Origin of the sequence: uncultured Cedecea sp. (genome assembly GCF_947498825.1) — a bacterium.
Lineage (GTDB): Bacteria > Pseudomonadota > Gammaproteobacteria > Enterobacterales > Enterobacteriaceae > JGM124.
Window position 1 is genome coordinate 1 of record NZ_CANMLV010000022.1, and the last position, 87,908, is coordinate 87,908.

General features: G+C 47.1%; 81 protein-coding genes. 49 read left to right on the forward strand and 32 right to left on the reverse strand.

All coding sequences use genetic code 11. The annotated features are described in order from the left end of the window. Positions 1-104: 104 nt before the first annotated feature. The 9 genes from Q1A40_RS18430 to mlaF all read right to left on the reverse strand — a co-directional run bounded on the left by Q1A40_RS18430 (position 105) and on the right by mlaF (position 7,101). On the reverse strand, positions 105-611 hold the full coding sequence (locus tag Q1A40_RS18430; protein WP_300003121.1) for a hypothetical protein: 507 nt from the start codon (positions 609-611) through the stop codon (positions 105-107). Positions 612-681: 70 nt separating this feature from the next. Beyond that, the gene (locus Q1A40_RS18435; RefSeq protein ID WP_300003123.1) at positions 682-2,010 is read right to left on the reverse strand and encodes a VWA domain-containing protein; all 1,329 of its coding nucleotides are present in this window, start codon (positions 2,008-2,010) and stop codon (positions 682-684) included. Positions 2,011-2,288: 278 nt separating this feature from the next. Beyond that, positions 2,289-3,551 (reverse strand): UDP-N-acetylglucosamine 1-carboxyvinyltransferase, encoded by a 1,263-nt coding sequence (murA, locus tag Q1A40_RS18440; RefSeq protein ID WP_300003125.1) that lies wholly within the window; start codon positions 3,549-3,551, stop codon positions 2,289-2,291. Between the two features lie 53 nt (positions 3,552-3,604). Beyond that, complete coding sequence (ibaG, locus tag Q1A40_RS18445) at positions 3,605-3,859, reverse strand: BolA family iron metabolism protein IbaG (protein WP_300003128.1); 255 nt, start codon at positions 3,857-3,859, stop codon at positions 3,605-3,607. Positions 3,860-3,986: 127 nt separating this feature from the next. Further along, positions 3,987-4,289, reverse strand: coding sequence for a lipid asymmetry maintenance protein MlaB (gene mlaB, locus Q1A40_RS18450; protein WP_300003718.1), 303 nt, complete (start codon positions 4,287-4,289; stop codon positions 3,987-3,989). Further along, a complete protein-coding gene (mlaC, locus tag Q1A40_RS18455) occupies positions 4,286-4,918 on the reverse strand; it encodes a phospholipid-binding protein MlaC (protein WP_300003131.1) in 633 nt (210 codons plus the stop codon). Before mlaC ends, mlaB begins: the two co-directional genes overlap by 4 nt. 17 nt (positions 4,919-4,935) lie before the next feature. Continuing rightward, on the reverse strand, positions 4,936-5,493 hold the full coding sequence (mlaD, locus tag Q1A40_RS18460) for an outer membrane lipid asymmetry maintenance protein MlaD (protein WP_300003133.1): 558 nt from the start codon (positions 5,491-5,493) through the stop codon (positions 4,936-4,938). A 4-nt stretch (positions 5,494-5,497) separates the two neighbouring features. Further along, a complete protein-coding gene (gene mlaE / locus Q1A40_RS18465) occupies positions 5,498-6,280 on the reverse strand; it encodes a lipid asymmetry maintenance ABC transporter permease subunit MlaE (RefSeq protein ID WP_300003136.1) in 783 nt (260 codons plus the stop codon). Positions 6,281-6,285: 5 nt separating this feature from the next. Further along, on the reverse strand, positions 6,286-7,101 hold the full coding sequence (mlaF, locus tag Q1A40_RS18470; protein ID WP_300003138.1) for a phospholipid ABC transporter ATP-binding protein MlaF: 816 nt from the start codon (positions 7,099-7,101) through the stop codon (positions 6,286-6,288). Positions 7,102-7,328: 227 nt separating this feature from the next. Between mlaF and Q1A40_RS18475 the strand changes: the two genes are divergently transcribed. The 11 genes from Q1A40_RS18475 (at position 7,329) to npr (ending at position 15,254) form a co-directional block, all read left to right on the forward strand. After that, positions 7,329-8,306 carry a calcium/sodium antiporter gene (locus tag Q1A40_RS18475; RefSeq protein WP_300003721.1) on the forward strand — a complete coding sequence of 326 codons (978 nt, stop codon included), beginning with the start codon at positions 7,329-7,331 and terminating at the stop codon, positions 8,304-8,306. A gap of 16 nt (positions 8,307-8,322) precedes the next feature. Further along, entirely contained in the window at positions 8,323-9,309 is a 987-nt protein-coding gene (gene kdsD, locus Q1A40_RS18480) for an arabinose-5-phosphate isomerase KdsD (RefSeq protein WP_300003141.1), read from the forward strand. A gap of 16 nt (positions 9,310-9,325) precedes the next feature. Continuing rightward, positions 9,326-9,892 (forward strand): 3-deoxy-manno-octulosonate-8-phosphatase KdsC, encoded by a 567-nt coding sequence (gene kdsC, locus Q1A40_RS18485; RefSeq protein WP_300003144.1) that lies wholly within the window; start codon positions 9,326-9,328, stop codon positions 9,890-9,892. After that, on the forward strand, positions 9,889-10,464 hold the full coding sequence (lptC, locus tag Q1A40_RS18490) for an LPS export ABC transporter periplasmic protein LptC (protein ID WP_300003147.1): 576 nt from the start codon (positions 9,889-9,891) through the stop codon (positions 10,462-10,464). Before kdsC ends, lptC begins: the two co-directional genes overlap by 4 nt. Further along, positions 10,433-10,984 (forward strand): lipopolysaccharide ABC transporter substrate-binding protein LptA, encoded by a 552-nt coding sequence (lptA, locus tag Q1A40_RS18495; protein ID WP_300003150.1) that lies wholly within the window; start codon positions 10,433-10,435, stop codon positions 10,982-10,984. Before lptC ends, lptA begins: the two co-directional genes overlap by 32 nt. A gap of 6 nt (positions 10,985-10,990) precedes the next feature. Next, positions 10,991-11,716, forward strand: coding sequence for an LPS export ABC transporter ATP-binding protein (gene lptB, locus Q1A40_RS18500; RefSeq protein ID WP_300003153.1), 726 nt, complete (start codon positions 10,991-10,993; stop codon positions 11,714-11,716). A 42-nt stretch (positions 11,717-11,758) separates the two neighbouring features. Then, the gene (rpoN, locus tag Q1A40_RS18505; protein ID WP_300003156.1) at positions 11,759-13,195 is read left to right on the forward strand and encodes an RNA polymerase factor sigma-54; all 1,437 of its coding nucleotides are present in this window, start codon (positions 11,759-11,761) and stop codon (positions 13,193-13,195) included. Positions 13,196-13,217: 22 nt separating this feature from the next. After that, on the forward strand, positions 13,218-13,505 hold the full coding sequence (hpf, locus tag Q1A40_RS18510; protein ID WP_300003159.1) for a ribosome hibernation promoting factor: 288 nt from the start codon (positions 13,218-13,220) through the stop codon (positions 13,503-13,505). Positions 13,506-13,586: 81 nt separating this feature from the next. Beyond that, the gene (gene ptsN, locus Q1A40_RS18515; RefSeq protein WP_300003162.1) at positions 13,587-14,087 is read left to right on the forward strand and encodes a PTS IIA-like nitrogen regulatory protein PtsN; all 501 of its coding nucleotides are present in this window, start codon (positions 13,587-13,589) and stop codon (positions 14,085-14,087) included. Between the two features lie 43 nt (positions 14,088-14,130). Beyond that, the gene (rapZ, locus tag Q1A40_RS18520; protein ID WP_300003165.1) at positions 14,131-14,985 is read left to right on the forward strand and encodes an RNase adapter RapZ; all 855 of its coding nucleotides are present in this window, start codon (positions 14,131-14,133) and stop codon (positions 14,983-14,985) included. Next, entirely contained in the window at positions 14,982-15,254 is a 273-nt protein-coding gene (gene npr / locus Q1A40_RS18525; protein WP_300003168.1) for a PTS phosphocarrier protein NPr, read from the forward strand. The genes rapZ and npr overlap by 4 nt, the downstream gene beginning before the upstream one ends. A gap of 22 nt (positions 15,255-15,276) precedes the next feature. Here npr and mtgA read toward each other — a convergent pair whose 3' ends face one another. From mtgA to arcB, 3 genes are all read right to left on the reverse strand, one after another. Further along, the gene (gene mtgA / locus Q1A40_RS18530; protein ID WP_300003171.1) at positions 15,277-16,005 is read right to left on the reverse strand and encodes a monofunctional biosynthetic peptidoglycan transglycosylase; all 729 of its coding nucleotides are present in this window, start codon (positions 16,003-16,005) and stop codon (positions 15,277-15,279) included. Then, on the reverse strand, positions 16,002-16,652 hold the full coding sequence (gene elbB / locus Q1A40_RS18535) for an isoprenoid biosynthesis glyoxalase ElbB (protein WP_300003174.1): 651 nt from the start codon (positions 16,650-16,652) through the stop codon (positions 16,002-16,004). Before elbB ends, mtgA begins: the two co-directional genes overlap by 4 nt. Positions 16,653-16,993: 341 nt before the next feature. Then, on the reverse strand, positions 16,994-19,333 hold the full coding sequence (gene arcB / locus Q1A40_RS18540; RefSeq protein ID WP_300003177.1) for an aerobic respiration two-component sensor histidine kinase ArcB: 2,340 nt from the start codon (positions 19,331-19,333) through the stop codon (positions 16,994-16,996). An 850-nt stretch (positions 19,334-20,183) separates the two neighbouring features. Here arcB and gltB point away from each other — a divergent pair. Together gltB and Q1A40_RS18550 are read left to right on the forward strand one after the other, a co-directional pair. Continuing rightward, positions 20,184-24,644, forward strand: coding sequence for a glutamate synthase large subunit (gltB, locus tag Q1A40_RS18545; protein ID WP_300003180.1), 4,461 nt, complete (start codon positions 20,184-20,186; stop codon positions 24,642-24,644). A gap of 9 nt (positions 24,645-24,653) precedes the next feature. After that, positions 24,654-26,072, forward strand: coding sequence for a glutamate synthase small subunit (locus Q1A40_RS18550; protein ID WP_300003183.1), 1,419 nt, complete (start codon positions 24,654-24,656; stop codon positions 26,070-26,072). Positions 26,073-26,690: 618 nt separating this feature from the next. Here the strand turns inward: Q1A40_RS18550 and sspB are convergent. After that, positions 26,691-27,182 (reverse strand): ClpXP protease specificity-enhancing factor, encoded by a 492-nt coding sequence (gene sspB, locus Q1A40_RS18555; RefSeq protein WP_300003186.1) that lies wholly within the window; start codon positions 27,180-27,182, stop codon positions 26,691-26,693. A gap of 3 nt (positions 27,183-27,185) precedes the next feature. Then, positions 27,186-27,827 carry a stringent starvation protein SspA gene (gene sspA / locus Q1A40_RS18560; protein ID WP_300003189.1) on the reverse strand — a complete coding sequence of 214 codons (642 nt, stop codon included), beginning with the start codon at positions 27,825-27,827 and terminating at the stop codon, positions 27,186-27,188. Between the two features lie 659 nt (positions 27,828-28,486). Between sspA and Q1A40_RS18565 the strand changes: the two genes are divergently transcribed. The 5 genes from Q1A40_RS18565 (at position 28,487) to Q1A40_RS18585 (ending at position 34,060) form a co-directional block, all read left to right on the forward strand. After that, positions 28,487-29,428, forward strand: a complete 942-nt coding sequence (locus tag Q1A40_RS18565) for a D-ribose ABC transporter substrate-binding protein (protein WP_300003192.1) — start codon at positions 28,487-28,489, stop codon at positions 29,426-29,428. A gap of 19 nt (positions 29,429-29,447) precedes the next feature. Next, complete coding sequence (locus tag Q1A40_RS18570) at positions 29,448-30,059, forward strand: DUF2291 family protein (protein ID WP_300003195.1); 612 nt, start codon at positions 29,448-29,450, stop codon at positions 30,057-30,059. Beyond that, a complete protein-coding gene (locus Q1A40_RS18575; protein ID WP_300003198.1) occupies positions 30,056-31,582 on the forward strand; it encodes a sugar ABC transporter ATP-binding protein in 1,527 nt (508 codons plus the stop codon). The genes Q1A40_RS18570 and Q1A40_RS18575 overlap by 4 nt, the downstream gene beginning before the upstream one ends. Before the next feature lies 1 nt (position 31,583). Continuing rightward, entirely contained in the window at positions 31,584-32,672 is a 1,089-nt protein-coding gene (locus Q1A40_RS18580; RefSeq protein ID WP_300003201.1) for an ABC transporter permease, read from the forward strand. 518 nt (positions 32,673-33,190) lie between these two features. Next, complete coding sequence (locus tag Q1A40_RS18585) at positions 33,191-34,060, forward strand: fibronectin type III domain-containing protein (RefSeq protein WP_300003203.1); 870 nt, start codon at positions 33,191-33,193, stop codon at positions 34,058-34,060. A 59-nt stretch (positions 34,061-34,119) separates the two neighbouring features. Here Q1A40_RS18585 and Q1A40_RS18590 read toward each other — a convergent pair whose 3' ends face one another. Continuing rightward, positions 34,120-35,070, reverse strand: coding sequence for a sugar-binding transcriptional regulator (locus Q1A40_RS18590; RefSeq protein WP_300003205.1), 951 nt, complete (start codon positions 35,068-35,070; stop codon positions 34,120-34,122). Between the two features lie 313 nt (positions 35,071-35,383). Between Q1A40_RS18590 and Q1A40_RS18595 the strand changes: the two genes are divergently transcribed. The 3 genes from Q1A40_RS18595 to Q1A40_RS18605 are packed head-to-tail and all read left to right on the forward strand — an operon-like array spanning position 35,384 to position 38,723. After that, positions 35,384-36,214, forward strand: a complete 831-nt coding sequence (locus tag Q1A40_RS18595; protein WP_300003207.1) for a transketolase — start codon at positions 35,384-35,386, stop codon at positions 36,212-36,214. Then, complete coding sequence (locus tag Q1A40_RS18600) at positions 36,207-37,157, forward strand: transketolase C-terminal domain-containing protein (protein ID WP_300003209.1); 951 nt, start codon at positions 36,207-36,209, stop codon at positions 37,155-37,157. Before Q1A40_RS18595 ends, Q1A40_RS18600 begins: the two co-directional genes overlap by 8 nt. 54 nt (positions 37,158-37,211) lie before the next feature. Beyond that, complete coding sequence (locus Q1A40_RS18605; protein ID WP_300003212.1) at positions 37,212-38,723, forward strand: FGGY family carbohydrate kinase; 1,512 nt, start codon at positions 37,212-37,214, stop codon at positions 38,721-38,723. Between the two features lie 68 nt (positions 38,724-38,791). On the opposite strand, the gene Q1A40_RS18610 is transcribed toward Q1A40_RS18605, so the two are convergent. Together Q1A40_RS18610 and Q1A40_RS18615 are read right to left on the reverse strand one after the other, a co-directional pair. After that, a complete protein-coding gene (locus tag Q1A40_RS18610) occupies positions 38,792-39,328 on the reverse strand; it encodes a Crp/Fnr family transcriptional regulator (protein ID WP_300003215.1) in 537 nt (178 codons plus the stop codon). Positions 39,329-39,333: 5 nt separating this feature from the next. Then, positions 39,334-39,459 carry a hypothetical protein gene (locus Q1A40_RS18615; RefSeq protein WP_300003218.1) on the reverse strand — a complete coding sequence of 42 codons (126 nt, stop codon included), beginning with the start codon at positions 39,457-39,459 and terminating at the stop codon, positions 39,334-39,336. A 310-nt stretch (positions 39,460-39,769) separates the two neighbouring features. On the opposite strand from Q1A40_RS18615, the gene deoD reads away from it, so the two are divergent. Together deoD and Q1A40_RS18625 are read left to right on the forward strand one after the other, a co-directional pair. After that, positions 39,770-40,480 (forward strand): purine-nucleoside phosphorylase, encoded by a 711-nt coding sequence (deoD, locus tag Q1A40_RS18620; RefSeq protein WP_300003221.1) that lies wholly within the window; start codon positions 39,770-39,772, stop codon positions 40,478-40,480. Between the two features lie 22 nt (positions 40,481-40,502). Then, a complete protein-coding gene (locus Q1A40_RS18625; protein ID WP_300003224.1) occupies positions 40,503-42,032 on the forward strand; it encodes a cytosine permease in 1,530 nt (509 codons plus the stop codon). Between the two features lie 148 nt (positions 42,033-42,180). Here Q1A40_RS18625 and rpsI read toward each other — a convergent pair whose 3' ends face one another. The 3 genes from rpsI to zapE form a co-directional block, all read right to left on the reverse strand. Next, positions 42,181-42,573, reverse strand: coding sequence for a 30S ribosomal protein S9 (gene rpsI, locus Q1A40_RS18630; protein ID WP_211993276.1), 393 nt, complete (start codon positions 42,571-42,573; stop codon positions 42,181-42,183). Between the two features lie 15 nt (positions 42,574-42,588). Next, complete coding sequence (rplM, locus tag Q1A40_RS18635; RefSeq protein ID WP_300003228.1) at positions 42,589-43,017, reverse strand: 50S ribosomal protein L13; 429 nt, start codon at positions 43,015-43,017, stop codon at positions 42,589-42,591. Between the two features lie 422 nt (positions 43,018-43,439). Then, a complete protein-coding gene (zapE, locus tag Q1A40_RS18640) occupies positions 43,440-44,564 on the reverse strand; it encodes a cell division protein ZapE (RefSeq protein WP_300003231.1) in 1,125 nt (374 codons plus the stop codon). Positions 44,565-44,727: 163 nt separating this feature from the next. Here zapE and zapG point away from each other — a divergent pair, with 163 nt between their 5' ends. The 3 genes from zapG (at position 44,728) to degS (ending at position 47,792) form a co-directional block, all read left to right on the forward strand. After that, positions 44,728-45,126, forward strand: a complete 399-nt coding sequence (gene zapG / locus Q1A40_RS18645; protein ID WP_300003234.1) for a Z-ring associated protein ZapG — start codon at positions 44,728-44,730, stop codon at positions 45,124-45,126. 162 nt (positions 45,127-45,288) lie between these two features. Continuing rightward, entirely contained in the window at positions 45,289-46,635 is a 1,347-nt protein-coding gene (locus Q1A40_RS18650) for a Do family serine endopeptidase (protein ID WP_300003237.1), read from the forward strand. A gap of 89 nt (positions 46,636-46,724) precedes the next feature. After that, positions 46,725-47,792, forward strand: coding sequence for an outer membrane-stress sensor serine endopeptidase DegS (gene degS / locus Q1A40_RS18655; RefSeq protein WP_300003239.1), 1,068 nt, complete (start codon positions 46,725-46,727; stop codon positions 47,790-47,792). A gap of 103 nt (positions 47,793-47,895) precedes the next feature. Here the strand turns inward: degS and mdh are convergent, their stop codons facing one another. Continuing rightward, positions 47,896-48,831: a malate dehydrogenase gene (gene mdh, locus Q1A40_RS18660; RefSeq protein ID WP_300003241.1), complete on the reverse strand. Its 936-nt coding sequence runs from the start codon at positions 48,829-48,831 to the stop codon at positions 47,896-47,898. A 436-nt stretch (positions 48,832-49,267) separates the two neighbouring features. Here mdh and argR point away from each other — a divergent pair, with 436 nt between their 5' ends. Continuing rightward, positions 49,268-49,738: a transcriptional regulator ArgR gene (gene argR, locus Q1A40_RS18665; protein ID WP_300003243.1), complete on the forward strand. Its 471-nt coding sequence runs from the start codon at positions 49,268-49,270 to the stop codon at positions 49,736-49,738. 57 nt (positions 49,739-49,795) lie between these two features. Here the strand turns inward: argR and aaeB are convergent, their stop codons facing one another. The 11 genes from aaeB to csrD form a co-directional block, all read right to left on the reverse strand. Further along, positions 49,796-51,757: a p-hydroxybenzoic acid efflux pump subunit AaeB gene (aaeB, locus tag Q1A40_RS18670; protein WP_300003246.1), complete on the reverse strand. Its 1,962-nt coding sequence runs from the start codon at positions 51,755-51,757 to the stop codon at positions 49,796-49,798. 11 nt (positions 51,758-51,768) lie between these two features. Next, positions 51,769-52,701, reverse strand: coding sequence for a p-hydroxybenzoic acid efflux pump subunit AaeA (gene aaeA, locus Q1A40_RS18675; protein ID WP_300003249.1), 933 nt, complete (start codon positions 52,699-52,701; stop codon positions 51,769-51,771). Between the two features lie 7 nt (positions 52,702-52,708). Then, a complete protein-coding gene (gene aaeX / locus Q1A40_RS18680) occupies positions 52,709-52,912 on the reverse strand; it encodes a p-hydroxybenzoic acid efflux pump operon protein AaeX (RefSeq protein ID WP_300003252.1) in 204 nt (67 codons plus the stop codon). A gap of 502 nt (positions 52,913-53,414) precedes the next feature. Continuing rightward, positions 53,415-54,860: a metalloprotease TldD gene (gene tldD / locus Q1A40_RS18685; protein WP_300003254.1), complete on the reverse strand. Its 1,446-nt coding sequence runs from the start codon at positions 54,858-54,860 to the stop codon at positions 53,415-53,417. Between the two features lie 319 nt (positions 54,861-55,179). Then, the gene (gene yhdP / locus Q1A40_RS18690; protein WP_300003257.1) at positions 55,180-58,965 is read right to left on the reverse strand and encodes an AsmA2 domain-containing protein YhdP; all 3,786 of its coding nucleotides are present in this window, start codon (positions 58,963-58,965) and stop codon (positions 55,180-55,182) included. 49 nt (positions 58,966-59,014) lie between these two features. Beyond that, entirely contained in the window at positions 59,015-60,484 is a 1,470-nt protein-coding gene (gene rng, locus Q1A40_RS18695) for a ribonuclease G (RefSeq protein ID WP_300003260.1), read from the reverse strand. Next, entirely contained in the window at positions 60,474-61,067 is a 594-nt protein-coding gene (locus tag Q1A40_RS18700) for a nucleoside triphosphate pyrophosphatase (protein ID WP_300003262.1), read from the reverse strand. The genes rng and Q1A40_RS18700 overlap by 11 nt, the downstream gene beginning before the upstream one ends. Before the next feature lie 8 nt (positions 61,068-61,075). Next, complete coding sequence (gene mreD, locus Q1A40_RS18705; protein ID WP_300003265.1) at positions 61,076-61,564, reverse strand: rod shape-determining protein MreD; 489 nt, start codon at positions 61,562-61,564, stop codon at positions 61,076-61,078. After that, complete coding sequence (mreC, locus tag Q1A40_RS18710; RefSeq protein ID WP_300003268.1) at positions 61,564-62,583, reverse strand: rod shape-determining protein MreC; 1,020 nt, start codon at positions 62,581-62,583, stop codon at positions 61,564-61,566. The genes mreD and mreC overlap by 1 nt, the downstream gene beginning before the upstream one ends. 64 nt (positions 62,584-62,647) lie before the next feature. After that, positions 62,648-63,691, reverse strand: a complete 1,044-nt coding sequence (gene mreB, locus Q1A40_RS18715) for a rod shape-determining protein MreB (RefSeq protein WP_259051597.1) — start codon at positions 63,689-63,691, stop codon at positions 62,648-62,650. A gap of 304 nt (positions 63,692-63,995) precedes the next feature. Then, positions 63,996-65,936: an RNase E specificity factor CsrD gene (csrD, locus tag Q1A40_RS18720; RefSeq protein ID WP_300003276.1), complete on the reverse strand. Its 1,941-nt coding sequence runs from the start codon at positions 65,934-65,936 to the stop codon at positions 63,996-63,998. A gap of 199 nt (positions 65,937-66,135) precedes the next feature. Between csrD and Q1A40_RS18725 the strand changes: the two genes are divergently transcribed. The 22 genes from Q1A40_RS18725 to Q1A40_RS18830 all read left to right on the forward strand — a co-directional run bounded on the left by Q1A40_RS18725 (position 66,136) and on the right by Q1A40_RS18830 (position 87,589). Then, a complete protein-coding gene (locus tag Q1A40_RS18725; protein ID WP_300003279.1) occupies positions 66,136-67,110 on the forward strand; it encodes an MDR family oxidoreductase in 975 nt (324 codons plus the stop codon). A gap of 118 nt (positions 67,111-67,228) precedes the next feature. After that, complete coding sequence (gene msrP, locus Q1A40_RS18730) at positions 67,229-68,233, forward strand: protein-methionine-sulfoxide reductase catalytic subunit MsrP (RefSeq protein WP_300003281.1); 1,005 nt, start codon at positions 67,229-67,231, stop codon at positions 68,231-68,233. Beyond that, positions 68,234-68,836, forward strand: coding sequence for a protein-methionine-sulfoxide reductase heme-binding subunit MsrQ (gene msrQ / locus Q1A40_RS18735; protein WP_300003284.1), 603 nt, complete (start codon positions 68,234-68,236; stop codon positions 68,834-68,836). It begins immediately after the preceding gene. A gap of 229 nt (positions 68,837-69,065) precedes the next feature. Beyond that, entirely contained in the window at positions 69,066-69,518 is a 453-nt protein-coding gene (gene aroQ, locus Q1A40_RS18740; RefSeq protein WP_300003287.1) for a type II 3-dehydroquinate dehydratase, read from the forward strand. A gap of 21 nt (positions 69,519-69,539) precedes the next feature. Beyond that, a complete protein-coding gene (gene accB / locus Q1A40_RS18745; RefSeq protein WP_300003290.1) occupies positions 69,540-70,013 on the forward strand; it encodes an acetyl-CoA carboxylase biotin carboxyl carrier protein in 474 nt (157 codons plus the stop codon). Positions 70,014-70,023: 10 nt separating this feature from the next. Further along, positions 70,024-71,370, forward strand: coding sequence for an acetyl-CoA carboxylase biotin carboxylase subunit (gene accC, locus Q1A40_RS18750; protein WP_300003293.1), 1,347 nt, complete (start codon positions 70,024-70,026; stop codon positions 71,368-71,370). Between the two features lie 118 nt (positions 71,371-71,488). Then, on the forward strand, positions 71,489-71,731 hold the full coding sequence (locus Q1A40_RS18755; RefSeq protein WP_300003295.1) for a YhdT family protein: 243 nt from the start codon (positions 71,489-71,491) through the stop codon (positions 71,729-71,731). Further along, positions 71,721-73,175 carry a sodium/pantothenate symporter gene (gene panF / locus Q1A40_RS18760; RefSeq protein WP_300003298.1) on the forward strand — a complete coding sequence of 485 codons (1,455 nt, stop codon included), beginning with the start codon at positions 71,721-71,723 and terminating at the stop codon, positions 73,173-73,175. The genes Q1A40_RS18755 and panF overlap by 11 nt, the downstream gene beginning before the upstream one ends. Before the next feature lie 11 nt (positions 73,176-73,186). After that, entirely contained in the window at positions 73,187-74,068 is an 882-nt protein-coding gene (prmA, locus tag Q1A40_RS18765; RefSeq protein WP_300003301.1) for a 50S ribosomal protein L11 methyltransferase, read from the forward strand. Positions 74,069-74,406: 338 nt separating this feature from the next. Further along, positions 74,407-75,372, forward strand: coding sequence for a tRNA dihydrouridine synthase DusB (dusB, locus tag Q1A40_RS18770; protein WP_300003304.1), 966 nt, complete (start codon positions 74,407-74,409; stop codon positions 75,370-75,372). A gap of 25 nt (positions 75,373-75,397) precedes the next feature. Next, complete coding sequence (gene fis, locus Q1A40_RS18775) at positions 75,398-75,694, forward strand: DNA-binding transcriptional regulator Fis (RefSeq protein WP_000462905.1); 297 nt, start codon at positions 75,398-75,400, stop codon at positions 75,692-75,694. 706 nt (positions 75,695-76,400) lie between these two features. Next, positions 76,401-76,934 carry a type 1 fimbrial protein gene (locus Q1A40_RS18780; protein WP_300003689.1) on the forward strand — a complete coding sequence of 178 codons (534 nt, stop codon included), beginning with the start codon at positions 76,401-76,403 and terminating at the stop codon, positions 76,932-76,934. A gap of 73 nt (positions 76,935-77,007) precedes the next feature. Continuing rightward, positions 77,008-77,721: a molecular chaperone gene (locus Q1A40_RS18785; protein WP_300003691.1), complete on the forward strand. Its 714-nt coding sequence runs from the start codon at positions 77,008-77,010 to the stop codon at positions 77,719-77,721. Next, positions 77,705-78,256 (forward strand): fimbrial protein, encoded by a 552-nt coding sequence (locus Q1A40_RS18790; RefSeq protein ID WP_300003693.1) that lies wholly within the window; start codon positions 77,705-77,707, stop codon positions 78,254-78,256. Before Q1A40_RS18785 ends, Q1A40_RS18790 begins: the two co-directional genes overlap by 17 nt. Before the next feature lie 23 nt (positions 78,257-78,279). Further along, positions 78,280-78,858: a fimbrial-like protein gene (locus Q1A40_RS18795; protein WP_300003696.1), complete on the forward strand. Its 579-nt coding sequence runs from the start codon at positions 78,280-78,282 to the stop codon at positions 78,856-78,858. A 36-nt stretch (positions 78,859-78,894) separates the two neighbouring features. Then, positions 78,895-79,470, forward strand: coding sequence for a fimbrial-like protein (locus Q1A40_RS18800; RefSeq protein ID WP_300003698.1), 576 nt, complete (start codon positions 78,895-78,897; stop codon positions 79,468-79,470). 13 nt (positions 79,471-79,483) lie between these two features. After that, positions 79,484-80,254, forward strand: a complete 771-nt coding sequence (locus Q1A40_RS18805) for a molecular chaperone (RefSeq protein ID WP_300003701.1) — start codon at positions 79,484-79,486, stop codon at positions 80,252-80,254. Then, positions 80,241-81,035, forward strand: a complete 795-nt coding sequence (locus Q1A40_RS18810; protein WP_300003704.1) for a molecular chaperone — start codon at positions 80,241-80,243, stop codon at positions 81,033-81,035. The genes Q1A40_RS18805 and Q1A40_RS18810 overlap by 14 nt, the downstream gene beginning before the upstream one ends. A gap of 90 nt (positions 81,036-81,125) precedes the next feature. Then, positions 81,126-83,747: a fimbria/pilus outer membrane usher protein gene (locus tag Q1A40_RS18815; RefSeq protein WP_300003707.1), complete on the forward strand. Its 2,622-nt coding sequence runs from the start codon at positions 81,126-81,128 to the stop codon at positions 83,745-83,747. 74 nt (positions 83,748-83,821) lie between these two features. After that, a complete protein-coding gene (locus Q1A40_RS18820) occupies positions 83,822-85,981 on the forward strand; it encodes a reverse transcriptase domain-containing protein (protein ID WP_300003710.1) in 2,160 nt (719 codons plus the stop codon). A gap of 112 nt (positions 85,982-86,093) precedes the next feature. Then, a complete protein-coding gene (locus Q1A40_RS18825) occupies positions 86,094-86,285 on the forward strand; it encodes a hypothetical protein (protein ID WP_300003713.1) in 192 nt (63 codons plus the stop codon). Positions 86,286-86,650: 365 nt separating this feature from the next. Then, positions 86,651-87,589: a capsular polysaccharide synthesis protein gene (locus Q1A40_RS18830; RefSeq protein WP_300003716.1), complete on the forward strand. Its 939-nt coding sequence runs from the start codon at positions 86,651-86,653 to the stop codon at positions 87,587-87,589. Positions 87,590-87,908 lie beyond the last annotated feature (319 nt).

An 87,908-nucleotide genomic window follows, 5' to 3' on the forward strand; every position in this document is an offset into this window, starting at 1 on the left:
ATAAAAGCCGCAGGTCTTGCGGTGTTAGCCCTTGGAGAGTCTGTCATTCCTGAATCGCTTAATGCTGTTTAGGTTGGGCTCTGTGAATTGGGAATCCCCGTCCTTCAGGGCGGGGAGCAGTCAATGTGCCAGTAAATCAATTGGGGATTCTGGAGCTCGTCGTTAAGAAACCAACCGGACTGCGGTATATCCCGCTCATTTTTAATGCTGTGGCTGTAAAGCAAAGAGGGATCGTTGACTATTGGCATGATGACCTGAACCCAGGCCAGTTCTTTTTGGCTCAGTAGCTGCTGTGGGTCAGGATACAACAGATGATTTTTCCGTAGGATAAAGATTGAGTCGATATCGCTGTCTTTATCAAGGAGCTCTTTCAGGGATCGGTTATCGCGTTGCATATAGTCAGCGATGGCATTTAAGCGGGTCGCCTTTTGTTGCAGAATCGCCATAATACTGGTGTTAGCTTGCGTAGTTCGCGTCTGCGCCAACGTCTGGGACTGATAATGACGGAGCAGAACTTCGTGCTCAAGAGTACGCACGCCTAAATAAATTATCAGGCTAAAAACCACGATGGTAATGATGACAGAAAACATCAATACTCTGGACTTTCGCATACTCATCAGACTCCCGGAGCTCCCTGTATATACCGGAATAACAGGGAGCTCACTCTACTATCATATGACATCAATTTTTCTGGGTTTTAATATTGTAGTTTTGCTCTTTCAACTCTTTTCTCCATGTATTTTTGTCGCTACTGTCTATTTTATTCAGCATATCTTTGTTATTTTTTGCGCTGGAATCTGCTTTTTCTTTAGCAACTTCAGTATTAAGCGGCAAGCTTTCTAATATGATGGCATTCTGGTTTAGAACCTCTTTTGCTTCTGATATTTTCCCTTCATCCATCAGTTTTACAGCACGCTCACTCTCAATGGCAGCTTTCTGGATAGCAGAGTCAACCAGAACCTCGTCATGCTGTTCCTCACGAACCTTCTGAGCTAAATCGCTATAACGTAAATCTATTTTTTGATTAATCGAATCAACTTGCTTCGTTCCCAGGTTGACATAACGGACATTAATATCTGCCAGGGGCTTCGTTTCGGCATTGCTGCCTTTCGCCGGGATAACTTCCAGCAGGACATATTTTTCCTGGTTAGAATAAAGCTGGTTAAGCTTAACTTTGACTTTATTACCTGTAATATCGCCTTCCCTGCCGAGCAGACGAACAGGGATCACTTGATCCGCTGTTTTAATCGCTACCTCAACATCCTGAGCAACCACAGACATCACATCATTAAATTCGCGGACGAAGATTTTCTCCATATCGCTGGAGTGCTCAACGAAGGCGTGGTTACCGTCGCTGTATCCAGAGATTGTCGTCATCAGATCCTCATTGTAACCGTTACCAATACCAATAGTTGTAATGGCTATCCCCTTCTTAGCGGCGATCTTCGCCAAGTCGGCCAGTTCACTGTTAGAGGTTGGCCCAACATTTGCCTGACCATCCGACAGCAGGATTATTCGGTTGACCTGATCTTTATCCAGATATTTGCTGACCTGATTAATGCCTTTGCTCACCCCCGCGAACAGAGCCGTCATACCACGAGGTTCAATGCTGGCTCTGATTTGATTAATCAACTGCTCTTTATTTTTGACTTTCGTCGCCGGGATCACAACTTCAACGCCAGAATCATAGGCGACTACCGACAATGTGTCATCGCTGTTGAGCATATTAACAGCAGCGATCGCGGCATTTCGGGCATCGATAATACGATCTCCCGCCATAGAGCTTGATCGGTCAATAACTAATGCCAGGTTAATAGGGCTGCGTTTTTCAATTTCGAGGGGATAACCGATCAACGATATTTTCAGATAATTTTTATCCTGGCTCCCTGCTAATACAACCGGTGAAGCAAGTTCAGATTTTACGCTGACTTCAGGGAGTGAAGGCGCTGATTTCGCAACAAATGGCAACGAAAACAGGGACAGTAGCATCACAATACTTTTCAGACTCATGGTCAATCTCCTTATCAATAAATTGAGTCCATTCTTGCTCGCTTTAATCCGCAAGTTGTCTGTTATCTGTATTAAGATGTCAAAAAATCGTAAAAGTTACCTGCTGCAGGTTATTCTTCAGGGCAGCCTGCTGTCAGTGATTTTTCTGGCGGTTTCACGCCATAGATTCGATATCAGCTTGAGTGGTTGTTCAGGAAGAATATTTTCAGGGAGATGAAAGCATCTCCCTGTTTATCGGTGAACTGGCTTTTACCAGCTCATAATGCTGCCCAATAAAATTATTCTTTGTCGCTGATGCGTACAATATTCGCGCCTAAGGCCTGCAGTTTGGCCTCGATACATTCGTAACCGCGATCGATATGATAAATCCTGTCGACAATTGTCGTACCCTCGGCGATACATCCTGCCAGTACCAGGCTTGCTGAAGCACGTAAATCGGTCGCCATTACCTGTGCTCCGGAGAGCTTGTCGACACCGCGACAAATGACGGTGTTACTTTCAATCTCTGCATGTGCACCCATACGAATTAATTCAGGAACATGCATAAAGCGGTTTTCGAAAATCGTTTCGGTAATGACACCCGTTCCTTCTGCAACCAGATTCAGCAAGGTGAATTGCGCTTGCATATCGGTTGGGAAACCCGGATGCGGTGCAGTGCGAATACTGACGCCTTTTGGACGTTTACCCTGCATATCAAGACTGATCCAGTCTTTCCCGGTTTCAATTTCAGCACCCGCTTCACGTAATTTTGCCAGTACCGCATCGAGCGTATCGGGCTGTGCGTTATGACAAATAATTTTGCCCGCAGAAATTGCCGCCGCGACTAAGAAGGTTCCAGTCTCAATACGGTCAGGCAGTACGCGATAAACGCCGCCACCTAAGCGAGAGACGCCTTCGATGGTAATACGGTCACTTCCGGCACCCGTGATTTTTGCCCCCAGCGTGTTAAGGAAGTTCGCAGTATCGACAATTTCCGGCTCACGAGCAGCGTTTTCAATAATCGTGGTTCCTTCAGCCAAGGTAGCCGCACTCATAATGGTCACAGTAGCACCCACACTGACCTTGTCCATTACGATATGCGCGCCTTTCAGACGCCCTTGTACAGAGGCTTTGACGTAACCTTCTTCCAGCTTGATTTCAGCACCCAGTTGTTCCAGGCCTGAAATATGCAAATCTACCGGACGCGCACCAATAGCACAGCCACCAGGCAATGACACCTGCCCTTGCCCAAAACGTGCAACTAAAGGCCCTAAAGCCCAGATAGAAGCACGCATGGTTTTGACCAACTCATAAGGCGCACAGAAAATATTAACCTCGCTAGCGTCGATAAAAATCGAGCCATTGCGTTCTACCTTCGTACCCAGCTGAGCGAGCAGCTTCATGGTAGTATCAATATCTCTAAGATGCGGTACATTCTGAATTTCAACAGGCTCTTCGGCTAACAATGCGGCGAAGAGGATCGGTAACGCGGCATTTTTGGCCCCGGAAATGGTCACTTCTCCACTGAGCTGGGTAGGCCCCTGCACACGAAATTTATCCATTGCAACTGTTCTCTTTTAAATCGAAATTGTGGCCATCAGCTAATACTGACGGATTAAAAACCACTGAGTTTACGATCGCGCGCCCACTCTGCCGGCGTGTAGGTCTTGATTGAAACCGCATGCATGCGATTATCGGCAATGAATGGCATTAAGGGTGCATAAACCGTTTGTTGTTTTTTTACACGACTTAACTCAGCAAATAACTCACCCACCGCTATCACCTGGAAATGACTGCCGTCACCAGAAACGTGGACTTCTTCAAGGGGCAGTGCATTCATCAGCACGGTCTGGATTTCATGATTTTCCATGGCTATATATTCATCGATTAGTGAAAAAGGGTTCCCATCTTAGTGGAAAGTTGCCCCCGCATAAATAACCAAAAAAAACCCTCAAACGAAACGCTCAAGGGCCTTAATGATAATCTGATGAAAATTATCAGGCTGAGCGGTGTGGGAACAGACTTTCCGGCAAATTGTAAAGCTGCACCAGCGTGTGTAAATTTTCACTTATCTGGCGTAGCTCAACATCATTTCCTTGCTGCTTTGCCTCTCCAATAAGGTGAATCAGCAATGCCAGCCCAGCCGTATCGACACGAATCAGGCCACCGACATCAAAAACAGTGACACCTGAAACAGCCTCTAAACGCTGCTGCCAAAGCGGTAACAGTGTTTCACTGTTGAGTTCACCTTCCAGGCGCAGAACCTGGTCGTTTCGTTGCCAGCTCAGCTGCCCCATTATTTTTTATTATCCAGGGTAATAGGCTGACGAGAAATCGCCTGAAGCTGGGCTGTCAGACCATCGATACCTTTAGTGCGCAGCAGATCGCTCCACTCGCTTTGTTTAGTGGTAATCATACTGACCCCTTCCGCTATCATGTCATATGCCTGCCAGTTGCCAGTTTGGCTGTTTTTACGCCACTGGAAATCAAGACGAATCGGCGGACGACCATTGGGATCGGTAATGGAAACACGAATAGCAACAATATCAGCATCACCTAATGGTTTTTCCGGAGCAATTTGATAGTTCTGACCGTTATACATCGCTAAAGCCTGGCCGTACGCCTGCTTCAGATAGTCGCCAAACGCAGTGAAGTAGGCATCACGTTGTGCCGGAGTCGCTTCCTTGTAGTAGCGTCCTAATACCAGCGCACCCGCATATTTTACCTGCACATAAGGCAGTAGCTCTTCACCAACAATTTCACGTAAATAGTCCGGGTTCTGGCGGATCTTCGGCTGCTCAGCTTTCAGACGCTCGAAGGTTTTCTCTGCGGCTTCATTCATCAGCTTATAAGGATTAGTCTGGTCTGCTGCCAGGGCAGCCAACGGCGCACATGCCAGCACGGCAATCATTACGAGACGCTTAAACATATTACTTTCCTCTTTGGTTAGTTCGTCGCATTAGCATGAGGGGCAACATCATGCGGCTCTTGAGTGGCATTATTACCCTGCTCAGCAGGTGGGTTCTCTCCATCACCACTACCACTTTTATATAAAAACTGACCAATCAGATCTTCGAGTACTAATGCCGACTTGGTGTCTTGAATCGTCCCACCATCTTTAAGAATACTGGAACCTAACTCGGGGTCATCAAAGCCCAGGTTTAACGCAAGGAATTGTTCACCCAGTAAGCCAGAAGTACGGATAGATAAAGAACTGGTATCAGGAATCTGATCATAACGTGTCTCAATATCTAACGTGACACGCGGTAAGTAGGTTTTTGGATCAAGCTGAATATCGTCAACACGTCCAATCACCACACCACCCAGTCGCACTGGCGAACTCACTTTTAGACTACCGATATTGTCAAATGTTGCGTAAATCTTATAAGTCGGTTCGCTACGCAATGAGGTAATATTGGCCACTTTGAGACACAAAAATACGACAGCGGCCAGCGCCACCAGTACAAAGAATCCCACCCAAACTTCTAGTTTTTTTGTTTGCATGAACTTAATTCCCAAACATCAGTGCTGTTAGCACAAAATCGAGGCCCAAAACGGCCAGTGAGGCGTGCACTACTGTGCGTGTCGTTGCCCGGCTAATACCTGCGGAAGTCGGGATCGCATCGTATCCGTTGAACAGCGCAATCCAGGTAATAGTTATCGCGAACACGACGCTTTTGATCAGGCAGTTTACTAAATCTATACGCCAGGATACGGCATCTTGCATCGCTGACCAGAAGAAGCCGGTATCAATACCTTTCCAGCTTACGCCAACCAGTTCTCCTCCCCAGATCCCCACGGCCACAAAAATCAGCGTCAAGAGAGGTAAAGAGATGATCCCGGCCCAAAAACGTGGTGACACGACACGTCGCAATGGATCAACTGCCATCATCTCCATACTGGAGAGCTGCTCAGTCGCACGCATTAAACCAATCTCTGCGGTAAGCGCAGAACCCGCGCGTCCGGCAAATAGCAGTGCAGCGACCACCGGACCGAGTTCACGTAACAAGGAGAGTGCGACCAGCATGCCCAAACTCGACTCGGCGCCATAGGTTGTCAGTACCAAATAGCCCTGTAAACCCAGAACCATACCGATAAAAACACCTGAGACGATAATAATCAGCATCGATTGCACGCCAACATAATAGAGCTGACGCATCAATAACGGGGCATGTTTACGAAACTCTGGTTTACCCACCAGCGCATTGAATAACATTAATCCGGCACGTCCGAATGCCGCGCAAGTTTTCAAACCACGCCGCCCCAGAGATGCCAGTGCATTTAGCAACATGAAACTTAACTCCCTGTTCCGAATAAAAGATCTTGTTGATAATCACCGGCAGGATAACGGAAAGGAACCGGGCCGTCCGCAATGCCATCAAGAAATTGTCGTACCCGAGGATCCTGATTATCATGGAGTTCGCCCGAACTGCCTTGTGCGACAATATGCCTGTCAGCAGCAATATAGGCGTAATCGGCAATGCTGAGCACTTCCGGAACATCATGGGAAACCACCACACAGGTAACACCCAGTGCACTGTTAAGTTCAGAAATCAGCTTAACCAGCACCCCCATAGTTATCGGATCTTGTCCGACAAAAGGCTCGTCAAACATAATCAAGTCCGGCTCCAGGGCAATAGCACGCGCCAGAGCGGCACGACGCGCCATCCCACCAGATAATTCAGAAGGCATGAGTTTCGCGGCTCCGCGTAATCCGACTGCCTCCAGTTTCATCATCACCGTACTGTGCAGTAAAGGTTCGGGTAACCGTAAGTGTTCGCGCAAAGGATAAGCGACGTTTTCAAATACATCCAAGTCTGTAAACAGTGCTCCTGACTGGAATAACATGCTCATACGCTTACGGACGGTGAACAGTCGCGAGCGTGACATAGCGGGAATATTTTCGCCATCAAACAAAACTTTACCGCTATCTGGCACAATCTGTCCGCCAATCAGGCGCAAGAGCGTCGTCTTTCCGATTCCCGACGGCCCCATAATCGCAGTGATTTTCCCACGTGGTACAGTCAGCGATATATTGTCAAAAATCTGTCGATTACCTCGGGTAAAACTGACCCCCTGGAGCTCAACAAGATTCGCCTCTGCCTGATTCATTATCTTTCCTTTTATAAGCCTGGCGATAAGCATGGCTTTAAAACCAAGTCACTACCCACCATTTTTACAGAATATTACCTACCAAGGTTAGCGAAAGCTGGCATTTGTTTTACTTTTCTACCGTATAAAGTCAAAATTAGGAATGATGGACAATACTTACAACGATGAACATTTGAAATGCCTTCATGGTTCATTAGTTGATGGCTATACCTTATAAAGGATTTGTCATGCTGTTAGCGATGGCTTTACTGATTATCGGCTTGCTGTTGGTGGTTTATGGTGCCGATCGCTTAGTTTTCTCGGCAGCAATACTGTGCCGCAGCATAGGGGTTTCTCCATTAATTATTGGTATGACAGTTGTCAGTATAGGGACATCACTGCCTGAAATCATTATTGCCAGCGCAGCCGCCCTGCATGGACAACTCGATCTGGCTGTAGGAACAGCTATTGGATCGAATATTACCAATATTATGCTTATTCTTGGGCTGGCCGCGATGTTGCACCCTTTCGCCGTGGACTCCGATATTCTGCGCCGGGAACTGCCCCTGATGCTGTTAGTCAGCCTGCTCGCAGGCCTGTTTTTATTCGACGGTGAACTCAGTCAAATAAAAGGCATCTTACTGCTGGTTATCGCCGTATTATACCTGCTGTTTATTATTAGGATAGGTCGTCTTGCTGAGCGAACGGGCAGTGATAAACTCACTCGTGAACAAGCCGCAGAGTTACCTCAAGAAGGCAGCCTTTCCGTCGCTTTTTTATGGCTTGGTGTTGCATTAGTCATCATGCCAATTGCCACCCAAATGGTGATTGATAACGCCACAGTGCTCGCCCACTACTTTGGCGTGAGTGACTTGGTCGTCGGTTTAACCATAATTGCTATTGGTACTAGCCTGCCGGAGCTGGCCACTGCCATTGCAGGGGTACGTAAAGGTGAAAATGATATCGCTATTGGCAATATTATCGGTTCCAATATCTTTAATATTGTTTTTGTACTCGGGATCCCAGCGCTCGTAGCACCCGGCGACTTTGACCCACTCGCTTTTGCCCGCGATTACTGGTTGATGTTAGCAGTGAGTGCTGTGTTTGCCATACTTTGCTGGCGAAAACCCCGGCAGGTCGGCAAGCAGATTGGTGCGCTATTAATCTGTGGGTATATCATATGGGTTGTGGTGCTCTGGTGTTTCGCACCGCCTGTTGTCGGATAGAACGGAAAACAAAATTATGCTCAAGACAGACTTAGCTACGGACTTTGACTTTCAACAGGCAGGGAAAGATGTCCTCCACATTGAACGTGAAAGTCTGGCACAGCTGGAACAGTATATTAATGACGATTTTTCAAATACCTGCCGCAAAATATTTGATTGTGCAGGTAAGGTGGTCGTCATGGGCATGGGCAAGTCTGGTCATATTGGAAAAAAAATAGCCGCAACCTTTGCCAGCACCGGTACGCCAGCATTTTTTGTTCATCCCGGTGAAGCAAGCCACGGTGATTTAGGAATGGTGACCCCTCAAGATATTGTGATTGCAATATCTAACTCAGGCGAATCAAACGAGATACTGGCACTGATACCGGTATTAAAACGCCTGAAAGTCCCACTGATTTGTATGACGGGCAGACCTGAAAGCGCAATGGGAAAAGCCGCGGATATTCATCTGTGTATTCATGTGCCACAGGAAGCCTGCCCTCTGGGTCTGGCACCAACCTCAAGTACCACCGCAACCCTGGTAATGGGAGATGCGCTGGCTGTAGCCCTTTTAAAAGCGCGAGGCTTTACCGCTGAAGATTTCGCTCTTTCGCATCCCGGTGGTGCACTGGGCCGTAAACTGCTACTACGGGTTAGTGATATTATGCATACTGGTGCAGAAATCCCTCATGTCAGTAAAGAGGCCTCGCTGCGTGATGCCTTGCTGGAAATCACCCGGAAAAATATGGGAATGACGGTAATCTGCGATGATCTGATGAAGATCGAAGGTATTTTTACCGATGGTGACTTGCGTCGGGTATTCGATATGGGTGCTGACTTACACACCTTACGTATTGCAGATGTCATGACAGCAGGCGGAATTCGCGTTCGCCCGGGCACGCTTGCAGTGGATGCATTGAATTTGATGGAATCACGCCATATTACTTCTGTAATGGTGGCAGATGGCGATCATTTATTGGGCGTAATACATATGCATGACATGTTACGTGCAGGCGTAGTTTAATTAAGGATTCGTATTAATGAGTAACAGTGATGTGCTACTGAATACCTGCTATGGGCCGGTGAGCGCACAAATCATGGCACGTGCTGCGGCGATACGCCTGCTGATTCTGGATGTTGACGGTGTGATGTCCGATGGCCTGATTTATATGGGAAATAACGGTGAAGAGCTCAAGGCTTTCAACGTGCGTGACGGTTACGGCCTGCGTTGTGTCCTCACTTCAGGTATTGAGGTGGCTATTATTACCGGGCGCAAAGCTAAATTACTGGAAGATCGTTGCCAAACTTTAGGTATTTCTCACCTTTTTCAGGGACAGTCCGATAAACTGATTGCCTATCGTCAGCTATTATCTGAGCTGAATTTAACTGCTGACCAAGTTGCCTATATTGGTGATGACCTTATTGACTGGCCGGTGATGGAACAAGTGGGGCTGAGTGTTGCTGTCGCTGATGCACATCCTCTTTTACTGCCCAAAGCAAGCTACGTTACACGTATTAACGGTGGGCGTGGTGCTGTGCGGGAAGTCTGTGATCTGATCCTGATGTCACAGGGCTTGCTTGATGAGGCCAAAGGGCTATCTATATGAGTAGAACCAGACGCTGGATTATTATTTCTCTATCAATAATTGCTATAATTTTGATTGGCTTGAATATCACGGGTATCGATAAAGATGAACCGATTGTCGTCAATAATGATGAGCCAACCTATACCAGCGAACAGGCAATTACTCGAGTTTACAATCTTGCCGGTGGCTTGAATTATCGGTTAATAACAGAAAATGTTGAATATTTTTCGGCAGATTCTACATCATGGTTCACGAAGCCGGTGATGACTCAATATGATGAAAAGAAGCTAGCTACCTGGGAGATCCGAGCCGATCGCGCGAAACTCACCAATGAGCGCATGCTCTATTTATACGGTAATGTTGTGGTCAATGCGCTGACACCCGATGCGCAGCTGCGTAAAATTACCACTGATAACGCCAGTATCAATTTAACCACCCAGGATATCTCGTCTGATGACCAGGTGACACTTTATGGTACCAGCTTTAATTCCAGCGGAATGAAAATGCGTGGCAATCTTCGCAATAAAACCGCCCAGCTGATTGAAAAGGTTAAAACCTCTTATGAAATCCAGACGCAACAAACTCAGCCTTAGCCTTGTACTGATCGGTACACTGTTTGTGACCCCGTTTTCAGCATGGGCATTAACGGGGGATACCAATCAACCCATTCACATAGAGTCTGATCAGCAATCACTGGATATGGACGGTAATGTTGTTACCTTCACCGGAAATGTTGTTGCTACTCAGGGCACGATAAAAATTAATGCTGATAAAGTCGTAGTAACACGACCAGGTGGAACCCAAGGGCAGGAAGTCATTGATGCCTATGGTAATCCAGCCACTTTTTATCAGATGCAAGACAACGGAAAACCGGTGAAAGGGCAAGCTTCTAAACTGAATTATCAGCTGGCAAAAGATTTTGTCACTCTGACGGGCAATGCCTATCTTGAGCAACTGGATAGCAATGTCAAAGGAGACAAGATAACCTATCTGGTGAAAGAGCAGAAAATGCAGGCGTTTAGTGATAAAGGCAAACGCGTTACCACCGTTCTTGTTCCTTCCCAGTTACAGGATAAAAACGGTCAGCAATCGACGCAGCAGAAGAGTAACTAATTCGTTATGGCAACCTTAATTGCAAAAAATCTTGCGAAGGCCTACAAGAAACGACGTGTCGTTGAAGACGTTAGCCTGACGGTTAATTCAGGTGAGATTGTTGGCCTTCTCGGCCCCAATGGTGCCGGTAAAACGACCACTTTTTATATGGTTGTCGGCATCGTACCGCGTGATGCAGGCAATATCATCATTGATGATGAAGATATCAGTTTATTACCCCTGCATGCCCGGGCGCGTCGAGGTATCGGCTACCTGCCGCAGGAAGCATCCATTTTTCGTCATCTGAGCGTTTTTGATAATCTGATGGCAGTATTACAGATACGTGATGATCTGACGCCAGAACAGCGTGACGACCGCGCCAATGAGCTGCTGGAAGAGTTCCATATTCAGCACCTGCGTGACAGTATGGGGCAGTCACTATCCGGGGGAGAACGTCGACGTGTTGAAATCGCTCGCGCCCTGGCAGCAAACCCAAAATTCATTCTGCTAGATGAACCCTTTGCTGGTGTTGACCCGATCTCGGTTCTGGATATCAAACGTATTATTGAGCATTTACGCGACAGCGGGCTCGGTGTTCTGATAACTGACCACAATGTGCGTGAAACGCTGGCAGTATGCGAACGTGCTTATATTGTCAGTCAGGGGCATATGATTGCCCATGGAACGCCGACTGAAATTCTGGAAGATGAGCAGGTGAAACGAGTCTACCTGGGAGAAGAGTTCAGGCTCTGACTCCGTGACGCGACGCATGTATAAAGGATACTGACACTGATTATGAAGCAAGGTTTGCAATTACGGCTTAGCCAACAGCTTGCTATGACGCCACAACTACAACAGGCCATTCGCCTGCTGCAGTTGTCGACGCTGGAACTTCAGCAAGAGCTCCAGCAAGCACTGGAAAGTAACCCTTTGCTTGAGCAAACCGATCCGCATGATGAAATTGATATTCAGAATGTGGCAGACACTGACAGCCTGGATACGCGTGAAGCACTTGAACAAAAAGATATGCCAGAAGAGCTGCCGCTGGATGCCAGCTGGGATGAAATCTACACGGCGGGTACACCTTCCGGAACAGGTACAGACTACATTGATGACCTGTTACCGGTCTATCAAGGCGAAACGACTCAGTCACTTCAAGACTACCTGACATGGCAGGTCTCTCTGACCCCCTTCTCTGATACCGATACCGCCATTGCCACCGCCATTGTTGATGCGGTTGATGATACGGGGTATCTCACCGTCTCAGTGGCGGATATTCTGGAAAGTTTAGGTGATGATGAAATCACTATCGAAGAGGTAGAAGCGGTTCTTAAACGTATCCAACGCTTTGACCCGGTCGGCGTTGCAGCCAGGGACTTAAAAGATTGTCTGTTGGTTCAGCTATCGACGTACGCGAAAGAGACGCCATTCTTAGCCCAGGCGCGCCTTATCGTTAGTGAGCACCTGGACCTGTTAGCGAATCATGACTTCCGTAATCTGATGCGTCTTACCCGACTGAAAGAAGAGGTTCTGAAAGAGGCTATCGAATTGATCCAGTCGCTGGATCCTCGTCCGGGTCAGTCGATTCAGATGGATGAACCTGAATACGTTATTCCTGATGTTCTGGTACGAAAACACCTGAATAAATGGACTGTCGAGTTAAATTCAGAAAGTATCCCGCGTCTTAAAATTAACCAGCAATACGCTGCAATGGGCAATAATAACGCCCGTAATGACAGCGACTCGCAATTTATTCGTAGCCATCTGCAAGATGCCAGATGGTTGATAAAAAGTCTTGAAAGCCGAAATGATACGCTACTTCGCGTCAGTTGCTGTATTGTCGAGCAACAGCAAGACTTTTTTGAATATGGGGCCGAACATATGAAGCCCATGGTACTCGCCGATATCGCTCAGGCAGTTGAAATGCATGAGTCGACTATTTCGCGCGTGACCACGCAAAAATATCTTCACAGCCCAAGAGGTATCTTTGAGCTAAAATACTTTTTCTCAAGCCATGTTAATACAGAGGGGGGCGGTGAAGCGTCCTCGACAGCAATCAGAGCATTAGTTAAAAAACTGATTGCGGCAGAAAACCCGGCGAAACCACTCAGCGACAGTAAACTCACCTCATTACTCTCCGAACAGGGTATTATGGTTGCTCGCCGAACAGTTGCGAAATATAGAGAGTCTTTATCCATCCCACCGTCAAATCAGCGTAAAAAACTCGTTTGACTCCACTGATAAGGAAGACAATATGCAGCTCAACATTACTGGCCAAAACGTAGAAATTACTGATGCTCTGCGTGATTTTTTGAATACCAAGTTTGCAAAACTGGAACAGTACTTCGAAAGAATTAACCAGGTTTATATTGTCTTAAAGGTAGAAAAAGTGACTCAGATAGCGGATGCTACGTTACATGTAAACGGTGGGGAATTGCACGCAAGTGCAGAAGGTCAGGATATGTACGCCGCGATTGATGGTCTGATTGACAAATTAGCTCGTCAGTTAACTAAACATAAAGACAAATTAAAACAACATTGATAATCCAGGCATTCACTGTGCTTTATCGGCCCGTTTACTTCCGGTAACGGGCCGTTCGCATAAAAATGCTTAGGTGAACTTATGACAAACAACGATTCCATTTTGCAATTGAGCAGTGTTCTTAGCCAAGAATGTACCCGTAGTGTCGTCCACTGCCAAAGTAAAAAGCGTGCGCTGGAAATTATCAGCGAACTGGCAGCGAAACAACTCGGCCTGCCCTCTCAGGTTGTCTTTGAGGCAGTTCTCACGCGTGAGCGTATGGGAAGTACCGGTATTGGTAATGGTATTGCGATTCCTCATGGAAAAATTGGAGAGGATGTAAAAGCAGCTGTCGGGGTTTTTATTCAGCTGGAAACGCCTATCGCTTTTGACTCGATAGATAATCAACCCGTAGACTTACTTTTCGCCTTACTGGTACCAGCCGGACAGACGAAAACGCACCTGCATACTCTGTCCTTGGTCGCAAAACGGCTGGCCGATAAAAATATCTGTCGGCGCTTACGGTTAGCGAGTAATGATACGGATCTCTACAATATCATCACAGACACGAATACCTCTGTTGATGATACCCGTAACGAGTAAAATGTTGTGACAGAAAAGACAGCTAAATCTGGAGAGTGAGCATATGGTACTGATGATCGTTAGCGGTACTTCAGGGTCGGGGAAATCTGTAGCTCTGCGCGCACTGGAGGATATGGGATTTTATTGCGTGGATAACCTGCCGGTCGTATTACTACCCGAACTGGCAAAGACGCTAAGTGGCCGTGAAATTTCAGCGGCAATCAGCATCGACGTGCGTAATATGCCAGAATCACCGGAAATTTTTGAGCAGGCTATGGATAATCTGCCGGATGACTTTACTCCGCAGCTGCTCTTTTTAGATGCCGATCGTAATACACTGATTCGACGTTATAGTGATACACGTCGCCTGCATCCTTTATCCAGCAAGAATCTTTCGCTTGAAAGTGCTATTGATGAAGAAAGCCATTTACTTGAGCCTCTGAAGTCCCGTGCAGACCTGATTATCGACACATCGGAAATGTCAGTACATGAATTGGCCGAGATGCTCCGTACTCGTCTGCTTGGCAAACGTGAACGTGAACTGACAATGGTATTTGAGTCGTTCGGGTTTAAGCATGGGATCCCGATAGATGCAGATTATGTCTTTGACGTGCGGTTTCTGCCAAACCCTCACTGGGATCCTAAATTGCGCCCAATGACAGGTCTCGATCGTCCCGTAGCCGCTTTTCTTGACAGGCATACTGAGGTCCATAACTTTATTTACCAGACCCGGAGTTATCTGGAGTTATGGCTACCGATGCTGGAAACTAATAACCGTAGTTATCTGACGGTCGCTATTGGTTGTACCGGGGGTAAACACCGTTCGGTTTATATTGCAGAACAACTTGCAGATTATTTTCGTTCACGCGGTAAAAATGTCCAGTCACGCCACAGAACGTTAGAAAAACGTAAATCATGACAGTAAAGCAAACGGTTGAAATCACTAACAAGCTGGGCATGCATGCCCGCCCGGCGATGAAACTGTTTGAGCTGGTACAGAGCTTCGATGCTGAAGTGCTGCTTCGTAATGAAGCGGGTACCGAAGCCGAAGCAAGTAGTGTGATTGCCTTATTGATGCTTGATTCTTCACAGGGGGGGCATATCGAAGTCGAAGTCAGTGGACCTCAGGAAGAGCAGGCGCTGGCCGCTGTGATAGCCTTATTCAATGCAGGATTCGATGAAGACTAATCAGGTCTTCATTTTCCCCTTTTTACTGCAGATTATGCTGTTTCATAAATGACTCACCGCCCAACTGGCGCATCTGGCGCAAAATCCAACGCTGACGCTGAATAACATAGCCTGATGGTGCATTCACCTTAAACCGTATCGGATTAGGGAGTACCGCGGCTAACAGCGCAGCCTCTGCCTGAGTGAGCTGTCTGGCCGATTTTTTAAAGTAATGCCGGGCCGCAGCCTCAACACCAAAAATCCCCTCACCAAACTCAGCAATATTCAAATATACGGTTAAAATGCGTTTTTTACTCCAGACCGCTTCCGTCACCAGGGTTAATCCGGCTTCCAGCCCCTTACGCACCCAGCTACGTCCGTCCCACAAAAAAAGATTTTTCACCGTTTGCTGTGAAATTGTCGAGGCACCGCGGACACGATTCTCGTTACGTTCATTGTAAGCCAGCGCTTTCTCGATAGCACCAACGTCAATGCCCCAGTGATCGGGAAACTTTTGATCCTCGGCAGCAATGACCGCCAGCCCCATCCACGGAGAAATATCATCCATGCTGACCCAGTCAGAATGCGCCCGATAGCTAAAATCCCCCTCTAACCAGGCACTGACTTGCCTGTCAACCATCACGGCTGAAAAGGGAACCGGTATCAAACTAAACAGCACTATTCCGGCTAACCATAATCCGATAATAGCCAGAACAGCACGCAAAATAATGCGCTTTAGCCTATGAAACAGAGTAAAGCGCCGCTTTGTCATGCCAGTACCAGTACACGAGAGACCAGTTTATTGATACCCGCTGCTGCCTCATTTATACGCGTTGCCAGCATATAAGCGGGTGTCGTCACCACTTTGTGCTCTTCATCGACCACAATATCGTCTACCGGACAAGGCACGTGCTCAGCCCCCATATCTTCCAGCATTTCTGCGGTATCGATGTCTGTTCCGATGGTGATACGTAGCGGGATCTCAAGAATTTTAGGTAACATAACGGGAGCAATGCACATAAAACCCAAGGGTTTCCCTTGAGCATGGCAGTCACGTACCAGCCTGGTAAAGTCATCATCTACCGTACAATCGATTCCTTCGGTCGCAAAAGTACTTAAATTTTTTGCGGCGCCAAAACCGCCGGGGACGATTAATCCGTCAAGATCTTCAGCGTTTGCTTCATGTAAAGGCCGAATATTTCCTCGGGTAATACGTGCTGCTTCCTGCAGTATCGAGCGTTGTTGCTCAACCTTATCTCCCGTCAGATGATCAATCACCTCAGACTGGGTTTTATCTGGTGCGAAACAAACGGCTTCAACTTCTGATTCGGCGAGCGCCAGCAGCGTTAATACTGCTTCATGAATTTCACTGCCATCGTAAACACCACAACCACTCAACACTACGCCAATTTTTTTCATCTGTTCCTTCCCATACAAGCTTACTGGAATAATTTATTAACAATAATTAACGCATTTTTCGGCTTTATATAACAACATTTCAAATCTTTGCTATCTTGTATATAGCCAAAATAATTCAAGTTGCTTGTAGACTCCCAGTTCAGCCCGTCGATGAGCATAGATAAACTATGTCATTCAGCGGACTGGACGCAGGTAACACCCAGGCAACTTGAAGTATGACGGGTATAGTGCGACAAGGATTCGATTAATGGTTGTACTACACAAATCAAGCAACAAATCAAAGTACAACGTCATTTTCCCTGGTGTTGGCGCCGTATTCGCGCACCCCGGCTTCGCCGGGGTCATTTTTTTCCAGCCTCAGCAACCCAGGCTTTTAAGACATCCACATCATGCTGCCATTCATGTCTTAACTGCTCTATCCATTCACCGACATTATCAGACCATGCGGGTAAGTCTGGTGATTGAATTTGCTGGGCTATTTGCTGTAAATGACGCAAACCTACCGAGCCTGCTGCACCTTTGATTTTATGTCCTTCCTCAACAATACCTTTATCATCTCTGGCAGTCATATTAGAGTCGAGCACATCCAAGTATCCAGGCATCATTTTTTCAAACATCTGGAGCCCGTCGATAATTATCTTCGCCCCTACCAGGTCAATATATTGTTCAAGCATTGGAATATCGAGTAAAGCCTTCTCTGTTTCAGCAACGGTATTCACCGGTGCCAGAGTGCCTTCAGTATCCTGCGCATCCCAGTATTTTCGAATAATCGACATTAATGCGGGCACTGCCAGCGGTTTACTCAGTACATCATCCATACCGGCGTCGAGATATTCTTTTTTATTCTTTAACACATTCGCCGTTAATGCCACCAGCGGTGGGAGTGACGCTTTATCAAAACGCTGATTAAGTGCGCGCGAGATATCCATACCGGTCATATCTGGTAGCTGAATATCCAGCAGTATCAAGTCGTATTCACCAGGAACAAACATCTCTAGCGCTTCTTTTCCGGTCATGGCAATATCAACGCTGTTGCCCAGTTTTTCCAGTACTGAGCGGGCAACCACGACATTTAACTCAATGTCTTCTACCAGCAAAACATGTAAAGCTGGCAACGGCATATCATCATCCAGGGTATCTTCAACTTCTTCAGCAACACTCGGTGCATGGACTTTCAGCATAAATACGGCCCCCTCACCTGGAGTGCTGCTCACGGTAATATCGCCCCCCATACTTTTTGCCAGACGGCGTGATACCGCAAGTCCAATACCAGTACCGGTTGCCGGTTTACCGCCATGCTTATCTTTGACCTGGTAATACATAGCAAAAATTTTATCTTGCTCGTCCCGAGGGATACCAATACCTGAATCCTGAACTTCAAAACACAGGCTCTGGTTTTCTTCATAGCGAATACGCACCGTAACCTGTCCCCCCTTAGAAGTAAATTTCACCGCATTACTAATAAGGTTCCATAAGATTTGACGCAGTCGAGTTCCGTCAGTGACCACCTTGTGGGGCACGGGAAGCAGCGGCTCCATCACAAAAGTCAGTCCTTTCTGTTGCGCCTGTAGCCCGGAGAGATTTTCGAGTTCAGCCAAGAAACTGGTGAAATCTATTGGCTGGTTATCAAGCTGAACTTTATGACGTTCAAGCTTATCCATATCAATAATATCGTTAAAAATATTACCCAACGTAATTGCTGAAACATGGATAGTTTTCAGATAGTTAGTTTGTTCATCCGTCAATTCAGTATCAAGCAGAATACGGCTCAGGCCAACAATACCGTTAAGTGGGGTACGGAGTTCATGACTGATAGTGGAAATAAAGGTGGTTTTATCCCGGCTGGCCCGCTCCAGAGCCTCCTGATAGCGCTTACGTTCGGTAATATCACGTCCAAAGCCCATTAAACCATGACGTTTCCCCACACGGTCATAGTAGGGCACTTTACGGATCTCAAAACAGGCTTTACGTCCATCCGGGTATTCAAGCCACTGTTCGTAGGTCAGAGAAACGTTATGACGAAAGACTTTCTCATCCGTCTCGTTCACCTTTAATGCTGCATCGGCAGAATAGACATCCTGAGGTTTCAGTTGAATAAGCTGCTTTTCACTTTTCCCCGTCAGTAGCTCCATTGCCCGGTTGCAGCCTGAAAACTCTTTGTCTTCATTACGATAAAAAACTAAGTCTGGCGAAGCATCAAGGAAGGATCGTAAAAAAGAGGATTGTTGCTCAAGTCTGATTTGCGTCACTTCACGTTCCTGCATTTCAACTTTAAGCTGTTCCAGCATGTTATGACGCTCGGTCTCTGCTTTAACACGCTCAGCAATTTCCAAATTCAGCTGATTAATATTATCTTTCAGTTGTACATTAAGGCTCAGGTCTCGCTCGCGCATCTCTTCTAACTTATCGACCATTTTCGATAATCGCTGCCTGGACTCTTCAAGTTGTTCGACGACTATCGATAAAAAATAAACCGCCCAAGGCGTAATCAGCAAACCAAAGAAAATAGAGCGTACAACATCAATACTCTCAACCCGCCCGCTCATCAACAGAGTCACCGCCATTTGTACGACCATGGCTGTCACCACCAAGGCCGAGGCTAGCAGCAGAGAAAAACGTACCAGACCGAGCTTGACCATTAAATCGACGTAATACTGCGCTAATCTTCGGAGTTGTTTCATTGGTGATTTCCTTTACCACAGAGACATTAAATATACCGCAAAATGAGCAACAGCCCAGACTTAAAGCCTGGAATGATTCTTGTCTCTTTCTTCTGCTCACATACCGTTATTGCGCTGTAAAAAGACAGATAGAATACCCAATAAATCTATTGACTAATTTAGTGAATAGAATAATCTGGTACATCCCCATAATAAATGGGGAATTATACTGCCATTTCTACATAACTTTGACGATGACACAGATCAACAGTCACGGCGGAGCTATACCTTTTGCATATTAATGCACATAAACTGCAGATTTAGTCTGTCCTCAGTAATAGCTTTTTCTTATATCTCACCATTTAACTTTGTAAAATGTTATAAAATCCTAAAAAACAGCTAATTACTTCACAATTGACATTGCACATAGTTTTTAATCCTAAAAATATCAAATATATTAGAGGAATGTTAAATTAAAAACGCTCACAAACAGTGAGTAAGATCACAAAAAACAAAGCATTCACTTAACCCTGCGCTAGCAATAAAATATATAAGCAATTGATTTAAAACACATTAAATAGCAAGCATTCTATTCCCCTGACAAAGCAATGCTATTTGACGTGTATGCGCTTTCCCGATAACGTGGTTATCCGCTGGAAGCTTTCTGGATGAGTGTTTCACTCATCATATTTATGCAGTAATTGAGATTCCCTCGTTAGCAAGTTCAACCCTTGCGAAACCGGATACGTCGGCTACAAGAAGGCGACACACGGGCAGGTGCCATATGCACTCATCCCGTTGCCGCACCCTAACTGTGCCTACGTATAACCGGACAGAGGAGTCACGCAGAGCCTGGGGAGGTTCACTGATTATGTTGTACGACAAATCCCTTGAGAAGGATAACTGTGGTTTCGGTCTGATTGCCCATATAGAAGGCGAGCCAAGCCATAAAGTAGTGCGTACTGCGATTCACGCACTCGCACGCATGCAACACCGTGGGGCAATCCTTGCCGATGGTAAAACTGGTGATGGTTGTGGTCTGTTGCTGCAAAAACCGGACCGTTTCTTCCGTATTGTTGCCGAAGAATCCGGCTGGCGTTTAGCAAAAAATTACGCCGTTGGCATGCTTTTCTTAAACCAGGATCCTGAACTCGCCAGTGCGGCACGTCGGGTGGTTGAAGAAGAACTTCAAAACGAAACCCTGTCTATTGTTGGCTGGCGCGAAGTGCCGACCAATGAAGGTGTGCTAGGTGAAATAGCCCTCTCCTCTCTGCCGCGTATTGAACAGATTTTTGTTAACGCACCCGCTGGCTGGAGCCCGCGTGATATGGAACGTCGCCTGTTTATAGCACGTCGCCGTATCGAAAAACGTCTGCTGGCGGATAAAGACTTTTATGTCTGTAGTCTGTCCAACGTCGTTAATATTTATAAAGGTCTGTGTATGCCGGCTGACCTGCCGCGTTTCTACCTGGATCTTGCCGATTTACGCCTGGAGTCAGCGATTTGTCTGTTCCACCAGCGTTTCTCGACTAATACCGTACCACGCTGGCCATTAGCACAGCCTTTCCGCTATCTGGCACATAATGGTGAAATCAACACCATTACCGGTAACCGTCAGTGGGCTAAAGCTCGTACTTATAAGTTCCAGACACCACTGATCCCTGATTTGCAGTCAGCCGCGCCTTTCGTCAATGAAACCGGTTCAGACTCCAGCTCACTGGATAATATGCTGGAATTGCTGCTGGCAGGCGGAATGGATATCGTACGCGCGATGCGTTTACTGGTTCCGCCAGCCTGGCAGAATAACCCGAACATGGATCCGGAACTGCGTGCCTTCTTCGACTTTAACTCCATGCACATGGAGCCCTGGGATGGCCCGGCAGGTATCGTTATGTCTGATGGCCGCTTTGCTGCCTGTAACCTGGACAGAAACGGCCTGCGCCCGGCACGTTACGTGATTACTAAAGACAAACTGATCACCTGTGCTTCCGAAGTCGGTATCTGGGACTACCAGCCTGATGAAGTGGTTGAAAAAGGGCGCGTCGGTCCTGGCGAACTGATGGTGATTGATACCCGCGCCGGTCGTATTCTCCATTCAGGCGAAACCGATAACGATTTAAAAAGCCGCCACCCTTACCAGACATGGATGGAGAAAAACGTTCGTCGTCTGATAGCAATGGAAGACTTACCTGATGACCAGGTGGGTTCACGTTCTCTGGACGATGACACCCTTGCCAGTTATCAAAAACAGTTTAACTACAGCAACGAAGAGCTGGATACCATCATCCGCGTACTGGGTGAAAATGGTCAGGAAGCCGTCGGCTCAATGGGTGACGATACGCCATTTGCGGTCCTCTCCAGTCAGCCGCGTATTATTTATGATTATTTCCGCCAGCAGTTTGCGCAGGTAACTAACCCGCCAATCGATCCGCTGCGTGAAGCTCACGTGATGTCACTGGCTACCAGTATCGGCCGTGAGATGAACGTATTTTGCGAAGCCGAAGGTCAGGCTCATCGTCTGAGCTTCAAATCACCGATTTTACTGTGGTCTGATTTCCAACAGCTGACCTCTTTAGAAGAACAATACTATCAGGCCAACACGCTGGATATTACCTATAACGCAGATGAGCAATCGCTGCATGAAACGGTAAAAGAACTGTGTGATGAAGCCGAACGTATGGTGCGCAGTGGCACTGTATTACTGGTGCTATCTGACCGCAATATCGCAAAAAACAGACTCCCGGTTCCGGCGCCGATGGCGGTCGGTGCTATCCAGACACGTCTGGTAGAACGTAGCCTGCGTTGTGATGCGAACATTATCGTCGAAACCGCCAGTGCCCGTGACCCGCACCATTTCGCCGTGCTGCTTGGTTTTGGTGCTACCGCAATTTATCCGTATCTGGCCTATGAATCACTGGCCAGACTGGTTGATACCGGTACTATCGAGAAAAGCTATCGTGTCGTGATGCAAAACTACCGCAACGGTATTAATAAAGGGCTGTATAAGATAATGTCCAAAATGGGCATATCGACTATCGCCTCCTATCGCTGCTCTAAACTGTTTGAAGCCGTCGGCCTGCATGATGACGTGGTTGATCTATGCTTCCAGGGTGTAGTGAGCCGTATCGGTGGAGCCAGCTTCACTGACTTCCAGCAAGATTTACTGAATCTGTCCAAGCGTGCCTGGCTGGCTCGTAAGCCGCTGGACCAAGGTGGACTGCTGAAATATGTCCACGGCGGTGAATATCACGCTTATAACCCGGATGTCGTACAAACACTGCAAAAAGCGGTACAAACAGCCGACTATAATGACTACCAGGCATATTCCAAGTTAGTTAATGAGCGCCCTGTCGCCACCCTGCGCGATATGTTTGCTCTTAATCCTCAGGATACCCCGGTATCAATCGATGAAGTTGAACCCGCGAGTGAACTGTTTAAACGTTTTGACAGCGCAGCCATGTCAATCGGTGCTCTGAGCCCGGAAGCGCATGAATCTCTGGCTGAAGCGATGAACAGTATTGGCGGTAATTCTAACTCCGGTGAAGGCGGTGAAGATCCCGCGCGTTACGGCACCAATAAAGTGTCCCGTATCAAACAGGTTGCTTCCGGTCGTTTCGGTGTCACACCAGCTTATCTGGTGAATGCCGATGTTATTCAGATCAAAGTCGCCCAGGGTGCGAAACCCGGCGAAGGTGGCCAGTTACCAGGGGACAAAGTCACCCCTTACATCGCTAAATTACGCTACTCAGTACCAGGGGTAACCTTAATTTCGCCACCACCGCATCATGACATTTATTCGATTGAAGACTTAGCACAGCTGATTTTTGACCTTAAACAAGTCAATCCAAAAGCGATGATCTCAGTCAAACTGGTCTCTGAGCCGGGTGTGGGTACTATCGCAACAGGTGTCGCCAAAGCCTATGCTGACCTAATAACCATCGCCGGTTATGACGGTGGTACCGGCGCCAGCCCGCTTTCTTCTGTGAAATATGCAGGCTGTCCGTGGGAACTGGGTCTGGTCGAAACGCAACAAGCTCTGGTGGCAAACGGTCTGCGTCACAAGATTCGCCTGCAAGTGGATGGCGGTCTGAAAACCGGGCTCGATATCATCAAAGCCGCTATTCTCGGCGCTGAAAGTTTCGGTTTTGGTACCGGTCCGATGGTGGCTCTGGGTTGTAAATATCTGCGAATTTGTCACCTCAATAACTGTGCAACTGGTGTGGCAACTCAGGACGATAAACTGCGTAAGAACCACTATCACGGTCTGCCGTTCAAAGTGACCAATTACTTTGAATTTATCGCCCGTGAAACCCGTGAGTTGATGGCACAGTTGGGTGTTAAACGCCTGGTTGACTTAATCGGTCGTACCGATCTGTTAAAAGAACTGGAAGGTTTTACGGCGAAACAACAGCGTCTGGATCTCTCTGACCTGCTGAAAACCGCGACTCCAGCGCCAGGCAAAGCAGTGTATTGCACCGAACATAACCCACCGTTTGATAACGGGGAGCTTAACCAGCGGCTGTTAAGCCAGGCTAAGCAGTATGTCGATGAGAAACAAAGCAAAACCTTCTGGTTTGATATTCGTAATACCGACCGCTCTGTGGGTGCATCCCTGTCTGGCTATATTGCCCAGACTAACGGTGACCAGGGTCTCGCGGCCGATCCGATTAAAGCGCACTTTAACGGTACCGCAGGCCAGAGCTTCGGCGTCTGGAACGCAGGTGGTGTTGAACTGCACCTGACCGGCGATGCGAATGACTATGTCGGCAAGGGGATGGCAGGCGGCTTACTCTCGCTGCGTCCACCGGTAGGATCTGCCTTCCGTGCACATGAAGCGACAATCATTGGCAACACTTGTCTGTACGGTGCAACTGGCGGTAAATTGTTTGCAGCAGGTCGTGCGGGCGAGCGTTTTGCGGTACGTAACTCAGGCGCTATCACAGTGGTAGAAGGTATTGGCGATAACGGCTGTGAGTATATGACAGGTGGTATTGTCTGCGTTCTTGGTCAGACTGGCGTGAACTTCGGAGCAGGTATGACCGGTGGTTTCGCCTATGTACTGGATGAAGACGGTGAGTTCCGTAAGCGCGTTAACCCAGAACTGGTTGAGCTGTTGCAGGTAGAAGATCTGGCAATTCATGAAGAACATTTACGTGGTCTGATTACCGAACACGTACAGTTAACGGGCTCCTTACGCGGCGAAGAAATTCTGGCTAACTGGCCAGTGTTTGCAGCGAAATTTGCCTTAGTTAAACCGAAGTCTAGTGATGTTAAAGCATTGTTAGGTCACCGTAGTCGTTCCGCAGCTGAGCTGCGGGTGCAGGCGCAGTAAGGGGTCAAGATGAGTCAGAACGTTTATCAATTTATCGACTTGCAGCGTGTTGATCCGCCGAAGAAAGCGTTAAAAATCCGTAAGATTGAGTTTGTTGAAATTTATGAACCTTTCTCAGAAGGTCAGGCTAAAGCACAGGCAGATCGCTGCCTGTCCTGCGGCAACCCTTACTGCGAATGGAAATGCCCGGTTCATAACTATATTCCAAACTGGTTAAAGCTTGCGAATGAAGGGCGCATTATCGAAGCTGCGGAATTATCACACCAGACCAACAGTCTGCCAGAAGTCTGCGGGCGTGTTTGCCCGCAGGATCGTCTGTGTGAAGGTTCTTGTACCCTGAATGATGAGTTTGGCGCCGTTACCATCGGTAATATCGAACGCTATATCAACGATAAAGCGATTGAGATGGGCTGGAAACCTGACTTAACAGGCGTTAAGCCAACAGGCAAACGTGTCGCGATTATTGGTGCCGGCCCTGCTGGTCTGGCTTGTGCCGATGTCCTGGCCCGTGGCGGTGTTAAAGCTGTGGTTTATGACCGTCATCCAGAAATCGGTGGCCTGTTAACCTTCGGTATCCCGGCTTTCAAGCTGGAAAAAGATGTGATGAGCAAACGTCGTGAAATCTTCAGCGGTATGGGCATCGAGTTTGTGCTCAATACAGAAGTCGGACGTGATGTTCAGATAGAAACGCTGCTCAGTGACTTTGATGCAGTCTTCCTCGGTGTCGGCACCTACCAGTCGATGCGTGGCGGGCTGGAAAACGAAGATGCACCAGGCGTTTATGATGCGCTGCCGTTCCTGATTGCCAATACCCGCAATATTATGGGCTTTGGTGAAACAGCCGAGTCCCCTTATGTAGATATGGCTGGTAAGCGTGTCGTGGTTCTGGGTGGCGGTGATACTGCGATGGACTGCGTGCGTACCTCAATTCGTCAGGGAGCAACGCATGTGACCTGTGCCTATCGTCGTGATGAAGAAAACATGCCGGGCTCACGTCGTGAAGTGAAAAATGCACGCGAAGAAGGCGTTGAGTTTCAGTTCAACCTGCAGCCAGTTGGCATTGAGATTAATGGCAATGGTAACGTCTGTGGGGTGAGAGTTGCCCGGACTGAACTCAGTGCTCCTGATGCGCAGGGCCGTCGCCGTCCGGAAATCGTTGCCGGTTCAGAGCATATCCTGCCTGCTGATGCGGTGGTGACGGCCTTTGGTTTCCGTCCACACAGCATGGCATGGCTTGAGAAGCACAATGTTAACCTGGATAGTCAGGGACGCGTTCTGGCTCCTGAAGGCAGTGAAAATGCCTTCCAGACCAGTAACCCGAAAATCTTTGCCGGTGGCGATGTGGTTCGTGGTTCCGACTTGGTGGTAACGGCCATCGCTGAAGGTCGTAAAGCCGCTGACGGCATTATGAACTACCTGGAAGTGTAAGTAAAAATGGCCTGATAACCTGATTATCAGGCCATTTCATTCTTAAAAAACGAGTATTTACATCCAAAATGGAAAATGCGAGACATAATGATAATATTTAATTCCACACTACGAATTGAATACTATTTCTGAAAATGATGGCAAGCAGAGTATAACTCTCGCTTTATCGATACAGATGACATATATTTTTCTTTCGTTATGTTCGTGGGATATTTTTATATATAACCCATTCTCTATCTTCAGGCATCCCGGCAACACTTTCATCTGTCTCTGAAAACAGATCAAATTCTGATAAAAAATATACCACATATTAAAGAATATTGATCTGAAAAACGGTGCGTAAATCATTTGAACATATTTTTTAAAATACAAAGAAGACATTAATAAGAGCAATATTTTTAACTTCATCGATTTTGAATTCAGAACAGACTATGTTATCAAACAATATGATATTGAATTCAGAGAGTGACAGTATGTAATTAGCAGCTCTTAAATAATCAGAATATTTTCCCAAAAAGATTGTGAGAAAATCCATCAAGACGTACAACAAAAAGACCTGAATCCGTTAACCGAACTCAGGCCTTGATAAACCGTAAACGACCTGACTTTACAGGACAGTTACTTTACTACTCGCAGTGACGGACGACCACCTCGTGGCGGCGGCTCGTCATCAGGATTATTATCTGAATCGTCCTGGTCATCACGAGCACCGTCAATCACCTGCATCAGCGGTTCAGAAGTTGACTCGTCGTCATCATTATGACTTTCGGCATCTTCTTCGTAACCGGCTTCCGGCTCAAACATGGTTCCTGCGCCGTTTTCACGGGCATAAATGGCAAGAACCGCTGCCATAGGCACGTAGACCTGACGTGGAACACCGCCAAAACGCGCGCTAAAACTTACCGAATCGTTGGTTAACTGAAGATTGCCCACTGCACGAGGCGCGATATTAAGAACAATTTGCCCGTCACGCGCATATTCCAGTGGAACCTGCACATCAGGTAACGAAATATCCACAACAACGTGTGGCGTTAAATCGTTATCGAGTAACCATTCATAAAAGGCCCTTAATAAATAGGGGCGACGCGGAGACAGTTCCGATATTTCCATCAATTAGCCTCGCGTTTGCAAACGCATTTCACGCTCTGGCTCAGTCAATGAAGCCAGGAACGAATCACGTTCAAATACGCGTGTCATATAACCTTTCATCTCTTTCGAACCCACACCCGTCAGTTCGATGCCCATTTGCGGTAAACGCCAGAGTAATGGAGCAAGATAGCAGTCAACCAGGCTGAATTCATCACTCAGAAAGAATGGCTTCTGAGTAAATACCGGAGCAATAGCCAGCAGCTCTTCGCGCAGCTGCTTACGAGCAGCATCAGCTTCATGAGCGGAACCGTTCATGACGACATTCATCAACGTATACCAGTCTTTCTCAATACGGTGCATATACAGACGGCTCTCACCGCGAGCAACCGGGTAAACTGGCATCAGAGGAGGATGCGGGAAACGCTCATCAAGATATTCCATGATGATACGAGACTCCCACAACGTCAGTTCACGATCGACTAAGGTCGGTACGCTATGATTCGGGTTAAGATCAATAAGATCCTGAGGCAGGTTATCCGCTTCCACATGCTCAATTTCAACGCTAACACCTTTTTCAGCCAAGACAATACGTACCTGATGGCTATAGATATCAGTCGGACCGGAAAACAGTGTCATTACCGAACGTTTGTTGGCAGCGACAGCCATGAGAACCTCCAAGTTTATCCAGAAAATCACTTCGAATAGTCGCAAATGGCGACTATTCCGATAGTTTATGACCCAACATTAGACGGCATGCCGCCATCGCTTAAGCTGCGGCAGAAATCAATATTTGGGCAGAAAATTGGCTATTAGTTTACCAGATTTTACTGCCTTTGTGGGGATCACATTATTAATTTGCAAATAAATACATTTATTTCATGATGTTAGAGGCAATAATATAAATTAGTGACATAAAAATCGGCTTAAAGCGGAAAATAACACCCTCGTAAACAACCATCCGATATCAGGAATATCAACCACTTAAAATATCTCTCATCTTTCACCGCAAATTTTCTCAAATAGTAGAGATATCCAGAGTATGAATTGGATCTCTTTTCTGAGTGACATTATCTCAATTCACGATAACAAAAACCACATAACCAATTGATAAATATATATAAAAATAAATAATGATCTACGTTTAAGGCGTGAGTTAATACTTGCCTGATGCCCGAATCATCGTCTGTTTTTACTTCATGAAGCGTGATCCTTTTCTCCTTTTAAAAAATTACCTGCGCGAACTATAGACAGTCCCCCAACTCAGCTTTATCGTTAAATGGAATAATAAATCATTTTTGAATAAATATTCAATATGGAGAAAAAAAATGAAATTTACCTTTGCTAAATCCGTACTGTTCGCTTCAATGATTGCCACTTCCGGATCACTCTACGCTGCCGACAACGGCCTGATCGTTATCATTACTCCATCCCATGATAATCCATTCTTTAAAGCAGAAGCTGACGGTGCTGCAGCCAAAGCAAAAGAACTTGGCTACACCACACTGGTTGCTTCTCATGATGACGATGTTAATAAACAGAACCAACTCATTGAGACCGCTATCGCCCGTAAAGCAAAAGCCATCATTCTGGATAACGCCGGTGCTGATGCCACCGTTGGTCCACTCGAAAAGGCAAAAGCAGCGGGGGTTCCTGCTTTCCTGATCGATCGCGAAATCAATAAAACGGGTGTTGCTGTAGCACAAATCGTCTCCAACAACTATCAAGGCGCACAACTCGGTGCCGAGAAGTTCGCCAAACTGCTGAACGGTAAAGGCAAGTATGTTGAATTGCTGGGCCGTCAGTCAGATACCAACGCCGGCGTTCGTTCCCAGGGTTATCACGATGTCCTGGACGACTATACCGATATGACTATGGTGGCACAGCAAACCGCTAACTGGAGCCAAACCGAAGCGTTCAACCGTATGGAAGCCATTCTACAAACTAACCCGGATATCGTCGGCGTTATCTCCGGTAATGACACCATGGCATTAGGTGCAGAAGCAGCACTGAAAGCCGCAGGTAGAAATGATGTCATCGTGGTGGGTTTTGATGGCAGTGACTACACCCGCGACTCCATTATTAATAAAGGCAATATCAAAGCCACCGTACTGCAACCAGGCTGGGAACAGGCACAAATGGCTGTTGAGCAGGCTGACTATTATCTGAAAAACGGTAAACCACAGAAGACTGAAAAACAGTTGATGGATTGCGTCCTGATCGATGACTCCAACGCCCACAAACTCAGCATGTTTAACCTTAGCAAGTAAGTAAGGCGGAGGATTTTTTATGTTCTTAAAACAATGGGGCGGTGCATTGATAAGTTGTACCGTCCTGTTGCTAACAGCCTGCACAGTGGTAGATCTGGATGAAAACGGCAAACCTGTTCTGCCTGCCGACCCCAATGCGAAGCATAGCTTCGATAATCTGACTCCACAGCAGATAGCGCAACAAACCTGGCAATCCCGTGTTATCGATGCCGCGAACCAGCATGCTCTTGATGCCAGTTCGCTGGAAAGCAAGTTAACCGCATCTGGAGAGAAACCAGAAAGTTATTTTGTTCATCTGGAAACACCTGTTACAGAGGTTAATACCAGTGACGAACGTGAACAAAAATTCACCGTCAGCATCAATGGTAAACCGCTGGTTATTCAAGTTGGCCCAGTTATCAAGGGCAATGCAATTCGTGACGCAACAGGCTTTGTATTTGAAGATTTTACCAACCAGGTGCAGTTTGCTCAGCTTTCCCGCGTCTATAACCGCGAAGCGGTAAAACAGCTACCAAAAATAGATGCCAGTTGGGTGGGTAAACCTGTCAGCGTTCGCTTTGCCGTGACATTAAATAATGGTACTGCGCAAAACGCGGCGGCGCTGGAACTGAAACAGGAGACACAACCGTGAGTAACTTAGCGACTGATGACATTATTCTGCGTACCCGCGGTATTTCAATGTTATTCCCCGGTACCGTCGCTCTGGACAACGTCGACTACAACGTCTGGCGCGGTAAGGTCAACGTCATCATCGGGGAAAATGGCGCAGGTAAATCAACGTTAATGAAAATCCTTGCTGGTGTTCAACAACCCAGCGTGGGAGAAATTCTGTTGAATGGTAAACCGGTGCATTTTTCCAGCACTCGTGAAGCAAGCGCTCATGGTGTCGGCATGGTGCATCAGGAGCTAAACCTGTTTGAAAACCTGAGCATTGCTGAGAATATTTTTCTGGGGCGTGAGCTACAAAGGGGGATCGCCCCCATTAATCAAGCTGAGCAAGAAAGACGTGCGACTGAATTACTGAAACGTCTTGATCAACCTCTGTCACCTCGGGAGCTGGTAGGGAATCTCAAAGTAGGCCAACAACAGCTGATAGAGATAGCCAAAGCCCTGGCAGATAATGCCGATATCCTCATTCTGGATGAACCGACTTCTGCCCTGAGTAAAACAGAGGTCGAGATCCTGTTTCGCGTTATTCGTGAACTGACTCGCCAGGGGGTATCGATTATTTATATTTCGCACCGTCTGGAAGAGTTGATGGCAATAGGTGATGTCATCACGATTCTGCGTGACGGTAAATTTCAGTCTGAAGCCAAAGTGGCCGATATCGATGTTCCCTGGATTGTCCGGGAAATGCTTGGTAGTGAACCCGTGACCGATTTTCTCAGTCCAGGACGTACCTTTGGTGCACCAGTTCTGGAAGCAGAAAATATTACCAATGTTAACGCCGCCGGAAATACGGTGGTTAATGATGTGAGCTTTAAAGTACATGCCGGGGAGATTGTCGGTATTTATGGTCTGATGGGTGCAGGGCGCACAGAGCTATTTGAATGCATGCTAGGGACTGAACGCAACTACCTGGGAAAACTGTGGCTGGACAGTAAACCGGTGCCGCAGCGTTTAACACCTGCTGAACGTATCCGTATGGGGATGAGTCTGGTGCCAGAGGATCGTAAACGTACCGGTATTTTCCCCATTTCTTCCGTCGCCAACAATTTGACCATTGCCAGTCTCTGGCGACGTCTGAAACGCGGATTGACTATCGCAAACAGTGAAGAACAGGCGGTTATCTCCAGCACCATCGGTAATCTCTCCATTAAAGTTTCTTCACCTGATGTTGAAATTCAGGCCCTGAGTGGCGGTAACCAACAGAAAGTCGTCATCGGTCGCTCTTTGCTCACCAATCCTAAGGTGCTCTTTCTCGATGAGCCAACCCGCGGTATTGATATTGGTGCCAAAGCCGATGTTTTTCGCATGATGGTAAAACTTTCTCAACAAGGTATTGCGGTGGTTTTCTCCACTTCCGATCTCAAAGAAATTATGGCGATATCCGATCGTATTCTGGTGATGTCCGGCGGCAAACTGACCGCAGATATTATCCGCGATCGCGCCGAAGAATCCGCGCTGGTTTCAGCAAGTGCTCAGGGGTTTTAATATGAAAACGACACAATCCGCGGCTATTGCGCCGTCAGGTGGAACATCACTCTCTCGCGAAAGTATTCTGCTGCTACTGCTGAAACTGCGAACCTTTATTGCCCTGTTTTTAATTGTAGGTTTCTTTACCATTACCGTTCCGGGCTTCTTGTCTGCTGGCAGTATGATTATCATGATTAAGCATATTGCTATCAATGCCTTCCTGGCACTGGGCATTACTTTTGTCATTATTACCGCGGGCATCGACCTTTCAATTGGGGCAACACTTGGCCTGTGTGGAATGGTTGCAGGGTGGCTTATTACTAAAGGAATTGTGATCCCGTGGCTCGGCATCGCTATCTTCCCAAGTGTCTGGGTGATTGTCCCCATTGTATTACTCATAGGCGCCTTTATTGGGGCCACTAATGGGTGGATTATCACTCGCTATAGTGTCGCCCCCTTTATCTGTACTCTGGGAACCATGTACGTATTACGTGGTGCAGCCATGCTCACCTCCGACGGGCAAACCTTTCCGGGTTTAGCCGGAAACCCACAGCTGGGTAACACTGGTTTTGATGAAATTGGCGCCGGTTCACTGTTTGGTATTCCATGGGCTATCTGGATGATGATCGTGCTGGCACTGGTTATCGCCTATATTGCTCGCCGCCTGCCCTTTGGTCGCCATGTTTATGCCATAGGTGATAACGAGCGTGCAGCAGAGCTCTCAGGCGTGAAGGTCAAGCAGGTTAAAATTCTGGTCTATACCCTCTCAGGTGTCTGTGCTGCCATTGCCGGGATAGTCGTTTCCGCCCAGCTGCTGGCAAGCCATCCAGCAAGCGGAGCTGCCTTTGAAATGAATGCTATTGCCGCTGTAGTGCTCGGCGGAACCTCTCTGGCAGGCGGACGCGGAACCATTCTGGGTACGATTATCGGAGCATTTGTTATCGGTTTTCTCGCCGACGGGCTGGTAATGATGGGTGTCAGTGAATTCTGGCAGATGGTTATTAAAGGCTTAGTTATCATTCTGGCGGTTATTATCGACCAGATGCAAAACCGAATGCAGCAGAAGGCAGCGGTTGTCGCACAGAAGACCGCCTTCGAAAGTAAATAACCTTCCGTATTTTAAAAACAGACCGATCCCCGGAAGATATTCACTCTCCGGGGATTATCGCAATACTCATCATCCCCCTCCCCGTAAAACAAAATATTTGACAGGCCAGATCGGTACTTACCGATTATGCGCTTTTTTTAATTTCTGGCCGGTCAATACCAGTCTATACCCAAAATAATTCGAGTTGCTTGTAGGCACCCAGTTCAGCCCGTCGATGAGCATAGATAAACTATGAGATTCGGCGGGCTGGACGCAGGTAACACCCAAGCAACTTGAAGTATGACGGGTATAACTAATTATTAGCATCATCATGCCAATAATTGCATTAGTAGAGTTTTTATTTTGTATAGTAAAATCATTAATATTAAAAAGCTCGCTAAATAGTACTTATACTCAATCAGTATAAAAAATATACCTGATGCGATTTAACTAATACATTAAATCAAATAAAGCACTTTCTTTTATCTTATTCATTTCTATTTACCCTCTAATTATTTTAAGATATTTGGAGATATACCATGGGAAACATTGATAACAGATACTACTTACGTGCAACCGGTATTACACAAAGCAGCCTGCTGTTAGAATGGCAAAATGATTCGATGGAAGCACCACACTACAATATAATTTATTATATCTATGAAAATAACATACAAAAATACTCTCGCCCCACAAACTCACCGTTTTTGTATGTCACCGAACTGCTCCCTGGAACAGAATATCGCTACCAGATTAAACGTGTAAATACCAGCACGGGTGAAGTTATCAGTCAGAGTAATATTATTTTTGTCACCACTGAAAGTTATCATAACAGCTATAACCTGCGTGCATCCGATATCACGCAAACCAGTCTGCTGCTGGAATGGCTACAAGGAAATCTCTATCCGAGTGCGCCGCATCCGGACAGACGTTATGATATCTATGAAAATAATATACTTAAATACTCACAAGCTTCATCTTTCACTTTCCTGGATATCACCGGACTGACTCCCGGCACGGAATATCACTATCAGGTTAAAAGTGTGAAGATCGAAACCGGCGATGCCATCAGTCAGAGTGATATCCTTGCCGTTACCACAGAAAGACACGAGGACAAATATAACCTGCGCGCATCCAATATCACGCAAACCAGTCTGCTGCTGGAATGGCTGCAAGGGAATCTCTATCCGAGTGCACCGCACCCGGACAGACGTTATGATATCTATGAAAATAATACACTGAAATACTCACAAGCCTCATCTTTCACTTTCCTGGATATCACCGGACTGACCCCCGGCACGGAATATCACTATCAGGTTAAAAGTGTGAAGATCGAAACCGCCGATGTCATCAGTCAGAGTGATATCCTTGCCGTCATGACCCAACATAGAGGTCCCCGTTGCCATTAAATGCCGGGTTAGCTCTGAGTGAGATAGCGGAAAGAGACGCCGATTTTTCGGCGCCTCTTTTATGCTGTGACTAAACTACGCGCGGTAGCAAAATCCGTCACCAGCACATCAATATAATTACCCTTCAGTGCCCCGCGAATCGCCTTACTTTTTTCCAGCCCACCCGCCAGAGCAATCACATGCTGGCAGGCACGAGCTTGTTCCAGCTCCATACCAATCACCGGATCTTCTTCATGACTTAATACGGGTTTACCGGACTCATCATAATAATGCAGGCAAATATCGCCCACAGCGCCACGTTCAGCCAGCAACTGGAGCATCTCTTCGTTATAGTAGTTACCTGAGTTTTTAAGCAGCTGGGAAGGCTCGAGCTCACCAATTCCGACTATCGCCATATCCACTTTCGCAAATTTTTCCACGACTACAGCCACATCCGGGCTATTCACCAGACGGGTACGCTCTTCAACCGAGTGCTCAAAGCTTTGTGAAGGAAGTAGCCATGCGTCACATCCAAGATGGGCCGCCAGTTGCTGAGTCAGAATAGTAGCCTGCACATTCCCATTAGGGCCAACCCCGCCAAGTAACTGAATCACTCCTGCGGCGTGGATACTCTGGGGGTGCATTTCATCAACCATGCAACGAATGGTGGTGCTCCATGAAGAGATACCGACCCAGTCTTCCGGTCGTAAACGCGTTTCAACATAGTGAGCTGCCGCACTGCCAATAGCATGCTTTATTTGTGCATTACCGGCATTTTCACCAGCATCAACGACGATAGCCTGGCGAATGCCGTAACGCGTCTCTATCTCTTTTTCCAGTTCAACAAAAATATTCGTCGGTTGCACCACTGTAATTTTTACCAGTCCTTCTTTCTGACAGCGGGTCAGTGCTCTTGAAACGAAAGATTGCGATAGCTGTAGAAATGAGGCTATTTCGGACTGTTTTTTATTTTCGCTATAGTAAAGGGTCGCTATTTTTACCAGTAAGCGCTGTTCATCCTGCTTCGACATAGCATTCTCCTTAATTTTATCCCTGTATTTTTATGCATTGCCGAATAGATAACAAGCAGGGAAATCTATTGCGCCCCTTTCAAATGTGATCCTTTTCTCTTTCTTAGAAGATTGCTTGTACAAGTCGTAGACAAACCCCCTCACAGAGCATATCTTACATCCATGGATAATAAATCATGAGTGAATATATATTCTGAGCGCCTAATAATCGTTTGTTTCTGCCACTTATAGAGCTGGTAATGAACAAATGGCGCTCTTTTTCACCCAGACTGAATATTTATTCAGATAGGAATTAACATTCGAGAGGTGTTTTATGAATCCGTTTTCGCTCTCCATCGAGGGTTTAGAAAAAAAAGCACGTGCGATCCGCCGTCGCATTATTGTGCTCAATGCTGAAAGCCCGGCGGGTGGTCATACCGGCGCTGATTTGTCACAAGTTGAAATCTTGACTGCCCTGTACTTTCGCATCCTTAACTGCTCTGTGGAACTGAAAGACAGCAAAGAAAGAGATATCTATATCCAGTCTAAAGGGCATGCAGTGGGCGGTTATTATTGTGTGCTGGCAGAGGCCGGATTTATCCCTGTAGAGTGGCTCTCCACCTATCAGCATGCTGACTCACATTTACCCGGACACCCGGTACGCCATAAAACGCCTGGCGTGGAATTGAATACCGGCGCCCTGGGACATGGTTTGCCGGTTGCGGTCGGAATAGCCCTGGCAGCAAAACGTGACAACAGCAAACGCCGTGTCTTTGTTGTGACAGGCGATGGTGAACTCGCTGAAGGCAGTAACTGGGAAGCCGCGCTAGTCGCTGCGCATTACCAGCTGGATAATTTGTTTATCATTAACGATAAAAACAATCTACAGCTTGCTGGCCCGACGAAAAACATTATGAATACCGACCCGTTGGATGAGAAATGGCGCGCCTTCGGTATGGAGGTGACCCAATGTAATGGCAATGATATGGCCGATATCGTCGCCACTCTGGAAGCCTTACAACCTAACGGTAAACCACATGTCATCATCGCTAATACCACCAAGGGCGCAGGGGTATCCTTTATTCAGGGACGTCCTGAATGGCACCACCGTGTACCAAAAGGTGAAGAAATAGCATTAGCGCTCGAGGAGCTAAAAGATGAGTAATAGTGAACATCTCGCCACCGTGATGGTGAATGCCTTTATTGATGCCGTTGATCGCGGTGTAGATCTGGTTCCGGTTGTCGCTGATTCTACATCAACCGCCAAGATTTCACCGTTTATCAAAAAATACCCCGAGCGTCTGGTCAACGTCGGTATCGCCGAGCAGGTTCTGGTAGGTACTGCAGCAGGACTGGCTCTGGGAGGAAAAATTGCTGTCACCTGTAACGCAGCGCCTTTCTTAATCTCTCGCGCTAACGAACAGATTAAAATCGATATCTGCTACAACAATACCAACGTGAAGCTATTTGGTCTCAACTCTGGAGCCAGCTACGGCCCGTTAGCCAGTACTCACCACAGTATTGATGATATTGCTGTTCTGCGCGGTTTTGGCAATATCGAAATATACGCGCCCTCTTGCCCGATTGAATGCCGGCAGATAATTGATTACGCCCTGGAGCATGTAGGCCCGGTCTATATTCGTCTTGATGGTAAAGCTTTGCCTGAGCTCCATGATGAAAAATATCAGTTCGTCCCAGGACAAATTGATGTTCTACGTCAGGGAAATGATGTTGCCTTGGTCGCAATGGGCTCAACAGTACATGAAATTGTTGCCGCTGCCGCACAATTAGCAGAAAACGGTATTGAAGCCACGGTTATCAATGTACCGTCTATTCGTCCTTGTAATACCGGACAGTTACTGGAGATCCTTAAACCGCATCAGGCCGTTGTCAGCGTAGAAGAACATAATATCAATGGCGGAGTCGGTAGTCTGGTGGCCGAAGTTCTGGCCGAAGCAGGATGTGCCATTCCGCTGCGTCGACTGGGTATTCCTGATGGTGGATATGCCATCGCAGCCGATCGCGCATCAACACGCGCTTACCATGAAATTGATGCAGCTGGGATTGTAAAACAGGCGACGGCTCTATTTCAGGCACAAAAAAAATAATAAGACAAAATATGTCAGGTGGCGTTGATACTTATCTGCATCAATGAGGTAACTGTGGCCGGTAAAGAAATTATCATTGCCCTCGATGAGGGCACAACAAATGCTAAAGCGGTGGCACTCGATAGCAACGGCAAAATAGTCGCATCCTTTTCCAGGGCTTTGACTATCACCACTCCGCAGGAAGGATGGGTAGAGCAGCCAGCCGAGCTGCTGATTGAGGCCTCTGTTGATGTTGTATCACAGGCTATTGCCGCAGTGGGCGCAGAAAATATTGTTGGGCTGGCAATCAGTAATCAGCGTGAAACCGCTGTAGGCTGGTATCGTGATAGCGGACGCCCTCTTTCTGCGGCAATCACCTGGCAGTGTTCACGTACAGCACCTTTCTGTCAGTCGTTACGTGAACAGGGCAAAGAAGCACAGATCAAAGCAGTCACGGGTTTACCTGTCGCCTCGCTGTTCTCTGCGTCAAAAATGCGCTGGTTACTGGAGTCAGTACCTGATGGTTTTACGCAGGCTGAACAAGGCGAAATCTGTTTAGGGACGGTGGATAGCTGGTTGCTCTGGAATCTGACGGGGGGAGAGTCTTTCCACTGTGATTATTCCAATGCTGCACGCACTCAGCTATTAAATCTGCATACCGCAGACTGGGATGATGAAATGATGGCGCTTTTCTCGATTCCGCGCCAGGCACTTCCTGATATTTTACCCTCGAGTGGACACTTTGGTTACACCCGGGGATGCCAGGGGATCCCCGACGGTATTCCTGTGCTGGCAATGCTAGGTGATTCACATGCCGCCCTGTTTGCGCACGGTCTGGGGGCTACGGGTTGTGTGAAAGCGACCTACGGTACGGGATCTTCGGTGATGGCTCCCGTCAGCTCGGCTCAGTATGATGTTGATAGTCTCGCCACTACCGTTGCCTGGCATGACGGGGAACAGCTGGTTTATGGCCTGGAAGGAAATATTCCCCATACCGGTGATGCGGTTGCCTGGATGGTGGAAAGTACCGGACTGGATATGCTCGCGCCACAAGAGCTGGCACAGCAACTCACCCTGTTACCCGCTTCGGTTGACTCGACATCAGGCGTCTACTTTGTTCCCGCGCTTACCGGGCTGGGTGCGCCCTGGTGGGATGAAAATGCACGTGGAGTCATAAGTGGTCTCAGTCGCGGAGTCAAACGCGCACATCTGGTACGTGCTGCACTGGAGTCCATCGCTTATCAGATTGCTGATGTGGTGATGGTGATGCGCCAGCGCGAGGATTTTACTTTAACGGCACTGATGGTAGACGGCGGACCAACCAAAAATAGCTGGTTAATGCAATACCAGGCCGACCTTCTCGGGTGCCCGGTGCTGCGTAGCGATGTGGCGGAGCTCTCCGCTATCGGTACAGCTCTGCTCGCACGCAAAGCGTTATTAAAAATATCTATCGAGGAATTACGCCAATTTTTACCTGAACATCTGAGTTTTCAGCCTGATATGGCACGTCATGAACGACTCCAAAAACGATGGCACGAATGGCAGGTAGCTGTGAAATTAACGAGACAATCGAAAGATAAACAATAAAATACGGCCAGTAAATATACCGAACCGGATAAATTGCCCAGGTGATTTATCCGGTAAACCTGAACGATTTAATTAACAGAGGAAGCATTGATCAGTATTTTTTTAAACTTCTCTATATCGCAAATTACATATTCACTGGCCTGTTTACGAATATACTGCTCATTAATCAGCTGAGTGATCGCCCGGCGATAATTACGCTCTGAACAACCAAAGCGCTCAGCTTCCCGGTAAACTTGAGAGAAATCGACCAGAGGTTTGTTTTGCTGATAACGTTCATAAATATCTGACATAATATTAAATACCAGCGGTTGTAAGAAACGCTCCATGGTTTTTGCCATACCCCGCTGATAGCTGATAGAAAGTAGCTGGCTTAGCCAAATACCCACCTCGGCATGAGTCAGTAAAATTTTCTCCATCATGGCTAATGGAATAACGTGCACCGTCATTGCGTCATTGGCAATAACTGAAAACTGGCTGGGTGTTTTTGTCAGAAACTCAATTTCACCAATAATAGTATCGCTGACAAAACGCTGTCCGAGACTGAAGACTTTTCCATTATCAGCATGATAATGCATGGTATATTCGCCCAGCGTTATCCAGTACAACGCTTTTATTTCTTCGCCCTGCCGTAAAATAGCTTCGCCAGGGCCAAAATCTTTTTTTTTAAAGGCGCCGACAGCACCGCTTCACGCAAAGTTTGATAGCCCCTCTGAGCATATTCTTGAAGCAGACTCATCTGTTACCGACCTCCGATACACCATGTCTTTTATACCTGACTCAAGGTCTGAGCTTATTGCGCTTATCGCTAACATTCCAGAATTACTCAGCCTGGTAGAAAAATAAGAGCGAAAAATGAAATATGAGACTGCCCGTGGATCCTGTCGCTATTCTACCTTGCTGGCATTGAACTCATGCTGCCTTTAAACGTTAAACCGCATGAAAAATCAATTTTGTGATCAAAATCATCTACACCCGGACATTTGCCTTTTTCTCAATTCACAGCTCTTTCTACTGTACTCCTGAACTCAGTGAAGAGAGAGAGTCTGATGACACCACATATTAATGCAAATCCAAGTGACTTTGCTGCAGCCGTTATCATGCCAGGCGACCCATTACGTGCCCAGTATATTGCTGAAACCTACTTAACAGATGCAAAGCGTGTCTGTGATGCTCGCAATATGTTTGGTTTTACCGGTTATTACCGCAACAAACCTGTATCCGTCATGGCACATGGCATGGGGATCCCTTCTGTTTCTATCTATGTTTATGAGTTAATTAATTCTTTTAACGTTAAAAAACTGATCCGCATTGGCACCTGCGGCATCATCGGAGAGAACCCTGACCTCCAGGCTGTGGTCGTTGCAACTGGAGCCGGGACCTCATCTTCGGTTAATCGGGATCGCTTCGGCGGTTATGACTACGCTGCCGTTCCTGATTTCGGGTTATTACGTCTGTGCTGGGAAGTCGCACAGCAACGTCATATTCCAACCCAATTTGGCAATACCTTCACCAATGACCTGCTGTATGACAAGCCAGAAGGCATGTTGCAGTTGCTAAACAAGATGAACATTATCGCCGTTGAAATGGAAACCTCCGCCCTGTTCACTCTTGCCGCACAGTATCGGGCCAAAGCACTGAGCCTGTTGACGCCTTGCATTAACAGTCTGACAGGAGAGGAAGTTCCGGCCCTTCAGCAACAAGCCACGCTAGACAAAATGATTGAGCTCGCTTTAGAAACCGCAATTTATTGTGATTAGCCTATTCCATAAGGGTTCTTGAATGAAAAACACCACACAACCCGCCACAACTGCTCTGAAAGTTGAGTCTAATGGCGTCAATGCTGTCCCTGAATCTGAACGTTATGGTCATGCTTCCGGGCTTTTCCCAGTCTGGTTTTCATGGAATGTCTCAATCCTCGGCATCACCTACGGAATCTATGTTTACTCTTTGGGACTCAGTGTCTGGCAGGCTATCAGTGCCGGTATTATTGGTTATTTGCTGTCATGTTTTCTGGTCGGTATTCTGGCAGTAGGCGGGCCTCGCACCGGTTTGCCCACCTTAACGCAGACGCGTTTCTGTTTTGGTTATCATGGTAATAAATTCCCTACCCTGTTTGCCTATATTTCAAATATGGGCTGGAAAATCACGCTGATTACCCTGGCATCAACTACGGGGGCATCCCTGACAGCGAAACTTTGGCCTGCCATTTTTGCACAAGCAAACGGCCAGCCAGCACTATTGTGTGTGCTTGGCTGGTTTGTTCTTATCCTGGCTTTAACCCTGTCAGTCGCCGTTTATGGCCATCAGTTGATTATGCAGGTTGAGAAGTACATCGCCTGGGTCACTGGCTTGATGAGCATTGTTTTTGTGTTGTTAATCGTACCGCATATTCACTGGGATAAACTGGGTCAGACTGCCGTTCATGGAGACTTATTCACTTGGATAGGGGGGGTCGTACTGGCAATGACCATGGTAGGGCTGGGATTCCTGAACTACGGTGGTGACTTTGCTCGTTACTTACCCAGCAAAACGCCGGCCTCAAAGGTCATCTTCTGGACCACGTCTGGTATTGCTTTGCCAGTGAGTATTTTACTGATGCTCGGCGCATTTCTGGCTGACAGTAACCCAACACTCAGTGCGGCTGCCGCAAACTCACCGATTACGTCTCTGACTGATTTACTGCCGCTCTGGTTTTATGTCCCTTTCTCGATTGTTATTATTGTATCTCTGCTCTCGGCTGCCATTACCGGTGTCTATAGCTCAGGGCTTGCCTTGCTGGCAATGGGGCTTCCGGTCAGCCGAGCCACGACGACCACAATCAATGCTGTCATTATCGGATTAGGCGCGTTTTATCTGATGTTTATCTCTGATTCATTCCTTGCCACTTTTCAATCATTCCTGATCGCTATTGGTGTAGTTATGGGCTCTGCTGGGGCTATCCAGCTTGTCGATTTTTATCGACAAAGACGTCTTGGCTGGAAGGTGGATATGGCGAATAAAGCAGGGGATGGCGGTAGAGATGGTCGCTGGACTGCATTGCTGTCCTTACTGATTGCTACCGTTGTGGGGACCGGCACTATTACTTCAAGCGATCCTTATATTGCACACCTGGTCGGTTTCCTGCTGACTCCAGAAACGCGTAATAGCGTATTTGCTTCAGCCAGTCTGGGGGTGATTGTGTCAATGGTGACAGGAGCGAGTATCTACGCTTTTCTGACCTATGTGCTGAAGATAGAGCTGCCCGGTATCAGTGCCGAGGAAATGGCACACCGTAATAAGAACATTGAGGAAAAACAATCGGTAAGCTAGTCATTATACAATAATGCAGAAAAATATTAGCTGATATCAGTTCTTCTGATATCGGCTTTTTTATCTCCGGGCAAAAAAAAACACCGAAGAGAAACTCTTCGGTGTTTGTTTGCTGTCCATTGTTGTTCTGCAAATTTGCAGAAAACAATTAACGCTTGGAGAACTGAGGACGACGACGTGCTTTACGCAGACCGACTTTCTTACGTTCAACCTGACGAGCATCGCGGGTAACGAAACCAGCTTTGCGCAGTTCAGAACGCAGAGACTCATCATATTCCATCAGCGCACGGGTAATACCGTGACGGATAGCACCAGCTTGACCAGAGATACCACCACCTTTAACAGTGATGTACAGATCCAGCTTCTCAACCATCTCAACCAGTTCCAGCGGCTGACGAACTACCATGCGGGCAGTTTCACGACCGAAGTACTGTTCCAGAGAACGTTGGTTGATTACGATTTTACCACTGCCCGGTTTGATAAAAACACGAGCTGCAGAACTTTTGCGGCGACCAGTGCCGTAGTATTGATTTTCAGCCATTGCCTATAATCCCGATTAAATGTCAAGAACTTGCGGTTGCTGTGCCGCGTGGTTGTGCTCGTTGCCTGCGTAAACTTTCAGTTTACGGAACATAGCACGGCCCAGAGGACCCTTTGGCAGCATGCCTTTAACCGCGATCTCAATCACACGCTCAGGACTGCGAGCAATCATTTCTTCAAAGGTCGCTTGTTTGATACCACCGATGTGACCAGTATGACGATAATACACTTTGTCAGTACGCTTGTTGCCAGTTACAGCAACTTTGTCAGCGTTCAGAACGATAATGTAATCACCAGTATCAACGTGCGGAGTGTATTCCGCTTTATGCTTACCGCGTAAACGGCTAGCCAGTTCAGTAGCCAGACGACCTAAGGTCTTACCAGCAGCGTCAACAACATACCAGTCGCGCTGTACGGTTTCTGGTTTAGCTGTAAAAGTTTTCATTAAAAGCTTACCCAATATATAGTTACACGTTGGTGAACACCCAAACGCTTAAAATCAGTTGAGGCTCACACGACATTGTCCAGCAAACCTACCCCTTCGAATAGCCTATGCCGGCACGACAAAAGTTTCGGGAAAAAAACTTTGGTTGTAACGTGGGGTCGCAAGATTATAGAGAAGTCGCTTCGAAAAATCGACCCTAATTTGTCTTTTGTGCCATAATTATACCCAAAATAATTCGAGTTGCATGACAAAACGTTAACGTTTTGAACAACGCAAAGCGTTGGCCCGTCAGGGCGAGACTCATCTATGAGTCTCGTAACGCGGCAAGTGAGAGAATCCCGATGAGCTTACATAGGTAAGTGATTCGGGTGAACGAACGCAGCCAACGCACAGGCAACTCGAAGTATGACGGGGATAGACATTTAAGGCAGGTGCTCCAGGCGCAAATACTCTTCACTTTGCATCTCCTGTAACCGCGACAGGCAGCGCTGGAATTCAAATTTAAGTTTTTCACCTTGATAAATATCGAAAAGTTCTGTTTGTGCAGACACAATCAGTTTGACATGCCGTTCATAAAACTCATCTACCAGCGCAATAAATCGTCGGGCTTCATTTTCGTTACGGGTATTCATCACGGGCACATTAAACAGCATCACCGTATGGAACTGACGCGATAAGGCAATGTAATCATGCTGGCTACGGGCATCAACACAAAGGGTCGTAAAATCTACCGCCAGGGTTTGGTTGGCCACGCCGAGTGTCGCCAACGGTCTGTGGTTAATTTCCATCACAGGTCCTGGCTCACGAATCACCCCCGTCAGCGCAGTATAGAGTTTTTCCATCTGCCCGGCTGTCTGTTGATTTAGAGGTGACAGCCAGATATGAGCCTGGGTCAAGGTTCTCAGCCTGTAGTCAATGCCAGCATCGACGTTCATCACATCACAATACTGTTTGATTGCCTCGATAGCAGGCAAAAAGCGCGTCCGCTGTAAACCATTACGATACAGTTCATCAGGCGGAATATTGGATGTTGCGACTAACGAAATACCTCGTGCGAAAAGGGCTTTCATCAGCGTCCCTAAAAGCATGGCATCCGTAATATCAGAGACAAAAAATTCATCAAAACACAAAATATCAGTTTCCGCTTTGAAACTGTCTGCTACTTTCTCCAGCGGATCGCTTTCGCCTTGTAACTGCGTTAATTCTTCATGAACCCGTAACATAAAGCGGTGAAAATGCAGCCTTAACTTGCGTTCACCAGGCAAACTCTGGAAAAACATATCCATCAGCCAGGTTTTTCCTCGGCCGACGCCACCCCACATATATAACCCCCGGACAGGCTCTTGAACCGCTGGAACACGATTTTTACTCAGCAGCTTGCCAAATCGAGCACGCAGACCGCCTGGCACAGGCTCAGGTTTTTGTAAGATAAGCTGCTGCCATATCGTATCCAGTTTAGTGATGGCATTACGTTGCACATCATCAGGCTGATAATCACCTTGTAACAAGGTTTGCTGATAGCATGATAGGGGAGAGGTATTTTGCATGGTATCCTAGTATTTCCTTTAAAATCGGATAGCTGTTTACTACAGTTGTCGCAAAAAGGCCGTTCTACCCTAAGCGAAGCTGCGGCAAGATTCCACTTCTCTTAAATTAACGGTTATAGTGGCTACAGTACCCAATGGAATCACAAGACAACGGGAGATGTTCATGACTTGGGAATATGCGCTTATTGGATTAGTTGTGGGCCTAATCATTGGTGCCACCGCGATGCGTTTTGGTAATCGTAAACTGCGTCAACAACAAAACCTTCAATATGAGCTGGAAGCAAGCAAAAAAGAGCTTGAAGAATATCGTGAAGAACTGGTCAGTCATTTTGCACATAGTGCAGAACTTCTGGACAAAATGGCCGGTGATTATCGCCAGCTTTATCAGCACATGGCGAAAAGCTCCAGCAGCCTGTTGCCAGGTATGACAGCGGAAACCAATCCGTTCCGTACACGTCTTAATGAATCAGAGGCGAGCAACGATCAAGCTCCGGTTCAGATCCCTCGCGATTACTCAGAAGGCGCTTCGGGTTTACTGCGTAATGGCGCCAAGCGTAACTAATCGGTATCTCGCTCAGGGGACTTAGTGGCCCCAGAGTAAGCTTCATTCAGATGGCCGAATCACAGTTTTTCTGTGCATCGGCCATCTGGGTTTTGTTTCTGGAAGCCATACTTTCACAATGTATGTGTCCCCTTTCCTTATTGTCATGAGAGCCTGCATCTAATGAAAAAACAAGTACGGCTGTTAAGTGTATTAGCGCTAAGTATCGGTGTGACACTCAGTGCTTCATCTCTGGCTTTAGCCTCAACATCTACAGATGTCCCTTCGCAGCAGCCTGTATTACCTAGCCTGGCGCCTATGCTGGAGCAAGTTATTCCTGCGGTTGTCAGTGTCCAGGTTGAGCGCAACGCACCTGCTACGGATTCCGAAGCGCCGCTCCCGCCAGGAAAAGTGCCGCGTGGCCTGGGGGGATTAGGTTCAGGTGTCATTATTGATGCCAAAAATGGTTATATTCTGACGAATAATCATGTAATTGATAGCGCAGATAAAATCAAAATCAAACTCAATGACGGACGCGAGTTTAATGCTAAAGCTATCGGTAGCGATAAGCAAAGCGATATCGCTTTACTACAATTACAGGACGCCAAAGACTTAAAAGAAATCAAAGTGGCTGACTCTGATGGCCTGCGAGTCGGTGATTTTACTGTTGCTGTGGGCAACCCGTTTGGTCTCGGACAAACGGCAACCTCTGGTATTATTTCTGCCCTTGGTCGTAGTGGACTTAATTTAGAAGGTCTGGAAAACTTTATCCAGACTGATGCTTCAATTAACCAAGGTAACTCTGGCGGGGCACTGGTTAACCTTAACGGCGAGCTGATTGGTATTAATACCGCCATTCTGGCCCCTGGTGGGGGTAACGTTGGTATCGGTTTTGCCATCCCTAGCAATATGGCGCAAACCCTGGTTAAACAATTTATCCAGTACGGTGAAGCTAAACGCGGTTTACTGGGTATTAAAGGCACAGAGCTGAATGCTGACATTGCTAAAGCCTTTAAACTCAATACTCAGCGCGGTGCTTTTATCAGTGAAGTGATACCTGACTCCGGATCGGCAAAAGCGGGCGTCAAAGCAGGCGATGTTATTACCAGTTTGAACGGTAAAACGATCCAAAGCTTTGCTGAATTGCGCAGCAAAATTGCCACCACCGAACCCGGTACAGTAGTTAAACTAGGTCTGTTACGTGATGGAAAACCTCTTGACGTTAATGTAACCCTGGATAAAAGCCCAGAGGCGACCACGAGTCTGGAGTCGATTCTTCCCGCACTACAGGGAGCTTCATTCAGCGATGGGCAGTTAAAAGACGGGACTAAAGGTGTCCTGCTGGAGAATGTAGAAAAAGGTTCACCTGCGGCACTGGCAGGCTTGCAGAAAGATGACGTTATCGTCGCGATCAACCGCGATCCGGTACATAATTTAAGCGAAATGCGTAAAGTTTTAGATACCAAGCCTGCGATTATCGCCTTACATATTATCCGTGGCGACAACAGTATCTATATCCTGGCGCGTTAATACTAACCGAGGAAACGGGCATGTCAGGTCTACCTGCCCGTTCCACTTATGTTACTCTATCGGCCTCTCTTACGATTTAATTAAACACTATGCTTCTGAAGATACTTCGTTCAGTGGTGATAGGAATAATTGTTGCGGGTTTATTGTTGTTCACAATACCTTCACTCCGACAAACAATTAGCCCGCTTACCCCGTCAGCATTTGATAGCACCGATGACACCCCGGTGAGCTTTAACTCAGGGGTACGTCGCGCTGCTCCTGCTGTCGTCAATGTCTATAACCGTAGCGCCGGAAACAATGGCCAGCCAGAATTGCATATAAAAACGCTCGGCTCTGGCGTTATTATGGACAGTCGCGGCTATATCATTACGAATAAGCATGTCATCAACGATGCTGATCAAATCATTGTCGCACTACAAGATGGTCGTATATTTGAAGCTTTGTTAGTCGGATCTGACAGTCTGACAGACCTTGCTGTATTAAGAATTGATGCCACCAATCTTCCCACCATCCCTATTAATATCAAGCGACAGGCACATATTGGCGATGTGGTGCTGGCGATTGGCAACCCCTATAACCTTGGCCAGACAGTCACCCAGGGAATTATTGGCGCCACTGGACGAGTCGGCCTTAGTGCATCTGGCAGGCAGTCTTTTTTACAAACAGATGCTTCGATCAACCGGGGAAACTCCGGCGGTGCGCTGGTCAATTCGCTGGGTGAACTGATTGGTATTAATACCCTGTCATTTGACAAAAGTAATGACGGTGAGACACCAGAAGGCATTGGCTTTGCTATTCCTACCGCGCTATCAACCAAAATCATGGAAAAACTGATTCGTGATGGACGGGTGATCCGTGGTTATATCGGTATTGATGGCATGGATTTCGCGCCGCGTAATGCCCCTGCCACGGGTATAGAACGGCTACAAGGAATTATGGTCAGTAAAACGTCACCGAATGGACCCGCGGCTACCGCTGGTATTCAGGCCAAAGACTTGATTCTTTCAGTCAATCATAAACCTGCGGTATCGGTGCTTGAGACCATGGATCAAGTCGCAGAAATTCGCCCGGGTTCGGTTATTGATGTTGAAGTCATACGTGACGATAAGAAACTCACCCTACCTGTCACTATTCAGGAATATCCCGCTGTTAACTAATTAACTGCTGTCGAACAACCATAAAAAACGGGAAAACAATGTTTTCCCGTTTTTTCTTCTCGGGCTAAGAGCTTATTTGCTCTCACACCGATAATACTCAGGCTTACTTCACAAACTCTTCGCCCAGCTTAATGTCACTCTTCAGGGTATCCAGCATACCGGTCAGAGCGTCTTGCTCATAAGCGCTCAGGGTACCAATGGCTTTATACTCGGCAATGCCGTTTTTACCTAACAGCAGCGGCTGAGAGAAGAAGCGGGCATATTCACCGTTACCTTCAACATAAGCACATTCAACCACATTGCTTTCGCCTTGCAGTGCACGTACAAGAGACAGACCAAAGCGTGCAGCGGCTTGTCCCATGGACAGTGTTGCCGATCCGCCACCGGCCTTCGCTTCAACCACTTCAGTTCCCGCATTCTGGATGCGTTTAGTCAGGTCAGCGACTTCCTGCTCAGTAAAGCTCACTCCCGGGATCTGAGACAACAGAGGCAGAATAGTCACGCCTGAGTGGCCGCCGATAACCGGAACGTCGATTTCCGTTGGTTTCTTGCCTTTCAGCTCCGCAACAAACGTATTTGAGCGGATGATATCCAGGGTCGTTATACCAAACAGTTTATTTTTGTCGTAAACGCCTGCATTTTTCAGCACTTCAGCCGCAATCGCAACAGTGGTGTTCACTGGGTTAGTGATGATTCCGATACAGGCTTTCGGGCAAGTCACTGCCACTTGCTGGATCAGGTTTCTCACAATACCGGCATTCACATTAAACAAGTCAGAACGATCCATGCCTGGTTTACGTGCAACACCAGCAGAAATCAAGACAACGTCCGCACCTACCAACGCAGGTGTTGCGTCTTCACCAGAGAAGCCCTGGATTTTCACATCGGTAGGGATGTGGCTCAGATCAACCGCAACGCCAGGGGTTACTGGTGCGATATCATACAGAGAGAGTTCTGAACCTGAAGGCAGTTGGGTCTTGAGTAGAAGGGCAAGCGCCTGGCCAATACCGCCTGCCGCGCCGAGGACTGCAACTTTCATCCTAAAACTCCTTATTATGGGTAGCTAAATCATGCCGTAACATCCTGCGATGGCGACCATAATCCTGAGAGTGGGTAATTACAATCCTTTCGTTTCAAGACTGCGATATTCTGCAATTCCTGACCACGTTTTGCTGCACTTACTTTCCAGGTGGAATAAAACGCCAGAACCGCCAGGTCACGACCTGATGTGGTTTACATCAACCGCCGTTACATTACTCGCCTGGGGACATCAAAACAACATCAATTTAATAACATTCGGTTTACTTTAATGCTTATTTTTAAGTCGTGAGCCATGCATGTTCGTCGATAACAAAATCTGATAAGATCACTCGTTTCTATAATATTTTTTCAACTCGCTTTACCATTCGAGATTTGCATAAAAATTCATTAAAACGCATAATAATTTTCTTTATCCCCCCTATGGCAGGTAAAGAATGCGTATTCTTTCGAAACAAGATGAATTAGTTAAAGCTTTCAAGGCCTTGCTTAAAGAAGAGAAATTCAGTTCGCAGGGAGAAATCGTTCAGGCGTTACAGAACGATGGCTTTGAAAATATCAATCAGTCCAAAGTATCGCGTATGCTGACCAAATTCGGGGCAGTACGGACACGTAATGCAAAAATGGAAATGGTCTACTGTCTGCCCGCAGAATTAGGGGTGCCTACTACCTCCAGTCCGTTAAAAAACCTGGTTCTGGATATCGACTATAACAATGCCGTCGTTGTGATACACACCAGCCCTGGTGCGGCTCAGTTAATTGCCCGTTTACTGGACTCTCTCGGTAAATCCGAAGGTATTCTCGGTACTATTGCCGGGGATGATACGATCTTTACCACCCCTACCAGCAATTTCTCAGTGAAACAGCTTTACGAAGCGATTCTGGTGCTGTTTGAGCAAGAGCTGTAATCATTCGGCTGTTCCCGCCATAACACATGGCGGGGAGCCCGATATATCTGACGTCGCTCAGGCATTAATAAGCGTGTGCTGATACTTATGCAATATCAGGCTCAGACGCTGTACCAGCTCTATGGTTTGTGGTGGCGCTGACCACTGCTGTAGTTTTTCTTCATAGACATCCAGTTCAGCCAGCAACAGTAAATACTCTCGCTGCCGTTTACTGTCATTACTCGCTGCAATGACCCGGTTCGCCGTTTTACGTAACTGGCGATGAAAAGCTGATAGCTCCTCATTAACCGGTATCGCGACATCACGCAAACGCTGATGCAAAATAATCAGTGTCAGTGCCAGACGATACTTGTCGATATCACCAGGGAAACGACTCAGCAATAAGAATAGTTGCTGATACAAAGCGGGCAGATGGTTCTCATTATGGCGTATTTTATTGGTCGTCAGTGCAGAGACCGCAGCCGAAACAAATTGATTGAGCAACGTGCGTCCAGTTCTCTCTTTAGAGTTATCGCGAACCAGCAGAATCACCAACAGCGCCAGGATACTACCGACGATTTGCCCCAGAGCACTATCCAGGAAAGTGCTAAAATGGAACGTCATCGGGTTATCCAGTACGATAATGTTAATGGTACCCGCCAGTGCGCCAAGGGAACCAAGCCGCCGTTTCTGAACTTCAATACCAATGAAGAAACCCAGTAATGCCAGGCTAATACAGAGCAATAAAAAGCTTTGCTGGGTCGAAGGCATAATAACCAAAAAGTAGAGCGCGCCTATCGGAAGTGCGGCTAACATGCCATAGACAAAATCAAGCGCCACCATCCGGGGATTAGGCAGACGCATAGCCAGCGACGTTACGACGGCTATCATCACCATTGCCCCACTGCCAGACGTCCATCCGGTCCATAACCAGAACAAACTGCCCAACATGCAGGAAATAGTGGTACGCCAGAAGTTGATCATCGCGTGATGCCCTTCGGCTGACTCAACTTTGACAACCACTTCGTCCTGTAAAATTTCCTCTTCTACTCTGCTTATCGGAGCATGTGTGATAACGCCCTTTTTGAGTAATGAGTAACGTGTTGAGGCACCAACCCAGCTACTGATCGATACTGGCGTGGATTTTTCTCCCAGCACGGAAATTAATCGACGCAATTTTTTCAGCTGCCTGTGTACATCTGCAGCCGTTTCAACATGCGTTGCAAAGACCTGTCTGAGCGAAGGCGTAATATCCAGCGGACGTAGATTCTGAACCAAGAAGGTTTCACAGGCTTGGGTAATTTGTGTCAAAGCCAGGGTATTAATCGCCTTAAGACGCCGATTCGCCCGTTCCCAGCGCGAAGACTCCATCTGTAGGTTACTGCGCATACCGTTTAATGCAGTCACCCGTCGAACCAGATTCCCCCAGCTTTTATCGATTTCGTCTTTATCTTCATGGGCAATACAGAGCTGCATTAACCGATACTGTTCCACCAGCAAGCTGTCCAGCTCTCTGTCTATTTCTTGTTTAATCGAGCGAGGGGAAAAAAGTAAGTCAGCAACAATAGCGCAGACAATACCAATGATTATCTCGCTGCAGCGTTCAATCGCAAATTGTGGCGTCGTCAGTGGTACAGTGTGGATACTGATGACAATGATTAAAGCAGTATAACCCGACAGCCCCCATGCGTAGGAGTTTTCAACACGTACCAGAGAAGAGATCCAGATACAGAATCCCGCCCATAAACAACATGCCAATAGCATGACTACTGGTGCTCTGATCAGTGAGATTATAATAATTAAAGCGGCTGCACAGCCGATAAAAGTACCGACAATACGTAACATACCACGATAACGAATCGCACCAGAATAAGGCTCACCACCGGCCGCAAAAGCCGGTCCGGCAGCAACCAGTGCTGCCGTCAGCGCGGCCCAGCGCGGGGTATCAAGGTTAAAATGAAAACCAATGAAAACCGCCAGTACAATGGCGAAGGCCAGCTTAATTGCAAAGCGGATATGCAGTGTAGAAATATGATACATACTTAGCTGGCTCAACCGATCTCACGAATGCGGTGCAGAAGTTTCATAAAAAATGAATCATGTTCCGTATCCAGATCTTGTTCACCGGTTACCACAACGGTTGCCGTGGTGCCCGCAGGGTAAAGGATCCCCTGCTGCTCATCGAGATGAATACGCACCGGAACACGCTGAGCCAAACGAACCCATTCCAGATTAGAGTCAATACTCGCCATGCCTTTGGCATCACTTACACTGCTTGCGTTAGCGACCCCAGCAGAAATACTGTCAACCGTTCCACGCAGTACCCGATTACTTCCCAATGGAGTGATTTGTACACGGTATCCCGGACGAATACCGTCAAGCTTGGTTTCCTCCATATAGGCCTGAATATAAAACGAATTCTGTTTGACTAAAGCAACGGCAGTAGAGCCACGGGTAATAAACTCTCCCACGTAGACATTAAGATTAGTTATCCAGCCATCAGCCGGGGCACGAATAATCGTGCGCTGTAAATCCAGAGTCGCAACGTCGCGCAATGCCTCCGATTTAGCTAATTGATGAATAGCGGTTTGCAGTACGTTATTGGACTGATCGATCTCTTCACGCGATATAGCATTGGCTCCAAGGCTATTACGTCGACCAGCTTCACGACGTTTCTCCGTGACTAACGCCTGGTAATAATCAACATCGGCCTGTGCTTCAGTTAACGCTTTTTGATAACGTTCTCTGTCTATGACAAATAACACCTGATCTTTCTTCACCAGCTGATTATCGTGAACATTCACTTCGCTAATCAAACCAGAAACATCCGGCGCAATAGCGACAATGTCGGCAGAGAAGCGGGCATCACGCGTCCAGGGTGATTCAGTGTAAAACGCCCATGCGCGAAAAATAGCGATGAAGGCCAGAACCACCAACACTAAGGTTATCGCAGGACGAGAGATATTTTTTACGAAAATTTTCACAAAGACCTCAAACAAACAGACGCGAAATCAAATAAAAAAGACAGCAATACAAGGCGGTATTAAATAGGGCCGGATGCCAGACAAAATCATAAATACCGGTCGGGGTCAGCAATCGGCGGACTATCCAAAATAGTGCCAACGACAAAATCAACTCGAAAAATATTGGCGGAAAAGAGAGGCCAGATATTACGATGACGGGAAACAGACTCATTTTAGTCCTGCAATAGAGTACTGGAGAGCGAATGCTCAACAGCAATTTACAATAAGAAACAATTTGAAATTAATCTATTATACCCAAAATAATTCGAGTTGCTTGTCGGCGCGAAGTGAGGCGCGTCGATGAGCATAGATAGACTATGTGATTCGGCGCGCCTCATGCACGCAACACCCAAGTAACTTGAAGTATGACGGGTATATTCGGTTAACACAGCGTTAATTACACTATAATAATGTTATTAAAAACCTGTTATCCAGAGAATGCTATAAATCAATTTTTGTACCATTACACAGAAGAAAACCAAAGTAGAGAGGATGTTAGGAAATTTAAGCAAAGACAGGGCGAAAATGCATTCGCCCCTGTACTCGTCATACTTCAAGTTACTTGAGTGTTAACAGTATTCTGGCCATCGAGTCACATAGCTTATCTGTGCTCATCGACGGCCGGAGCTTCTCGCCTGGGAGCAGCGAGAATTATTCAGGGGATAAGTGAAAGCTTAAGCAGTACCACCGATGGTCAGATTATCGACTTTCAGAGTCGGTTGTCCAACACCTACCGGCAAACTTTGGCCTTCTTTTCCGCAAACCCCGACACCCTGATCGAGGGCCAGATCGTTACCGACCATCGAGATCTGTTGCATCGCTTCGATCCCGGACCCTATCAAGGTTGCCCCTTTGACTGGTGTCGTCACTTTACCGTTTTCAATCAAATAAGCCTCGGAAGTAGAAAAGACGAATTTACCAGAGGTAATATCTACCTGACCACCGCCAAAATTCGGCGCATAGAGGCCATACTCTACGGATTCGATAATTTCTTGCGGGGTTGATTTACCTGCCAGCATATAGGTGTTGGTCATGCGCGGCATCGGTAAATGTGCATAGGATTCACGGCGACCATTGCCTGTTGGCGGCACACCCATCAGGCGCGCATTCATCTTGTCCTGCATATAACTTTTCAGGATACCGTTTTCAATCAGCACGTTGTACTGGCCCGGAACACCTTCATCATCAATGGCCACTGAACCACGGCGATTAGGCATCGAACCATCATCAACAATGGTGCAAAGTTCTGAAGAGACCTGTTGCCCTATTTTTCCGCTAAACACTGATGTACCGCGACGATTGAAGTCACCTTCCAGTCCATGACCGACAGCCTCATGCAGTAAGACACCCGGCCAGCCAGCACCCAGTACCACCGGCAGCATACCCGCCGGGGCGGCAACCGCGGACAAATTAACCAAAGCCATACGTACGGCTTCTTTTGCCCAGGCATCAGCACGCACTTCACCATTGACGTTTTCAAGGAAGTATTCATAACCGAAACGACCGCCGCCGCCGGTAGAACCGCGTTCGCGTTTTCCTTCGTGTTCAACCTGAACACTGACCGATAAACGGACTAACGGGCGAATATCAGCCGCCAGTGTGCCATCCGTTGCGGCAACCAAGATAAGCTCATAGACGCCCGTCAGACTGGCGGTCACTTCCTGTACACGGCTATCGGCTGCACGAGCAGCACTATCAACACGTTTGAGAATATCGAGCTTCTCTTCACGCGTCATACTGGTTAACGGATCAATACTGGCATAGAGCGCACCATGTTGTACCGCCCCCAGAGTTTGAATACGCCCATTACCTTGTTCACTGACAATGCTACGTGCCGCATGGCTACTTTGTTCCAGCGCCAGCAAGCTAATCTGATCGGCATAAGCAAAACCGGTTTTTTCGCCACTGATAGCACGGACACCGACTCCCTGATCGATATTATAGGAGCCATCTTTAATAATACGGTCTTCCAGTACCCATGACTCATGATAACTGGACTGGAAATAGAGATCGCCATAGTCAAGACGACGCTCTGATAACTGACCGAGAATGGAAAACAGGTCTTGATGGGTTAAGCCATTCACAGACAGTAGTTGCTCACTTACCAGGTTCAGACTCATCGTTTCGCTACTCTTATTACTTATCGCTCAAGGCGAAAAAGGGTGGAACTTTGGATAGTTCAAGTCACGACAACCCTAATCACTGACTGATATTTTGATAAAACTGCAAAATCAGTCCAGCAAAACAGGCCCGCAGATTTGAAATATAATGAATATATACCCAAAATAATTCGAGTTGCTTGTAGGCGCGAAGTGAGGCGCATCAATGAGCATAGATAAACTATGTGATTCGGCGCGTCTCACGCACGCAACGCCCTGGCAACTTGAAGTATGACGGTATAACTTTTATGTGTGCCGTTATTTCTCCACGCACAGCAAATCATCTGGCTTCGTTCATTTTCGGCTGACGTAATACTTCATCAACTTTCGGTTTATCCATCGGGCCTGTGATGCTATAGCGCAGGATAGAAACCTTACTCCATAATGGACTTAGTACCTTACTCGCCGCAAATACCGCAGCACCAACAATAGGGTTGACCGCAAATGCCGTCGCTACACTGACCGTGGCAGAGATTTCCGGTGCGACAATCGCCTCGAGATTAAGCTCGCGCCGCACTAAATCCATTTCACCTTTAATGGCGATATCCGCTTCCAGGCCGTCCACCAGTGTATCATCGGTATGGAAAATACCGTCTTTTATCCATGCGGTGCTATTGATACTGTCGTAGTAAAAACCACTCCCGAAAGTATCTCTGAAATCAAAACGTAACTTGCGCAATAGCGCATCAAAGCTGACCAGACGAAGTAATTGCCCCGCACGACCAGTGCCAACCGACTCGATTCTGCCACGCCCCAGTGACATTTTCAAAATCCCACTCAGCGAGCTTTCATCAGGAGACCAAGGGACATCTCGCCAATACAAATCATAGTTTACATCAAAAGAAGATTCCTGAAGCGGAATGCTCACACCAAAGAAACTCGCCGTCTGCCCCACCTTCTGCCCCGTAAGGCTCCCTTTTAGGGCCGTACGGAGACCGCCGGGTTTATTGACCCACTCCCCCTCGGCAGTTAACCGGGCGAACCCAGCCTCTATCAAACCGTTTTCCAGTTTCAGAGTATCGCCTTTAACAATTAAATCACCGTCAATACGACCGTATTTCTGCCCCCATAACCAGCATTCAGCACAACGCAGCAAAACGTCAGGCCAGCTACGGAAATCAATAGCCGATGATGAAAATATACTGTTATCAGCGCCTGTATCACTCTTCATCGCCCACTCAGGGTTAAAGTAGAGATAATTGATATTAGCCTGCCAGGCTGCGTTTTTATGCATTTCCAGCGTGCCGTTAAGTTCACGTCCTTTAGCAACCACTTTTGATCCGCCAGGCGTCGGCTGTGTCATCACACTCAAGTCATGCCACTGTTGTCCACCTAAAGTCAAAACCGGTATATATAATGTCACCTTCTGTGGTAACACAATACTATCATCGGTAACATGAGCTTTATTCTGACTTGATAAGCCCAGCCATTCTTCTCCGGCGATAGCGGGCAAATAGAGTTCGATGCTGTTTGATTCAGGCAGTGCGGGGATCCCTTTGCTGTTCGCTGCCCAAATAGCGCTATCAAGAATCAGATTTTTATTGAGCAACCAGCGGCTGGAAAAGTGATTGTCAGCCCCCGCATTTCCGTTCAGGGTAAACTCTTTTAACGATCCTTTGACTGCAATATTGACTGGCAGAGCTGTTCCTGCCGATTTATTCAATGGTGAAGGTAAGTGACTACTTACATTCTTTAAGTTCCCCGCCAGATTGACCTGATATTTAGCATCGCCGCTATAGGGAAGCGAGATATCTACTTTACCTGTCCAGCCCATACGACCACTGAGTTTTTTACTGATCTCATCAGGTATGACATTTATCTTGCCTGGCAGCCAGTCCCCGCTCAAATTGACACCAATTTGATACTCTTTTTCCCCTGTTTTGGTAGAAAAATCTATGTCAACCGGCTGATTAAACCAAGTAGCCTGCAGCGGTTCACTACGCAAATCACCATTAGAAAAACTAAACTTTCCGCTTAAACGGTGCAGCGTGCTTTCCAGAGGCTTAATTAACAGGTCATTATTTTTCAGCGTAACCTCGCCAGAAGCCAGAGTCATTGCGCCATCGAGGGGAATATCAAGATGTAAGCGAGCATTCACATCGCCGCTAATTTGCAGTTCATCGAGGGCGGCAGCCAGGGAGTCATCAAGAGGCGTATCTTTAAAATAGGGTCCTACTGCCGCACCCGGACCATTAATATCCGCATCAATCAGCAGTTGTTCTTTATCATAGTCAGGAATATTTGCCGTCAGGTTGCGTGCTGTAACACCACCAAGCGCGACCTTATCCGCATTCATCCACAGCCCCTGATTAAGGAAGTCAAGGGTGATATCAAGGTTTTTCAACGCCGGCCAGTCGGGCTGGAAAGCATAGGTCGCGTTACGCAGTGGAACATAAACCTGGAACTGACCTTCATTATCTTTGAAAGGAAATAAACCAGGGTCACCGCCGAATACCAGCGTCGCGTTATCCGCCTGTCCACCCTGGATAGCACCGCTCAGATAATCAGTGAGTTCTTTACCCATCAGATTTTCCGGGAAATAACGCCAGGCTTCAGCACCATTATTGGTTCTGATACCTGCCAGAATACCTAACCAAGGTTCACCCTGCGCCGGTTGTAGATAACGAAAATCCCCTTTGGCCCAAACGGCAATAGCCTGAACATCAATATTTTTGCCTTCGAGCTCGAAACCTTCAGCATCTTTTTTCCACAGCAATGAAGCGGTGCCTTTGGTTATGTTCAGCGGTGCACGAAATACCGTTTCATAAGGCATTTTGCCGTCAATAACCTGAACATCCAGCTTACCATTCATCACACTCCCGCTCACCGTTCCCGATAAGTGCTCAACGCCGGGTACTAATTTCCACTGGTTCCAGCTGACATTATTCCAGCTCGCCTGCATGCGTGTCTGATCGGGGTGGTCTAATGGAATATCCAGTGCCAGCGTCGCGATATGCCCTTGCGGCTGCATCGTTTTCCAGACTTTCACCACCTCAGGAGAAAAACGCGTGGCAACAGGCATGAGTCCATTGAAGTTAGCAAGTTCCATATTGCTGGCACGAACCCGAATTTCTTCACCTCGCGTGTTACCTTGCCCGTTCAGCCAGGCAAGCTCCAGCCGTCCTTTTGGCCAGGCATGATCATCAAGGGTAATATTAGTATCAGGGATAACGAGTTCCCAGCCCGAAGATTCACGACTGATCTGTGCTGTCAGATTATCGACGGACAGATGGTGTTCAGTGTTATTTTCGCTTTCCCAACTCGCGCCCCCCTGTTTCAGCCAGATATTCCCTCCGCGAATTTCCCCGCCATTGATATCCATCCAGCCTTCCAGGCTAAAACGAGCGCTTTGCAAAGAGAGATTATCGGTCATCCAATGACTAAACCAAGGTTTGACATCAACATCATCTGCTTGTAACCAGATTTTGCCGCTATCCAGTAAGCCATTCTCATCCCGCAAGTCTAAACGAACATTGGCAACCCCATGTTGTCCGTTAAAACTCGACAAACTCACCATACCTTCAGCGCGGTGGCGACTCTGCTCATTAAGCCAGGTCAGTTGCGGAATAGAGAGCTCAGAGCGCTGCCCCGAAAGGGTCAGAAAACTAAATGTACTGTCACGAAGATCAAAGTGATCGAACTGACGCAAGAAGAGATTGCTTATTTTACTGGCTTCGAGACCATCGCCTCCCCCCTCTGAACTGAACGGGGTATTGATACGCACTTGTAGCTGATAAAAAGTGAGATCGCGAAACTGCCAGCGGGCATGCAACAAGCTTTGCCAGATATCCAGTGCCAGAGAGACACGTTTAATCTTCAGCTCGCCCCCTTCATTCAGCGGCACTTGAATATCTTCAACATTGAGGGTAGGGCCAAAGCTTTGCCAGCTGGCTTCAAGATGGCTGGCTTCAACAGGCACACCTGTTGCCTGCTCTATTTTTTCCAACAGAGCAGGACGCCATGTGTTCAGATGCGGTAGCACTAACCGTAGCGCACTGATCAGCAATGCAACAATAACAATCAGTCCCACGCCAGTAAGCAACAGTATGCCTGGCAGTCTCCTCACATCTTTCCCCTTGTTATTACAGCATAATGCACAAATCCCAAGGAAGGATTCACATCATAACCACATCGAACTGCTCCTGATTGTAGAGCGGCTCTATCTGTACTTTGACCTGTTTGCCAACAAAGATTTCAACCTCAGCCAAAGCATGAGATTCGTCACTTTTTAGCGCTTCACCGACGGCAGGAGAAGCATAAACCAGGAAACGATCGGAGTCATAGGCATGGTGCACACGGACCACTTCACGCATAATTTCATAGCAGACTGTTTCAACACTTTTTACCGTACCACGACCATGACAGCTTGGGCATTCATTACACAGAACATGCTCAACGCTTTCACGCGTTCTTTTACGCGTCATTTCAACCAAGCCAAGCTGTGAAAAGTTACTGATCCCGGTCTTCACGCGGTCTTTACTCAGCGCTTGTTCAAGAGAATGCAGCACCCGGCGGCGATGATCCTCATTACTCATATCGATAAAATCGATGATGATAATTCCACCAAGGTTACGCAGCCGTAACTGACGGGCGATAGCTTGTGTCGCTTCGATATTGGTATTAAATATCGTGTCATCAAGGTTGCGATGACCAACAAATGCTCCGGTATTGATATCAACAGTCGTCATCGCTTCTGTCTGATCAATGACCAGATAGCCACCAGACTTCAACTCAACTTTACGTTCCAGGGCCCGCTGGATTTCATTTTCAACATCGTAGAGATCAAAAATAGGCTGACGGCCACTGTAGTGTTCTATTTTGCTGGTCATCTCTGGCATATATTCTGCCGTGAACTCCAGCAAACATTCATAGGTCAGGCGTGAGTCAACACGAATTCTGTCCAGTGCTGCATCGGCAAAATCCCGTAATACACGCTGCGCCAAAGCCAATTCACCATACATCTGATAGCGAGTTTGATTACGTTTTTTACGCTCGCTAACCTTGGTCCAGACCCGTTTCAGGTATGCCGCATCAGAAGCTAAATCGCTTTCACAGACGCCTTCCGCCGCGGTACGAATAATAAATCCGCCCAGTTCGTCGCAATAATCACTGACGATACGTTTTAAACGTTCACGCTCTTCTTCACTGTCAATACGCTGAGAGACACCCACATGTGAAGAACCCGGCATAAATACCAGATAACGTGAAGGTAAAGTGATATCAGTAGTGAGTCTGGCACCTTTGGTACCTAGCGGATCTTTAACCACTTGTACCATCAAGTCCTGGCCTTGGCGTACCAACTCTGCAATATCACGAACGTGGAAATTTTTTTGTTCTTCTCCGGCGACACATTCCGTGTGGGGCATGATATCGGAAGCATGGAGAAACGCTGCCTTATCAAGGCCAATATCTACAAATGCCGCTTGCATACCGGGCAGCACTCGACTTACACGACCCTTGTAGATATTTCCGACAATTCCACGACGTGACTCACGTTCAATATGGATTTCTTGCAGTATTCCGCCGTCAATATAAGCAACCCGCGTTTCTGATGGAGTCACATTGACCAATAATTCAGCCGTCATCTTTTCCTCGTCGATTCCGTAACGCGTGAAAATCACTCAGCAATTCATTTGTTTCCACCAGCGGTAGTCCCATGACTGCATGATAACTACCATTAATTTTTCGGACAAAAGCGCCACCAAGACCTTGAATGCCATAGGCACCGGCTTTATCCATAGGTTCGCCGCTGGCGATATAGTCACTAATGTCTTGTTCCGATAAATAACGAAACATCACCTGAGTTATGACCAGACTTTCCAGCACTTGAGCGCTGTCTGCAATTGCTACTGCGGTCATGACATTATGTTGCCGTCCTGATAGCTGACGAAGCATATGAGCAGCTTGTTCGGTACTCTGTGGTTTTTCTAATATTTCACCTTCGAGCACCACGATAGTATCAGCCCCAAGCACAGGGAGATCCTGTTTAGCCATGGCAACACCCGCCTGAGCCTTTTCACGCGCCAGGCGTCGAACATATTGCTGCGCATTTTCATGTGGCTGTCTCTGCTCAATAATACCCGGAACTATCTGCTCAAAAACCAAACCCAGCTGGGCCAAAAGTTCCTGACGACGTGGCGATCCAGATGCCAGATATAACGTAATCATAATTACCTTTATTGCACAGCGAATTGTTGGCGAATTTTACGCATTAGCAGGAAAATCCACGGCCAAAGAATACCGTTGATCCCACTACTCCAAAAAACAGCGGGCTGAAAGGCGACATTGGCATTTAAAAAACCGGCCCAGAAAACAATCAAATTAGCGACCAGGGATAATAAAATCACGACTAATGCTTGTTGCCATAAAGCAAGGTTACGGAATAACTGATATTTAAGCGTCACCAGGTAGGCTACAATACTGAGTGCTAACGCACGCACACCCAAGGTGGAGCCACTGATCAAATCCATAATCGCGCCTACCGCAAAACCGGTTCCGACATTAACACGATGTGGCAGGGCCAGGATCCAGTATAACAGTATCAGTAATACCCAATCGGGCCGGTATAATTTCAAATCATCCGGCCATGGCATCACTTCTAGCAGCAGCGCAATAAGAAAAGAGATCCAGATAACCCAGCGACCCTGGCTGCGATAACGTCCCACTAGCGACTCCCTGTTGGCGCTGTAGTAGTACGGGGTGTATTTCCCCCGTTTGCCGGAGTTGGAGCAGGTGCGGCATCTGGAGTCGGCGCAGGAGGCCCCATAGCATCAGCAGGAGGTAATACTTGCGGCATCATTTGCATCAATCGTTCGTTAGCGACGCGATGAACTTCATGAGGCGCCATAGGTATGTCCCCTTCTTTATCAGCTCCCCACAGCAACAGCAAATAGCGTAAACGCTGTAATCCTGCGGTTGGGCGGGCCTGAATCACGGTATAAGCACGCTGAGTATCCAGCTTGACAGAAGACACCACACCCACCGGATAACCTTCAGGAAAACGTCCGCCCAATCCTGAGGTCACCAGTACATCACCGACACGAATATCAGTATTGGCAGGTAAATGTTCAAGTTGCAGATCGTCGCTACAACCCGTACCTGAAGCCAGTACCCGAATATCATTACGCAATACTTGAATGGGCAGCGAATGCGTGGCATCACAAATCAGCAGTACCCGGCTGGTGAATTTCGCCACCGCCACCACTTGACCAACCACCCCTTTATCGCTAATAACCGGCTGACCTTCGTAAACGCCATTAATGCTGCCTTTATCAATAACCACCTGGTCACTATAGGGATCGCTCACCGTAGAGATGACCTGAGTAACCATTTTTTGCTCGTCCTGGCGCAAAGGCGAACCGAGCAGTTCTCGCAGACGCGTATTTTCCTGCCGATACTGGCCCAGCATCAACAGTTCACTGTTTTTCAGGATCAGTTCCTGACGTAAAACACGGTTTTCACGTTCCAGCTGGCTACGCGAAGTTAATGTCTGAGACACGTTGTCGAGTAATTCACGAGGGCCGTTAGAAACAAAATAGAAAGGGCTGACAGCAGTATCAAGGTATGTTCGAATTTGACTGAACACCCCTAAGCGGCTATCGGCAATAATGACGCCGAGCGCCACCAAAACCGCCAGAACAAGGCGAATTTGCAGCGACGGGCCACGACTAAAAATGGGCTTCATAGGCTATGCGTATTCCCGAACCAACAAGCAAGGGAAGCCATCAGGCTCCCTTGTACCGAGGCTATTACTCTTCGCTAAACAAGTCGCCACCGTGCATGTCGATCATTTCCAGAGCCTTACCGCCACCACGAGCAACACAGGTCAATGGATCTTCTGCAACTACTACCGGGATCCCCGTTTCTTCCATCAACAAACGATCGAGGTTACGCAGCAACGCCCCACCACCAGTTAATACCATACCGCGTTCTGAAATATCAGACGCCAGCTCTGGCGGGCATTGTTCCAGCGCAACCATCACAGCGCTGACGATACCGGTCAGTGGCTCTTGCAATGCTTCGAGGATTTCATTCGAATTCAGGGTGAAACCACGTGGTACACCTTCTGCCAGGTTACGACCACGCACTTCGATTTCAAGGACTTCATCACCCGGATAAGCTGAACCGATACCATGCTTAATACGTTCTGCGGTCGCTTCACCAATCAAAGAACCGTAGTTGCGGCGTACATAATTGATAATCGCTTCATCGAAACGGTCACCACCAATACGTACAGAAGATGAGTACACCACACCATTCAGAGAGATAACGGCAACTTCAGTGGTTCCCCCACCGATATCAACAACCATCGAACCCGTTGCTTCAGAAACCGGAAGACCAGCACCAATAGCCGCAGCCATAGGTTCTTCAATTAAGAAGACTTCACGAGCTCCCGCACCCTGAGCTGACTCACGAATAGCACGACGCTCAACTTGGGTCGCACCAACAGGTACACAAACCAGTACGCGTGGGCTAGGACGCATGAAGCTATTGCTATGAACCTGTTTGATGAAGTGCTGAAGCATTTTTTCAGTCACAAAAAAGTCGGCAATAACACCATCTTTCATTGGTCGAATAGCCGCGATATTGCCTGGCGTACGACCCAGCATCTGTTTGGCTTCATGACCCACAGCAGCAACACTTTTTGGCGAACCACTTCTGTCCTGGCGAATCGCCACAACGGATGGTTCATTCAATACAATGCCCTGTCCTTTAACATAAATCAGGGTATTCGCGGTACCCAGGTCAATGGACAAGTCATTAGAAAACATGCCACGAAATTTTTTCAACATACTAAGGGATAATCCTGAAAGCTGGGGCAGATAAAGATCCGCTTACTTTAGCAACCACTCGTTGTAGCGACAAGGCGAAGAACTGCTCTACAACGGTGAAAAATAGTACACTTCGCTACAGTTGTTACATTTCTGAAACATTCTGGCGTCGTGTGCTCAAAAATACAGCACACATGATGAAATAAACGTTTCATTCACAGTAACAAAACGATTTAAAACGGCTGTGATAATCTTAAGGCAAACCATCATGTCCCCTTAAGATACAGCGGGCGTTATTCTACGTGAAATAATGTCAAACGGCAGGTTAAACCGAGTATCTTTGAGAATATTTTTTCACGTCATTATCCAGTAACTGTGCCGCGGCAATAAAATCGCCTTGCGCGCCTGCTACGCCATTATCCATCAGAGTCTGCCATTCACTCAGCGTTCTTACGCCTGACGCAAACACATGTGCATGCGTCCCGTGACATGCTTCAACTAAACTCTGTAGAAACAGCTGGTTCTCTGTCTGTTTGCCAATGTTTCTTACAACAGCAGGATGCAGTTTAATCAATTCGATATCCAAAACCTTAATGTAAGAGGTACTGGCCACCGTTAATCCTGCATGAATAACTGCTATCTGCCCACCTAATGTCGTGATGGTTTTGATTATCGGACGTAACAGACTGATATGTTGACATACATCTTCCTCTGCAAGTTCAAAAATAATCCGCGAACGCAGTGATTTTTCATATTGCATTAACGAATTCCGGACCCAGTCCTGAAAAGAAGGACGTATTAATGAGTCGAGAGAAACCTGAATCGCCATAGTTTCTTCCGGCCAGAATCGCAGTAATGGCAATAAACGAGAGATGATAAGCTTGTCATATTGCTCAGATAAACCGAACTGTTCGACCATCGGCATATACTCATCGGGTAGTATTTCCTGCTTACCATCCAAAATACGGCATTGGATATCCCGATGAACCACAACGCCCTGGCGATTAACCGCCGGAGTTTGATAAAATCGCGGCCCACCTTGTTTTAACATTTGTTCCAGCAAAGTGCGCCATTTAACACTTCCACGTCCGGTATCAGGCAAACTCTCATCATAAACACACCAGCTATTTGTGCCTTGTAACACCGCGTTCCGGACAGCAATTTCTGCCTGATCCATCACCTGCTCTTTAGTTTGTCCATTGCGCCAGGAACAGATTCCAATATGCAATACATTGTCTTTATCGACGATTCGGGTAGAGGGCAGAGCATCAACACAATGAAGCAGTTGACTGGCAAAACTATTGGCGTCTTTCAAACTACGATGCGGTAGCAGTACTGCAAAATCATTACGTAAATAGCGCGCCAGAATCGCACCGGGGTAACGCATGACAAAGGTCGATAACAGATTAATCAGAACAAACTGATAATCTTCAACAACATCACTTTCCCAAAGCTCTCGCAGATGTTCAAAGTCTGGCAGGCGAAGGAGCATAGCCATACCATGCACGTCTGCCTGGGCGTGCTCTTCTAATAGTATCGATAGCTGGTTGTCGAAGAATTGTCTATTACTGAGACCCGTTTTTGCATCCTGAGCCGCAAAAGTACGGATTAACGTATCCAGACGATTGCGCTGTTCATTGACTGTCTGCAAATCAGCCAGTAATACATCTAATGCTCTACTGGCTGAATGCGGATATTCCAAAACCGTGCTCTTCACTTCAATATCTCGCTCGCCTTCCAGAATTTTACTCGCCCGTTTTTCCAGTAGCTCCTGTCCCAGTAGTACGCCTCTTAGCCAGTACAGAAACCACAATAAGATAAAAATGATAATGAGCATCGCGATGATAAAAGGGATAACCGGTGGAATAGCATAAAAATAGCTCGGGATAACATAATGATAAGCCAGACTAATACTCATCCCCGGATGATGAATTAAATGAATAGTAAGATTACGTAGATCGCTGTGTGGTATCTGCGACAAGATATTAGCGGGAAGTTGATATCTGAATAGATCGCCGCTTTCATTATTTAAACGAATTTCGGTGATAGCAGACTGTATCATCTCCTCCTTAAGCCAGGACTCAAGAGTTTCGGGCGATGCTGAAACTAAATGAATATCAATCATTGATGCCACAGCGGTAACCCGCTGTTCAGCCTTTTCCTGAATCAAGTATAAAAAGCTCAATGAACTACCAGCCACGGTCAAAATAACCGTTAATCCGGTTAACAAGGCTATGAAAACTGAAAGCTTTGTCGTTAATTTCATCCCGATGCTGGCCCTGATAAATAAAGATAAAATGTTCTGTCATCGACCCTAACCATTAATTAATTACGGCAGATAAATCCAAAAACAGTCAAATATAGCGGTAATAATCAGCACATTCATTGAGATGAATCTTCATTGCACCGCTGTATTCAGTATAGATTGATAACTCGATTTACAATGCCCCACTCAGGAGTCCCCCATGAAAGCGTTAGTTCTGGAACAGAATGAAGGTCAAACACTTGCCGAGATAAAAACGATTGATCCCTCTGCACTACCCGCAGGTGATGTCACTGTTGATATTGATTACTCCGATTTGAACTACAAAGATGCGCTAGCCATCACCGGTAAAGGAAAAATTATCCGCCAATTTCCAATGGTTCCCGGAATTGATTTTGCGGGGCGCGTTTCCAGTAGCGAAAACAGCCAGTTCCACGCCGGACAACCGGTCTTACTGACAGGTTGGGGAGTTGGAGAAAATCATTGGGGAGGTCTGGCAAAACAAGCCCGCGTCAATGCCGACTGGTTAGTCCCAATGCCAGAAGGACTGAATGCACGGAAAGCGATGATAATAGGTACGGCTGGCTTTACGGCCATGCTTTGCGTTATGGCACTGGAGGATGCAGGCGTTACCCCAAAAAGTGGCGAAGTTATCGTTACCGGGGCCAGTGGTGGCGTAGGCAGTACTGCCGTCGCGTTGCTGCATCATTTAGGATACCAGGTTGCCGCAGTATCAGGCAGAAGCAGCACTCACTCATATTTACAGCAACTGGGAGCAGGACGCATTCTGGATCGCGATGCCTTCTCTGACTCGCGTCCGCTGGAAAAACAAACCTGGGCAGGTGCTATTGATACTGTCGGTGGTAAAGTATTAGCTACCTTACTGGCCCAGATGAATTATGGCGGCTGTGTTGCGACTTGCGGTCTGGCTGGAGGGACGTCACTTCCTACGACGGTGATGCCGTTTATTCTGCGAAATGTGCGACTGCAAGGTATCGATTCGGTGATGACACCGGTAGCACGCCGTTTTGCTGCCTGGGAACGTCTTGCCAGAGAATTACCTGAAAGCTTTTATCAGCAGGCAGCAACTGAAATTACGCTCGACCAAGTATCAGCATATGCTCATGCCATCTTAAATAATGAAGTCCGCGGACGCACAATCGTCAAAATCGACTAACCGTGGATAATACCGACCCGGTTAATTGAGTCCGGGTCTAAATTTCAATTTTTCGTGACATATTAGCCAGTGCAGTTTATCTCCCCCATACTAGGGTTCTTGTATTAAGGAGAGCGTTATGAAAAAAATCACCCATCTTAACGAATCTGACGTTACGCCTGAGTCTGTCTTTATGATGAAACGCCGCCAGGTTCTAAAGGCACTCGGGTTGAGTGCCGCAGCCCTGACCTTACCGCAACCTGCTCAGGCTGACCTTTTCTCCTGGTTTAAAGGTAATGATCGTCCTCCTGCGCCTGCAGGAAAGCCACTAACCTTCAGCCAGCCAGAACAATGGCAATCAACGCTTGCCCTGACGCCCGAAGATAAGGTGATGGGATACAATAATTTTTATGAATTCGGGTTAGATAAAGCAGACCCTGCAGCGAATGCTGGTTCACTCAAAACTAACCCCTGGCAGCTCACCATCAGCGGTGAAGTGGCTAAACCTGTCACACTGGATTTCGATGACCTTCACCAGCATTTTCCACTGGAAGAAAGAATCTACCGTATGCGCTGCGTAGAAGCCTGGTCGATGGTGGTCCCGTGGATTGGTTTTCCACTGAGTAAGCTACTTGCGCTGGCTGAACCCACCAGCAATGCACGATATGTTGCGTTTGAAACGTTGTATGATCCAGAGCAAATGCCGGGACAGAAAGATCGCTTTATCGGTGGGGGGCTAAAGTATCCCTACGTAGAAGGATTACGACTGGATGAGGCCATGCATCCACTGACACTGATGACCGTTGGCGTCTATGGTAAAGCCTTGCCGCCACAGAATGGCGCACCAGTACGTTTGATAGTTCCCTGGAAATATGGTTTTAAAGGCATTAAGTCAATTACCAGTATCAAACTAGTGCGTGATATTCCCCCTACAACCTGGAATATGGGCGCTCCGAATGAGTACGGTTTTTATGCCAATGTGAACCCTCATGTGGATCATCCACGCTGGTCTCAGGCTTCAGAAAGATTTATTGGTTCAGGTGGGATACTGGATGTAAAACGCCAGCCAACTCAGCTATTTAATGGCTATGCCGACCAAGTTGCTTCCTTATATCGTGGTCTTAATCTGAAGGAGAATTTCTGAATGCGTTTGACGGCCAGGCAGATACTCTGGGTTAAAGTCCTGCTGCATCTGGCGGCTTTTCTGCCCCTGGTTTGGTTGGTTTACGCCACTAGCCAGGGAGCGCTTAGCGCCGACCCGGCAAAGGATATTCAGCATTTTACCGGCCTGATGGCGCTGAAATTGTTGCTGGCGACGCTGGTCGTCACACCACTGGCGCGATATGGTAAACAACCACTACTGATACGCACTCGACGCCTGTTGGGAGTGTGGTGTTTTGTCTGGGCTACACTACACTTGGTCAGTTACTCAGTACTGGAGCTTGGCATCAATAATCTTAATCTGTTAGGGAGCGAACTCGTGACTCGTCCCTACCTGACTATCGGGATTATTTGCTGGCTGATTTTATTCGCACTAACCCTGACATCCACTCAAGCCGCAATGAAACGTTTGGGTTCTCGCTGGCAAAAATTACATAACGCCGTCTATCTGGTATTGATTCTGGCACCCGTGCATTTTATCTGGTCAGTGAAGGTATTGTCTCCACAACCTCTGCTTTATGCTCTGGCTGCACTGGTGTTACTTGCCTTACGTTACAAGAAATTCCGCACATGGAAACGCCGGTAACATCCCTTGCTATACTGGACTCATGAAGTGAGCCCAGTATACTGTTTCAAGATAGCTGTGGATAATCTTCCCTGATAAGACCACTATTTAGCTGCCAAAAGCTACGAAATAGATATAATATGCGACTTCTGTTTTTCCTGAGTCTCATTTTTTGACTCTGGAGATGACAATCGGACAAGTTCAGTATATTTTGTCTGTTACTGGCTAAATTGCAGGAGATGGCGGCACAATGTCGTGTAAATTTAACATTTTACTTTTGAATGGTCCTAACTTGAATATGTTAGGAACTCGGGAACCAGATAAGTATGGTAGCCTGACATTATCAGAAATTGTTAATACACTCGAAACAGAGGCCAAGGCCTTAGACGTTGCGTTGGACCATCTACAGTCAAACGCTGAGCATGTGTTGATTGACCGAATTCATCAGGCTAAAGATTCAATTGATTTTATTCTGATTAATCCGGCTGCATTTACACATACTAGCGTCGCACTGCGTGATGCCTTGCTGGCGGTGGATATTCCGTTTATCGAAATTCATCTCAGCAATGTTCATGCTCGTGAGCCGTTTCGCCATCATTCGTATCTATCAGATAAAGCCGTTGGGGTAATCTGCGGATTAGGCGCCGATGGCTATTCATATGCACTTCAGACAGCGGTAAAACGCTTGTCAAAATCCATCTAAACAAGAGTACGGAACTGACTCATGGATATTCGTAAGATTAAAAAACTGATTGAACTGGTTGAAGAGTCTGGCATCTCTGAACTGGAAATTTCTGAAGGTGAAGAATCTGTTCGCATCAGTCGTGCACCAGTTAACAGTGGCTTCCCAGCAATGCAACAAGCCTATGCTGCACCGATGTATGCACCACAACCCGGTCTTTCTCAGGCTATTGCTCCTGCCGCTGCCCCGGTTATGGAAACATCAGCTACTACAGAATTGAGTGGTCATATTGTACGTTCTCCGATGGTGGGGACTTTCTACCGTACCCCAACTCCAGACGCGAAAGCTTTCGTTGAAGTGGGTCAAAAAGTGAATGCGGGCGATACTCTGTGCATCGTTGAAGCAATGAAAATGATGAACCAGATTGAAGCGGATAAAACTGGTGTGGTGAAAGCCATCCTGGTTGAAAATGGTCAACCGGTAGAGTTTGACGAGCCGCTAGTTGTCATCGAATAACGAGGCTAACATGCTGGAAAAAATTGTTATCGCCAACCGCGGTGAAATTGCACTACGTATTTTGCGTGCCTGTAAAGAACTGGGCATCAAAACCGTTGCAGTACACTCAACCGCAGATCGCGATTTGAAACACGTATTACTGGCAGATGAGACGGTCTGTATTGGTCCGGCTCCTTCGGTAAAAAGCTATCTGAATATCCCGGCGATTATCTCTGCAGCAGAAATTACTGGCGCAGTAGCGATTCACCCGGGCTATGGTTTCTTATCTGAAAATGCCAACTTCGCAGAGCAAGTGGAACAATCTGGCTTTATTTTCATTGGCCCCCGTGCCGAAACTATTCGCCTGATGGGCGACAAAGTTTCAGCAATTGACGCCATGAAAAAAGCTGGTGTTCCTTGCGTCCCTGGCTCCGACGGTCCACTGGACGAGGATGCAGATAAGAACCGTGCCCATGCCAAACGTATTGGCTATCCGGTCATTATTAAAGCGTCGGGCGGTGGCGGTGGTCGTGGAATGCGGGTAGTGCGCAGCGATGCCGAGCTTGAAGAATCCATTAATATGACCCGTGCGGAAGCGAAAGCGGCTTTCAACAACGATATGGTCTATATGGAGAAATATCTCGAAAATCCACGCCATATCGAAATTCAGGTACTGGCGGATGGCCAGGGTAATGCTATTTATCTGGCAGAACGTGACTGTTCTATGCAACGTCGCCATCAGAAAGTGGTTGAAGAAGCACCAGCACCCGGTATTACGCCTGAGTTACGTCGTGCGATCGGTGAGCGTTGTGCAAAAGCTTGCGTGGACATTAACTATCGTGGCGCAGGGACTTTCGAGTTTCTGTTTGAAAACGGTGAGTTCTATTTTATCGAAATGAACACCCGTATTCAGGTTGAACATCCTGTAACAGAAATGATCACTGGCGTTGACTTAATTAAACAGCAATTGCTGATTGCTTCTGGCAAAAAACTGACCATTAAGCAAAAAGACGTGCATATCCGAGGCCACGCTGTGGAATGCCGTATCAACGCAGAAGATCCTAATACCTTCCTGCCAAGTCCAGGAAAAATTACCCGTTTCCATTCACCGGGTGGTTTTGGTGTTCGCTGGGAGTCGCACATTTACGCCGGCTACAGCGTTCCACCGTATTACGACTCAATGATTGGTAAACTGATTTGTTATGGCGAAACACGCGACATCGCCATATCCCGGATGAAAAATGCTCTCGCAGAGCTGATTATCGACGGTATCAAAACCAACATTGAATTACAGACTAAGATCATGAACGATGAAAACTTCCAGAAAGGTGGCACCAATATCCACTATCTGGAAAAGAAACTGGGTCTTCAGGACTAAGTTTTTCTTCAACATGAGCGATGTCAATAAAGGGTCGGATGCTTCCGGCCCTTTTCTTTCTGAACTCCCATCTGCAACGATAGAGCCATATCGTATGCTACCAATGCACGAGACTATCATGGATAAACGCTTTGTTCAGGCCAATAAAGAAGCGCGCTGGGCGCTCTGGCTAACGCTGCTATATCTTGCCGCCTGGCTACTGGCTGCTTATTTACCCGATAATACCCAAGGTATTACCGGCTTACCGCACTGGTTTGAAATGTCCTGTCTACTGATCCCTCTGGTATTTATTTTACTGTGCTGGTTAATGGTCAGAGTCTTTTTCCGCGATATGCCGCTGGAGGATGATCATGCACAGTGAAGTAATTCTGCCTCTGATAGCTTATTTGCTATTAGTCTTCGGACTCTCAGTATATGCCATGCGTCGCCGTCGCACCGGTACCTTTCTGAACGAGTATTTCCTCGGTAACCGCTCAATGGGCGGGTTCGTTCTTGCCATGACACTGACTGCGACCTATATCAGTGCCAGCTCCTTTATTGGTGGGCCAGGTGCTGCGTATAAATATGGATTAGGCTGGGTACTACTTGCCATGATCCAGTTACCTGCTGTCTGGTTATCATTAGGGATATTAGGCAAAAAATTCGCCATTCTTGCTCGTCGTTATAATGCCGTGACGCTCAATGATATGCTCTATGCGCGCTACCGCAGCCGGCTACTGGTCTGGCTGGCAAGTTTCAGCTTACTGGTCGCCTTTATTGGGGCGATGACAGTCCAGTTCATCGGCGGAGCGCGGCTACTGGAAACAGCAGCAGGTATTCCCTACGAAATGGGATTGCTGATTTTTGGAGTCACTATCGCGCTCTATACTGCCTTTGGTGGTTTCCGTGCCAGCGTGCTCAATGACACCTTGCAAGGTATTGTAATGCTGATTGGCACTATTTTACTGCTGATCGCCATTATCTATGCGGCTGGCGGTCTGCATAATGCGGTCGACACACTCCAGCGTATCGATCCTAAACTGGTTTCCCCTGAAGGTGCTGACGATATTTTATCTCCGGCATTTATGACATCTTTTTGGGTTCTGGTGTGCTTTGGGGTGATTGGTTTGCCCCATACCGCCGTGCGCTGTATCTCTTATAAAGACAGTAAAGCTGTTCACCGTGGCATTATTTTAGGCACCATCGTCGTGGCAATTCTCATGTTCGGGATGCACCTGGCGGGTGCTTTAGGCCGCGCGATCATTCCCGATCTCAACGTTCCGGACCAAGTGATCCCGACCCTTATGGTGACGGTACTGCCGCCTATCGCTGCGGGGATCTTTCTCGCTGCACCTATGGCGGCTATCATGTCGACGATCAATGCTCAGTTGCTACAATCGTCTGCCACTATCGTGAAAGATCTCTATCTGAATATTCGCCCGGATCAGGTAAATAATGAAACTCGACTAAAGCGGCTTTCTTCAGCCAGTAGCTTGATCCTCGGTGCATTACTGTTACTGGCAGCATGGCGTCCACCTGAGATGATAATCTGGCTGAATCTGCTGGCCTTTGGTGGGCTGGAAGCGGTATTCCTGTGGCCACTGATACTCGGCCTCTATTGGGAGAAAGCCAACGCGGCAGGAGCCCTGAGCGGCATGATAGTCGGTGCCGTGTTGTATGCCGTACTGGCCAGTTTTAATATTCACTTTTACGGCTTCCATCCGATTGTACCGTCACTGCTATTCAGCTTGCTGGCATTTGTGGCAGGTAATCGCTTTGGCCAGGATGTTCCTGAATATCCCATTGTTTCAACTACTGATAAATAAAGAGTTTCGCTATGCCATGGATCCAACTGAAAATAAATACCACCGGTGGACATGCCGAAGAACTGGGTGATGCGTTAATCGAAAGCGGAGCGGTATCTGTGACCTTCCAGGACACCCATGACACCCCTGTATTTGAGCCATTGCCAGGAGAGACGCGTTTATGGGGCGATACAGACGTTATTGGTCTCTATGATGCTGAAACCGACATGAAGGAAGTCGTGGCCATTCTTGAGCACTGCCCGCTGCTGAGCCCAAATTTTGCTCATAAAATAGAGCAACTGGAAGACAAAGACTGGGAACGTGAATGGATGGATAATTTCCATCCAATGCGTTTCGGCAAGCGTTTATGGATTTGTCCAAGCTGGCGTGATGTGCCTGATGAAAATGCAGTTAACGTCATGCTTGACCCCGGCCTGGCATTTGGCACCGGTACCCATCCTACCACCTCACTCTGTCTGGAATGGCTTGATGGCATTGATTTAGCCGGTAAAACCATCATCGATTTTGGCTGTGGCTCAGGTATTCTGGCGATTGCCGCTCTGAAGCTGGGGGCCGAGAAAGCCATTGGTATTGATATCGACCCACAGGCGATTCAGGCCAGCCGTGATAACGCTGAACGTAATGGTGTGTCTGACAAACTAGAGCTCTATTTACCTCAGAATCAGCCCGAAGAGATGCAAGCTGATGTCGTGGTTGCCAACATCCTGGCAGGCCCGCTACGCGAGCTGGCTCCGTTAATCAGTGTATTACCTGTACAGGGAGGCTTGCTCGGCTTATCTGGCGTACTGGCAACTCAGGCAGCAGGTGTCTGCGAAGCCTACGAAGGTCTGTTTACGCTGGAGCCGGTAGTGGAAAAAGATGAGTGGTGCCGTATTACAGGCCGTAAAGTTTAAGCCTAAAAGCACTGACCCTATTGCGAACGAGTTTAGTAAAAATGGGAGCTCGTTCGCATAAAACAGCAGAAACTGTTCATTATTACAGCAAGTTATCTGCTATTGTTCTGCTGCTAAAATGCTTAGTTGTATGAATTTCCGTGAATATTTTGTTGATCGCAAATCAACATTTCACAGTCAACATATTGATTTTAAAAGTTAATTTAAATTAACCTTTGTTAATATGTGATGTCATCAAAGTATTTTAAGCAGATTGTTCAAAGTTTGGCCTTTCATCTCAGGCCAAAAATGCGTAATATACGCCGCCTTGCAGGCACAGTATGGTCATTTCTTAACTCATGCGCATTGGACATTACCAGCTCAGAAATCGATTAATCGCAGCACCTATGGCGGGGATTACAGACAGACCCTTCAGAACGCTGTGTTACGAAATGGGAGCCGGTTTAACTGTTTCCGAGATGATGTCTTCTAACCCAGAAGTCTGGGTCAGTGATAAGTCTCGTTTACGGATGGTCCATGTAGATGAACCGGGTATTCGCACCGTGCAAATTGCGGGTAGTGATCCGGACGAAATGGCAGCAGCCGCATGTATTAATGTGGCTAATGGTGCCCAGATTATTGATATCAATATGGGCTGCCCGGCTAAAAAAGTGAATCGTAAATTGGCAGGATCGGCCCTGCTGCAACACCCTAGTCTGGTCAGGGATATCGTGACAACGGTGGTAAATGCAGTGGATGTACCCGTCACATTGAAAATTCGCACAGGCTGGGATCCGGAGCACCGGAACTGTGTACAAATCGCCCAACTTGCTGAAGACTGTGGCATTCAGGCATTGACAATTCATGGACGCACTCGCGCCTGTTTATTTCAAGGCCAAGCTGAATATGACAGCATTCGGGAAGTTAAGCAGAAAGTTTCCATTCCGGTTATCGCGAATGGTGACATTACTGACCCGCTTAAAGCCAGAGCTGTGCTCGACTATACAGGGGCTGATGCTCTGATGATAGGACGTGCAGCTCAGGGAAGACCCTGGATCTTTCGGGAAATCCAGCACTATCTGGACACCGGAGAGTTGCTTGCTCCCCTGCCTCTGGCAGAGGTTAAGCACTTACTCTGTGCTCATATTCGGGAACTGCATGACTTTTATGGTCAGGCTAAAGGTTACCGGATTGCTCGGAAACATGTTTCCTGGTATCTCCAGGAACATGCTCCAAGTGACCAGTTTCGGCGCACATTCAACGCCATTGAGGATGCCAGCGAACAGCTGGAGGCGTTGGAGGCATACTTCGAAAATTTTGCCTAAACAGAAATAAAGAGCTGACAGAACTATGTTCGAACAACGCGTAAATTCTGACGTACTGACCGTTTCAACCGTGAACTCTCAGGATCAAGTAACCCAAAAGCCCCTGCGTGATTCAGTAAAACAGGCACTGAAGAACTATTTTGCTCAACTGAACGGTCAAGATGTTAATGATTTGTATGAGCTGGTTTTGGCTGAAGTAGAGCAGCCATTGTTGGACATGGTGATGCAATACACCCGTGGTAACCAGACCCGTGCTGCGTTAATGATGGGTATCAACCGTGGCACCCTGCGTAAAAAATTGAAAAAATACGGCATGAACTGATACTAGTCAGTTAGGCTGTTGATGAAAAAGGCGCTACTCGGCATGGGGAAGCGCCTTTTTTAATACCTGCGATATACTGGAAAGCTTGCAAAGTTCCCCCCCGTCTAGCCGCAGGAGCCAGATCGATTTTCAGCTCTGCACCTTCATTATCTATTTTTATTGCCACGATTAAATCGCCATTAGGTATTCACCAAAAACCGTTCCCGCTACGTCTTTTGGTCGTGCCTGATGTGCCAGCTTAAAATCAGCTATAAATGTCTCATCTGACTCCACTGATTTTCTCTGCCCTTTCCCACTATGAAAAATCACACTTAATCATCAATAAATAAACTATTGGAATTTTTAACAATAGAATTTCAATTAATTCCTATCGGTTAAAAATGCTCCTGTTATTTTCCCTATAGTTTATATACCGTTATAATTCCTTTCCATTAAGTTCCTATATTATTAGCACATTACATTTATTATTATATATGACCTCAACCCTATATTTCCATAAAGTACCAAAAAGATCTTTATATAAATATTTCAATCAGAATCAAGAAGTTAAAATCATCGTTAAAAATAATCTTTTAATAATATATTTGCCATGGTAATTTTTCACACGGAATAAGACTAATGGATTTATAAAAACGCTCACTGACAATAACTTATTGTCGGTTGCTTTTTTATCTCTTATTCCTAATCCATTAATGAGGGAAATAAAATGGTTAAATCTTTAATACTCCGCACAGCATTACTCGCTTCGATTTCTGCCACCAGCATCAATGCCATCGCAGCAATTGGAGAAGTCACCTTACAAGGTATCCTGACCTCAAGCACCTGCACCATTAATACGAATGGGGGTAAATCTACCCTTAATGTCGGTACATTTAATACCAAAGTCGGAGAAGCAGGAGCGAGTTTCTCTGGCGTAAATACTATCACCGAGCAAACTGTAGCGATGCCAGTAGCTTTAACCGGTTGTACGGCAGGTGAAGCTGGAGAACTCATCGTCCAAGGTACAACCTCTACCGGCAATGCCGAACAGAATGTGTTCGTGGCAGAAAGCGCTCAGCCAGTCGGCTTTATGATTGAAGACTCTACCGGTAACGTTATTACAGAAGGCGTTCCTCTCTCTATTGGCGCAGGCAATACTACCGGAAGCTACATCTTCAATGTAGGTATGGCGACAACGACAATGACACCTGAGGCGGGTAGTTACAGTGCGCCTATTTTGGTGGCCTATATTGTGAACTAAAAGCATCACTATTCAGGTGGGGCATCAGATGATTGCCTCACCTTCACGGATCGGTTTTATAAGGAAATAGTGCATGCGAAACATATTATTCGCGGGGGGATTACTGTGGTTATCTGCTTCAACTTGGGCGGGAATTGCGTTGGATGCTACACGCATTATTTTTTCATCCGCAGATGACACCTCCGGACAACGTGTCGGGATAGTCAGCGCCAGTGATTCCTCAACACCCTATTTAATCCGCTCACAAATTTTAGCCACACCCTATGGTGACCAAGGAGAGACGCCTTTTCTGGTAACACCTTCTCTATTTCGTTTAGAACCTGGTGCAACTAACCAAGTACGAGTCATGAAAAAAAACGTCTCATTATCACAAGATAAAGAGTCGGTTTTTTATTTTCGGGCCATCGCTATTCCAACCAGCAATAAAGACCCGGCAGAAAGCAAAAGCAATATTGGTGGAAACATTCAGATATCAACGGGGAGTATAATCAAACTATTTTACCGTCCAGCGAATTTGGCAATGTCACAACAGCAGGCGATGAGATCGTTAATATTCACTCGTTCAGAAAAGGGGATTACCGTTTATAACCCTTCCCCATATTACATTACGCTGAATTCATTAAAAATTGCTAATACGGTAATACCAATCAGTGTCAAGAAAGGTAATACCCTTATCGCCCCAATGAGTCGTAATACCTATTCCCGCGTTCCTCAACAGGGGGCTGTGGAATGGAAAACGATTAATGACTATGGTGGTGTGGAGGTGTTTCATGGCAAGGTACAATAACCTGATTCGCAGCATTATTTTCCTTTATTTAGGTACGTTACCATCGACTTTTGCTGCACAAACGGATATCAGCGCAGCGATCGCCGATGATATAGGGTGCGAAATTCGCGTACCGGTCTCTCTCATCTTTACTCCTCAACGTACATCAGCATTTCAAGGTGCACCCGCAGCGTACGAGATTAAGCCTTTACGTGCTGCATTAGAGTGTGCGGGTAAAACGAGGGAATTAGTCCCCAAGCTGAGTATTGAAGGCAATACCCCCTACGAGACTGACACTGTGTTTTTAAATGGTGAACCTAATGGGGTGGGATTTATGTTACGTCTCAGTGATGGTTCCTCTCCATCCTTAAGCGATTTCTATTCCCCTGAAAAAGCCATTAAACGAGGAATAGCCCTGCCATTGTCGCCATTAAATATAGCCAATCAGCATCACACGGAAGAAGTGTTTTGGGTAGGTTTGGTGGGACCCGTTCAAGACAATGTACTGCCTGGTCAGTTTTTTTCAACGCTAACCTTTAATTTTTTATTTCAATAAATTAATTCAAGGAAGATATCTGGATGAAAATATTAAATCATAACTTAATCCCATTTTACCTGACCACTGTGGCCTGTGTATTGAGTATGACCTCACCAGCTTTAGCGGCCACATCTGCAAGTACCACCATCTCTGCCAGTATCGTCGGGGGATCATGTGATATTGCAGCCCCTGCAACGCTGGCAATTATGGATGGTGAGCCTATCCCCGCGGAAGACATTACTACCACAAGTACTATTGCTGGAACATTCAACTTAACCCTCAGTGGCTGCAATGGATTCGGCCTGACCCCCTCCATAAAGATAACGGGAGATGACAGTACTTTGTCTGGCCAAAGTTTGTTTGTATCAAACACCAGTACCAGCCAAGGTTATGGCATTTTATTATCCACTGCGGGTAACACTAACTTTCAAGCCAATGCCAACTTAGCAGCCAATAAAACCATTACAGCTGTAACGAAAACCTGGGGCAACACGGTGGCAAGTAGTTTAAATGGCACCATTCCCCTTACGGCAACGGTCAGTTGTGGGGATTGCGTGTCAGCGACTCTGCAGGGCGGAATGCTTAATGCATCTCTCACCTTTGAATTTTTATATCAATAAAGCCTGCTGACTTGCGCTGAAACGGAGAGGCAACACATGACCGCCATCTACAAGCTTTCCTGGCTCACGATCATCACCGGGCTATTATTACCCGTCTCTCACCTTCAGGCTGCAGGACGTGCTGAGCAAGATATTCAATTCACAGCCACCTTTTACGGCGGTGGTTGTGATATTACCGCACCAGCCACCGTCACCTTTAACCAAGGGGTCGTCCCGCAGGCTGATATCCCAGGGGAACAACAACGTAGTGATGTCATGCTGAACCTGAGCAATTGCCAGGGATACTTTATGACACCGAGCATCACTATCACGGGAGAGACGCAATCCATTAACGGTAAAACACTGTTCGTCAATAGCAACAGCACAACGACAGGGTATGGCATTTTGTTAACCACCGCCGGCAACACGGCATTTTCGGCAAACAGTAATTTAGCCAGTGACAAGGTGATAACAACCAAAACATGGCCTGAAAACGGCAGCGATAGTGTGGCGTCCCTTAACGGAGACTTGCTGCTCAATGCCATTTTAAGTTGCGGAAACTGTCTGCCCGCCACCAGCTTACGGGGAGGGGTATTAACCTCTAACCTCACTTTTACCTTTGTGTACAACTAGAGTGGAGTCTTCGATGATGTTACACCGTTTCACCCCACCAGTTGCCAGACTCAGTGTCATTATTCTGATGATGGGGGCATTATGCGCATCAATGAGTTATGCAAAAGGAGGATTGCGTTTATCCCAAACACGTGTGGTGTTTGATGCAGCACAGTCTAATGCCAAAGTGACGATACAGAATAACAGTCCACAGGTCTATCTGGTAAAAGCAGAGGTGATGAATGACCATCGAGAGCAAAATACCTCGACATCACCCTTTATGGTTACCCCACCGTTGTTTCGCCTGGAACCGGAAAGCCAACATACTGCATTAGTCGTGCGCCAGAATACGGCATCGTTACCTGCGGATAGAGAGTCCGTTTTCTACCTGAGTTTGTTAGCTATTCCTGCCTCTGCCAAAGCAGGTGAGCCAGAAGCCAATATGACGCAGGCGCAAGTCTCCATTGGTATTCGTAATATCATCAAGTTGTTTTATCGCCCCTCCGCATTACCCATACCGGTGGAGGCAGCATACAGCCAGCTCACCTTCCAGAAAATGGAAGGGCAACTTAAGGTGAAGAACCCCACACCCTATTATGTGACACTCGCTCAGTTGACAGTGAATAAGCAACACCTGGATATCGGCCAGCATGATCCGATGATAGCGCCATTTTCACAACAGTCTTATCCCTTTACAGGGCAAGGAACCCAGGTGGAATGGTCTGCCATCACCGACTTTGGTGCTATGAGCCCCCGCTACCATGGCGTGTTAGCCTCGAAGGAGGTGAAAAATGGGCAGCCTTAATCATAAGGCGATAAGCGCCAGCTTGTACTTATTGTTGAGTAGTTTGAGTTTTTCAGCTCATGCGAACAACCCACAACTGGGTATGACTGGCATCACTTTGCACAATACCCGCGTGATTTATCCATCCACTGCCACCAATGGCGTGAACTATCAGCTAACCAATGACACTTCGGTATCTTATTTACTGCAAGCACGGATACAGCCTTGGGTACCTGCAGCAACGGAGCAAAAGCAAGAAGGTGTTGTCGCTGCCGATACACAACCCAGCCCTAAATCCTTTATTGCTTTACCACCATTGCAGCGTATTGCTCCAGGGGAAACAGTCACATTACTGCTGCGCTTAAAACAGGCCGATCTGCCGCCACAAGATAGCGAGTCAATTGCAGTCCTGGCATTAACCGCGATCCCTGCAGAGAAGTCGGAGAATGTATCAACCACACCACAAATGGTTATCGCGGTACAAAACAATGTGAAGCTGTTTTATCGCCCGGCAACCCTGCCTCAGTTCGATGAGGATACCATCAATGATCAATTACAATTTGTCCCCACGTCAACCGGGATCACGGTTAAAAACCCCAGTGCATTTTATATCACCTTCGACAGGCTTACGGTGGGTAGTCATAAGGTGGATCTGGGGAGCACAAGAATGGTAGCCCCACGCAGTGAGCAGCACTGGCCAGTGACACTCGATAACAGACCAAAAAATATCGAATGGCAGGTGGTTAACGATAAAGGAGGTGTGAGTGACAAAATCCACCAAAAGCAGCTGCCTGACAGCTAAGCACAAAGCCATGTAGCAGATCACAACATTGGATGTTCTGCAACCACATACCGTCAGGATGATGTTGCGAAAACTGGACAGGAGTACTCCATGGAAATTAGCTGTAAAACAGCGGAAAAAAAATTCGCATATCTCTTTTGTCAGTACCAGCCCTTAGCCTGGTGCCTGATGGTGGCCACTACTCCATCCTTCGCTGATGATTATTTTGACCCGAGTTTTTTAGGTGTCGCAGGGGCGTATTCTGAAGTTGATTTATCCGTTTTTTCGCAGCCCGGTGCGGTAGCGGAAGGTGAATATACCGTTGCGGTGTTTATTAACCAGCAGGATATGGGGCAGTATACCCTGCAGTTTGTGAAAAATACGCAAGGACAGGTCGTACCTGAATTAACGCCAGAACAGCTTGAAAAGTTTGGGGTCAATATGGCTCAGTCGCCAGAGTTAAAGGCATTGCCAACAAATGCGCCAGTTTTGGATTTAGCTGCATTGATACCCCAAGCCACGACGTCATTAGATTTGGCACGCCTGCGTCTCAACATCAGTGTTCCGCAGGTAGCAATGAAGTCGAATGTATTGGGTTCCGTTGACCCCGCACTGTGGGAAGATGGTATCCCCGCCTTGATGGCAAACTACAATGTGAGTGCCGGGCGCTCCAGTTCTCGCTATCAACAAAGCAAAACCGACAGCACCAATGTGTTTGCCTCCCTGCGGGCTGGTGCCAATGCCGGGCCATGGCGGCTACGCAGTACCCTGACCCATACACACACAGAATATAATGGAACACAAAATAATGCCGGTTCGGTAAGAACCCAAACAGATTTTAGTAATACCACTCTCTCTCGTGACATCCGTGCGTTAAGATCCAGTTTAGTGGCGGGAGAAACCAGCTCCAGCAATGACGTATTTGATGGTATTCCTTTTAAGGGAATAAAATTAGTGTCAAACGAGCAAATGTTACCGAGCCAGCTACGTGGCTATGCGCCTGCGATTACTGGGGTAGCCAACAGTAATGCCCGCATCACAGTGCGGCAAAATGGTAACGTGGTGTATGAAGTCTATGTCGCTCCAGGCCCCTTTAACATCAACGATATTCAACCCTCCGGTTTGTCGGGGAACTATGATGTCACCGTGACCGAAGCGGATGGCACAGAACGACAATTTATCGTGCCCTACTCTTCCTTGCCTGTGATGTTGCGCCCCGGTGGCTGGAAGTATGAGCTAGCATCAGGTCGTTACGATGGTAACCTCACTACAAGCTCACGTCGTTCTGATTTTATGATGGGTAGCGCGGTATACGGGCTATATAACAATATCACGCTCTATGGGGGCCTACTGCTAGCACGTGACTACCAGTCGCTGAGTGCTGGCACCGGCGTGTCACTGGGAGAGTGGGGAGCAGTATCCACCGATATGACTTACTCTTCTTCGCAATTTACTTACGCTAATCGCAACCAGCGTGACCATAAAACGGGGCAATCCTACCGTATCCGTTATTCAAAAAGTTTGATGGCAACCGGCACCTCGGTGGACTTAACCGCGTTGCGTTATTCCACCGAGGATTTTTATAACTTTAGTGAGTTTAACAGCCAAGGTTATCAACGGGATGATGGAGTCAGCCCATGGCTATTACAGCGTCGTCGCAGTAGTTTTCAAACCCAGCTCAGCCAGCAAATGGGCAATATGGGATCGATCCATTTACGGGCAAACCGCGATGATTACTGGGGCAGTGACCGCTCGTTAACCGGCATGTCAGTGGGGTACAATAACAGTATTAAAGGCGTCAGCTATGGCGTGAACTACAATATTGACCGCGTGAAAGATTCGCGCGGTGACTGGCCGGAAAATCGTCAACTGTCGTTAAATGTCAGCCTGCCGTTCAGTCTTTTTAGTCATGATACCAATATGCGTGCGATGTATGCCAACTACTCTGTAACCCATGATAATCAAGGCAGAATCCGAAATAACACCGGCCTGAGCGGTAATGTGATGAACGGTAAACTCTCTTACGGCGCGTCACAAAGCTGGGGCAATCAAGGACAAACCGCCAACAGCAACCTCAATGCGGGTTACCAGGGCAGTAAAGGTTCGCTCAGTGCAGGTTATAGCTATAGCAACACCACTCAGAGCATAAATATGAACGCCAGTGGTGGCGTACTGGTGCATTCCGAAGGAGCTACCCTCTCGCGTTCAATGGGGAATTCCGTGGCACTGGTCAGTGCACCAGGGGCAAGTGGTGTCAGCGTCAATAACGGTACAGCGGTAACCGACTGGCGTGGCTATGCTGTGGCGCCTTACCTGTCGGATTACAATAAAAACAGTATTGGATTAGATCCCAGCACGCTACCACCCCATGTCGACTTAACGCAATCGAATATCAATATCTACCCAACAAACGGTGCCGTGGTTAAAGCAAACTTTACCACTCGCATAGGCTATAAAGTGCTGATGACCTTAAAACATGGCGACAAATATGTGCCGTTTGGGGCGATTGCGACATTAATCTCAACGGATGCAGCTAACCAGACCAGCAGTATTGTCGGGGATGAGGGGCAAGTCTACCTCACCGGATTACCACCGAAGGGTGACCTGATGGTTAAATGGGGGGGAAGTGCAGAGCAACAATGCCAAGTCAGCTTTGATATAAGTAATCAGACAGATACAACAGATGCCCTGATCGCACAAGCCACCGCTGCTTGTATCCCTGGACAGAGATAATGCCGCAGCGGTGGCAGCACGTTGAATTTTTACCTTGAGATCGATGAAGAATCATCACCTGATGGAGCAGCAAGATGACAACGATAAGTGAACAACAGCACATGGACAGTCTGCGTCTGGACACAAGCTGGCAGTGGTTATGTCAGACACGAAAATCAGCCCCCGAAAATGCCGATATATGGGATTTACGCTACCGCTGGCCCGCGTATCGGGATACCTTCCTCGCGCAATTACAGTCCGGTGAATACCGTTTATCACCGATGCGGGTGGTCGGGTATGAACGCCTGGTGATATGGTCAGCAGAAGATGCCCTGGCGCTTAAGTGGGTCGCGTTGCAACTGGTGGGTGAGATCCCTCTGCATGAAAAATGTGAACACCTGAAAGGGCACGGTGGTGGCCAAGCCTCTGTACAGCGAGTACAAGCAGCGATTAACACCAAGGCCTATCGCTGGGTCTGTCGAACCGATATCAAAGGGTATTATGGTGCTATCAATACCGATACGCTGTTACTACAATTAACAGCTCATATCACCCGCCCCGCATTGTTATCCCTGTTAAGACAATTTTTGCACTACAGTGTCGAAGAAGGCGGAAATTTTCATACACCGTCACAAGGGATCGCCCGCAGTTGTGCATTAAGCCCCTTAATGGGTGCCTTGCATCTTTGGCTGGTGGACAACTATTTTGCCACGCAAGAAAAAATCTATTATGCTCGCTATATGGACGATTTTTTGATTTTAACCCCGACGCGCTGGTCACTGCGCCGCCAGGTAAAACAACTGAATCGTTACCTGAACCAGTTTGGTTTTGAGAAACACCCTGAAAAAACGTTTATTGGACGAATTGCCAAAGGCTTTGACTGGATGGGGGCCTGGCTAACGGATGCAGGTGTGACCGATATAGCCCCCAGGGCAGAAGCTAATCATCAAGAAAAACTACGACGGCTTTATGAGCAAACCCAGCACTGGCCTAAGGACCGACAGAGACAACGGGTGTCGGAGTATAAAAAACGCTGGGAAAGGTGGTTTCGAAACGACGAGAATAAAACAAGCACCGTGCAACGCGCCTCATCTGCGTCGCGCTTCGCGAGTTCACACCGTTCACGTTCCCCAAATATAGACCTTCTCGACCGAAGACCGTGGTCGCTACCAAGATCCATCCTACTCACCAGCGTCGGTTTTTTTTTGGTTTGTCCATTCTTCGCTCTGTCCGCTAACAATGTGGGTGGTACGTTTAAAACGGGTCATGGGATCGTAGGAGATACGGCGTTGAACGATTCTTATCAAACGTCCAGCCAAACAACATGTAATACCTCTCGCAAAGCTAGCGTAACTATCGCTGCAGGCGCTAATCTCTCCTTTACATCTTACGGTTGGGGACCTAGCAGTGATGGCTTGTATCATGGATCCTTTGTAGGGTCCGCAGATTCCGATGTCATTATTGTATTCGGGGGGGAAATGACCTCTACCAATCCTTCTGTTTTGAACGCTATGGCTGCATTGGGATCTACTGATACTGCGTATAAGGTTAATTTTTCTGCTAACGGCGTATGGTCCGCCAATGTACCTTCAACTATACTAACGGCCTATTCCTCCATTTACTTTATTCCCGTGGGGATGGAGCAGTTCACATCTACGGACTTAGTAACGTCGTCGGGGTCCGGGTCCTTGAGCGCTAGATTATATATAGGACCCAATGCTAAACCCGGGACCTACGGGCTAGGCGATATATATAACAGAATTACTTGTAATGAGAGCAGGGGAGCGACATTGATAAGTTCTTCTACCGTAATCGTACCTTCTTACTCTTGTTCTGTTTCTGTGTCTCCCACCGCTGTGTCGTCGATGGGCGTAAGGGGACAAACCGGTATCGGTCAAATGTTTGACAGCGGGCTCATACAAGTTCGCGGTAACTGCTTAAACGTAAACCCGTCCACTAACGGGAGTATACAGTTATCCGTTACTGCTGATCATCGGACGACTTCTAATACCGGGGAGGTAGATCGAGCGTTAGCATTGATTAATGATGATTCCATACCGGTAGGTTCTGTTACCTTCCACTTGTCAGAAAACGGTGCCCCCCTTTTATTAACCGGGACCAAATACTCCTTGCCGGTATCGTGGGAAAACATCAATTTTGACGTGTCTTATAAAATGTATGATCTGAAACCGGGCGAAACTCCTGCGTATGGTGTCGGGAGAGGAACAACTAAATTTATCATCGAATGGCCTTAAAGACCTTTTATACGTCTCCCTCACCCATTCAGCAAGTAGCGCAAATAATCAAAAATACTGCACGTGATTGAACTATGCTCATAGAGTCTATTTTTTCGGAAAGGAGATTTCTATGAGCAAAGATCCACTGGAAACTGATGTCAGCGCAGGGCTGGCAAAAATGCATGAAGCGAGTGAATTGGTTACCGAGGAAGAGGTTGAAGAGCTCGCCGCCAAAGCACGTAAAGAAGCTGAGCTAACAAGAAAACAGCATCTTGATAAGCTAGAACAGCAAGGTATTGAGCCCAAAGATCCAACCAGCTAAGTCCTGAAAGACAGTAACGCTCGTGATAGTTCCAGCAACTGTTTTATTACTTCAGAGGAAGGAAGGTTACCCTAAATAATTTGCGTCACAGGAAGGCACTCAATTTGTGAGTCCCCGGGAGCAGAGATGACTCTGTGACCGGGGTGAGCAAATGAGACTGTAATTTAAATTGTGTATCTGCCTGTTTTTGATATGTTCACTCCAGCGTCCTGAGCTGTCGACGAAAAGGCGAAACTCAATATGAAGAAACGAAACAAGAGTGTAAATAATTCCCCTCATCGCTACATCCACTTGTGTTATCGTTTGCTAAAAGCTTAACATAAACAATTAAATAGCTTCTTGTATCCACCTGGATTGTCGGTGTAATGAAAAAAGTCTTTAAACGGTTTGAAAAAACATTATCGCTGTACCGTTATGCTTTCAAATATAGAAAGCAACGCCTGACCAGCTATGATGCCAGGACTGAAAATGATCTTATCTTTCTGAGGAATGATTTAAAAAAACCGCCCATACCAAAAAAAATATGGATGTACTGGGGAGGAAATACTCTTTCGGAGTATGTCCAGAAAATGATCGCCAGGATCAGAGAGCAAAATCCGGATCATCAACTGGTCGTGCTGGATGATTCTACGCTAGGTAACTACATCAGCCCTGTTGTGTTCCTGGCAGAAGATATCCCTATTGCCAATAAGTCGGATATCATCCGTCTTGAAATACTGAAAAAATATGGCGGGATCTGGATTGATGCCTCAACCTTGTTTTTTCAGGATCTGTCGTGGGTTCATGAATTAAATCAACAAAACGATTATGACCTGATCGGCTTCTATAATGAAACGGCAACGACGGATCTGGATTATCCCATCATTGAAAGTTGGTTTCTTTGCTCTCCACCAGAGGACCCATTCATCTCCCTCTGGCTGGAAATACTATCACCACTTAAAGAATTAGGTGCCGCTGCCTATTATAAAATGATTTCTGAGCGTAGTGACTACGCAGAAATACAACAGAAAATCAGTAACCCACAGTATCTACTAGTCTATCTCGCACAGCAAATCGCTATGCGTCAATTGCCCGCTATTAATATCTATGCCAAACGCTGCGAAACGAGCGCTTTTCTCTACCAGGAAAGCGTTTTGTGGAATGCGGATAAACTTGCACGGTTACTCTGTTTTAAACAAGCGCCTGAGCAACTCCCCCCGCTGATAAAGTTAACCAGTGATAATCGCCGTGCGATTGAACAGGTGATTAAATTTAACCTGGTGAACAAGAACAGTATTATTGGCTTACTTTATAACAGCAAATAATCGTGCTGTTTTATATCTCAACTCATTCCTAATAGCCTGAGCCCCTTTAATAAGCGGGTTTCAGGCTTTCATCGTTGCTCTCTTGCAGCGTAAATCATGCAGGCTATATCAGATAAAACTAAATGCGCCGATATATGGTTCGGGGGGATCCATGCAGACAACATGCGGGCTGTGAGAATTATAACGGGTAACGCAAAAAACCCCAGCCTTTCGACTGGGGTTATTGCTTAATTGATGTCTGACAGTTCCCTACTCTCGCATGGGGAGACCCCACACTACCATCGGCGCTACGGCGTTTCACTTCTGAGTTCGGCATGGG

Coding starts and splice junctions, on each gene's coding strand:
- Q1A40_RS18430 (WP_300003121.1), bottom strand. CDS start 611: ATGCGAAAGTCCAGAGTATTGATGTTTTCTGTCATCATTACCATCGTG.
- Q1A40_RS18435 (WP_300003123.1), bottom strand. CDS start 2,010: ATGAGTCTGAAAAGTATTGTGATGCTACTGTCCCTGTTTTCGTTGCCA.
- murA (WP_300003125.1), bottom strand. CDS start 3,551: ATGGATAAATTTCGTGTGCAGGGGCCTACCCAGCTCAGTGGAGAAGTG.
- ibaG (WP_300003128.1), bottom strand. CDS start 3,859: ATGGAAAATCATGAAATCCAGACCGTGCTGATGAATGCACTGCCCCTT.
- mlaC (WP_300003131.1), bottom strand. CDS start 4,918: ATGTTTAAGCGTCTCGTAATGATTGCCGTGCTGGCATGTGCGCCGTTG.
- mlaD (WP_300003133.1), bottom strand. CDS start 5,493: ATGCAAACAAAAAAACTAGAAGTTTGGGTGGGATTCTTTGTACTGGTG.
- mlaE (WP_300003136.1), bottom strand. CDS start 6,280: ATGTTGCTAAATGCACTGGCATCTCTGGGGCGGCGTGGTTTGAAAACT.
- mlaF (WP_300003138.1), bottom strand. CDS start 7,101: ATGAATCAGGCAGAGGCGAATCTTGTTGAGCTCCAGGGGGTCAGTTTT.
- Q1A40_RS18475 (WP_300003721.1), top strand. CDS start 7,329: ATGCTGTTAGCGATGGCTTTACTGATTATCGGCTTGCTGTTGGTGGTT.
- kdsD (WP_300003141.1), top strand. CDS start 8,323: ATGCTCAAGACAGACTTAGCTACGGACTTTGACTTTCAACAGGCAGGG.
- kdsC (WP_300003144.1), top strand. CDS start 9,326: ATGAGTAACAGTGATGTGCTACTGAATACCTGCTATGGGCCGGTGAGC.
- lptC (WP_300003147.1), top strand. CDS start 9,889: ATGAGTAGAACCAGACGCTGGATTATTATTTCTCTATCAATAATTGCT.
- lptA (WP_300003150.1), top strand. CDS start 10,433: ATGAAATCCAGACGCAACAAACTCAGCCTTAGCCTTGTACTGATCGGT.
- lptB (WP_300003153.1), top strand. CDS start 10,991: ATGGCAACCTTAATTGCAAAAAATCTTGCGAAGGCCTACAAGAAACGA.
- rpoN (WP_300003156.1), top strand. CDS start 11,759: ATGAAGCAAGGTTTGCAATTACGGCTTAGCCAACAGCTTGCTATGACG.
- hpf (WP_300003159.1), top strand. CDS start 13,218: ATGCAGCTCAACATTACTGGCCAAAACGTAGAAATTACTGATGCTCTG.
- ptsN (WP_300003162.1), top strand. CDS start 13,587: ATGACAAACAACGATTCCATTTTGCAATTGAGCAGTGTTCTTAGCCAA.
- rapZ (WP_300003165.1), top strand. CDS start 14,131: ATGGTACTGATGATCGTTAGCGGTACTTCAGGGTCGGGGAAATCTGTA.
- npr (WP_300003168.1), top strand. CDS start 14,982: ATGACAGTAAAGCAAACGGTTGAAATCACTAACAAGCTGGGCATGCAT.
- mtgA (WP_300003171.1), bottom strand. CDS start 16,005: ATGACAAAGCGGCGCTTTACTCTGTTTCATAGGCTAAAGCGCATTATT.
- elbB (WP_300003174.1), bottom strand. CDS start 16,652: ATGAAAAAAATTGGCGTAGTGTTGAGTGGTTGTGGTGTTTACGATGGC.
- arcB (WP_300003177.1), bottom strand. CDS start 19,333: ATGAAACAACTCCGAAGATTAGCGCAGTATTACGTCGATTTAATGGTC.
- gltB (WP_300003180.1), top strand. CDS start 20,184: ATGTTGTACGACAAATCCCTTGAGAAGGATAACTGTGGTTTCGGTCTG.
- Q1A40_RS18550 (WP_300003183.1), top strand. CDS start 24,654: ATGAGTCAGAACGTTTATCAATTTATCGACTTGCAGCGTGTTGATCCG.
- sspB (WP_300003186.1), bottom strand. CDS start 27,182: ATGGAAATATCGGAACTGTCTCCGCGTCGCCCCTATTTATTAAGGGCC.
- sspA (WP_300003189.1), bottom strand. CDS start 27,827: ATGGCTGTCGCTGCCAACAAACGTTCGGTAATGACACTGTTTTCCGGT.
- Q1A40_RS18565 (WP_300003192.1), top strand. CDS start 28,487: ATGAAATTTACCTTTGCTAAATCCGTACTGTTCGCTTCAATGATTGCC.
- Q1A40_RS18570 (WP_300003195.1), top strand. CDS start 29,448: ATGTTCTTAAAACAATGGGGCGGTGCATTGATAAGTTGTACCGTCCTG.
- Q1A40_RS18580 (WP_300003201.1), top strand. CDS start 31,584: ATGAAAACGACACAATCCGCGGCTATTGCGCCGTCAGGTGGAACATCA.
- Q1A40_RS18585 (WP_300003203.1), top strand. CDS start 33,191: ATGGGAAACATTGATAACAGATACTACTTACGTGCAACCGGTATTACA.
- Q1A40_RS18590 (WP_300003205.1), bottom strand. CDS start 35,070: ATGTCGAAGCAGGATGAACAGCGCTTACTGGTAAAAATAGCGACCCTT.
- Q1A40_RS18595 (WP_300003207.1), top strand. CDS start 35,384: ATGAATCCGTTTTCGCTCTCCATCGAGGGTTTAGAAAAAAAAGCACGT.
- Q1A40_RS18600 (WP_300003209.1), top strand. CDS start 36,207: ATGAGTAATAGTGAACATCTCGCCACCGTGATGGTGAATGCCTTTATT.
- Q1A40_RS18615 (WP_300003218.1), bottom strand. CDS start 39,459: ATGAGTCTGCTTCAAGAATATGCTCAGAGGGGCTATCAAACTTTGCGT.
- deoD (WP_300003221.1), top strand. CDS start 39,770: ATGACACCACATATTAATGCAAATCCAAGTGACTTTGCTGCAGCCGTT.
- Q1A40_RS18625 (WP_300003224.1), top strand. CDS start 40,503: ATGAAAAACACCACACAACCCGCCACAACTGCTCTGAAAGTTGAGTCT.
- rpsI (WP_211993276.1), bottom strand. CDS start 42,573: ATGGCTGAAAATCAATACTACGGCACTGGTCGCCGCAAAAGTTCTGCA.
- rplM (WP_300003228.1), bottom strand. CDS start 43,017: ATGAAAACTTTTACAGCTAAACCAGAAACCGTACAGCGCGACTGGTAT.
- zapE (WP_300003231.1), bottom strand. CDS start 44,564: ATGCAAAATACCTCTCCCCTATCATGCTATCAGCAAACCTTGTTACAA.
- zapG (WP_300003234.1), top strand. CDS start 44,728: ATGACTTGGGAATATGCGCTTATTGGATTAGTTGTGGGCCTAATCATT.
- Q1A40_RS18650 (WP_300003237.1), top strand. CDS start 45,289: ATGAAAAAACAAGTACGGCTGTTAAGTGTATTAGCGCTAAGTATCGGT.
- degS (WP_300003239.1), top strand. CDS start 46,725: ATGCTTCTGAAGATACTTCGTTCAGTGGTGATAGGAATAATTGTTGCG.
- mdh (WP_300003241.1), bottom strand. CDS start 48,831: ATGAAAGTTGCAGTCCTCGGCGCGGCAGGCGGTATTGGCCAGGCGCTT.
- argR (WP_300003243.1), top strand. CDS start 49,268: ATGCGTATTCTTTCGAAACAAGATGAATTAGTTAAAGCTTTCAAGGCC.
- aaeB (WP_300003246.1), bottom strand. CDS start 51,757: ATGTATCATATTTCTACACTGCATATCCGCTTTGCAATTAAGCTGGCC.
- aaeX (WP_300003252.1), bottom strand. CDS start 52,912: ATGAGTCTGTTTCCCGTCATCGTAATATCTGGCCTCTCTTTTCCGCCA.
- tldD (WP_300003254.1), bottom strand. CDS start 54,860: ATGAGTCTGAACCTGGTAAGTGAGCAACTACTGTCTGTGAATGGCTTA.
- rng (WP_300003260.1), bottom strand. CDS start 60,484: ATGACGGCTGAATTATTGGTCAATGTGACTCCATCAGAAACGCGGGTT.
- Q1A40_RS18700 (WP_300003262.1), bottom strand. CDS start 61,067: ATGATTACGTTATATCTGGCATCTGGATCGCCACGTCGTCAGGAACTT.
- mreC (WP_300003268.1), bottom strand. CDS start 62,583: ATGAAGCCCATTTTTAGTCGTGGCCCGTCGCTGCAAATTCGCCTTGTT.
- mreB (WP_259051597.1), bottom strand. CDS start 63,691: ATGTTGAAAAAATTTCGTGGCATGTTTTCTAATGACTTGTCCATTGAC.
- csrD (WP_300003276.1), bottom strand. CDS start 65,936: ATGAAATTAACGACAAAGCTTTCAGTTTTCATAGCCTTGTTAACCGGA.
- Q1A40_RS18725 (WP_300003279.1), top strand. CDS start 66,136: ATGAAAGCGTTAGTTCTGGAACAGAATGAAGGTCAAACACTTGCCGAG.
- msrP (WP_300003281.1), top strand. CDS start 67,229: ATGAAAAAAATCACCCATCTTAACGAATCTGACGTTACGCCTGAGTCT.
- msrQ (WP_300003284.1), top strand. CDS start 68,234: ATGCGTTTGACGGCCAGGCAGATACTCTGGGTTAAAGTCCTGCTGCAT.
- aroQ (WP_300003287.1), top strand. CDS start 69,066: ATGTCGTGTAAATTTAACATTTTACTTTTGAATGGTCCTAACTTGAAT.
- accB (WP_300003290.1), top strand. CDS start 69,540: ATGGATATTCGTAAGATTAAAAAACTGATTGAACTGGTTGAAGAGTCT.
- accC (WP_300003293.1), top strand. CDS start 70,024: ATGCTGGAAAAAATTGTTATCGCCAACCGCGGTGAAATTGCACTACGT.
- Q1A40_RS18755 (WP_300003295.1), top strand. CDS start 71,489: ATGGATAAACGCTTTGTTCAGGCCAATAAAGAAGCGCGCTGGGCGCTC.
- panF (WP_300003298.1), top strand. CDS start 71,721: ATGCACAGTGAAGTAATTCTGCCTCTGATAGCTTATTTGCTATTAGTC.
- prmA (WP_300003301.1), top strand. CDS start 73,187: ATGCCATGGATCCAACTGAAAATAAATACCACCGGTGGACATGCCGAA.
- dusB (WP_300003304.1), top strand. CDS start 74,407: ATGCGCATTGGACATTACCAGCTCAGAAATCGATTAATCGCAGCACCT.
- fis (WP_000462905.1), top strand. CDS start 75,398: ATGTTCGAACAACGCGTAAATTCTGACGTACTGACCGTTTCAACCGTG.
- Q1A40_RS18780 (WP_300003689.1), top strand. CDS start 76,401: ATGGTTAAATCTTTAATACTCCGCACAGCATTACTCGCTTCGATTTCT.
- Q1A40_RS18785 (WP_300003691.1), top strand. CDS start 77,008: ATGCGAAACATATTATTCGCGGGGGGATTACTGTGGTTATCTGCTTCA.
- Q1A40_RS18790 (WP_300003693.1), top strand. CDS start 77,705: ATGGCAAGGTACAATAACCTGATTCGCAGCATTATTTTCCTTTATTTA.
- Q1A40_RS18795 (WP_300003696.1), top strand. CDS start 78,280: ATGAAAATATTAAATCATAACTTAATCCCATTTTACCTGACCACTGTG.
- Q1A40_RS18800 (WP_300003698.1), top strand. CDS start 78,895: ATGACCGCCATCTACAAGCTTTCCTGGCTCACGATCATCACCGGGCTA.
- Q1A40_RS18805 (WP_300003701.1), top strand. CDS start 79,484: ATGATGTTACACCGTTTCACCCCACCAGTTGCCAGACTCAGTGTCATT.
- Q1A40_RS18810 (WP_300003704.1), top strand. CDS start 80,241: ATGGGCAGCCTTAATCATAAGGCGATAAGCGCCAGCTTGTACTTATTG.
- Q1A40_RS18815 (WP_300003707.1), top strand. CDS start 81,126: ATGGAAATTAGCTGTAAAACAGCGGAAAAAAAATTCGCATATCTCTTT.
- Q1A40_RS18820 (WP_300003710.1), top strand. CDS start 83,822: ATGACAACGATAAGTGAACAACAGCACATGGACAGTCTGCGTCTGGAC.
- Q1A40_RS18825 (WP_300003713.1), top strand. CDS start 86,094: ATGAGCAAAGATCCACTGGAAACTGATGTCAGCGCAGGGCTGGCAAAA.
- Q1A40_RS18830 (WP_300003716.1), top strand. CDS start 86,651: ATGAAAAAAGTCTTTAAACGGTTTGAAAAAACATTATCGCTGTACCGT.